Source organism: Planomonospora sp. ID67723, from assembly GCF_015711605.1.
Taxonomy (GTDB): Bacteria; Actinomycetota; Actinomycetes; order Streptosporangiales; family Streptosporangiaceae; genus Planomonospora_A.
Genome location: NZ_JABTEZ010000001.1, coordinates 1,357,879 through 1,472,002, shown reverse-complemented (window position 1 = coordinate 1,472,002; position 114,124 = coordinate 1,357,879). Strand labels below are relative to the sequence as shown.

Here is a 114,124-nt window from a genome sequence, read left to right as displayed (position 1 = left end):
CGCGATCGAGAAGCGCCTGGAGGCGTTCTACGCCAAGCGCGGCCTGCCGTTCGAGGGCACCGACTTCGACGGCCGCTCCGACTACGGCCCGTTCATCGCCAACGGCATCCCCTCCGGCGGCATCTTCACCGGCGCCGAGGACATCAAGACGGCCGAGCAGGCCGCGAAGTTCGGCGGCACCGCGGGCGTCGCCTTCGACCCCTGCTACCACGCCGCCTGCGACACCATCGCCAACATCAGCGACGCCGCGCTGGAGCGCAACTCCAAGGCCGTCGCCTACACGTCGGCGTTCTTCGCCTTCGACCTGTCCACCATCCCCGACCGCAACGCCGCCACCACCGCCAAGGCGAAGTCCGCCGCCGTCGCCCCGGCGCGGCACTCGCACGGTGACGAGGCCAAGTAGCACGCCGGGCACGACAGGGCCGTAAGACCGGCCCGTCCCGGGTGGCGGGGCCGCGCGAGCCGTATCCGGCCGCGAGGGCCCGCCGCCCGCGCACCACCACGCCGTACGGCGCGCACCCCCGGCCGAGGGGGCGCGCGCCGCTCGGGGGACCCCCCACCTCCGACCCGAGGAGCATCATGCGAATTCTCCGGTCCATCGGCATGGCAGCGATCCTGACCATTCCCCTGACCCTCTCGCCACCGACCGCGTCAGCGGCGGCGGCGCCGGACATCTCGCTCGCGAACGTCAAGGCGCACCTGTCCCAGTTCCAGTCGATCGCGACCGCCAACGGCGGCAACCGCGCGCACGGCCGTCCCGGCTACCTGGCCTCGGCCAACTACGTCAAGGGGCTGCTCGACGGCGCGGGCTTCAGCACCACCCTGCAGTCGTTCACCTACAACGGCGCGACCGGCTACAACGTCATCGCCGACTGGCCCGGCGGCGACCCCAACGACGTCCTCATGGTCGGCGCCCATCTCGACAGCGTGTCCTCCGGACCCGGCATCAACGACAACGGCTCCGGCAGCGCCGCCATCCTGGAGACCGCGCTGGAGGTCGCCCGGCAGGGGCTCACCCCGGCCAAGCACCTGCGCTTCGCCTGGTGGGGCGCCGAGGAACTGGGCCTGCGCGGCTCGCAGTACTACGTCAACAACCTCCCGGCCACCGAGCGCGCGAAGGTCAAGGGCTACCTGAACTTCGACATGGTCGGCTCCCCCAACCCCGGATACTTCATCTACGACGGGGACAACTCCGACGGCACCGGTTCGGGTCCCGGCCCCGCGGGCTCCGCGCAGCTGGAGAGGACGCTCCAGGACTACTTCACCTCGATCGGCGTGCCGACGCGGGGAACGGACTTCGACGGCCGCTCCGACTACGGCCCGTTCATCGCCGTCGGCATCCCGGCGGGCGGCACGTTCACCGGGGCGGAGGGCATCAAGTCCAGCGCACAGGCGAGCCTGTGGGGCGGTACGGCGGGCCAGGCGTTCGACCGCTGCTACCACCGCTCCTGCGACACCATCACCAACATCAACGACACCGCGCTGGACCGCAACTCCGACGCCATCGCCTACGCGGTGTGGACGATCGCCACCACGACCCCGCCCGCGGTCGTCTGGCAGGACACCTTCGAGACGGCGACCGGCTGGACCGTCAACCCGTCCGGCACCGACACCGCCACCCTCGGCCAGTGGGAGCGCGGCGACCCGGCGGCCACCTCCTCCAGCGGGACCAAGCAGCTCGGCACCACCGTCAGCGGGGTCAACGACCTGGTCACCGGCCGCCTGGCCGGCTCCTCGGCGGGCGCCTACGACGTCGACGGCGGCGTCACCAGCGTCCAGTCACCACCGGTCACCCTGCCGGCCGGCGGCACGCTCAAGCTCGGCTTCTCGTGGTACCTGGCGCACGGGTCCAACTCCTCCAGCGCCGACTTCCTGCGCGTGAAGGTCGTCGGCTCGACCACGACCCAGGTGTTCCAGCAGCTCGGCGCGGCTGCCAACCGCAACGGCGCCTGGGGCTCGGCCGAGGTCGACGTCTCCGCGTTCGCGGGGCAGAGCGTCCGGATCCTGGTCGAGGCGGCCGACGCCTCCGGGGCCTCGCTGGTCGAGGCCGGGGTGGACGACGTAAAGATCACCCGGTAGTAGGCCGCGAGGCGGCCGTGCCCTTCGCGGGCACGGCCGTACCGGCCGCCGGCAGAGCGGCCGAGGGCCTGCGGATTCACCGGCCGCGAGTCACCGGCCGACGGTCACTGAAGGTCCTCAAGGTCCTCGTCCTCCTCGGGCCCGGCCTCCTCTGCGCCCTGGCCCCGCTCGGCGACGGACTCCAGGAGGGGGTCGTTGTCATCGGTTTTCGGGCTGCTTTCCTCCGGCATCGTCATAACCCCTCCATGCCCTCATTGTCCGATTTCATACCGTAAGAAGCACAAGTTCCGGATTCACTCCCACCCCTCAGGGAATCGTCCTGTTTCCACGAGAAGGAGGGGTCATGACGCAACCACAGCAGCCCGAGCTCCGCAGGTCCGGAGGTGCTCCGACGAACGACGAGAACCTCGACGTGATGCCGGAGAGCCCCAGCGGCTCCTCGGCCTCCGGGGGTCGTCCGCACGGCATGGACAAGGGCAACAAGGGCGGCGGGGAGGGCGGCGGCGTGCCTCCGGACCAGCAGCCGCCGCACCCGGCCTGACCTCCCGTCCCTCCGTCCCGCCCGGCACCCCGGGCGGGACTCCCAGGGATTACCAAGTTGGGATAAATCCAGCCGTTTGTCCGTTTCGTGTGGGGTAAGAGTCTCCATCACAAGCAAAGGGGGATCTCATGAGCAAGACCGTGGCCGACGTGATGACGGCCGACCCGATGACGATCGACGCGAACCAGCCCGTATCCGTGGCGGCCAAGATCATGAGCGACGAGGACACCGGGGCCGTGATCATCACCAACGACGGTGTGATCACCGGGATCGTGACCGACCGCGACATCGCCGTCCGCATCGTGGCCGAGGACAAGGGCCCCGAAACGCCGGTCCGGGACGCCTGCAGCGACGACCTCGTGACGGTCGGGCCCGACACCAGCATCGAACAGGTCGTGCAGCTGATGCGCTCCAAGGCCGTCCGCCGGATGCCGGTGGTGGAGAACGACAGGGCCGTCGGCATCGTGAGCATCGGCGACCTGGCGATCGACCGCGACTCCGGTTCGGCGCTGGCCGACATCTCGGCCGCGAAGGGCAACCAGTAGACCTCGGCGGGTCGGCGGCCGGGACCGCGCAGGCCGGTCCCGGCCGCCGGCCACCGAACCCCGCCGCCGTGTGTGAGCTGCTCGCGCGAGGGAACCGAGAACCCTACGGCCCGGGGGAAACGAGGTGAACATGGGCTCCGAACCGTCCGTCATCACCAGTCTGCGAGAGCTGGCGGCGTTGCTCGGCGAGCGGCGGGGACTGTTCATCCGGTGGTCCAGGGACCTGGACGGCGACCGCGCCAACGGCGGCAGCCGCGACTCCCTCACCGGCGCGGAGCTGCCCGGCCTGTCCGCCAACCCGCTGGACGTCGAGGACTGGTGGGGTGAGCGGCCGATCCGGCTGTGGGCCGCCCGCCGCTTGCACGACTACTCCCACCTGCGCCGGGAACGAGGGCCCGGGGTCAAGGCATGGGTCCTGTCCGGCGAGGAGGTGGGCCGCGGCCCCGACAACGAGCCCCTCATCGAGTGCCGCGAAGTGGTGGCCATCGTCGACGAGGCGGTGATGAAGGAGGCCGGCGAGCTCGTCGACAGGCAGGGGTGCGACGAGTGGGGCCCTCTCGACCGGGGACAGGCGAGACGGTGACGGCGGGGGGGTGACGGCGATCACCGCGTGGCTCTCACGCGCCGGCTCTCTCCCCGCCGGATGACTTCGATCGGCCGGATGGCCGAGTCACACGCTTCTGCTTCCTCCGCTAGCCTCGCGTAGGTCACGCACGCGCTGGGACGGAAGGTGTCCACGTTGATCGGCTGGTTTGAAGCGGTGGTCCTCGGGATCCTTCAAGGACTGACGGAGTTCCTGCCGATCTCCTCCAGCGCCCACATCCGGGTGGTGTCGGCGTTCTTCGGCTGGAAGGACCCGGGAGCCGCGTTCACCGCGGTGATCCAGCTCGGCACCGAGACGGCGGTGCTCATCTATTTCCGCAAGGAGATCTGGGAGATCATCTCCACCTGGACCCGGGCGCTGTGGACTCCCGCGCTGCGCGGCCATCACGCCGCCCGGATGGGCTGGTACGTGATCGTCGGCACGCTCCCCATCCTCGTCCTCGGCCTGCTCTTCAAGGACAGCATCGAGACGGTCTTCCGGGACCTGCGCCTGATCGGCGTCACGCTGATCGTCTTCGGCCTGATCCTCTGGTTCGCCGACCGCACCGCCCGCACCAAGCTCACCCTGGAGCGGCACCTCAGCTTCACCCACGCCGTCGTCTACGGCTTCGCCCAGTCCCTGGCCCTGATCCCCGGCGTCTCCCGCTCGGGCGGCACGATCACCGCGGGCCTGCTGCTCGACTACCGCCGCGAGGAGGCCGCCAAGTACTCCTTCCTGCTGGCCATCCCCGCCGTGCTGGGCGCCGGCGTGCTGGAGCTGTTCGAGATCGGCGAGGGCGCGGCGCCCGCCTGGGGACCGACCATCCTGGCCACCGTGATCTCTTTCATCGTCGGCTACGCGGCGGTGGCCTGGTTCCTGAAGTACATCAGCACCCACCGCTTCACCGGCTTCGTGATCTACCGCGTCCTGCTCGGCGTCGCCATCATCGCCCTGGTGAGCCTCGGTATCCTCGATCCCACCGCCTGACGGCCGGCCGCGCCCCCCTGAGGGCATCCGCTCAGAAAAACCCGAAAAACTCCCGTCAGGAAACCTAAAGGCTCCCCGGCCACCGCCGATAACGGTGGCAGAGCCGACCACGGACCGGTCGGCACAGCCCTCATCAGGAGGATGTCATGGGGCTGCGGATCAACCAGCACATCGGGACGGAGAACGTCCATCACCGCTCACCGGCGGGCGGCACGGCTCCGAGGCCGCCGGAGGGGCCGCCCGGCGGCCTCGGAGCCGTGCCGCCGGTGAGCGCCGCCGCGGAGTCGTCCGCGCCCGCGAACACGCGGGCCGACGATCTCAGAGCGGCCGTGCGCAGCGCCCAGGACGGCATCTCGATCGTGCAGACCGTCGAGGAGGCGCTCGCCCAGGCCCATTCCGTCCTCCAGCACATGCGCGGGCTCGCCACCCAGGCCGCCGCCGACGGCGGCACCCGCGACCCCAGGGAGCAGCAGGCGGCCGACAAGCAGTTCATCCAGCTCAGGGGGGAGCTCGACCGGATCGTCAGCATCGCCTCCGGCGCCGGCGAGCCGCTGGGCGGAGCCTCCTCCGGCGTCCTGCGAGCCGAGACCGCCGGCATCGGCCGGCAGCTCAGCACGGGCCGGGGCATCGTGGACACGGCCGCCCTCGACCTGGGTTCCGCGTCGCTGGTCGACACCACGAGCCCCGGCGACCGGACCTCGAACGCCGCGGCCGCCCATGCCGCGGTCACTTCCGTCGACACGGCCATCCAGGCGATCTCGGACACCCGGGCGAAACTCGGCGCCATCCGGAACCACTTCGAGCACGCGATCAGCAGCCTCAACACGGCGATCGGTGCCCTGTCCGCCTCGGAGTCCCGGCGTGGCCACACCGCGGCGGCCGAGAAGGCGGCCGCGGCCACCCGCGACCAGATCGCCTTCCAGGCCCAGGCCTCGATCGCGGCCCAGGCCAACCAGGCTCCGCGCTCCGCGCTGAAGCTCCTGAGCTGACCCTCCGCCGACGCCCTCCTGTCGGGCACGCGGGAAGGGACGTCAGGACCCGTCTCGGGGGTGCTGCGCACCCCCGGAGCGTCCGGCGCGGATCCTGGCGGCCTCCCGGTAGGCCGTCACCACGGCCACGGCCATCGCGGCAACGGACGTCCCCGCCGGGATGACCGTGTTCAGCGGCCAGGCGACGTCGCCCGGCAGCACGAACATCAGCAGGATCGACAGAACGCTGACGGCGACCCAGACGGCGGGCCTGCGCCACACGCTCACCAGCCCTCCCGCCATTCGTACCAGGGACCCCGGAGATGCTCGTAGGACGTCTCGGGCGCTTCGGGAGGACTGCCGGCGGGGATCCAGGCGAGGCCGTGGGTGTCGAGGAAGCCGGCGCCGTCGAGCTGGAAGCTCACCCCGCCGCCGATCTTCGTGACCGACGAGACCGGCAGCAGCCCGGCCCACCGGCCGCCGCTCCCGGGCTCGGCACCGGTGCTCACGGCCCGCGCCAGCCGCTCCATGCTCGCCTCGGAGAGCGCGAACCGCACCTGCCAGGGGACGCCGGCGTGGACCAGCCCTGCCACCGCCGCCGCCATGGCCGGTGCCGCCGCCCAGCGGATCCAGTGCCTGCGCAGGCCGGGGCGGCCGTCGGCGCGGATCAGCCCCACCAGGAACCGGGGGAGCCAGACGATGGCGAGCACGAGGAACGCGAACCCGCCGAGCAGCGTCGGCCCGAAGTAGCCGCCCGGGACGCTCACGCCGTACAGCAGCAGCAGGCCGGTGAGTGCGGCGGCCGGGAGCAGCAGCCATCCCGGCGGACCGGTGAGCGTGCGGGTGAGCCACGGCAGGCGGGGCTCCGGTGGTGTCATCGGCACATCCAGGGGTCAAAACGGAACAATGCGGCTATTTCGCCACACGAGTGCGACCGCCAGGCCATCGTGCCACGCGCCGCGGTGACCGGCGTCAGCCTCCGCGCCGACCCGCGGTCCCCCGGCAGGAGGACCGCGGGGCCGCCGCGGCCGGCGCCGGCCGCGGCGGCCCCGGGTGGATCACCTCAGACCGGTGTCGACGGCGTTCGTCAGGACGCCGGTGTCACCGGACATCTCCCAGACCATCACCCCGAGCAGCCCCTTCTCCCGCACCCAGGCGGTCTTGCGGGCGATGGACCAGGTGTCGTCGAAGGTCCACCACTGGCCGCCGTTGCCGGTGAAGCAGGAGGTGGCCACCGCCTGCTCGTCGTGGCGCACGGTGCAGCCCGGCACGCTCGCCACCAGGTTGCCGTACCCGCGGGTGCCCGCCTCCTCCTGGAACTGGCCGGGGGCCGCGCCGGTGGCCGACTGCCACTCGCCGGATCTCCCGCCGTCGGAGACCCCCTGCCAGCCGCGCCCGTAGTAGGCGAGCCCGATGGTGATCTTCCTCGGCTTCACCCCGGCGTCCAGGTACTCCTTGACCGCGTTCTCGACGCTGAAGTGGAAGGGGTACGGATCGTCGGTGTCGGCGTACAGGTTGCCCTGGTGGCCGGTGCGGTTGGGCTCCCAGGAGTTGTCGCTGCCCGAGCCGTGGAAGTCGTAGCCCTGGACGTTGAAGATGTCCATGTGCTCGGCGACCTGGGCCAGCTCCCAGCCCGCCTCGATCTTGGCCGGGTCCGCCGGGGTGAAGGCGGTGAGCTGGTAGCGTCTGCCGGTCTCCTCGGTCAGCGCGTCGAGCTGCCTGCGGAACTCGGCGATCAGCAGCGTGTTGTTCCGCTTGTCGGCGGGGCTGACGTGGTTGCCCGGGTGCCCCTCGGCGCCCGGCCACTCCCAGTCCAGGTCGATGCCGTCGAAGACGCCGGCCGCGGTGCCGGGCCCGCCCGCGCCGTTGTACACCGGCAGGTTCCCCTTGATGTACATGTCGATGCAGGAGCCGACGAACTTGCGCCGGGAGGCGTCGGTGGCGGCCACGTCGGAGAAGTACTTCGAGTAGGTCCAGCCCCCCAGGGAGATCAGCACCTTCAGGTGGGGATGCTTGGCCTTGAGCTTGCGGAGCTGGTTGTAGTTGCCGCGCAGCTTCTCCCAGCCGGTGTCGGCGACCCCGTCCACGGACTGCGCCGCGCTCATCGGCCTGCCGTAGTCGGCGTCCGCGTCACCCGCTCCGTCCCCCTGGCCGGGGTCCTGCGGGTTGGGCGAGGTGCCCTTGGTGACGCCGTTGAGGCAGGTCAGGTTGACCGGATCGATGTTGCCGAAGGCGTAGTTGACGTGTGTCAGCTTCGCCGCGGCCCCCGTGGTGTCGAGGTTGCGCACGAAGTACTGACGGCCGTAGATGCCCCACTGCACGAAGTAGCCGACCCGGGCGTAGCCCTCCCCGACGACGTCGGCGGTGCTCGCCCTCAGCTCGTTGCTCGGCGGCGAGACGTTGTCGTACAGGTCGCGGGCCCGCACGGTGAAGGTGTACTCGGTGGACGGCGAGAGCCCGTTGACCGTGACCGACGTGCCGGGCACCGTGGTCTTGAGGGTCGCGCCGAGGTAGACGTCGTATCCGGCGACGCCCTTGTCGTCGGTGGAGGCCTGCCAGGCGAGCGAGATGCTCGCCGGGCCCCTGCCCGTGCTGCGCAGCCCGGCCGGGGCGGTGGGCGGCCGGGTGTCGTCACCCGGGTTGTTCGTCCTCACCTTCAGCGCCGTGCCGGCCGGGGAGGCGGTCCCCTTGCGGTCCTTGGCCTTCACCGTGAAGGTGTACTCGGTGTCGGGGGTCAGGCCGGTGACGGTCGTGCCCGTCCCGGTGACCGCCGCGGCGAGCGCCGTGCCGTTGTAGACCTCGTAACCGGTGACGGGGAGGCTGCCCGGCACCGAGGCGTCCCAGGCCAGCGAGACGGTCCTGGTGGTCCTGACCGGGGAGCGCAGGTTCCCCGGCGCCGCGGGCGGTGTGTCCGCCGACCCGTCGCATCTGACGTCGTTGACCCGGCAGTTCTCCGGCTCGGCGGAGGCGCTGAGGGTGAAGGCGGGGCTGTACGGCTCGGTGGACCCGCCCGCGGGCACGGTGGTGTTGTAGTGGGCCGGGGTCAGCGTGACCTGGCGGCCGCTCTGGCTCAGCGTCGCGTGCTGGGCCCCGCTCGCGGTGATCCCCGCAGGCAGGTCGAAGGTGATCGACCAGCCGTTGAGCGCGGTCGCGGTGTTGTTGGCGACCGTGAACCCGCCCCGCGTCCCGCTGCCCGTGTAGGCGGCGGTGACCGGCGCGGGCGGGGGCGGTGGATCGCCGCCGCCGTCGCAGGCGGCGTTGTTGATCGTGCAGCCCGTCGGCTGGACCGGCGAGCTGAGGGTGAAGGCGGGGCTGTAGGGCTCGGTGGTGCCGTTCGCCCGCACGGTGTTGATGTAGAACGCCGGAGTCAGCTTGACCCGTGTCCCGGTCTGAGCCGTGGTGGCGTTCTGCGGATTGCCGACGGTGACGCCGGGCGGAAGGTCGAAGGTGATCGACCAGCCGGTGACCGGGGTGCCGCCGGGGTTGCTCACCACGAACTTGCCCTGGTTGCCGGTGAGGCTGAACGCGGCGGTCAGGCGGGCGGCGGCGCCGGCCGGGACGGCGGTCAGCGCGGTGGCGACGGTGGCCAGTGCGGCCAGCATGGCGAGAACGAGCAGCCTGGGGGGTGTACGGCGCATGCGGAAACTCCTTCTTTTAGGAAAGTTTCCTAACAATTACGCGGATCGTAACTCCGGCTCCCCGAGCCGACAAGACCCGAAAAGTTCTGCCGGGCCGCGGGACCGGCCCTCCCGCCCCGGCGGTGGCGCCGCCCGGGCTCCAGCGCTGCCACCCCGCCGTCGGCCCGCCGTCCAGCGCCGCCTCGCCGGCGACCTCCACCTCTGACGTCACCCCGTCGCCCCGGACCGGCCTCCCCGGTCATCGCACCGGCGCGTTCGGGGAGACTGGACGGATGCGTTCCGAGTGGTCCGGACTGCCCGTCCGGCATGTCCTCCCAGAGCTGCTGGCGGCCCTGGACGAGCACGGCACCGCCGTGCTCACCGCCCCGCCCGGCACCGGAAAGACGACGCTGGTCCCCCTCGCCCTGGCGGGCCTCCTGGACGGCTCGCCCGTGCGGAAGGTGGTCGTGGCCGAGCCCCGGCGGATGGCGGTACGGGCCGCCGCCCGGCGGATGGCCTGGCTGCTGGAGTCCGAGGTGGGCGCGGAGGTCGGCTTCTCGGTCCGGGGCGAGCGCAGGGCGGGCCCGCGCACGGTCGTCGAGGTCGTCACCACCGGAGTTCTCCTCCAGCGCCTCCAGCGCGACCCCGAGCTCGGCGGCGTGGAGACGGTGCTGCTGGACGAGTGCCACGAGCGCCACCTGGACGCCGACACCGCCCTCGCCTTCCTCCTCGACGTCCGCGCCACCCTCCGGCCCGACCTCCGGCTGCTCGCCACCTCCGCCACGGCCGACGCCCGGCCCTGGGCCCGCCTGCTCGGCACCGGCGCGCGCCCGGCCGCAGACGGGGAGGGGACCGGAGCCGCCCCCGCGGACGAGGCCGGGGCGGCCCCGATCATCCACGCCTCCGGCACCCTGCATCCCGTCTCCCCGGTCTGGGCGCCGCCTCCCCGGCCGACGGCGCCGCCGCACGGCATGCGGGTCGATCCCGCGTTCCTGTCCCACGTCGCCGACGTCGTACGGCGGGCGCTGGCCGAGCGGGACGGCGACGTGCTCTGCTTCCTGCCGGGGGTCGGCGAGATCTCCCGGGTCGCGGGAATGCTCGCCGGGCCCGGCCCGGACGCCACGACCGCTCCCGGCCGTGCGGGAACCCCGGAGGGGATCCAGGTCCTCCAGGTCCACGGCCAGGCCCCGGCCCACGTCCAGGACGCGGTCCTGTCCCCCGGCGGGACGCGGCGGGTGATCCTCGCGACCTCGGTCGCGGAGTCGAGCCTGACCGTGCCCGGCGTCCGCGTCGTGGTCGACTCCGGTCTGGCCCGCGAGCCGCGCACCGACCACGCCCGCGGCCTCGGCTCGCTCACCACCGTCCGCGCCTCCCGGGCCTCCGCCGAGCAGCGGGCCGGGCGGGCGGGCCGGGAGGCGCCCGGCGCCGTCTACCGCTGCTGGTCCCGGGCCGAGCACGAACGGCTCCCCGAGCACGCCCGACCCGAGATCGCCCTGGCCGACCTGACCGGTTTCGCCCTGCAGGCCGCCTGCTGGGGCGACCCCGCCGCCACCGGTCTGGCCCTGCTCGACCCGCCCCCGCCCGCGGCGATGGACGCCGCCCGCCGTACGCTGCACGCCCTCGGCGCCCTCAGCCCCCGTGACACCCCTGCGGGTCCGGCCGCGCACAGCGCTCCCGGAGAGCTCGACGGCCCGGACCTCTCCCGCGCCGTCGTCACCGGCCGGGGCCGCAGGATGGCCGCCGCCGGGGTCCACCCCCGCCTGGCCCGCGCCCTGGCCGACCTCGGTCCGCGAGCCGCCGAGGTCGTCGCGCTCCTGTCCGAGCAGCTCCCCCGCGACGCCGGCGACGACCTCGTCGCGGTGTGGCGCTCGGCGCGCCGGGGCGGTGACGGCTTCTCCGCCCGATGGCGGCAGGAGGCCAGGCGCCTGGCGGGAGCCGTACAGCGGGTGGAGCACGGCCGGGAAGGCCCGCAGGACGGGGGGCCGGATCCGGAGGCGGCCCGCTCGTGGGACGACGACCGGCTGGCCGGGACCGCGGTCGCGCTGGCCTACCCCGAGCGGGTCGCCAGACGGCGTGGCGGCGCCTACCTGATGGCCTCGGGGACCGCCGCCGAGCTGCCCCGGGGCTCCCGGCTCGACACGGCGGAGTGGCTGGCGGTCGCGGTCGCGGACCGTCCGGCCGGGTCCGCCTCGGCGCGGATCAGGCAGGCCGTCGTGATCGACGAGGAGACCGCCCGGCTCGCCGCCGCACCGCTGTACGACTCCGGGGAAGAGGTCGCCTGGCGGGTCCCGCCGGGGCAGCGTCACGGTGACGTCTCGGCCCGCCGGGTCGAGCGCCTGGGCGCGATCGAGCTGTCCTCGGTCCCGCTGCGCGACGCCGACGTCAGGCCCGCGATCCTGCACGGCCTGCGCACCGAGGGCCTGTCCGTGCTGCGCTGGCCGCCCGGGGCCGTGGCCGTGCGCGAGCGGCTGGCCTTCTGCCACCGGGCGCTCGGCGACCCCTGGCGCCCGGTGGACGACGCCTCCCTGGTGGACGCCGCCGACCTGTGGCTGGAACCCGAGCTCTCCCGCGCCCGCCGCCGCGCCGACCTGGAGCGCATCGACGTGACCGCGGCCCTGCACCGGCTGGTCCCGTGGAGCGCCCGCCTGGACGAGACGGCCCCGGAGCGGATCGAGGTGCCGAGCGGGTCGCGGGTCAGGATCGACTACTCCGGCGAGCGGCCGGTCCTCGCGGCCAAGCTGCAGGAGCTGTTCGGCTGGGACGCGGCCCCGAGTGTCGCCGGGGTGCCGCTGACGGTCCACCTGCTGTCCCCCGCGGGCCGCCCGGCGGCCGTCACCGGAGACCTGGCCTCGTTCTGGCGCGAGGGCTACCGCGCGGTCCGCGCGGAGCTGCGCGGCCGCTACCCCAAGCATCCGTGGCCCGAAGACCCCCTGTCCGCCGCCGCCACCCGCCGCACCAACCACCACCGCTGAGGCCACCACCGCTGAGGCGTCATCGTCGCGGCCGGCGCCGCGCCGGGCGCGAGCACCCCGGACCGCCGGAGCGGCGAACCTCCTCAGGCTGGCAGCCGGTCGCGGGTGGGGGTGATGTCCTCGATGCGGGTGACGGGCATGTCCTTCGAGATGACGGTTCCGCCCAGAGCGGTGGCGAGGGAGACGGCGGTCCGGTAGAGGAGCTCCAGGCCGGGGTGGTCGGGGTCCTCGTCGAGGTCGATCTCCAGATCGACCGCGTGGTCGGCGTCCTCCAGGGGCCAGTCCGGGGTCGGCCAGTCGTAGGAGACCTTGACCGGGTCGTCCTTGGCCCCGTCGATGTGGCAGAAGCCGAGCTCGTGGTCGTGCCTGACGGTCCGATCGCCGAGGATCGGGCGGACCAGCGCGGCGACCTCCTCGCAGTCGAGCGCGTGCCGCCCCGCCAGGCTCACCTGGACGTCCACGTAGGAGTCGTGCACATCCGGCGGGTACAGCGCCCCGCCGATACGGCTGGCCAGGCCGTTCAGGACGAAGCCGCCCGCGTGCCTGCTGCCGCTGTGGCTGGCGATGATCGCCCCGCGACGGTCGGCGGGGATGCGCGCCTTGCCCGCCAGGTCCTCGGTGATCTCCACCCAGCGGATCTTGGTGCCCCTCGCGACGAACCAGTCCCCCGAGACGAAGAGGCCGGGGTCGTACTGGCGGAGCAGGCTCTCCAGCCGGGCCGGCTCCGGGGGCCGGTAGGTGAGCAGGGCGGGGTTGGAACGGAGCTGACGCGCCGTGCGATCGAGGAACCACATACCGCCAGTATGCGGGCATCCACTTGCGAACCACTTGCGGACCTCCTGGTCACAGCGCTGCGACGGCGTTTCCGCCGACGTTCCGGGCGGTGTCGCAAGCGGTGCCCCGGCCGCCGCCGTACGGCTTGCGCGCGATGCCGGTCCATGGGCTATCGTAGTGATATCACTTCGATAGCAAAGGAAGGTCCATGGAGCGACAGGCGTTCCGGATGAGCGGGTTCACGGTCCTGGCCGGACTGCTGGTCGTGGGAGGGATCGTGGCGGCCGTCGTGGCGGCGGCCGGATGGACGACCTCGGCGATGGCGCTGATAGCCGCCGCGGGCCCGTGGGGCCTCGCCGCGCTCGTCCTGCTGAGCGGGTTCACCGTCATCAACCCGAACGAGGCGAAGGTCGTCCAGTTCCTGGGCCGCTACGTCGGCACGGTGAGCCAGGCGGGCTTCCAGTGGGTGCTGCCGTTCACCACCAAGCAGCACATCACCCTCCGGGTCCGCAACTTCGAGACGGCCAAGCTCAAGGTGAACGACGCCGACGGCAACCCGGTGGAGATCGCCGCGGTGGTCGTCTACAAGGTCACCGACACGGCCAAGGCCACGTTCTCCGTCGACGACTACGAGGAGTACGTCGCGATCCAGTCCGAGGCGGCCGTCCGCCACCTGGCCACCAGCCACCCCTACGACGCCCACGAGGAGGGCCGCACCAGCCTGCGCGACGGCGCCGAGGTCGCCGAGGAGCTCACCGCCGAGCTGCGTGAGCGCACCCAGCTCGCCGGCGTCGAGGTACTGGAGGCGCGGATCACGCATCTCGCCTATGCTCCGGAGATCGCCCAGGCGATGCTGGTCCGCCAGCAGGCCGCCCAGGTCGTCGCGGCCCGCACGCACATCGTGGCCGGAGCGGTGGGCATGGTCCGGCTGGCGCTGGACAGGCTGGCCGAGGAGGGCGTGGTGGATCTCGACGAGGAGCGGAAGGCGCAGATGGTCTCCAACCTGCTGGTCGTCCTGTGCGGCGACCGGGCGACCCAGCCGGTGGTCAACGCCGGCAGTCTCTACTCCTGAGCACATGCCGGAACGCAAGAAGCTCCTGCTCAGACTCGATCCGGCCGTCTACGAGGCGATCGCCAGGTGGGCGGCCGACGACCTGCGCAGCGTCAACGCGCAGATCGAGTACGCGCTGCGTCTGGCGCTGAAGGAGACCGGCCGCGATCCGAAGAAGGACAAGTCATCTGATTGAGACATAGGGCACTTCCCCTCGAAGTACCCGCAGGACCACACTCGGTGCATGTCGTGGGTGGGAATGTCCGCAGTCGAGATCGCGGAGGCCGTACGACGGGGCAAGGTCACCGCTCCGGCGGTCGTCGAGGAGCACCTCCGCGCGATCGCCGAGCGGGACGGGCGCGTCGGGGCGTTTCGCAGGGTCAGGGCCGAGCAGGCGCTCGCCGAGGCCCGTGCCGTGCAGGAGAACCCCGATCTGGCGGAGCTGCCGCTCGCCGGGGTGCCGGTGGCGGTCAAGGACAACGTCCCGATCGAGGGTGAGGTGTTCCGCACCGGTTCGGCCGCCACGCCGGACGTTCCCGCCGCCGAGGACCATCCCGTCGTGGCCCGGCTCCGCGCGGCCGGCGCGGTCGTCGTCGGGACCACCAACGTGCCGGAGCTGTGCCTGGCCGGCTTCTCCGACAGCGTGTACGGCGTGGCCCGCAATCCGTGGAACCCCGCCCGCACGCCCGGCGGGTCGTCGGGAGGGAGCGCGGCGGCGGTGGCGGCGGGGATGGTCCCGCTGGCCCACGGCACCGACGGGCTCGGCTCGCTGCGCATCCCGGCCGCCTGCTGCGGGATCGTCTCCATCAAGCCGGGGCTGGGGGTCGTGCCCCCGCCCGAGCCCGACTGGCACGGCATGTCGGAGAACGGCCCGCTCGCCACGACGGTGGCCGACCTCTCCCTCGCCCTGGCCGTGATGGCCGGCGACATGTCCCTGGCCACACCCGGCGAGAGCGAGTCCCTCCGGGTGGGCGACTCGATCGACGACTACCCGGGCGGGCTGACCACCGCCGAACCGGTGCGGCTCCGGATCGCCGTCGCGCCCCGCCCGCTGCCGCCGGGATTCGCGGTGGACCGCGAGTTCCAGGAGGCCGTCACCGGTGCGGCGCGGGTGTTGGGCGAGGCCGGGCACACGGTCGTGGAGCACGGCGCCCGGCTGCCGGTCTGGCTCGGCTCGGCCGCGGTCGCCACCTGGTTCGCGCTGGCGCGGGAGGACACGGCCGGGCTCGACCGGCGGAAGCTGGAACGGCGGACCAGGGCCCTGGCCCGCGCCGGGCGGGTGCTCGGCGCGTTCGGGATGGACGGCGCGAAGGGCCGCGACCGCTGGCGGGCCAACGGCGCCGACCAGTGGTTCGGCGACGCCGACGTGCTCGTCTCGCCGACGCTGGCGATGATCCCGCCGCACGCCGAGCGCTGGGGCCGCCGCGGCCTGCTCCGGAACGCCCGCGTCAACCTGACGTACGCCCCCGCCACCGCCGCCTGGAACGTGGCCGGCTGGCCCGCCATGACCATCCCGTACGGCCGTCACTCCAGCGGTCTGCCGATCGGCGTGCAGCTCGTCGCGGCCCCCGGCGGCGAGACGCAGCTCCTGACCCTCGCCGCCCAGCTGGAGGCCGCCTCCCCCTGGCCGCGCCACGCCCCGTCCCCCTGACGGCGCCGCGGGCGGGGCGTGAGGTGTCAGCCCTTCGGATACTCGTCGAACGCGTCGACCCAGCCGATGCTTTCGAAGATCATCCTATCCGTGGGCGCGGACGCCCCCTGAGGACGCACCTCGGAGCTGAGCAGCTTCGCCGTCACCGGATCGATGATCATGCGGAGCTCGACCTGCTCACCCAGGTCGAGCTCCCGTGCGACCCAGGGGTCGAAACCGGTCATGGCGAGGGCGGTCCCCGTGCGCCCCAGCGGATCGGTGACGGTTCCCAGGGACGTGATCCCCGGCTGCTCGGCCAGCACCCGGTAGAACGCCGCCCGGGTGCCCGAGGTGAGCGGACGCGCCAGCAGCATCTCGGCTTCGCGCCACACCCACAGGGTGAAGGGCGTCTTCCGGAACACGGCAGGCGACTGCGTCCCGTCGGGCCTCTGCTCCCTCTCGTACGCGTCGCGGAGCCACCGCTCCAGCGCGTCCTTGTCGGTGGGCATGCGGAGCTGTACGTCGATGCCTCGTTTGTCGTTGTAGTCGTGAAGGTTTCGGAGGTCCTCGGTCCGGCTCTTCTCGTTCAGGTCGCCCAGGCTGGGAGAGCCCATCTCCTTCCACTTTCTCTCATCCTCGGGCGAGGCGAACTCGATCTTGTCGGGTTCGATCGTGTGGCGGCTGTACGCGTTCGGGTCGCGCGCCTGCCAAATCTCGGTCATCATGGCGATCCCTGCCGAGAACGGGACCTTCGCCTCCTCCACCATTCTCCCGACCTTCCGGCGATACTCCTCGACCAGCGCCGTGGACTTCTCCGGATCGTCCACCAGTTCCATGAGCTTGGAGCTGAGCTCGCTCTCCACGGCGAGGATCTTCTCGCCGCCCTCGCCCAGGAAGCGGACCGAGGAGAATCTGCGGACACGCGAGTACCAGTAGCGGCCCGAGTCCGGCTCGCGCTCGCTGATCACCGCCGCGGCCAGCAGGAAGGACCGCGCGTCCAGGTTCTGTGCGCCGGCGGCCGGGGGAGTCTGCGAGCCGACGACGGGGGCGATCCCCCGCGAGGCGTCGCCGGAGAACGCCCCGGGAACGACGATCGCGGCCGCGGCCAGACCCGCGACCGCCGTGGTGGCGATCAGGGCGAACGGCCTGGGCATCGGGAACCTCCGGAGACGGTGCGAGATACGGCGGATGGAACGCTCCTCGGCGCGGGACGGCCGGAGGGCTCGGGCGAGGTCGGCCTCCCGCCTCCTGCGGTAGGCGTCCTCCGTGAAGGCGTCGGGCCGCAAGACGGCGACCAGCTCGTCGTGGGAGTCATTCATGACAGCTCCTAGAAGGCGAGAAGAGCGAGCTCGATCTTGATCGCGTCCGACAGGCGGCGCCGGGCACGATGCAGCCGGACGTTGTACGTACGCTGCGAGCAGCCGACCACCTGGGAGGCCTCCTGCGGGGTGAGTCCGTACCAGCCGGCCAGGATCACCGCCTCGACGTCGTCCTCCCTCAGGTGGCCGAGCGCGGCGAGCGCGACCTCGCGATCGGTCACCCGGTCGGCCACGTCGCCCTCGGCGACGTGGTTCAGCTCGGCGAGCCGGGCGAGCAGCGCGTCACCGCGCAACCGGCGGGCGCGCTGGTTGCGCAGCAGGTTGCGGGCCACGCCGAACAGCCACGGCAACGGCGGCTCGGGCATCTTGTCGAAGCGCCGCCAAGCCACCAGGAAGGTCTCGCTGGTGATGTCCTCCGCCATGCCGGGGTCGGCTCGGAGGAGGACGTATCCCAGCACGCTCCGGTAGTACCGGTCGTACAGCTCGATGAACTGTGCTTCGGGATCATTCACACTTAGTAATGTCATGAGAAATCCCGCGATTACCGCCGTCCGATACAGAATCCGGAATCGGGGCCGCAGCCCGGAGTGCGATGGCGGGACGCGGGGAACAGGCGGGCCGGAAGCGCCGGGCGGGTGTCGCGGACCTCTTCCGGCCTCGCGCCGCGCCCCGCTCGAGCGGGGCGCGGCGGCGGGGATCAGATGCCGGTGGGGTGCCAGACGGTCTTGGTCTCCAGGAAGGCCGTCATCCGCTTGGTGCCGGGGTCGGCGGACCAGTCGGGCGCGGACGGGCGCAGGACCCGCTTGAGGTTCTCCGCCGCGGCCTGCTCGCAGGCGATCGCCAGGTCCTCCTCGGCGACACCGGTGAGGTCGATCGCGTTGACGTCCATGTGCGCGGCCAGCCAGGGGGCGATCTCCTTCACCGAACCGGTCAGCACGTTCACCACCCCGCCGGGCAGGTCGGAGGTGGCGAGCACCTCGGCCAGCGTGATCGAGGGCAGCGGGGCCCGCTCGCTCGCGACCACGACGCACGTGTTGCCCGTGACGATCACCGGGGCGATCACCGAGACGAGCCCGAGCAGCGGCTCGTCCGGGGCGATCACCGCGACGACGCCGGTCGGCTCCGGCGAGGAGATGTTGAGGTACGGCCCGGCGACCGGGTTGGCCGCCCCGGCCACCGCGGCGATCTTGTCCGACCATCCGGCGTACCAGACCAGCCGGTCGATCGCCGCGTCCACGATGCCCCCGGCGTCCTTGGCCTTCCTCGTGCCCGCCTCGGTCAGCTCGGCGACGAACTGCGCGCGGCGGCCCTCCAGCATCTCGGCGATGCGGTAGAGGATCTGACCCCGGTTGTAGGCGGTCGCGCCGGACCAGCCGGCGAAGGCCTTGCGCGCGGCGGACACCGCGTCGCGGGCGTCCTTGCGGGAGGCCTTGGAGGCGTTGGCCAGGAAGTCGCCCTTGGAGGAGGTCACGACGTACGACCTTCCGCTCTCCGAACGGGGGAACGCCCCGCCGATGTACAGCTTGTACGTCTTGCGCACGGCCAGCCGTACGGCCTGCGTGTCACTCATCTCCGCGCCCTCTCCACGTGCTCTGCTGCTGTGCCAGCCGTACCGGCACGAAGACCTGCCCGCAGCGGCTCACCCCGCACCGGTGGGCGAACCAGCCGCGCAGCGCCGGACGGCCGGCGCGGGCGAAGCCGCGGCCCCGGGTGCTCTGGGCACGACGGGCACGGCGCTGTGCCCTGCGATGGTCACACATCGAGATACGCCTCCAGCCCGTGCCGCCCGCCTTCCCTGCCGTAACCCGACTCCTTGTAACCGCCGAACGGCGAGGTCGGGTCGAACTTGTTGAAGGTGTTGGCCCACACCACGCCCGCGCGGAGCCGGTCGGCCATCCACAGGATGCGCGACCCCTTCTCGGTCCACACCCCGGCCGACAGGCCGTAGGGGGTGTTGTTGGCCTTCTCCACGGCCTCGGCCGGGGTGCGGAAGGTCAGCATGGCCAGAACCGGGCCGAAGACCTCGTCGCGGGCGATCCGGTGCGACTGGGCGACGCCGGTGAAGACGGTCGGCGGGAACCAGAAGCCACGCTCGGGCAGTGTGCACGCCGGGGACCAGCGCTCGGCGCCCTCGGCCTCGCCGATGTCGGACAGCTCGCGGACCCGGGCGAGCTGCTCGGCGGAGTTGATCGCACCGATGTCGGTGTTCTTGTCCATCGGGTCGCCGAGCCGGAGCCGGGCCAGCCGGCGCTTGAGCGACTCCAGCAGCTCCTCGGCGATCGACTCCTGGACCAGCAGGCGGGAGCCCGCGCAGCAGACGTGGCCCTGGTTGAAGAAGATGCCGTCGACGATGCCCTCGACGGCCTGGTCGATCGCGGCGTCGTCGAACACGATGTTGGCGGCCTTGCCGCCCAGCTCCAGCGTGACCTTCTTGCCGGAGCCCGCGACGCTGCGCGCGATGAGCCGGCCGACCTCGGTGGAGCCGGTGAAGGCGACCTTGTTCACGTCGGGGTGGTTCACCACGGCCGCGCCGGTCTCCCCGGCGCCGGTCACGATGTTCACCACGCCGGGCGGCAGGTCGGCCTGGCGGCAGATCTCGGCGAACAGCAGCGCGGTCAGCGGCGTGGTCTCGGCGGGCTTGAGCACCACCGTGTTGCCGCAGGCCAGCGCGGGAGCGATCTTCCAGGCGAGCATGAGCAGCGGGAAGTTCCACGGGATGACCTGGCCGGCCACGCCCAGCGGTTTCGGGTCCGGGCCGTACCCGGCGTAGCCGAGCTTGTCGGCCCAGCCCGCGTAGTAGAAGAAGTGCGCGGCGACCAGCGGCAGGTCCACGTCGCGCGCCTCGCGGATCGGCTTGCCGTTGTCCAGCGTCTCCAGCACCGCCAGCTCGCGCGAGCGCTCCTGGATGATGCGGGCGATCCGGAACAGGTACTTGGCCCGCTCGGAGCCGGGCATCGCCGACCAGACGCCGAACGCCTTGCGCGCGGCCTGGACGGCGCGGTCCACGTCGGCCTGGGAGGCGGCGGCCACCTCGGCCAGCGCCTCCTCGGTCGCGGGGTTGATCGTCTTGAAGGGCGCGCCCGTGCCGTCGACGAACTCGCCGTCGATGAACAGACCGTAGGACGGCTTGATGTCGACGACGTCGCGGGACTCGGGTGCCGGTGCGTATTCGAACATCGCTTAGTCCAGGGTGAAGTAGTCGGGGCCCGCGTACCGGCCGGTGGCCATCTTCTGGCGCTGCATCAGCAGGTCGTTGAGCAGGGTGGAGGCGCCCAGGCGGAACCAGTCGGGGTCCAGCCAGCCCTCGCCGACGGTCTCGTTGACCAGGACGAGCATCTTGATCGCGTCCTTGGTCGTCCGGATGCCGCCCGCGGGCTTCACGCCGACCTTGCGGCCGGTCGCCGCGAGGAAGTCGCGGACCGCCTCCAGCATGATCAGGGTCACCGGGAGGGTCGCGGCGGGCTGGACCTTGCCGGTGGAGGTCTTGATGAAGTCGCCTCCGGCCAGCATGGCCAGCCAGGACGCGCGCCGTACGTTGTCGTAGGTCGCCAGCTCGCCGGTCTCCAGGATCACCTTCAGATGAGCCTCACCGCAGGCGGCCTTGATCGCGACGATCTCCTCGTAGACCTTCAGGTAGTCGCCCGCGAGGAACGCGCCCCGGTCGATCACCATGTCGATCTCGTCGGCCCCGGCGGCCACCGCGAGCGCGGTGTCGGCGACCTTGACCTCCAGGGAGGAACGGCCGCTCGGGAAGGCGGTGGCGACGCTGGCGACCTTGACGCCGGATCCGCCGAGCGCCTCCACCGCCAGGCCCACCAGGTCGGGGTAGACGCAGACCGCGGCCACCTTGGGCACGGAGGGGTCGCTCGGGTCGGGGTGGGCGGCCTTGGCGCACATCGCGCGGACCTTGCCGGGCGTGTCCGCGCCCTCCAGGGTCGTCAGGTCCACCATGCGGATGGCCAGGTCGATGGCCTCCGCCTTGGCGGTGGTCTTGATCGACCGGGTGCCGAGCATCTTGGCCCGCTGGTCGGCGCCCACCCGGTCGACACCGGGCAGGCCGTGCAGGAAGGCCCGCAGCGTGGCGCCGGACGAGGCCACGTCAGCGAGCGGAGTAGTCATAGTTGACACCACACCAGCATGCCGACTGGTGTGATTAGTTCCAAACTGGACGTGGCCGAGTCCTCCCACAGCTTTTCGTCAACATTCGCCGAGTTCAACCCCTACCGGGCCCGGGCACGGTCGCGCGGCAGGCGGATCCCCGCGCGAGAGGCCTTGCGGCTCCTGACAGGACGAGGGCGGCCGCGCCCGGAACACGATCGCTCGATGGACCGGATGCTCTCCCCTTCGAGGATGATCGCCGCCTCGTTGCCGGGACCTCGGCGCGAGACCGCGGAGGCCGCCTCAGGCGATGTCCAGGGCCGTGCCGTACAGGCGGGAGACCTTGATCTTGATCACCACACGTCCCTCGCGCGCCTGCTGCTCCAGATAGGCGGCGGGATCGTCCGCGCCGTCCGCGAGGGCCAGCAGTTCCCCGGGCGCGTCCGACACCTCGGCCTCCCCCTCGGCGACGGCGAAGGACCAGACGTCCGGGCCGCTCACGTGGAGGGCGACGTGCGGATTGTTCCGCACCTGGCGGGCTTTGAGCCGATCGGCCGTGGTGGAGATCCGGATGACCCCCTCGGCGGGGTCCCACCAGTACAGGACGTTGGACATGGCGGGATACCCGCCGCGGTTCACCGTGGACAGCACGCCGAAGCGCCCGTCGCCGAGGAGCTTCTCCAGCTCTTCTCGGGTGAGGCTCCGAGGGGCGGGACCCGACTGGTTCTCTTCCATGGTCTCTCTTTCGCCGTCGGAGGCGGTGCGGTCCCCTCCGAGAAGGAGGGGGCACCGCCGTTCTCCTGTCCGGAGCAACAGTCGAAACCGTAGCAGATAGTTTTGTTAAAGACTATCTACTTCATCCCTACTCTGTGCCTTCCGGGCGTCCGACGGCAGGTCGACCGCAACGGAGATCATTCCATCAGGAGGTCTTAGGGATGACCTAGACGGTTCCCGGGCGGGCGGCGGGGCTGTCCTAGGTACCCTCCGGCCGGCGACCGGCCCGGAGATAAGGCATCCGCCCGATGTGGGACCGGGGGCCTTAGGACGAACCTTGAGTGTGTAAGGAAAGCGCACTGCTCAAGGAGGAACCCGAAATGGGTCCGGACATTCACTTCGATCTGATGGTCACCCGCAACGCCGAGCTCCGCGCCGAGGCGGCCGAGCACCGGCGGGCCCGCGAGGTCATCGCGGCCAGGAAGAACCGCTCCGACGGCGAGCGCCGCCGCGGGCTGAACCTCTTCCGCAAGACCAGCGCGGCATGACCCTGACACGAGAGCCCGGCCGTCTCCTCCCGCCCGGCCGGGCCTCTCGACCCCCCTGACGCCCCTCGGCGGCGTCGAATAAGAGGGAGAAAAGCAGACATAAGGCATGACATGCTGGACGACATGATGGGTCGGGCGGTGAGCCCCGTCTTCGTGGGGCGGGAGGCGGAGCTCGCGGGCCTGAGCGAGGCCTTCGAGCAGGCACGCAAGAACGCCGCGGCGGCCGTGCTGCTCGGCGGCGAGGCCGGGGTCGGCAAGACCCGGCTGATCACGTGCTTCGCCGAGCGGGCCGCCGTCGACGGCGCGCACGTGCTGGTCGGCGGCTGCGTGGAGCTCTCCACCGAGGGCCTGGCCTACGCGCCGTTCACCGCGGCGATCCGCCAGCTCGTCCGCGAGCAGGGCGCCGAGGAGGTCGCCGCGCTCCTGCCCGACGGCGCCGCCCGCGACCTGGCCCGGCTGCTGCCCGAGTTCGGCGAGCCCGGCGCCGACGCGGAGAGCGAGACCGCCCGCGCGCGCCTCTTCGAGCAGATCCTCACCCTCCTGGAGCGCCTGGCCGAGCGCCGCCCGATCATCCTGATCATCGAGGACATCCACTGGGCCGACCGCTCCAGCCGCGACCTGATCGCCTTTCTCAGCCGCAACCTGCGTGCCGTGCCGGTCCTGATGATCCTCACCTACCGTTCGGACGACCTGCACCGGCAGCACCCGCTCCGGCCCGTGCTCGCCGAGCTCGGACGGGTGGACGGGGTCCTCCGGCTGGAGCTGCCCCGGCTCACCCGCGACGAGGTGGCCGCGCAGATGGCCGGCATCCTCGGCACCACCCCGGAGTTCACCAAGGTCGGCAACGTCTACCAGCGCAGCGAGGGGATCCCCCTGTTCGTCGAGGCGCTGCTGGACTGCGACGGCGGTGACTGCGTCTTCCCCGAGTCCCTGCACGACCTGATCATCGGCTCCGTCGAGCAGCTCCCCGACGAGACCCAGCGCGTGCTGCGCGTCGCCGCCGCGGGCGGCATCCGGGTCGGCCACGACCTGCTCGCCGCGGTCAGCGGCCTGTCCGGCCCCGACCTGGAGGACGCCCTCCGGCCCGCCATCGCGACCAACGTGCTCCAGGTGGCCGACGGCCGCGCCTACGTCTTCCGGCACGCGCTGATCCGCGAGGCCGTACACGAGGAGCTCCTGCCGGGCGAGCACGTGCGGATGCACGCCCGCTTCGCCGAGGAGATCGAGAAGGACCGCACGCTGGTCCCGCCCGGCCGGGCCGCCATCGAGATCGCCCACCACTGGTACGCCGCCCGCGACGACCTGTGGGCTCTCGTCTCGGCCTGGCAGGCCGCGCAGAAGGCCGCCAAGACCTTCGCCTACAACGAGAAGGTGCAGCTCCTGGAGCGGGTGCTCACCCTGTGGAGCAAGGTGCCCGACGCCGAGGCGCGCATCGGCGCCGACCACACCACGGTGCTGGAGCAGGCCGCGGACGCCGCCCACGCCTGCGGCGAGTTCGACCGCGGCGTCAAGTTCGTCAAGGCGGCCCTGGGCGAACTGGACGAGCGGGCGGAACCCGAACGGGTGGCCGATCTGGTCGTACGGCTCTCGCAGCTCAAGCTGGCCAAGCGGCGGGCCGGGGCGCTCGACGACCTGCGTTACGCCGAGCGCCTGGTGCCCGGGCCGAGTTTGACCCGCGCCCGGGTGCTGGCACGCCTCGGCTCCTACCTGATGTTCCTCAGCGAGGTGGACGAGGGGACCGCGCTCACCGAGGAGGCGCTGGCCATCGCCCGCGCCCACGGCGAGGAGTGCCTCGAGGCCGACCTGCTGCTCAACCTCGCGGTGGGCCACTCGATCGCCGGGCGGATGCAGACCACGGTCGACATAAACGAGGTCGCCCGGGAGATCGGCGAGCGCCTCCGCTCCGCCCGCATCGTGCTGCGCGCGCTGGCCAACACCGTGGACTCGCTGAACAACGTCGGCCGCTCCGCGGAGGCCATCGAGCTGGCCCTCGAAGGCGAGCGGCGGGCCAGGAAGTACGGCCGCTACCGCGTCCAGGGCGTCTTCATCGCCAACAACAGGGCCGAGGCCCTGGAGGCGCTGGGCCGTTTCGACGAGGTGACCGCGCTGGCCGAGCGGGAGCTCGCCATGGACCCCGCCACACGCGACCGGCACCACCTGAACCGGATGCGCGCGGAGGTGGCCGCCGCGCGCGGCGACGTCGAGACGCTCAGGTCCGTGCTCGCCGGGCTCGCCCTCTCCCCCGAGCAGGAGGAGTTCACCCAGGAGGCGGTCGCCAACGCCCGCCTCGCGATGAGGCTGCACCTGCTGGAGGGCGAGCCGCTGGCCGCGCTGGACGTGGCCGAGCGGGTCACCCTGGAGGCGCGCGTCCTGAGCAAGCCCATGCTGGGCTGGCGGCTGGTCTCCCAGCTGGCCCTGGTGTGCGACGCCGCCGCGGCGATCGCCCCCGGGCGGGCCGCGGCGCTGCGCGGCCGGATCGAGGAGACCGTGGCCGCGATGACCGCGGACGGCCCGGTCGCCGAGGCCTACCGGCTCGGCGTGAGCGGTGACCACGACGCGGCGGCCTCTGCCTGGGAGCGGCTCGGCCGCCCCTTCGAGCAGGCGAGGGCGCTGCTCCAGGCGGGGCGCGCCGCCGCGGAGGCGGGCGACCGCGAAGGCGTCGCCGTACGGCTGCGCGCCGCCCACCCCATCGCCCTCGCGCTGTCGGCCCGGCCTCTGGCCGCCGAGATCGAGGCCCTCGCCCGGCGGACCGGCGCCGTGCTCGCACCGGACGCGCAGACCTCCTCCGAGGAGCCCTCGGGCACGCCGCTGCTCACCCCGCGCGAGCAGGAGGTGCTCCGGCTCGTCGCGCAGGGCCGCTCGAACCGCGACATCGCCGCCGAGCTGTTCATCTCCGCCAAGACGGTGAGCGTGCACGTCTCGAACATCCTGGGCAAGCTGGGCGTCTCAACGCGCGGCGAGGCCGCCGCGGCCGCCCACCGCCTCGCGCTGATCGGCTGAGCCGCCCTCCCGCGTACCCGTCACGAGGTGATCAGGAGGTCTCGCCCCGCCGGATCTCCTCAAGGGTGGTCCGCATCGCGTCGGCTGCCCGGGTGAACCAGTCGGCCAGCGCGCCGATCTCCTCCGCCGAGTAGCCGGCGGACAGTTCGGCGAGCCGCCGGTAGAAGGGGCCGTACACCGCTATGACCCGGGCGGCGGAGCCTTCGTCGGGGACGATCCGCACCCGTCTGCGGTCCGCCGGATCAGCCTGCCTGCGCGCGTACCCGGCCTGCTCCAGACGGTTGAGAACCCCGGTGACGGCCCCGGTGGTGAGGTTCGCCCGCTCGGCGAGGTCCCCCGCGGTGAGGTGCTTCTCCCCGGCCTCCAGGATGTGGCCGAAGCAGGTGAGGTCGGTGACGTTCAGCCCGAGCCGCTGGGCGATGTCGTGCTGTCCGACGAGGCTCAGCGAGATGAGGCGGTCCATGGCGGCCACCACCTGCTCGGCCGAGGCCGCCGGACGGGGGTTGCCCTCCACCGGAATTCTCCTTAGAGTCTAAGATATTTAGTAAGCGAGATAAGTCTTTATCCACTCTACCGAGGCCGCACGACCATTGCGAGGAGAAACGTGAGCGGCATGCACGGCGACTACGACATGGGCCACACCGTCGCCGGATGGACCGGCGTCGGCATCGCCCTCGCCGGGTTCGCGGGAGCCGGGGCCGCTCTGTGCGCGGCATGGCCCCCCGGCGTCTGGATCGGACTGGGCGTCATGGCTCTCGGCGGGCTGATCTCCTGGGCGCTGCATCTGGCGGGCTGGGGCAAGCCCAGCGGAGTCCGGCCGCGCGACCAGTGGGGCTGGAGGGTGAAGGACCCCATGACGGGCCACGCCGGCTGCCTCGGCTGCCGCCTGGCGGGGGCGGCGGCGGCACGAGGCTCGGCCGCCCGCCCCGTCCCGGCCGGCCACCCGGCTTCCGCCGCCTGACGGGCTCGGCCGCCCGACCTCGTCCGGGTCGGTCACTCAACCCCGGCTGTCCACAGCCTCGTCCGCTCCTGCCGTTCTTCCGCCTGGCGGAGGGGCCGGGGCGCCCGGCCGGAATCAGGCGACGAGAGGCTCCAGCAGCAGGATCACGCCGAAGACGGCGAACGCGGCGGCGGCGCCGTACCGGATGACCCGCTCGGGCAGGTTCCTGCCCAGCAGGCGGCCGACCGCGATGGCGAGCGCGTCGGCGGCGACCATGCCGACCGTCGAGCCGATCCAGGTGCCGAACCAGCCGTGCTGGGTGGCCAGGGTGATGGTGGCGAGCATGGTCTTGTCGCCGAGCTCGGCGAGGAAGAAGGCGACCGTCACGGCGACGATCGCCGACCGGGTGGTGCGCTTCGCCTTCTGCGACTCCTCGTCGGTCAGCTCGTCCCCGCGCAGGGTCCAGAGCGCGAAGCCGAGGAACGCGACACCGGCGGCCATCGAGATGGCGGCGGTGGGAAGGAAGTCCCCCACCAGACCGCCGAGACCGACGCTGACCAGGTGGACCACCGCGGTGGCCAGGGTGATGCCGGCCAGGACCGGCCACGGCCTGAACCGGGTGGCGAAGGTCATCGCCATGAGCTGGCTCTTGTCACCGAGCTCGGCGACGAAGATCACAACAAGGCTGAGCCAGAACGCTTCCAACGGGGTCGCCCTTCACTGACGCGCGACCGGGCCGGAAGGGGGGCACCCGGGGAGTTCGGGCGCGGCTTCGGCCCGGCAGCATTTTCGGTATGCCTGCCAGGCCGAAGGTCTCGTCCGCCTGTCACCGGGAAGATCGTCGTCTTCACCGGCGGCGAGGCCCGCGCGACCGGGCGCACGAGGGCGCCAGTATGTCGATCACGCGATTGGGACTACTCCCCTTCGGGTGTTTCCACCTGACCCTAACAGCGGGGACGGAATGCTCATTCCCGGGCGGCAGCCCATCGCCCGGGACCCGTGCGCCGCAGCGCTCCCGGGGGACCGGGACCGCCCGCCGGGGGCCGGCGGACCACACACGGCTCTGACGTTCTCAGGCCGGGGAGGACGTCAGAGCCGCGTGCCGACCAGCACAGGCTCGTTGACCAGCGTCACGCCGAACTTCTCGCGGACCCCGTCGCGGACCTCGCGGGCCAGGTCGAGGAGGTCCTCGGTGGTCGCCGCGAGCTCGGGATTGGTCATGGCGAGGGTGTGCTTGGTGGAGATCGCGGCCGGGCCGCGCCGGTAGCCCTTGGGGAACCCGGCGTTCTCGATCAGCCAGGCCGCCGGGACCTTCACGCCGTCCCCGCCGGGCATGTCCCACCGGGGGAAGCCGGGGGCGCGCAGCTCCAGCTCGGCCGCCTGCGCGGCGGTGAGGACCGGGTTGGTGAAGAAGGAGCCCGCACTCCTGGTGTCCGGGTCGGCGGCGTCGAGGACCATGCCCTTGCCCGCGCGCAGCTCCAGGACCGCCTGCCGGACCTCGGCCAGCGGCACCCGCGCGCCGAGCTCCACGCCGAGCCGTACGGCCAGCTCCTTGTAGGCGACCGGACCGGAGAGCCCGTCCGGGGGCAGCTCGTAGGTGACCGAGAGGACGACGTGACGCTCGGGTGCCCGCTTGAAGGCACTGTGCCGGTAGGCGAACCCGCACTCCCTGGCGTTGAGGTCGCACACCTGGCGGATCGCCCGGTCGTACACCCGCACCCCGGTGATCGTCTGCGAGACGTCCTGCCCGTAGGCCCCGACGTTCTGGATCGGGGTGGAGCCGACCAGGCCGGGGATGCCCGACAGGCACTCGACGCCCGAGCGCCGCTCCGCCACGGCCTGCGTGACCAGCGCGTCCCAGTCCTCCCCCGCCTGCACGGTGACCAGGTCACCGTCGATCTCGACACCCCGCGAGGCGACCCGCACGACCAGCCCGTCGAACCCGTCGTCGGAGACGACCAGGTTGCTGCCGCCGCCGAGCACGAGCACCGGCTCGCCCGCCCGGTCGGCCGCGGCGACCAGCTCGACGATCTCCTCGGCCGAGGACGCCTCCGCGAACGCCCCTGCCGGCCCGCCCAGTCCCAACGTCGTGTACGGCGCCAGCCGTACGCCTGCCACCCGCTCCGCCATGCCACATCCCCGGGGGTCGATCCGAAATCCGCCGCCCACCCTATGCGGCGCGCGACGGCACCGGCACCTCGCGGAAGACGGAGCCTCGCGGAAGACGGGCCTCGTGGGAGCGGGGCGCGCAGGGCGGGGTCTCAGCTCGCCGCGCCGTGCCGCTCCCCGGAGCCGGGCGCTCCCGCGGGATCCTCGTCCTGGCCCCGGGGCATGGCCTCATCGATGCGCGACGTCGCCGTGGATCCGTCCCAGAGCCGTTGCGAGTGGACCGCCCGCTCGGGATCGCCCTCCAGTTCGTTGTCGCCTTCCCTGCCGACGAGCTCGGAGCCCTCGGGGACCTGTTCCGGTGCCGCCTCCTCGTCGGCGAGCAGCTTGGCGCCGGGCGGGTCGATCCGCTCAGGGGAGCCACCCGGCCGCGCCGCCTCGGCGGCTTCCTCATCCGGCCGATCGTTGACCCGTTCTCCGGCCCGGACTTCGGCTCGATGGCTCACGTGACGTGGTGTTTCGCTCATTTCCTGACGCTACCCACGGGCCGGGAGAAGATTCTCCGGCTCGGCTCGCAGGTCGCGGGCCCGGTCCGGGGCCGCCGGTCCGCGGGCCGGGGGCTCCCGGCCCGCGGCGCGCTCAGGAGAGCTGGACCACCGCGCGGGCCTTGGAGAGCACCCGGGAGTCGGCGCACTTCGCGGTCAGGGCGACCACCACGCGCTTGTCCTCGAGCTTCTCCTCCACGACGCCGCTCACCGTGATGACGGCGCCGTTGTCGTCGTCGGGGACGACCACCATGGAGGAGAAGCGCACCCCGTAGTCGACGACCGCGCCGGGGTCGCCGGCCCAGTCGGTGACGAAGCGGCCCGCCTGGGCCATGGTGAACATGCCGTGCGCGATGACGTCGGGCAGGCCGACGGTCTTGGCGAAACGCTCGTTCCAGTGGATGGGGTTGAAGTCCCCCGACGCGCCGGCGTACATCACCAGGTTGGCGCGGCGGACCGGGTAGTCGGCGGCCGGGATCTCCTGGCCGGTCTCGACCTCGTCGTACTTGACAGTCGCGGCCATGTCAGCCTGCCCCTCCGCGCTCGACGATGGTGTTGTAGGTCGTGCAGACGAGCTCGCCCTCGACGGTCGTGACGTCGCTCCGCACGGTGATGAACTCGTTGCGGCCGACGCTGCGGATGTCGGTCACGGTGGAGACGCTGACCAGCTCGTCACCGGCGTGGACCGGGCGGCGGTACTCGAAGCGCTGCTCGCCGTGGACCACCATCGCGAAGTTCAGACCGAGCTCGGGGTCGGCCAGGATCGCCCCGCCCGACAGGCTGAACACGATGGGGAAGGTCGGCGGGGCGATGACGTCCGGGTGCCCGGCGGCCTGCGCGGCCTCCCTGTCGTGGTAGATCGGGTTGTTGTCGCCGATCGCCGTCGCGAACTCTTTGATCTTCACGCGGCTGACCTCGTAGGGCGCGGAAGGCGCGGACGCCCGCCCGACGAAATCACGGTTCAGAGCCATCGTGCTCCTTTACGGAATCCGAGCTGGTGCGGCGAGATTAACAGAACAAGATTCGGGAGGTCGATCCCCCGCTCGGCCACCAGAAAACCGTAGCCCGGCGCACCCCGGGGCCGCGTGTCGATCGCGGTCAACGCCCGAGCCGGAAAGATGTGCGGATACGACAAACCGGCGTCCTCATACATGAGGACGCCGGTCTGGGGTGCGTGTGTGAGCGCTGGAGAAGTGCTTCATCTCCCGCCGAGGGACGGGAGGCTCCGCAGAGACTGCGGCACGGGGACCCAGCGGGTCTCCTGACGGCGCGGAGGCCGGACGGTCTCCGCGTTCAGGACCTAGCGGGTCTCGCGGTGCGCCTGGTGCGTCTTGCAGTTCGGGCAGTACTTCTTGAGCTCAAGCCGGTCCGGGTCGTTACGCCGGTTCTTCCGCGTGATGTAGTTGCGGTGCTTGCACTCCTGGCAGGCCAGCGTGATCTTCGGCCTAACGTCTGTGGCAGCCACTTGGGAGTGCCTTTCTACGTTCGGGACTGGGACAACCCGCGCCAGAGCCCCTGTTGGTGGATGGGGCCCGGGAGGGTAGTAGCGGAGGCCGGACTTGAACCGGCGACACAACGATTATGAGCCGTTTGCTCTGCCTGACTGAGCTACTCCGCCTTGGAGCCGGTGAAATCGACCGGCCCCGCAAGGATACCCGACTCGCAGTGCTAGTGCGCACTTGCGCACGTCAGGGCGGTCGTCGGGGGATTTCTCCCACCATGCCCGTCTGTGTGCCGGGAACCTTGAGCATTTCCGGGTGGCCTTGACATCCACCCAAGCCGAATGCCCCAACCGAACGGTCAGGGCATCTAGGCTGTGGAGCCCCCAAACGGAATCGAACCGTTGACCTTCTCCTTACCATGGAGACGCTCTGCCGACTGAGCTATAGGGGCCTGTCCGTTGTCGCTGTCGCTCTCGCGGACAGGTGTAACCATACACTCCTCCCGCGCGCGATGTGAAATCGAATGACCGCACGCTGCCGCCCCCTCCACCCGTGCTCCCCGGACCGCCCGCGACGTGACGAGGCCAGACTATGGACCGGATGGTTTTGTCGATCGACGGCTTCTCGGCGACGAGGTGAAGGATGCTGCAGGACCAGCGCAAGTACATGATCCGGGCGCTTGACGAGAGCGACCGGCCGCACCTGTACTGGCACGGCATGGACGACGACGGCCGGGTGTGGCTGTTCGAGACCGTCATCGACGACGGCGGCGAGTACTGGCCGGTCCGCCATGCCGAACTCGGCTCGGACGGCCTCGCCCGGAAGTACTCATGGCGCCATCTGGAGGACGAGCACGGCTTCCTGGCCGAAGGGCCGCTCTATCCGGACGACTTCGGCCTGAACTCCCTGACCGCCGAGGAGTTCGCCACCCTGTGGGCCGCGCTCGACAGGTGACCGCCTGCCGCGGCCACGCCCGCGGCGCCCTGATGAGACTCCCGTCCACCGGGAGCGAATTCCGTCCGGCGGACGTTCCTCTGTCGAGCGCGAATGATCCGATTCTCCGGAGGGCAAGTGATCGAAGGCATCGTCGCCGTCGGCGGTCTCATCGCGACCATCGGCAGCCTCGCTGTGGCCGTTGCGGCGATCCGCTTCGCGGCCCGGCAGAGTGCCGCTCATCGGCCAGTGTCCCGTCCGGGGGAACCGACCCGGAAGCGCCTGCGCGTCCCGCACTCGGAAGTGTCCCCGCTCCGGTGCGGCAGACGGTCTAGCCGACCCTCGATTGATGCGCACCCCCCAGGTCCGGCGGGCCGACGGCAGCCCGGCCTTCCTCAAACTCACTCCCGAGCCGGAGATCGGCCTCACCGAGGCGGTCGCACTCCGGGCATGGGCGGACGACTCTCACGGGTCTCGTCGATCGACTCGGACAGCGAGTCGGGATCGCTGCTGCTGGAAGCCGTAGAACCCGGCAGCAGGGTCGACCGGTTGCCGATCGGAGACATCACGATGCTTCTCCGCGGCCTCCGTCCGACGACCGTCCCCAGGAACGGGCTTCCCGTACTTCGCCGACGCGTCGACTTCCTCTTCGACCCGGCCGCCGGTCGATGGCAGGACAGTCCCGCACCGCCGCCTTCGATCCGCTCCTGCCTCAGCTCGGCCGTCACAGCTGGTGAGACCCCATAACCCCGGAGAGTGCGCCGAAAGGCAAGCCCTCCGATGAGGCATCGTGTCTACGGCTGGGCCTGGTGGATCACGCTCATCGCTGGGGTCGTCATGATGTCCAAGCTCGATGACCGCGGTGACGATCAATCAGGGGTAACCACGGGGGCTCGCGGGAGATCGACGAAAAAGGCCCCGACCTGCATCTCTGCTGGTCAGGGGCCTTATCTGCTGCTGGTGGCAGGTGCAGGACTTGAACCTGCGTAGGCTGAGCCGACGGTTTTACAGACCGCTCCCTTTGACCACTCGGGCAACCTGCCGCATCATCCGCTCGAAGCGGCGACAGGAAGAAGAATAGCGGACTTCGGGACGTGATGTGACATCGGCGGCGACCACCCCCGGCAGCTCGCCGTACCAGGGTGTGAGCAGGGCATTCGGGTCTTCACCATGATCACTGCCCTGCCCGGGGCGAGGGCGCCGACGGCGATCCGGGACACCCCCTTTTGCGCCGTAAGCGTTCCGGTGTTGACGATCACCTTCGCCATCTGCCGATGGGCGAAGCGCTATGGTCGTTCGGGAGAGTCAGAGAGGACAGTCGACGCATGGCCGACAGCAGTTTCGACATCGTCAGCAAGATCGACCACCAGGAGGCCGACAACGCGCTGAACCAGACGGTCAAGGAGGTCGGGCACCGGTTCGACTTCAAGGGCACTGGCGCGAGCATCGCTTGGTCCGGCGGTCAGAAGGCCGTCGAGATCAAGGCCAACAGCGAGGAGCGAGCCAACGCGGTCCTCGACGTGTTCAAGGACAAGCTGATCAGGCGGGGCCTGTCGCTCAAGATCCTTGACGCGGGCGAGCCCAAGCTGTCCGGCAAGGAGTACCGCCTCATGGTCACCCTCAAGGAGGGCATCGACCAGGAGCACGCCAAGAAGATCTCGAAGATCATCCGAGACGAGGGCCCGAAGGGCGTCAAGGCCCAGATCCAGGGCGACGAACTGCGGGTGAGCTCCAAGAAGCGAGACGAACTCCAGGAGGTCATCGCCCTGCTCAAGGGCAAGGACCTGGAGATCGCCCTCCAGTTCACGAACTACCGCTAGCCGGACGGGTGATCAGGGCTCGGGCCTGGGATTCCAGCGCCCTGCCCCTGCCGGAGGGCCGCATCCGGGGCACGCAGCCGGCGCAGGCGTCCGCCTGCGCCGTGGATGCCGCGCACCGCTGTCCCGGCCGCCGAGAGGTGCCGCGTGTCGTCACCGCGGCGGGGCGGTTCCTCTGCCCGCCGCGGGGACAGGACCGCGCTCGTAGGCGGCGATGACGGGCCGGGCACGACAGTCGTTCGGCGAGGGGCTCGCCGTCGCGGCCTCCGGTGGTCCGCACTACCCGGCGCCGGACACCTCCGCCGGCCGTGCCCGACCTCCCCGGCGGAGACACCGCCTCCCGTTACGCTGGAGGAACGGCTGCGCGGCCGGTGCGGACGAACGGACCCACGCCGAATCCGCGTGCCGGGTGAGCCGGTGGCTCGACGCTGACGGCGGGCGGCCCGCCGTGCTCGATCCGGTCTCGCGCATGGCCGTGGGGGAGCCGTTCGTGGCCGATTCGTGACGCAACCTTTCGTCACCATCCCGCATCTACCAGGTGACGAAAGGATTCCCCGATGGCCCCCATCAACCCCTCCCGCGGCCTCGCCGCACTCGCCCTGGCCGCCGCAGCGGCCTCCACCGTGATCGTCGCCCCGGCGCAGGCGTATACGGGAGCCGCCTCCGCCGACGCCGTCCGGTACGCATGGATCGGCAGTTGCCCGAAGAAGGACTACACCGTCCCCTGCGGCGACTGGACGCTGACCATGCGCAGCGGGAAGACCATCAAGCTGACCGACGCCCAGGTCCACCCGAAGAACGCCGAGGGCAAGGTGGACAAGGAGAGCACCGCCCTGTTCGCGGTCAGCGGTGACGGTCGTTTCGTCAACTACTTCAAGGACGGCAAGCTCGTCATCCGCGACGTGAACAGCGGGGAGGTCCGCCCGCTGCCCGGCAAGGCCGCCACCCTCCCCAAGGGGCTGGGCATGGTCGACGTCGACACGGTGATCTCCCCGGACGGCTCGATCCTCGTGGTCGACTACTACGACTCGGCGGAGAAGCTCCCCACGCTCGTCACGAACCTGAAGACCGGCAAGGTCGTCACGCTGCCGACCAGCAACAGCGTGCAGAGCTTCAGCCCGGACGGCGAGCACCTGCTCACCAGCCGGTTCACCGACGACAACACCACCGAGTTCGCGGTCTTCGACGCCGAGGGCAAGCAGACCTCGAGCCAGGTCGTCCCGCAGATCGTGTCCAACAACAGCCCGATCGCGCTGGCCGACGACGGCAACACGGTGGCCGTGGTCGTCACGGGCGGGTCGAACAAGCCCCGCCTGCGCACCTACGACCTGGCCGCCGACACCGTCTCCGAGGCCGTCGCGCTCGGCACCCCCAAGAACGAGACCGCACAGCGCCTCTTCTGGGACCCCGCCGGCACGCTCACGCTCTGGACCTCCCGCGAGAGCGGAGACGAGAAGACCATCGCGGCCGTGCAGCGGACGGTGAACGCCGAGACCGGCGCCACCCGAAAGCTGGACTCCTTCCGGGTCAAGAGCGCCACGTGGACCTGGTGGCTGCCCGGCGAGTGATAGCCGGATATCTTCCCCTTCATGGGGAAAATTCATGACCGGATCAACGACCGGCTGCGCAAGTTCATCGGAGCGCAGCCGGTCTACTTCGTCGCCACCGCCCCCGAACACGGCGGTCACGTCAACGTCTCCCCCAAGGGATACGCCGACACCTTCAGCGTGCTCGACGACACCACGGTCGCCTACCTCGATCTCGACGGCAGCGGCGTCGAGACCATCGCCCACCTCCGCCAGAACGGCCGCATCACGGTCATGTTCTGCGCCTTCTCCGGCCCGCCGAACATCGTGCGCCTGTACGGCACCGGCCGGGTGGTCGTCCCCGAGGACCCGGAGTTCGCCGAGCTGATCAAGCGGTTCGGCCCGCATCCCGGGGTACGGTCGGTCATCGTCGTCGACTGCGACCGCATCGCCGACTCCTGCGGCTACTCGGTGCCCTTCATGTCCTTCGACGAGGACCGCACGCTGCTGGACGAGTGGGCCCAGCGCAAGGACACCCAGGCCAAGCGGGCCTACCGGGCCAAGCACAACCGCGAGAGCATCGACGGCATCCCCGGCCTCGCTCCGGAGGAGACCGACCCGGTCGTGCACCACTCCTGAACCGGTATTCCCGAGAGGTTCCGACCTCGGCGGCCCTCACGCGTGTTGTCAACAGGCGGGAGGAGACCGCGTCGGACCGTTATGACGGCTTCCGTGAGTTCGTACGCGCCCGCCAGCAGTCGCTGATCCGGACCGCGTACCTGCTCACAGGAGACGTCCACCTTGCCGAGGACCTGCTGCAGAGCGTTCTCATCAGGGTCGCCGGGCAGTGGCCCAAGCTCCTGCGGGACGGCAATCCCGAGGCGTGCACCCGCAAGGCGCTGGTCAACCAGCACGTCTCCTGGCGGCGCCGGATCCGCAAAGAGCCGCCCGGCGCCGCCCGCCCGAGCACGGCCACTCCCACGGCGACTCCACAGTCGACCGGATCGTCCTCCGTCAGGCCCTCACCCGGCTGACTCCCCGGCAGCGTGCCGTGATCGTCCTGCGCTTCTACGAGGACCGCAGCGAACGCGAGACCGCCGAGCCGCTGAACTGCTCGCTCGGCACCGTCAAGAACCAGACCTGCCACGCGCTGGGACGCCTGCGCGTGCTCGCACCCGAGCCGGCCCACCTGTTCGCCGGGATCGAGACCCTGGAGGGGAACCGATGACCCGGCTGCGCGACACCCCGCATGAGATCCCGGACGAGGCCCCGGGCCGGTGAGGCCGACGGTTCAGCGGCGGTAGCCGGCCATCCGCTCCAGCCTCGCGACCCGCTCGGAGGTGGGCGGGTGGGTGGAGAACATCCGGCCGATTCCCGCCCCCCGGAAGGGGTTGGCGATCATGAGGTGGGACGCGGAGGCGAGACGCCCGTTCTCGGGGAGCGGCAACTGCCGCGCACCCATCTCGATCTTCCGCAGCGCCGAGGCCAGAGCCAGCGGGTCACCGGTCAGCCGGGCGCCCGACTCGTCCGCCTGGAACTCGCGGGACCGGGAGATGGCCAGCTGGATCATCCCGGCGGCGACCGGGCCGAGCACCATCATGAGCAGCGCGCCCAGGAAGCCGGGCCCCTCGTCGTCGTCCCCTCCGCCGAAGAACAGGCCGGCGTAGCCGAGGTAGGTGATCATCGCGGAGAGGGCGCCGGCCACCGAGGAGATCAGGATGTCCCGGTTGTAGACATGGGAGAGCTCGTGCCCGATGACCCCGCGCAGCTCGCGCTCGTCGAGGAGCTGAGTGATGCCGTAGGTCACGCAGATCGCGGCGTTGCGCGGGTTGCGGCCGGTCGCGAAGGCGTTGGGCTGCATGGTCGGCGAGACGTAGAGCCGGGGCATGGGCTGGCGGGTCTCGGTGGAGAGCTCGCGCACGATCCGGTAGAGGACCGGTTGCTCGACCTCGCCGACCGGCCGGGCCCGCATGGCGGACAGGGCGATCCGGTCGGAGAAGAAGTAGGCGGCGCCGTTGGCCAGCAGGGCGACCAGGACCGCGAGTTGCACGCCGGTGCCGCCTCCCAGCCACGCCCCCACCGCGATGATCACCGCGGAGAGCGCGCCGAGGAGGACTGCGGTACGCAGGCCGTTGTGGCGCACCACATCCCCCTTTCGGTGATGGTGATTCACCTGTCCAACGTCTCCGGCCTGGCCGAACGTTCCCGGCGACGGCGAGGGGGTTCCCCGGCCTGTGACGGCGGTGACGCGGGGGGACTGTCAGCCGGAGCCGGTGAAGGCTCCCGGCACCAGGTCGAGCGCCCATTGCGGAGCCACCGAGAACGCCACCGCGACGAGCCCCGTCAGGGCGATCGCCACGCCCACGGGCAGCACCCCCCGGTGCGTACCGCCCGTCCCGAAGACCGCACCGGCGCTCTCGCCTCCTCCTGTGACGGCCGGGCCCGCGCCGCCGTCCAGCGGTACGCGAACGGGAGCGAAGATCCGTACGGCCCAGGCGATGTAGTAGTAGAGACCGATGACGGTGTTGACCGCCATCACCGCGGCCAGCCAGGCCCCTCCGCCGTCGACGATCTCCCTGAACACCACGATCTTGGCGAACAGCCCGGCCAGCCCCGGCGGCAGCCCGGCCAGGCAGACCAGGAAGAACGCCAGTCCCAGTCCGGCCGCCGGGCTCCGGAACACCAGTCCCCGGTAGTCGTCGAGCTCACCGCCGTCCCGCCGTGACACCAGCATGACCACGGTGAAAGCCCCGAGGTTCATCGCCGCGTAGAAGACCAGGTAGGCGATGGAGGCGCCCATCGCCTCGCGGCTCTGGACGCCGAGCGGGGCGAGGATGTAACCGGACTGGGCAACGGAGGACCACGCGAGCAGGCGGACGGCGTTGCGCTGCCGGAGCGCCAGGAGGTTGCCCGCGGTCATGGTCAGCGCGGCGATGATCGCGATGATCGGGGCCCAGACGGCGGCCTGGTCGCCCAGGGCGGCGACCAGCACGAGGATCAGCCCCGCGAACCCCGCCGCCTTGGAGATCACCGAGAGCAGCGCCGCCACCGGGATCGGAGCCCCCTGGTAGACGTCGGCCGCCCAGGCGTGGAACGGCACCGCCGCGACCTTGAAGGCGAACCCGGCGATGACCAGCACCACGGCCACGGTGACCACGGGCGGAAGGTCGTAGGTGATCTCCAGGAGGGAGGTGTAGGCCGCATCGCTCCGGTCGGCCTGGCCGACCCCGCCGGCGCCGGAGAGCGCCTCGGGCCGCCCCGACCCCGTTACGGACTCGTGAAGGGTCTCCCGCAGGGTCTGGGCCAGCCGGTCGAGATAGACGGTCCCGGTCATGCCGTAGAGGAGGGAGACGCCGAAGAGCATCACCGCCGTCGAGACCACCGAGACCAGGAAGAGCTTGACGGCGGCCTCGGAGGCCCGCCCGTCGTAACGTCTGAGCGCGGTGAGCGCGAAGACCGGCAGCGAGACCAGCTCCAGCGCGACCACCAGCATGACCATGTCCCTCGCGGCGGGCAGGGAGACCGCTCCGACAAGGGCGCAGAGCAGCAGGAAGTACCACTCGCCGACGGGGACGTCCCCGTCGGCGAGCTCCGCCATCGACAGCAGCACCACGACGGCTCCGGCCAGGAGCACGAGTCCCGCGAAGACCAGGGTGAAACCGTCCACCACGAACGAGCACGAGGCACCGGCCGCCGCGGAGGGTCCGCCCGCGGGGGGAAGGGCGCCCAGCCCGGCTCGCGCGGGACCCGCCAGGCCTTCGGGGACGCAGAACGTCCGCAGCGGGGCCCCGCCGCGCAGCGCCTGGGAGACGACCACGCCCAGCGCCCCCAGCACTCCGGCCAGCGTGATCAGCCCCAGCGCGGGCCGCGCGTACGGCCTGCGCGGCAGGAAGGCGTCCAGGAGCAGGACGAGCCCGGCGACCAGCGCGAGGATCAGCGGTGCGGCGATCGCGTAGTAGTCGATCGACTGGATCACGGTGCCCCCATGAAGGTCCGGACCACCGGATCGGTGATGAGGAGGAGCGCCTTCGGCCAGAGGCCGAACAGCAGGATCAGCAGGATCAGCGGCACCCAGGCGGCCAGTTCGTGCCCCATGACGTCGCGGAGCCCGCCGCCTCTGGCGGCGCCTCCGGATCCTGCGCCCTTCCCTCCGGTTGCGTCCTTCCCGTCGCCGTCGCCGTCGCCGTCACCTGCGGCATGGGCCCCGGCGTCCGGGAGGGCCGGGGCATCGGGTCCGGCGGAGCCTCCCGCCGCGGCGAGCACGGGAGCGTGGACGGTCTCGGTGGGACGTCCGTGGGTGACGCGGGAGAGCATCACCAGGAAATAGGCGGCAGTCAGCACGGCGCCGAGGCCGCCGACGGCCATGAAGGCCAGGAAGAGCGGGCGGGACAGGCCCGGGGCCGGTTCGAAGGCTCCGAGGAGGGCGAGCATCTCGCCCCAGAAACCGGCCAGTCCCGGCAGTCCGAGCGAGGCGATGCAGGCGAAGGTCAGCAGGGATCCGAGGTGGGGCAGGCGGGAGAGCATGCCCCCGCCGAGCGCGGGCATGTCGGCGGTGCCGTACCGCTCCTTGATCGCCCCGGCGACGAAGAACAACAGGCCCGTGATCAGGCCGTGGGCGATGTTGCCGAACAGGGCGGCGTTGACGCCGACCGGGGTCAGCGTGGCGAAGCCGAGCAGCACGAAGCCCATGTGCCCGATCGAGGAGTAGGCGATCATCCGCTTGAGGTCGCGCTGGGCCAGGCAGGCGAGGGAGCCGTAGATGATGCCGATCACCGCCAGGGCGCCCAGCCAGGGGGCGACCTCGGCGGCGCCGTCAGGCAGGACCGGGATCGCGATGCGGGCGAAGCCGTAGGTGCCCATCTTGAGCAGCACACCCGCCAGGAGCACCGAGCCGACGGTGGGCGCCTCGGTGTGGGCATCGGGCAGCCAGGTGTGCAGCGGCCACATCGGGGTCTTGACCGCCAGGCCGATCCCGACCGCGACGAAGGCGATGACCTGCACCGAATGAGACATGCCGGTGCCGTGCGCCCGGGCGAGGGCGACCATGTCCAGGGTGCCGGTCTGGGCCCAGATGAGCAGGAGGCCGAGCAGCAGCACGACCGAGCCGAGCAGCGTGTAGAGGATGAACTTGACCGCCGCCGCCCGGCGGGCCCGACCGCCCCAGACGGCGATCACGAAGTACATCGGGATGAGGACGACCTCGAAGAACACGAAGAACAGCAGCAGGTCGAGGGCGAGGAACGTGCCGATCATGCCGACTTCGAGGACGAGCAGCGTGAAGACCAGGGCACGCGGCCTGTTTCCGCCCGCCTTGGGTCGCAGCAGCTGCCCGGGGCCGTCGGCGCGGCCCCGGCACAGGTAGACGAAGCACAGGAAGGTCAGCAGCGCGGTCAGCACGACCAGCGGCATCGAGATCCCGTCGACCCCGAGGTGGAACCTGAGGTCCAGGCCGGGGATCCAGGCCAGGTCGGTCTCGAACTGCACCCGGGCCGGGTCGCCGTAGTCGAAGGTGGCCGCGAGCACCACGGCCAGCACGAACGTCACCCCGGAGACGGCCAGGCCGTGGACGCGGAGCAGCCTCCCCCGGGAGGCGGCGTCCATCCGCGACGGCGCGAGCAGCGCGGCGGCCCCGGCCAGCGGCGCCGCGAGCAGCAGGATCGGCAACCAGTTCACGGGACGGCCACCTCACCCGGTGAGGTCATCGATGTCGCGGTCATCGCCGCATCACCACCGGCCGGATCAGCAACAGCACCACGAGAGCCACCAGGAACAGCATGAGGAAGATCAACCGAACACCACCGCCCCGACCGCGATGAGGAGCACGCCCGCGAGCAGGCCGGTCACGTAGAGCTGGACGTTGCCGTTCTGCGCGAGGCGAACCAGGCCGGACAGGCCCAGAGCCGCCCGGCCCGAGCCGCGCACCGCGCCGTCCACCACATGGTCGTCGGCGCGGACGACCATGCGGGCGAGGGCGAGGACCGGGCGGGCGAACAGCGCCTGGTAGGCGGAGTCGACGTAGAAGGCCCGCTCGCAGGGGACGCGGAAGGGGCCGAGCATGCGAGCCGGATCGTTCACGGGGTCGCTCCGCCAGAAGGCGTAGACCGCTCCGGCACCGAGCAGGGCCACGGCGACGCTCAGCGCGGCCGTGCCCCAGTGGACACCGGTGAGACCGGCGAACCCCAGCAGCAGCGCCGGGACCGCGAGGACGGTGATCGGCCAGCGCATGGTGGCGGGGGCCTCCCGGGTGTCGATCACGTGGGCCGTGCCGGGGGCGGGCTCGGGGAGCGCGGTGACCGTGCGGGGCCCGAAGAACGTCCGCAACCACGCGCGGGTGGCGTAGGCGCCGGTCACCGCGATCGTGGCCAGGGCGCTGCCGTACAGCAGCAGGGCGGCCGCGTCGGTGAGCGGCCCCTGCGCGACGGAGCGCTCGACGGCGACCAGCACCTCGTCCTTGCTGAAGAAGCCGCTGGCCGGAGGGAGGCCCATCAGCGCGGCGAAGCCGACCGTCATCGTGACGAAGGTGACGGGAAGCTCCCGGCGGAGACCTCCCATCGAACTCATCAGGTTGGATCCCACCGCGTGGATGACCACCCCGGCGCAGAGGAAGAGCAGCGCCTTGAACGCGCCGTGGGTGACCAGGTGGAAGACGGCCGCGTCGGCGGAGCCGGCGGCCAGCGCCGCCGCCATGTAGGCGAGCTGGCTGATCGTGGAGTAGGCCAGGACGCGCTTGAGGTCGTCTTGCGCGAGGGCCGCCAGCGCAGCGCCGAGCATGCCGAGCGCGGCGAGGACGGCGAGCACGTCCATGGTGGGTCCGGCGGCGAGGAAGACGGGGTGGAGCCGGGCGACGATGAAGATCCCGGCGGCGACCATGGTGGCGGCATGGATGAGCGCGCTGATCGGGGTCGGGCCCGCCATCGCGTCCGGGAGCCAGGTGTGCAGCGGGACCTGGGCGCTCTTGCCCGCCACCCCGGCGAGGAGCAGCATGGTCGCGGCGATGACCGTGCCGGAGGACATGTCCGGGAGCGCGGCGAGGACGTCGGCGATCCTGAAGCTGCCGGCCGCCGTGCCGAGGACGAAGATCCCGAACAGGAAGCCGACGTCGCCGAGCCGGGTGACCAGGAACGCCTTGACCGCGGCCCGGGAGTTGGCCCGGTCCTCCCACCAGTGCCCGATCAGCAGGTAGGAGCACAGACCCATGATCTCCCAGCCCACGTAGAGGACGAGGAGGTCGGCCGCGTAGACGACCAGGAGCATGGCGCTGGTGAACAGGCTGATGAAAGCGCTGTAGGAGGGGTAGCGGCGGTCGCCGTGCAGGTAGCCGACGGAGTAGATCTGCACGGCGAGCGCGACCACCGTGACCAGCACGCCGATCGTCGCGGCGAGGCCGTCGACGAGCAGCCCGACGGAGATCGGGACCGAGCCCGTGTCGATGACGGTGAGCGTGCCCGTGACGCCTTCCATCCCGGGCACGACGGTGGACCCGGCCGAGGCCGGGAACGGCTCTCCTCCGCCCGCGCCGAGCCCCGTCCAGCCGGCGTAGGCCAGCCAGCCCGCGAGGGCCGCGGAGACCGCCGCGGGCACGACGGCGATCCAGGCGGCCCGGCGGCCCGCCACCCGGTCGGTCTGCTCCGTCTCGTGCGCGTCCCGGGCCTGCGTCGCCCCGGCCCGGGCGTCGGCGGCGCTCTCACCGCGGACGCGCCCGGGCCATCGGGAGCCGAGAAGACCGGCGACGGCGGCCAGGAACGGCAGCAGGACGGTGAGCGCGGCGATCGTGATCATGACGTCTCCTCCGCTCGGGCCACGCGCTCCGGCCCGGCCCCCGGCGCCGCGGCGGCCCCGGCGGGCGGCCCGCCCTCGCCTCCGGGCCGGCCCCGGCCGGCGACCGCGGGGGAATCGGGTCCCGTGGGGGACGCGGCGGAGGCCGGGTCCGCCGCGGAGGGCGGAGTCTCGGCGAGGGTGCGGAGACGGTCGAGATCCACGGTCCGGCGGTTGCGGTAGAGCGCCAGGACGATCGCCAGGCCGAGTCCCACCTCGGCGGCGGCGATCACTATGACGAAGAGCGTGAGGACCTGGCCGCCGTGGAGCCGGTCGCGCAGCCACACGTCGAAGGCGACCAGGTTGAGGTTGACCGCGTTGAGCATGAGCTCGACGGACATCAGGACCAGGATGGTGTTGCGGCGGGCGAGCACGCCGTACACGCCGATGGAGAACAGCAGGGCCGAGACGATCGCCGGGTAGACGACGTGCACGTCAGTCCCTCCCCCGGATGTCGGTGCGGGAGATGACGATGGCGCCGATCAGGGCGGCCAGCAGGAGGACCGAGAGCGCCTCGAAGGGCAGCACCCAGTTGCGGAAGACGGCGGAGCCGAGCTCCTTGGCCGAACCCGTCGCGGAGTCGAGGGGGGCGTAGGCCGTGCGGAAACCGTCGACGACCACGGTCACCAGCACGACCGCGGTCGCGATCGCCACCACCGCGGCGACGATCTTGTTTCCGCTGTCCAGGTCGGCGGCCCTGCCGATCGGGGCGCGGGTGAGCATGATGCCGAACAGCAGCAGGACGACGACGGCCCCGACGTAGATCAGCACCTGGACCCACGCGACGAACTCGGCCGTCAGGACCAGGTAGCACCCCGCCAGGGCGCCGAAGCAGAGGACCAGCCAGAGCGCGGCGTGGACGAGCTGCCTGGTGACCACGACCAGGAGCGCCGACCCGACCGCCACCGCACCCAGGAGGAGGAAGACGATCTCCTGACCGGTCGGCGACAGGTAGGACGGCACCGTTTCCGTCACGACTCCTCCTCGGGCTCTCCACCGGGGTCCGTGCCAGCAGTCTGCTCCGGCGTGCCCTTCACCGGCGGCAGGTCGCCCCCACCTGTGGACGACGTGTCGGATGACGGCCCGCCTGTGGACGGCGTTCCGGTGGCCGGCGGGTCAGGGTCGGGGGACGGACCCGGCTTCTTCGGGAGCGCGCCCGGCGGCTTGATCGCCCGGACGCTGGCATGCCCGGCGCCCGGCCGTGCGGGCCGCTCATCCCTGCCCGGCCGCTCCCCGGCGGGCCTCTCCTCCCTGCCCGGCCGTGCGGGCCGCTCCTCGCCGCCGGGCCGTACGGTCTCCGCCTCCCCGGCGGCACCCGGACGGGCGCGGGCGGCACGAGGGGCGTCGGGACGGGCGGGACGGGAGGCCGCGGCGAGCTCCTTGGGCGGGTCGGCGTTGGGCTCGTGGGCGGGCGGCGGCGGAACCGTCTGCACCCAGGCCGCCAGGCGGTCCTTCTCGTGGACGAGGTTGCGGATGTCGCCCTCGGCGTACTCGAACTCCGGCGACCAGAACAGCGCGTCGAAGGGGCAGACCTCGATGCAGATCCCGCAGTACATGCACAGGGAGAAGTCGATCGCGAAGCGGTCGAGCACGTTCCGGGCGCGCGGGCGCCCGCCCTCCGGGGCGGGGAGCGTCTCCTTGTGCGAGTCGATGTAGATGCACCAGTCGGGACACTCACGGGCGCAGAGCATGCACACCGTGCAGTTCTCCTCGACCAGCGCGATCACCCCCCGGCTGCGGGCGGGCAGGTCCGGCCGCACCTCGGGGTACTGCTGGGTCACCGACCTGCTCAACATGTGCCGAAGGGTGACCGACAGCCCCTTCGCCAGTCCTACTCCTGGTATCCGCGCCACTTCAACATCATGACGTACGGCACGCCGCTCGGGAATGCGGCAGTCCGGGGGAGGACGCCGTTCCCCGACTTCCCCGGTTATCCACAGCAGTTATCCACAGTCTGTGTGTTCGACTCCTGTGCCCGATCGCGGGAAACCATCGGTAAGGGGACTGCAAGAGTCTTCAGATGTACGTATTGTTCGCGCCATGTCCCAGCAGTACGGCCCCAACTGGCGCCCGCACCACCCGCAGCAGCCGCACGGGCCGCAGCCCGTGCCCTCCAACACGGGCCTGACCGTGCTGTGGGCGATGGTCCCCCTGTTCACCTGCGGGTTCGGAACGCCGTTCATCATGGGATTCGCCGCACGGCGGCTGCGGAGCGTGCCCCTCGTCTTCGCGACCGCCCTGTACACCCTCGGGATGGGCGTGTTCGTCATCGGGGCGGGCACCTACGGGGACTCCGACCTGATCCCGGGCTGGCTGAACGCCGTGCTCACGATCGGGCTGCTCGGCAGCTGGCTCGGCGGGATGATCCACGCCCTGATCATCCGGGGTTCGGTCTTCCGTCAGCAGCCCGGGATCCAGCAGGTCCACCACGCCCCGGCCCACCCTTCCGCCGGGCCGTACCCTCCCCCCGTGGCGACCACCCAGCCCTCGCACATGCACACCCCGATCCCTCCGCAGCACCATTTCCAGAGCCAGCCCACCCAGGGGCACCACCCCCAGGACCAGCACGTACGGCAGCCGCAGCCCGCTCCGGCCCCGAACGGCTGGATCGGGCCCTACCGGCTGATCGGCAGCCTCGGCAAGGGCGGCCAGGGCACGGTCCACCTGGCTCTCACCCCGCAGGGGCAGAAAGTGGCGATCAAGGTCCTGCACGAGCACTTCGTCGGGGACCGCGCCGCCCGGGAGCGGTTCCTGCGCGAGGTGGAGGCGACGCGCAAGGTCGCGACGTTCTCCACCGCCCGCGTGCTGGACGTGAGCATCAACGACGACCAGGCCTACGTCGTCAGCGAGTACGTGGACGGGGTCTCGCTGGAGCAGCTCGTGCGCGACCGGGGACCGCGGGACGGCGACGGGCTGACCCGGCTGGCCCTGTCCACCGCCGGGGCGCTGGCCGCCATCCACCGGGCGGGGATCGTGCACCGGGACTTCAAGCCGGCCAACGTGCTGATCGGCGCCGACGGCCCCCGGGTGATCGACTTCGGCATCGCCCGCGCGCTGGACCAGGTCACCGCGACCTCCAGTGTCATGGGCACCCCCGCCTACATGTCCCCCGAGCAGCTCGCCGGCGGGCACGTCGGCCCGGAGTCCGACGTGTTCAGCTGGGCGTCCACCATGATCTACGCCGCCTCGGGCCGCGTCGCCTTCGGCTCGGACACCATCCCGGCCATCCTCAACCGGGTGATCAACCACCAGCCGGACCTGTCACCGCTGCCGCCCTCCCTGCGCCCGCTGGCCGCCGCCTGCCTGGAGAAGCACCCCGCCAACCGGCCCACGGCCGCCGACATCATGCTGCGGATCGTCCAGTGAGCCCGGGAGGCGGGGCCGTCACACGGCGAGGACCCTGACGACCCCGGTGAGCGCGAGCTGGACCAGCGCCAGCGGGACCAGCCCCGCCCAGGCGAGCTTCTGCAGCTGGTCCTCGCGGAGCCGCGGGTAGCTGACCCGCAGCCAGATCACCACGAACACCAGCGCGAACACCTTCAGGAGCATCCACACGGGCCCGGGCAGCAGCGGCCCGTGCCAGCCGCCCAGGAACAGCACGCTGGTGAGCGCGGAGATCACGATGATCCCTGCGTACTCGGCCAGCATGAACAGGGCGAACCGGATGCCGGCGTACTCCGTCATGGGCCCCATGATGATCTCGGAGTCGGCGATCGGCATGTCGAACGGCGGGCGGCGCAGCTCGGCGAGGCCCGCGGTGAAGAACACCACCCCGCCGATCGCCTGCCAGGGCAGCCACCACCACTGCCAGGCCTCCACGATGCCGGGCAGGGAGAGCGTGCCCGCCGCCATCGCGACGCTGGAGGCCGCCAGCACCAGCGGCAGCTCGTAGGACATGAGCTGGGCGGCCGAACGCATCCCGCCCATCAGGGAGTATTTGTTCCCGGAGGACCAGCCGGCCATGATCGAGCCCAGCACGCCGATGCCCATCACCGCGAGCACGAAGAACAGCCCGGCGTCCAGGTCCACCCCGACCAGACCGGGACCGACCGGGATGACGACCATCACCACCAGGTACGGCACCAGCGCGACGCCCGGGGCCAGGCCGAAGACCCGGCGGTCGGCCGCGGCCGGGATCACGTCCTCCTTCTGGACGAACTTGACCCCGTCGGCGATCAGCTGGGCCCAGCCGTGGAAGCCTCCGGCGTACATCGGGCCGAGCCGGGCCTGCATGTGGGCCATGACCTTGTGCTCCATCTGCCCCGCGACCAGCGGCAGCACGAGGAAGGCCGCGACGATCACGACGAGCCGGACGGCGACGTCGAGCACCTCAGGCATGCCGCCTCCAACTGAGAACTTTCATCCGGGAACCGTCATGTCACGGCCGGGCTCACCCATCACGGCCCCAGTCGGCCGGCACCCCGGGCGGGAGCGTCTTGCGGCGGCTCGGAGAGCCCTCCGACTCGCGGCCCTCGCCGGGCTCCTTCGCCCCCGGCCAGGCCTTGGCGACCCGCGAGGCCAGCACGAAGTCCTTGCGGAGCGGGAAGCCCTCGAAGCCCTCGGGAAGCAGCAGCGGGACGAGGTTCGGGTGCCCCTCGAAGACCACGCCGAACATCTCGAAGGTCTCACGCTCGTGCCAGTTCGCACCCCGGAACACGCCCACCGCGCTGGGCAGGCGGGGGTCGGCGCGCGGCACCCGGGTGCGCAGCAGCAGCCGGGCGTGCGCCGCGGGGTCGTAGACGTGCGCGACGACGCAGAACCCGTCCGGCGGGTCGTCGACGCCGGTCAGCCAGTCGAGGAACGCGTAGCCCGCGTCCCGGGCGGCCGTCAGCAGCTCCAGCCAGTCTTCGGCCGCCACGTCCGCGGTGGTCTCGCCGAAGGACTCCGAGAGCCGGACGCGGGAGCCGTACCGCTCCGCGGGGAAACTCATACGACCTCCTCGCCCGAGGGCCCGGAGAGGCGGTATCGGTCGGTGAGCGACTCGGAGGCGATCTTCTCCTGGAGCTTCATGATCCCGTGGAGCAGGGCCTCGGGCCGGGGCGGGCAGCCGGGGACGTAGACGTCCACCGGGATGATCTGGTCGACGCCCTTGGTGACGCAGTAGGAGTCCCAGTACGGCCCGCCGGTGTTGGAGCAGGCCCCGAAGGAGATCACGTACTTCGGGTCGGGCATCTGCTCGTAGAGCCGCTTCACGGCCGGGGCCATCTTGTCGGTCACCGTGCCCGAGACGATCATCAGGTCGGCCTGCCGGGGACCGTTCGCGAACGGGATCACCCCGAACCTGATGAAGTCGTGCCGGCTCATCGAGGTCGCGATGAACTCGATCGCGCAGCAGGCCAGGCCGAAGTTGAACGCCCAGAGCGAGTAGCGCCGCCCCCAGTTGAGGATGAAGCGCATGGGTTTGGGAGCCAGCCGCGAGAGCGGCCCCACGGTGGGTCGCGCAGTAGATCGCACAGTGGGCATCGGGAGATCCGCCATGTCACGCATTCTCCCTCCCCGGTCACGTCCAGGCGAGTACGCGCTTGCGCCAGGCGTAGAGGATTCCGATCGCGATGAAGCCCAGGAACACGAACATCTCCACCAGCGTGGTCATCCCGAACCCGGGCGCGGCGAAGACCGTGGCCCAGGGGAAGAGGAAGACCGCGTCCACCGCGAACACCACGTAGAGATAGGTGAACACGTAGTAGCGGACCTGGGACTGGGCCCAGCCCTCGCCCACGGGGTCGACGCCGCACTCGTAGGTCGTCAGCTTGTCCGGGGTCGGCCGGTCCGGGCGGAGCATCCGGTTGACGAACAGGCCTCCCGCGACCACGGCGATCCCGATCGCGAAAAGCACGACGACCACGGCGTAGCGATCGAAATACCCGTCCACGGATCGATCGTAACCGCAGGCACCCCCTCCGTCACAGGGCCGGGCCGGGCGACCGGATCCGATGACTGTCGTCGCAGGCTCCATCACGCTCCGGAGCGGCTAAACCTGGATTCGACAAAGCCTCTTTCCGATTAACCCCAAGAGAGGGTAAAGCGCATTACTCTCCGTCTAGCGTGACATTCATGCGCAAACTGCGATTCGCCGGAGGAATCACGCTGCTCACCGCGACCATGCTCGGTTGCGGCGCGGCCACCACCTCCATAGCGGCGGAGGAGCTCCTCCCCTCCGAGCCCACGCTGATCGAGTACGTGGACCCCTCGCGGATCCAGGGGCTGAGCACGGAGACCATCACCCAGGGTGACTCCGGCGACCGCCGCGCGCATGCCGTCTACCCCGTGCTGGACGACGCCCCGCACCTCACCGAGAAGCTCCGTACGGTGGTCTCCGGGCAGCTCGACCGCTTCCGGCGCGCCACCGCCGCCGGCACGGCCACCGCCTCCCCCGAGCTCAACGTGGACTGGCAGCTCGCCGCCGCCTCGGACCAGGTCGTCGGGGTACGGCTGGGCATCGGCGAGTTCGCGGGAACCGGCTGGGCCAACTCCAGGACCACGGTCTGGTACGACCGGGTGGAGGAGCGGGCCATGGACTCCACCGGCCTGCTCAAGGACCGCTCCGCCCTGACGGTGCTGGCCGCCCTGGCCCGCGAGGAGCTGGCCGGCCGTCGGACCGGCGTGGACGCGGACGCGGTCAGGGCGGACGAGCGGCTCTTCGACTCCATCGCCTTCAACCGCCACGGCGACCTCGTCGTGGAGTTCGACGACTACCAGGTGGCGGCCGGGTCTCTCGGCCGGGTGGCGGTGGCCGTACCGGGAGAGCGGGTGGAGAACCTGCTCTCCCCCTCCGGGCGGCGGGCGCGGCAGGCCGCCGTCGCGGTGCGGGAGACCACGGTCCCGGTCTCCTACGAGAAGACGATCGAGACGACGGTGGCCGGCGGGCCCGAGGCCAGGAGCACGAAGGCCGGCACCGTGGACTGCGCGAAGGCCAAGTGCGTGGCGCTGACCTACGACGACGGCCCCGGCCCCGACACCGGGAGGCTGCTGGACGTCCTGAACGAGCACGGGGCGCGGGCCACCTTCTTCACCCTCGGCGCCAACGCCTACGCCCGCCCCGAGCTGCTCCGCCGGATGAGCGAGGAAGGCCACCTCGTGGCCAACCACACCTGGTCCCATCGCTCCCTCTCCTCCCTGTCCACCAGCAAGATCGCCCACCAGCTCACCCGGGGCCAGCAGGCGATCACGCACGCGACCGGGCAGACCCCGGCCCTGATGCGGCCGCCGTACGGCGCCGTCGACCGGGAGGTCACCGAGGTCGCGGGCAGGCTGGGCCTGTCGGTGGTCCGCTGGAGCGTCGACACGGAGGACCTGCGGGCCCCCGACGCCGGGGCCGTCGCCCGCAGGGCCGTCTCCGGGGCCGGCCAGGGAGCGATCATCCTGATGCACGACGTCCACCGCCCGACCGTCGAGGCGACCCCCGAGATCCTGCGGACCCTGTCCGAGCGGGGCTACACCTTCGTCACGGTGCCCGAGCTGTACGGCTCCGCCGGGATGCGACCGGGAACGATCTATGACTCCGGTCCGACCCCGGCGCGGTAGGGCGGCCGTCATAGCCAGGGACTATGGCCCCATAGCCGGAGGGGATGGGGATCGGTGCCCGGCGGGACATATAGTTGGGCACCGTGACCCCAACCGTCCTCTTCGGCCGCCTGCACGTAGATCTGTGCCGGCTTGCTGCCGGGCTGTGTCGGGCTCACCGTTCGCGATCGTGACCTCTCGTGGTCGCCCCAGCGCCACGAGCACGATGCCCGCGCCCCCAGCCCCCACCCGCTGCGGCCCGCCGAGGATATGCGACGTACGTCACATTCCTTCGCCGAGTGGAACGCAATGCGAAAGACCGCCGCGTGACCCCGAGGGATCTAGCATGGAAATGAAGAACGTGCCATCAGCAACGGCGCCCTGGCGCGTCGAGGAGGACTGAGCTGTGACCAAGCAGGTTCAGCAACTCGACCGCGTGATCATCCGCTTCGCCGGCGACTCCGGCGACGGCATGCAGCTGACGGGTGATCGCTTCACCGCGGGAACGGCGGAGTTCGGCAACGACCTGTCCACCCTGCCCAACTTCCCGGCCGAGATCCGCGCCCCCGCAGGAACACTGCCGGGCGTGTCGAGCTTCCAGCTCCACTTCGCCGACCACGACATCCTCACCCCCGGCGACGCCCCCAACGTCCTGGTCGCGATGAACCCCGCCGCACTCAAGGCCAACCTGGGCGACCTGCCGCGCGGGGCCGACATCATCGCCAACACCGACGAGTTCACCAAGCGCAACCTGCAGAAGGTCGGTTACGACGCCAGCCCGCTGGAGGACGGCTCGCTCGCCGAGTGGCGGGTCCACGCGGTGCCGCTGACCTCCCTGACGGTGAAGGCGCTCGAGGGCTTCGACCTGTCCAAGAAGGACGCCGAGCGCTCCAAGAACATGTTCGCCCTCGGCCTGCTGAGCTGGCTCTACCACCGGCCGACCGAGGCGACGATCTCGTTCCTGGAGACCAAGTTCGCCAAGAAGCCCGACATCGCCAAGGCCAACATCGCGGCCTTCACCGCGGGCTGGAACTACGGCGAGACCACCGAGTCCTTCTCGGTCTCCTACGAGGTCAAGCCCGCCAAGCTGCCCGCGGGCGTCTACCGCAACATCTCCGGCAACCAGGCCCTCGCCTACGGCCTGATCGCCGCGAGCGTGCAGTCGAAGCTCCCGCTGTTCCTCGGGTCCTACCCGATCACGCCGGCCTCCGACATCCTGCACGAGCTCTCCAAGCACAAGCGGTTCGGCATCCGCACCTTCCAGGCCGAGGACGAGATCGCGGGCGTCGGCGCGGCGCTCGGCGCGTCCTTCGGCGGAGCGCTGGGCGTCACCACGACCTCCGGCCCCGGCGTGGCGCTGAAGGCCGAGACCGTCGGCCTGGCCGTCACCACCGAGCTGCCGCTGATCGTGGTGGACGTGCAGCGCGCGGGCCCGTCGACCGGCATGCCCACCAAGACCGAGCAGACCGACCTGCTGATGGCGATGTACGGCCGCAACGGCGAGTCGCCGCTGCCGGTCGTCGCGCCGATGTCGCCGAGCGACTGCTTCGACGCGGCCGTCGAGGCGGCCCGGCTCGCGGTGAAGTACCGCACGCCGGTCATGCTGCTCTCCGACGGCTACCTCGCCAACGGCTCCGAGCCGTGGAAGGTGCCGGCCGCCGCCGACCTGCCGGACATCTCCACCGAGTTCGCCTCCGGGCCGAACGACGGCGAGACGTTCCTGCCCTTCAAGCGCGACCCCGAGACCCTCGCCCGCCCCTGGGCCATCCCGGGCACCCCCGGCCTGGAGCACCGCATCGGCGGCATCGAGAAGGCCGACGGCACCGGCAACATCTCCTACGACCCGGACAACCACGACCGCATGGTCCGGCTCCGCCAGGCCAAGATCGACGGGATCGCCAAGGACATCCCGGCGCTGGAGGTCGACGACCCGGACGGCCCCGAGGGCGGGACCCGCGTGCTCGTGCTGGGCTGGGGTTCGACCTACGGCCCGATCGCGGCGGCCGTACGGCGCATCCGCTCGGCCGGCGGGAAGGTCGCCCAGGCGCACCTGCGGCACCTCAACCCGCTGCCCGCCAACACCGGCGAGGTGCTGAAGTCCTACGACAAGGTGCTGCTCCCGGAGATCAACCTCGGCCAGCTCGCGCTGCTGCTGCGCGCCCGCTTCCTGGTCGACATCATCAGCTACAACCGCGTGCGCGGGCTTCCGTTCAAGGCGGAGGAACTGGCCGGCGTGATCCAGGACGTGATCGACAGTGAGTGAGCTCATGAACGGCCGGGGTCTGTCCCTGGTCCCCAAGTCCGACGCCAAGCAGTCCATGAAGGACTACAAGAGCGACCAGGAGGTGCGCTGGTGCCCGGGCTGCGGTGACTACGCGATCCTGGCCGCGGTCCAGTCCTTCGTCCCGGAGCTCGGCCTCAAGCGCGAGAACATGGTGTTCGTCTCGGGCATCGGCTGCTCCTCCCGCTTCCCGTACTACATGAACACCTACGGCTTCCACTCCATCCACGGCCGTGCCCCGGCGATCGCCACCGGCCTGGCCGCCTCGCGTCCCGACCTGAGCGTGTGGGTGATCACCGGTGACGGCGACTCGCTCTCCATCGGCGGCAACCACCTGATCCACGCGCTGCGCCGCAACGTCAACCTGAACATCCTGCTGTTCAACAACAGGATCTACGGCCTGACCAAGGGCCAGTACTCCCCCACCTCCGAGGTCGGCAAGATCACGAAGTCCACCCCGATGGGCTCGCTGGACAAGCCGTTCAACCCGATCTCGCTGGCGATCGGCGCCGAGGCCTCCTTCGTGGCCAGGACCCTCGACTCCGACCGCAAGCACCTGCAGTCGGTGCTGCGCGAGGCCGCCGAGCACAACGGCACCTCGCTGGTGGAGATCTACCAGAACTGCAACATCTTCAACGACGGCGCCTTCGACCAGCTCAAGGACCCCGAGCAGCGCGACGACATCACGCTGCGCCTGGAGCACGGGCAGCCGATCGTCTCGGCGTCCAAGGCGGTACGGCGGTCGGCCGACGGCGGCATCGAGGTCGTCGACCGGGCGTCGGTGCGCGAGGAGGAGATCCTCGTCCACGACGCGCACCGCGCCGACCCGTCGCTGGCCTTCGCGCTCTCCCGGCTGGACGAGCCGGCGTTCGAGCACGTCCCGGTCGGGATCTTCCGCAGCGTGGACCGCCCGTCCTACGACGAGCAGATGTCGGCGCAGCTGGAAGAGGCCGTCGCACAGGGCGGCCGGGGCGACCTGGACGACCTGCTCCTGGCCGGGGACACCTGGCGCATCGGCTGAACCTCGCCGGAGCACCTCAGCCGGGAAGGCCCGTCACGATCTCCGTGGCGGGCTTTCGCCGTCAGGCGGGGTCGCGAAGCTTGTCGTAGTAGGCCAGGCAGTCGGTGTACAGGGGGAGCAGCCCGGCGGCCTCAGCCTCGGCGAGAGTGGGCGCCGCGGCGTCCTTGGGCGACAGGATCGGCTCCGTCCCGGCCGGCCAGGCGATGCCGAGCCCGGGATCGAGCGGGTGCACCCCGTGCTCGCGCCCCGGCGCGTAGGGCTGGGAGCACAGGTAGACGATCGTGGCCTGCTCGCTGAGGGTCAGGAAGGCGTGTCCCAGCCCTTCCGCGATGTAGACCCCCCTGCGGGTCCTGTCGTCGAGCTCGACGGCCTCCCACCGCCCGAACGTCGGCGATCCGACCCGGATGTCCACCACCACGTCCAGCACCGCTCCGCTGACGCACGTCACGTACTTCGCCTGGCCGGCCGGGACCTCGGCGAAATGCACGCCGCGGAGCACGCCGCGCCGGGAGACCGAGCAGTTGGCCTGGGCGAGGTTCAGCCGGTGGCCCACGGTTTCGGCGAGCCGGTCCCCCTGGAACCACTCCAGGAAAGCCCCCCGGTCATCCTCGTGAATGACCGGCGTGAACAGATGGGCGCCTTCGATTTCGAGTCGTCTCACTTTCTTACCTTACGGCTCGGGAACGGAGACGTGGTTCTCCCACACATTTCCTTCCCACACGTTTCCCGGCCCGTTCTTGTCCCAGTAGGCCACCGGCCCGTAATAGCCGCCCTTCGGCCAGATCTGCTTGCTGAAGACATTGTTGATGATCTGGACGTTCGACGAGGTGCCCTTGCCGCCGGCTCCCGCATAAAGGGTGTAGCCGCCTCCCGCCAGGAAGTTGCCCTCGATGACCGCGTTGCGGATCACGCCGAAGTCCTGGAAGAGCGCGATCGCGCTGGTCTGGCCGACGTTGTTGACGATGGTGTTGTTCCGGACGACGAGCCTGCCCTTCAACGGCCCCGACAGGGCCGACACCATGTCCACGTGGTCGCCGGGGAACTCCAGGGGGTCGTGGATGTAGGAGTCCTCGATCAGCCCCTGGGGCGTGACGACGCCGTCGGTGATGGTGTGGATGTCCACCCTGCGCACCGTGATGTCCAGACCGTGGTTGACGATGCCGATCTGCAGCCGGTCGGTGCCGTTGCCGCTGATCTCGCTGTCCTCGACGGTCAGCCCGGTCCGGCCCTCCTGCTGGGCGATCCCCCAGTGTCCCGCGCCCACCAGGCGGACGTTGCGGATGGTGACATCGTCCGCGCGGACGTCGATGCCGCCGCGGACCTCCAGGTTCTCGACGACGGTCCCGTCCTTGGTGATGGTCAGCGACTTGCTCCGCTTGAGCTCGGCTCCGCCTTCCACCCCGGTGGTCGACTCACCCGGCCAGCCGCCCGTCTGGTCGGGGAAGGGGTCCACCGGGGAGGACGACGGCGACGGAGCCGGGGAGTCCGGCGGGAACGGGTCCGGAGGGCTCGACTTCGACGCGGTGGGGGTCGGGGACTTCGACGCGGTGGGGGCCGGGGACGCGGACGACGACCTCGACGGGGTGGGCGTCGGAGACTTCGACGACCTCGACGGAGTAGGGGCCGGGGACTTCGACGCGGTGGGGGTCGGGGACGCGGAGGTCTCCGGCCCTCCCGATGGCGTGGCGGACCGGGAGGAGGAGGCCTCGGGCGTGGAACCGGTCGGGTCGGGACTCCCCGTGCCGGGGAAGGGCGTCGCCTCGGGGGCCGAGGAGGTCTGCTCGGGCTCGTCCGGGCCGGTCACCCCGGGCCCCGGAGAGGACTCCCGCGTTTCCCGGGGTGAGGGCGACGCCGTGCGGGTGCGTTTGGGCTTGGGCTTCCTGCTCGCCGTGGGCGAGGAGCCGTCCGCCGCGGGCTCGCCCCCGCGGGGCGCGTTCGCCGCGATGTCGCCCGGCTCGCATGCGGTGAGCAGCACCGTCGCGGCCGACACCCCGATCAGTACGGCATGTGCCCGCCGTCTGTCACCCCTCCGGCTCTTGCGCACGAACGGCCCCTTCCGAACAGCCAGTACGTGGACAGCTCGCCCCAAGGGAGCAGCTCATTGCGAGATGGTAACGACGGAATACCTCCCGAGTCACTTATTTCTCATAAAAAGCTATGAATCTCATCGGGAATTCGGATAAATAGTTACTTCTGGACAGAAGTCACACTTAATACCCGCAAGATCAGCCCGTCGGCACCGGCTTTCCGTCCTCCCACACGTTGCCGCGCCACTCGTTGCCCTTGCCGTCGAGATCCCAGTAGGCGAGGGGGCCGTGATATCCGCCCTTGGGCCACACCCTCCTGCTGAACATGTTCGCGATCACGCGAATGTTGTAGGTCTTGCCCATCTTGCCGCCGCCGGCATAGATCGAGTAACCGCCGCCCGCGATCAGATTGTTCTCGATCAGCACGTCGTGGACCACCCCGAAGTCCTGGAAGAGCCCGATGGCGCCGGTCTGCCCCAGGGAGTTGATGATCGTGTTACGGCGGATCACGAGATCCTTCCCCTCGGCCGGGCCCCCCGTCGCCGCGATCAGGTCGGAGTGGTCGCCCTCGAAGAACTCGGGGTCGTGGATGTAGGAGTCCTCGACCAGTCCCTGGTTGGTCACCACACCGTCGGTGATGGTGTGGACGTCCGTCCGGCGGACGGTCAGCATGACCCCCTGGTTGAGGATCCCGATCTGGGTGCGGTCCTTGCCGTTGCCGAAGACCTCGCTGTCCTCGATGGTGAGCCCGCTGTATCCGGACCGCTGGATGATCCCCCATTCGCCGGGCGGCGCGTGCACCCGGACATTGCGGATCGTCACGTCGTCCGCCGAGATGTCGATGTCCCCGAACACCTCGACGCCGTCGATGACCGCGCCTGGCACCGTCACCTTCATGGCCTTGGTGGAACGGAGCCTGATCCCGTCGGGGACGCCCGTGTTGTCCGGTCCGGGCCAGCCTCCCTTGAGGTGCGTGGGAGGAATCGGGCCGGGGGTCGGGGGCCCCTGGTCCTTCCCCACCGGCGGAGTGTCGCTCTGACAACCCGTCAGGAGCGCGCAGACGGTCATGACAGCCACGACCGTCACCGTCTCTCTGCGTGCGAGAGCACGTCGGGACATTCTCCCCCCATTTCTTCCTGATCACTTTTCTCCCGCAGCCGGGGTGCCGGCTCAGTCCTCCGGCGCCGCCAGCACGTCTTTCCGCAGGGGAACGACGTCGGCGGACCGGCCTCGGCCCGGAACCGCGCCGCCGCGGAACCGGGCGGCAAACGCGTCCCGGAGCGCGGAAAGGCTCCGGTGGCGCAGAAAAGGCTCCTCGAAAACGCGCGCGAAAAGCCATGAGCCGAGAATTATCCCAGGAGTCCCGAGGACGAGAATCGTCAGGAAGGCGGCGACCGGCGGCAGGCGCAGAGGGGCGACGACGAAATGCCAGACGACGCCGAGGATCGGCGCGTGCACCAGATAGATGCTGTAGGAGAAACGCCCCGTCCAGCGCAGGAAGCCCACCTGCAGGAAGGAACGGAACCGGTTGGGCCGGGAATGCGCCAGGCCGGCCAGGAGGAAAACCGAGAGCACCCCGACCCCCAGGTCGATCCAGAAGTAGTGCTCGACGACCGCCGCGGATCCGGCGGACCAGGCCCAGGCGACGAAGAGCGCCGCTCCCGCGGCCGCGGCGGACAGCATGGCGCGGGAGGCGCGGATCGACGGGGTCCGCCGCAGCGCCTCGGCGCCCACCATGCCGAACACGAAGAGGGCGAGGAACTGCGGCACCAGGTTCTGGAGGGGCGCGAACAGGGGGATCGCCAGCGAGAGGTACTGGCTGCCCACCACGGTGAGCGTCACGGTCACGGCCAGCCCGGCCGCGCCGAAGCGCCGGGCCCACCAGAGCAGCAGCGGGAACAGGAAGTAGATCTGCCACTCGATGGCGATCGACCAGAACGCCCCGTTGGGCGTCTCGCTGCCGATCACGTCCTGCAGCAGGAGGGCGTGCACGACCACGCCCTTGGCGGTGACGGGCTGCTCTCCGACCACCGTGCCGTCGGCGCCCAGGATCTGCTGGTCCCGTACCAGCAGGAGCAGGCAGGACAGCGCCAGCGCCGCCCAGTACGTCGGGAGGATCCGCCACGCCCTGCGGCGGAAGAACCTCCGCGCGCCTCCCACCAGGTGGCCCTCGCGACGGACGGGCTCGATCGCGAGCGAGAACCCCGAGAGCACGATGAAGACGGCGACGGCGAGATGGCCGTACGCCAGCCAGCCGACCCACCAGGGACCGGCGTTGGCGGGGTACTCCTGCCACGCCCCGAGCCACATGTGATGGACCGCGACGTAGATCGCGGCGATCGCCCGGATGCCGTCGAGGTAGGCGAGGCGGATGCGGCCCTCCGCCTGCCCGGCGCCATCCTTTGGAGACACGGGGTCAGCCTCCACTGGGATCGGTCCAACGTCAACCGGTTGCCGGTGAAAGCCCACGGCTACGGACGGCCGCCGAGCAGGGCGGGCGCCCCGAGCGGGCCCCCCGTGCGCCTGCGCTCGGCCCACAGCGCCGCTCCCAGCGCACTCACCAGGCTCAGCAGGGCCAGCGCTCCCAGGGAACGGGACCGCCGCCCCTCCAGGGACGTGGGGTTCACGCTGCGCGTCAGGACCTCCGCGGTCACCATCCACTTCTCACGTGCCCCCAGTTTCGCCTGCCGTTCCTCCAGTTCGATGTGGAGCACGTTCACCAGCGCGCGCATCGTGTCGTTCACCTCGACCGGGTCGCGGGAGGACACGGTCAGCGTGACGTAGGGCTGATCATGGTAGGGGGTCTCCAGGTTGCCGTGGTTGACCAGCTCGGCCTCGAAGTCGGCGGTGCCCCCGTGCTCGCGGACCAGCCGGTGCCCGTGCGGCCCGTTCAGCACCGTGACCGACAGCTCGCCCATGACGATGAGGCTGGGGCTGAAGTTCTCGAAAGGGCTCTGCGGGAAATCGCTACTCGGAGCGACGTACCAAACACCGGCGGTGCTCTCATAAACCGGATCCTCTGTCATGACACGGGCACCCGCCCCCGCGCTGACAACCAGAATCAGAAAGACGATGAGCTTGTGCCGCCAAAGCAACCGAGCGATCTCGAGAAGCGTCATACGGGATGAAAAAGTCCTCTCGGCTGACATTCAGGACAAGCACAGATTTCTCGCCGTTTACCCAGCGTCCCTGGTGCATGCCTAACCTTGGGCACCAACGGCGTCTATGCTATTCGTTGGTTATAGACCGATGACGGTCATAGGGGCAAAGGGGTGTAATGGATCTTCTCGGCGTGATCCGGGCCGTACGCCGACGTTGGATACTGGCCCTCGCCCTCCTGCTCGTCACCGTCGCCTCCGTCACCACCACGATGTTCCTCCTCCCCTGGACCTACGAAGCCAGGGCGAACGTCGTTTTCCTGTCCTCCCAGCAGCTGTCCAAGGAGGCCGGGGGCAACCCCTATCTCTACTTCGACTCCTCCCTGAAGGTCACGGCCGAGATCGTCAGCCGCTCCCTGATGAGCGAGCGCCAGGGCACGCTCATGAAGGAGGCGGGCCTCACCGCCATCTACAAGGTGGCACTGGCCCCCGACAGCGTGGGCCCCCTGCTCGACGTGGTGACCGAGGCGTCCGACCCGCGGGCCGCGCAGGCCACCCTCACGGCCCTGCTCGCAGCCGTCCCCAAGCAGGTCGACGCGTTGCAGAGCAACCTGCCGTCGAGCACCCGGGTGCGCACCAACTCCATCATGGTCACCACCGAGCCCGAGCTGAAGCCGACGCAGAAGATCCGCATCGTGGCCGTGGTGGCCGCGTTCGGGCTGGTGCTCTGCCTCGCCGTACCGGCCGCTCTGGAGGCGTCGGCGGAGCGGCGCAGGACCGCCGCCCGCCGGGCCAAGGCCGCCGCCGCTCCGCCCGACCCCGACGCCGACCTGTTCCTCTGGCGGGATGCCCCGGTCCCGGCGCGCGAGCCGGCCAGGGCGCGGGAGGAACCGGCCAGAGCCGAGGAGGTCGTCGTCGTCACCGAAACCGGCGGCACGAAGGTCGCCGGTGAGAGGAGAACGCGGGAGGACACCGGGAAGCCGGAGCAGGAGGACTCCGGGAGACCGGAGGACGACAGCGACGACGACGCCTCCGCGACGGTGACGTTCGCGCTGCCGTGGCTCAAGGAGAAGAACGACGAGGCTTCCCCGGTCAACGGTGACGGACGCAGGTAACCCGGGATGAGCCTCACCGACCGGTTCTCCCGGCGTGCGCTCATCGCGGAACCACCCCCCAGGGCCGATCTGGCGAGGACGCCCGCCCTCGTCCTGCTGACGTTCTACTCCATGGCCCTGCTCCTCGTGCCCTCGCGGCTCATCGTCGGACCGCTGGGCAGTGCCGGCACCATCGCGGGCGTCATCGGCATCGGCCTGTTCTGCTGGTACGTCATCGCCTGGCTCAGCCCGCAGTCCACGGTCATCCACCAGAAGCAGCCGCTGCGGGCCGCCCTCGGAGTCCTCCTCGTCTCGGTGCTGGCGAGCTACGCCTCCTCGATGACCCGCCAGATGTCCGGCGCGGAGCTCAACAGCGCCGACATCGCCCTCATCAACACCTGCGCGTGGCTGGGCATCGCCCTCATCACCGCGGACAGCATCGCCCATCTCGACGACCTCGACACGCTGCGCCAGCGCATCGTGAACGCGGGCACCGCGGTGGCGGGCATCGGGATCCTGCAGTTCTTCACCGGCGTGGACATCGTCCAGTACGTGTCCATCCCCGGGCTGACGCTCAACGGCGGCTACGTGTCGGTCGGCGCCCGCGACGAGTTCTTCCGGCCCACCTCGACCGCCCTGCACGCCATCGAGCTGGGCGTCGTCCTGGCGACCCTGCTCCCCCTGGCCCTGCACGGGGCGAGATACGCCCCCGCGGGCCGGGTGTTCTGGCGCTGGAGCACGGTGGTCGTCATCGCCACCGGCATGATGATGAGCGTCTCCCGGTCGGCGGTGCTGGGCGGGCTCATCACGATGCTGGTGCTGATGCCCTCGTGGCCCAAGAAGGAGCGGCGCATCGTCTACGTCGCCATCCTGGCCTTCCTCGGCGTCATGAACTTCGTCGCCCGCGGCCTCATCGGGACCCTCAGGAACCTCGTCACCTCGATCGGGACGGACTCCAGCACGACCGCGCGCACCGACGACTACTCGGACGCCTGGTCATACTTCAGCCAGACGCCCTGGTTCGGCCGGGGCATGGGAACGTTCCTGCCCCAGCTCTACCGGGTCTTCGACAACCAGTACCTGGTGATCGCGGTGGAGATGGGGGTGGTCGGCACCGTGACGTTCTTCGCGCTCTTCGTCACCGGCTGGATCCTCGCCGGAAGCGCCCGCCGGGCCACTCCGGACCTCGGCGAGCGCCACCTGGCCCGCTCCTTCGGCGCCTCGGTGCTCGTCGTCGCGTTCAGCTACGGGACGTTCGACGCGCTCTCCTTCCCCATGATCGCGGGCCTGAGCTTCCTGATCCTGGGGTGCTGCGGCGCGCTGTGGCGGCTCCTGCGCTGACTCCTCCGCACCGGCTCGCGCGGATCCCTCCTCCTAGTCCTCGCCCAGCAGCGATCGCACGGCTTCCGTGACGCGCCGGAGGTCGGCGTCGGACAGGGCCGGGTGGACCGGCAGCGACAGCACCTCGTGGACGAGCGACGCGGCGCGCGGGGTCCCGCCGTCGGCCCGGATCAGCGGGTGGCCCTGGTAACAGGGATAGTCGTGCATGAGGCGGGGATAGTAGACACCGGTGCCGACGCCCGCCTCGGCGAGCCGTGCCGCGAGCTCGTCACGGGTCAGCCGGGCGTCCGGCGTCACCCGCACGGTGTACTGGTGCCACACGTGGGAGCGCCCCTCCACCTCGGCGGGCAGCACGAGCCCGGCGATCCCCTCCAGGCCCGCGGTGAGCTCGCGGGCGTTCCCGGCCCGCCGGTCGTTGATCTCCTTGAGCCGTGCCATCTGGGGGAGGGCCACGGCCGCCTGGAGATCGGTCATCCGGTAGTTGTGGCCCGGGATCTCGTACGCGTAGCGGCGGCGCATGCCCTGGTTGCGGAGGAGGCGGAGGCGGTCGGCGAGACCGTCGTCGGCCGTGGTCACCATCCCGCCCTCGCCGCTGGTGACGTTCTTGGTGGCGTAGAGGGAGAAGCAGCCGAGACCGAACGAGCCCACCGGCCGGCCGCCGAACCGGGCGCCGACGGCTTGGGCCGCGTCCTCGACGAGCGCGACCCCCGCCGGCAGGGCCAGGGCCTCCAGCGCGGCCATGTCGGCCGGCAGGCCGTACAGGTGCACCGGGATGATCGCCCGGGTGCGTTCGCCGACCAGCGCCCCGACCGCGGCCGGGTCGATGGTGAAGTCGTCGAGGACGTCGGCGAAGCGGACCGTCGCGCCCGCCTCCAGGATCGCGTTCAGGGTCGCGACGAAACTGAACGGGGTGGTGACCACCTCGTCGCCCGGCCGCAGGTCGAGCGCCTGCAACGCGGCGACCAGCGCGGTGGTCCCGTTGTTCACCGCGACCGCGTGGGGCACGCCGCACACGGCGGCGAACGCCTCCTCCAGTTCCGCCACCCGGGGCCCCTGAGCGATCATCCCGGAGCGGAGCACCTCCAGCACCAGTTCCTCGGTCTCGGGCGGGAGGGAGACGCTCGAAACGTTGATCACCCTGTGGCCTCCATGCTTCGTAGTCCGCGAATGGTCTCGCGCATGCCCAGGCCCAGCAGTCCGACCGCCGCCACGGCGATCAGCCCGCAGACCACCAGCGCGGGGAAATCAGGCGTTATCACCTGGCGCACCAGCACGCACGCCAGACCGACCGTCACGGCCACCAGGAGCGGTACGGCGAGCTTTCCTGCCAGAGCGCCCGCCGCGACGCCCGTGCGCCGCAGCTGCGTGACGTAGAGGGGCAGGATGACCAGCGCGGCCACCCCCACGAGGGCGCCGCCGGCCCCGAAGATCCCGGCCCGGCTCACGCCGAAGTAGACGGCCGGGACCAGCGTGACGAGCCAGGTCACCTGGATGGCGAACAGCACCCGGGTGGAGCCGATCGTGATGAAGTAGTCGTAGATCAGGTCGAAGAGGATGCGCATCGCCACCAGCGCGCCGAGCCAGACCAGCGCGTCGGCCGCCGCCAGCCACTCCGGGCCGTAGACGAACCGGATGAGGGACTCGGCCGTACCGGTCAGCAGCACGCAGACCGGGAAGGTCACCGCGGCGAGCAGCCCGATGTGGGTCAGGAAGGTGCGGCGCATGACGACCGGCTCCCCCTGCAGCCGCGCCCAGACCGCGGGAGCCACCTGCCGGGCCGGCTGGGAGAACATGCCGTGCGGCCAGTTGGCCAGGTTGATGGCCAGGCTGTAGGAGCCGAGCGCGACCGGGCCGAGCAGGCTGCCGATGACCAGCTGGTCGACGTAGGACACGGCGAAGAAGACGATGCTGGAGCCCGCCAGCGGCAGGCCGAAGCCGAGCAGCGCGCGGGCCCTGCCGGGGTCGAAGCCGAAACGCACCGGCGCGAAGACGAGGAACAGGATCCCCGAGGCCACGGAACCGGCCAGCCGCCCCACGGCCAGGCTCATCGCCCCCCAGTCCAGCAGCGCCAGGCCGATCGAGACGAAGGCGCCGAGCCAGTTGTTGACCTGGTCGGCGAGCATCTTGCGGTCCTGGCGGAACTCCCGCTGGAGCAGGGCCACCGGCGTGATGACCAGACCCGCGATGATCACGTTGAGGGCCAGCAGGCGGACCTCGTCGGTGGCCTCGGGAGCCCTCATCGCCGCGGTGAAGGCGGGCGCGCCCAGATAGCACCCGGCGTAGACCACGCAGCTGGACAGCGTGGCGAGGGTCATCACCGTGGGGGCGATCTCCCTCGGATCACCGGGCCAGCGCACGATCGCCAGGCTGACGCCCAGCTCGTTGAAGCTGAGCATGGCCAGGAGCGCCACCATCGCCACGGCGAACACGCCGAACTCCTCGGGCCCGAGGATGCGGGCCAGAGCGATGCCGATGGCGAGGGTGCCCAGCCGGGCGACGACGGTGTTCAGGAAGCTCCAGCCGAGGGCTCGGCCGGCCCGGCCCCCGAGAGCCGTCATGCCCGCTGCCCCAGCACGCGCCGGGCCATCGGGCGCAGGCCGGTCTTGGCGCCGTCGGGCACCATGTCGGCCACCGCCCGGTAGACCGCCGTGCGGGCCAGCTCGGAACCGCGTCTGCGCTGCCCGGTCCGGGCCTCCAGGTAAATGTGCTCCAGCCTGTTCGCCGCGGCGTCGAGGCTGTAGCGGTCGACGACGAGCCGCCGGGACCACGACCCCAGCTCGCTCCGGAGCCCGGCGTCGAGGGCCAGTTCCCGGATCTGGCCGGCCAGCGGGTCGGGGTCCTCGATCCCCTCGCCGACGCCGTAGTAGCCGACATGCAGGAAGTGGTCCGCCGTGTCCGGACGGAAGGTCCTGGAGAAGCCCCTGGTCCCGATCACGATGAGCGGCCTGGCGAAGCTCATCCCCCGCACGGCCGAGCCCCCCATGCCGACCGAGATGTCGGAGGCGGCGTAGGCCGGGCGCGGATCGCCCAGCGCGCCGGGCACCAGGACCGCCTGCCTGCCGAGTGCCTCGTTGACCTCGGCGCCGCGTGCGGCCAGCTCGTCGTAGGACGGACCGGTGCCGACGACCAGCAGCCGCAGCGGGATCTCCGGGTCCAGGCGCCGCACCGCCTCCATGGCCCGGACGACCCCTTCGGCCTTCATCTCCGGCTCCAGCCGGGTGACGATGCCCACGACGATCTCCTCGGGGGAGATGCCCAGCCCGGCCCGGTAGGCCGCGCCGTCGACCGCCTGCGGGCTGTCGGCGTCGGTGTCCACCGGAGGCTCGATGAGCAGGCAGTTCTGCCCGCAGGCACGGGCCGCGGCGGCGATCTCCTCGTAGGCCGCGACCAGGGTGATGTTCCTGGGCAGCCAGCGGGGCAGCCGCATCGTGTAGACGGTGCTCACCAGGGGGGTGCCGAGGCGGGCGTGCGGGCCGTAGACCGCGTCCAGCGCCAGCGGGTATTCGTAGGTGTGCACCAGGTCGAAGCGCTGCTCGCGCACCAGGCGGGTCAGCTCCGCGGCCACCGCGGCCCGGTAGGGCGCCACGGGCCGGGTGCGCTCCCGCGGATGCCGGACGAGAGTGATCTCCAGTCCCCGTTCGCGGGCCAGGTCCGCCATCGGGCCCGGCCGTCCCGTGTGGGTGCCCAGCAGGGCCACGTGGTGGCCCCGGTCGCGCATGCGCAGCGCGAGGTCGAGCGCGTTGAGCTGGCTGCCACCCAGTTCGAGGTGGTGCAGACCGACGAGGAGACGCAAGGCGGCTACTCCTGTTCCAGCAGCGGGGAGAAGAAGGCCAGCAGGTCGTGGCGCTGGCGCTCGGGGGTGTAGGTACGGCGGACGTGCCCGGCGGCGAGCCCGCCCAGGGCCCGGACCGAATCGGGGTCCTTCTCGTAGCGGCCCATCGCGTCCGCCAGGGCGACGGCCAGCGCGCGCACGTCGTCCTCCTCGACCGGGAGGGAGAACTCGGGCAGCATGACCTCCCGTCCCGCCAGGCCGGTGAACCCCACGACGTAGCAGCCCGAGAGCATGGCCTCGGCCGGTGGCAGCCCGAAGCCCTCGCGCCTGCCCAGCGCCAGGAACAGCGGGCAGGTCCGCAGGAGGGCGGCGGTCTCGGTCTCGGAGCGGCCTCCGATGGCCACCGTCTCCCAGCCCTCCAGGACTCCCCGGGCGGCGAGCATCGCGAAGACCTGCTCGGCGTCCTCGCGCCGCTTGCGGGGCATGAAGGCGATGCGCCGCCCGGGCACGCCGTCCCCGCCCGGATGGAACACCTCCGGGTCGACGGCGGGGGGGACCACCGTCACCGGGATGCCGGGGAAGGCGAAGCGGAGGTAGTCCGCGTTGTCGCCGGAGACCGCCAGCAGCCCCCGCAGCCCCGGGACGCCCTCGTACGGCGAGCGCCCGGGAGGCATCCCGGCGAACGTCAGGTAGGCGTTCTGGTTGAACACGACCACCTTGGGACCGCGCGGCAGGGCGTGCAGGCCGGGGCCGTAGATCTCCGGGACCACGAGCACGTCGGCGGGCGAGAGCCGTACCCGCCGGGCGTAGGCGATCGGGGTCCGGTGCTCGAACCAGCGGCACGAGAAGCCCGGCCGGCGGTGCAGCACCGCCGCGGGCAGCCCCGCGGCGCTGAGCACGTCGACATGGCGGTAGATCGTGCGTATCCCGCCGCTCGGCGCGGCGTGGTCCGGGCACAGGAAGTAGACCCTCCCCCGGCCGCCGGCCGGGCCGACGCGCAACGGCGGAAGACGGCGGGACCGGCGTTCGCGCGCCGCCAGCACACGCCTCACCGCGGCTTCGATCATTTGTCGTACAGCACCTCGACGACCCGGTCCTGCTCCTCCTCGGTCATCTCGTGGTACAGCGGGAGGGTCACCGAGTCGCGGGTGAGCCGCTCGGTGACGGGCAGCGACGCGCCGATGTGGGCGTAGGCGGGCTGGAGGTGGGCCGCCATCAGCGCGCGCCGCGCGGAGACGCCCCGCTCGGCCAGCCGGACCAGCAGGTCGTCCCGCGAGATCGGGTGGTCCTCGGGGAGCGTCACCCAGAACGACTGGTAGTTCGTGGTGCCGTAGGAGGGGTCGGTGGCGGTGACGAGGCCGGGGATGCCGGACAGCGCCTTCTGGTAGCGCTCGGCCAGCTCCCGGCGGCGGGCCACCATCTCCGGCAGCTTGCGCAGCTGCACCAGGCCGATCGCGGCCTGGATGTCGGTCATGCGGTAGTTGTAGCCGACCTCGTCGTAGCCTTCCAGCGTGACCGTGGACGAGGCGTGCCGATCGGCCGCGCTCACGCTCATCGCGTGCTCGCGCAACCGCTTCAGGCGCGCGGCGACCCCGGCGTCGTGCGCCGTCACCATGCCGCCCTCGCCGGTGGTCAGCACCTTGCGGGGATGGAAGGAGAACGCCGCGAGCTCGGCCGCCATCGCGGCGGGCCGGCCCTTGTAGGTGACCCCGGCCGCGCACGCGGCGTCCTCGATCACCGTGATGCCGCGCGGTTCGCACACCGCCCTGACCGCGTCGAGGTCGGCGGGGATCCCGCACTGGTCGACGAGGATGACCGCCTTCGTGCGCGGGGTGACGGCGGCCTCGACCGTCTCGGGCGTCAGGTTGAGCGTCGCCGCGTCCACGTCGGCGAAGACCGGGACGGCCCCGGCGTACATCACCGCGTTGGTCGTGGCGATGAACGACAGGGACGGCACGACGACCTCGTCGCCCGGCCCGACGCCCGCGCCGATCAGGCACAGGTGCAGGCCGGTGGTGCACGACGACACCGCGATCGCGTGCGGAACGCCGACCGCACCGGCGAACGCCGCCTCGAACTCGGCGACCCTCGGTCCCTGAGCGACCCACCCCGACAGTACGGCCTCGGACGCCGCCCGGGCCTCCTCCTCGCCCAGCCAGGGGCGCATGACGGGGATCACGCGGTCCCCCACCACTTCACGACCTGCCGCAGGCCGTCCTCCAGCGAGATCTCCGCCTTGAAACCGATCCGCTCGGCCGCCGCGGTGACGTCGGCCAGCCGCCGGGTGACCCCGTTGACGGGACGCTCGGGACCGTACTCGATGCCGAGGTGCTCGGCGTCCATGACCCGCAACAACGTCTCCGCGAGCTCCCTGAGGCTGGTCTCGACGCCGCTGGCGACGTTGAAGACCCCCTCCTCGACGTCGCTCCCGGCCGCCAGCAGGTTGGCCCGGGCGATGTCGGAGGTGTAGACGAAGTCCATGGTCTGCGAGCCGTCTCCGAAGATCACCGGAGGCAGCCCCTGCCGGATGCGGTCCATCCACTTGACGAACACGGCCGTGTAGACGCCGCGCGTGTCCATGCGCGGCCCGTACACGTTGAAGTAGCGCAGCGCCACGTAGTCGATCCCGCGCATCGCCCGGTAGCTGCGCAGCAGCAGCTCGTTGTAGGTCTTGGAGGCGCCGTAGATCGTGTCGTTGTCGTAGGGGTGGTGGTCCTCACGCGTGGGGAACACCTCCGCCAGGCCGTACACCGACGCGCTCGACGCGGCCACGATCTTCCTGACGCCCGCGTCGGCCGCGGCCTCGACCACCTCGTAGGTGCCGTTGACCAGCACGTCGTGGGCGAGCCGGGGCTCCTGGGCGCACTGCACGATGCGGATGGCCGCCTGGTGGAACAGGACGTCGACGTCCCGCATCACCTCGCGGACGGTGTCGCGGTCGCGGATGTCCCCCTCGACCAGGCGGACGCGCCCGCTCTCCAGGGCGCCGCTCAGATTGCCGAGCTGGCCGCCGACCATGTTGTCCAGCACGACGATCTCGCCCGCACCCGCCTCGACGAGCTGGTCCACGATCGTCGAACCGATCAGGCCGGCTCCTCCGGTGACGAGGCAGCGGCTGTCCTTGATCATGCTTTCCTTCCTTCGCGGTGTCCTTCGAGGTGTCCTTCGATCCGGACGATCGCGCCGCCGGAGCGCAGGCTCTCGTCGGCGGCGGTGAGCAACTGGAGCACGCGCAGTCCGGCCCAGCCGTCCGTCAGTGCCGGACGGCCGCTCCCTATCGCGGCGGCGAACTCCGCCATGACACCACGCAGCGCCTCCGTCTCGGGCAGCGCGGGGATGTGAATGTCACCGACCCGATAGGCGACCCGGGCGCGGGTGCGCTCGCCCTCGTCGAGGTCCGCGGCGGGGATGCGGTCGACGCCCCTGTCGTAGACGGCCAGCCGACGGCCGGGGGTCACGTCGTCCCAGATGATCGTACGGCGGGAGCCGCCGATGACCGTCGTGCGGATCTTGGTGGGGCTCAGCCAGTTCAGGTGCACGTGGGCGATCGCCCCGTTGGACAGCCACACCGACAGGTAGGCCACGCACGCCCGCTCGGCACCGATCGGGTCGGCGCCGTGCGCGGCCACCGCCACCGGCCGCACGCCCGGCGGCAGCACGAAGTCGAACACCGACAGGTCGTGCGGGGCCAGGTCCCAGATCACGTCGACGTCCGGCTGGACCAGGCCGAGGTTGATCCGGACCGCGTCGACGAAGAGCACCTCGCCGATCTCGCCGCCGTGGACCAGCTCCCTGATCCGCTGGACCACCGGGGTGTAGCAGAGCGTGTGGTCGCACATGAGCACCCGCCCCGACTCCTCGGCCAGCTCGACGAGCTTCTCCCCCTCGGCCAGCGACGCGGTGATGGGCTTCTCCACCAGGACGTGCTTGCCCGCCTCCAGGGCGGCGCGGGCCAGGTCGAAGTGGGTCGCCGCCGGGGTCGCGATGGCGACCGCCTCGATCTCCGGGTCGTCCAGGATGCGGCTGAAGGAGTCGGTCACCTCGATCGTGGAGTAGGGTCCGACGACCGCACGGGCCCGGTCCGCGTCCAGGTCGCAGACGGCCCTCACCCGGAGCTCGGGCACCTGCTGCGCATTGCGCAGCAGGTGCGGGCCGAAGTACCCGGCGCCCACGAGCGCCATCCCGATCGGCGGCATGCGCCTTCCTCCCTCTTCTCGGTTCAAACCAAGATCATTGACTGCGGTTGTAGACGACGTCCACCCAGTAGTTCGCTGAACTGGACGTGGTCGGGAAGCTCCCGGCCGGGCCGTACAGGTAGAGCCCGCCGCCCTGCAGCGCGTGCAGCGGCGGGTTGTCCACCCCCGCCGACCCCAGCTGGCCCCAGGTGTAGGAGTAGCGGCCGGCCGGGGCGTGGTAGGTCACCACGTACGTGGTGTTCGCCGTGACGTCCACCGGCGTGGACAGGTTCGCCTGCTGCCAGCCGGCCGCCGTCTCACCGGTGAAGGTCACCTCCGCCAGCTTCGAGCCGCCCTCGGTCCACAGCGCGCCCGTGTGGGTGCCGGAGTTGCCCGGACCCTTGTAGAACCGGATCCCGGTGATCGACCCGTTCTGGTCGGAGCGGAACTTCAGGCCCACCGTCAGCGCGGCGGTGTCGGAGGCGGCCCGCACCGCCGGTCGGGCGCCGTCCGCCCAGATCGAGCACGGGCACTCCCCGGCCGCGGGCGCCGGCTTGGCCGTGGTGAACGTCCAGCTGAACGGCTGCATCTGGTTGCCGTTGCCGTCCTTGGCCCCCGACACCGTCGCGGTGTAGGTGGTCCCGGCCGCCAGCGCCGCCGAGGGGGTGAACGTCACCGTCCGGGTCCCCGCGTCGTAGGCCGCCGATCCGGTGACGCCGTTGACCGCGATCTGGACGGTGGCGGCCTGGACCTCCTCGTCGAAGGCGGCCGACACGGCCGTGTTCGGCGGCACGCTGTTCTCGGTGTCCAGCGGGCTGGTCGCGGTGACCGCGGGCGGGGTGGGGTCGTTGGCCGAGAACACGACGTCCACCCAGTAGTTGGCCGTGCTGCTCTGGGTCGGGAAGCTCCCGGCCGGGCCGTACAGGTAGAGCCCGCCGCCCTGCAGCGCGTGCAGCGGCGGGTTGTCCACCCCCGCCGACCCCAGCTGGCCCCACGTGTAGGAGTAGCGGCCGGCCGGGGCGTGGTAGGTCACCACGTACGTGGTGTTCGCCGTGACGTCCACCGGCGTGGACAGGTTCGCCTGCTGCCAGCCGGCCGTCGTCTCACCGGTGAAGGTCACCTCCGCCAGCTTGGTCCCGGTCGCGCTCCACAACGCGCCCGTGTGGGTGCCGGAGTTGCCCGGGCCCTTGTAGAACCGGATCCCGGTGATCGACCCGGTCCGGTCGGAGCGGAGCTTCAACCCGAGCGTGACGGCCTTGGTGTCGGAGGCCGCGGCGACCGCGGGAGCGGAGGAGTCGGGCCAGATCGAGCACGGACACGTGCCGGGCGGCGGCGTGGCCTTGGCCGTGGTGAACACGAAGCCCTCGGCGACCGCCGCGTTGCCCGCGGCGTCCTTCGCGCCCGAGACCGAGAAGAGGTAGCGGGTGTCGGCGGCCAGCGGAGCGGACGGCGTGAAAGTGAGGACCTTGCCCGTGCCGTCGAGCGCGGCGGTCCCGGCCACCGGGGCGCCGGCGTCCGTGGCGAGCTGGACCTGGGCCGTGCCCGCGGCGATCACCTCGTCGAAGGTGAGCGAGGGCTTGGCCGACGTGGGCACCGAGGACGAACCGGGATGCGGAGAACGGGCCGTCACCTGAGGGGCCCGCGTGTCCGGCGGCTCGACGGAGGAGAAGACGGCGTCCACCCAGTAGTTGGCGCCCTCGTAGGAGGAGGCCGGGAAGCCCGGCGAGCCGTACCGGTAGACGCCGTTGGGCCCGTCGGTGCCGCTCTTCAGGCCGGTCAGCGGCGGGCGCGAGAGCGCCCGCGCCTGGAACCAGCTGTTGTCGGCCGCGAACCCGCCGTTCGGGGCGTAGTAGGACGCGACGTAGGTGGTGCCCGCCGAGACCTGGACCGGGACGGGGAAGGACAGCGTCTGCCAGCCCGCGGCGGTCTCGTCGGTGAAGGTCCCGGTGGCCAGTTGCGCGCCACCGCCGGTCCACAGGGTGCCGGTGTGGGTGCCGGTGTTGCCGGCGCCCTTGTAGAAGCGCACCCCGGTGACCCAGCCGTTCACGGCGGTGCGGAACTTGACGCCGAGCTCGTGCGGGAGGGTCGTGGCGGCCGAGGCCGTCTCGGGAGTCTCGGCGTCGCCGAACAGGCGGCAGGGGCAGTTCACCGTGATCGTACGGCTGGTCACCGCGGTCTGCAGGTTGCCGCTGTCGTCGACGGCACGCACCTGGATCGCGACCGGGCCCTCACCGGTGGCCGGCCAGGCGTAGCTCCAGCTCGCCCGGCCCTTGGCCGGATGCCAGCTCGCCCCTCCGTCCGTGGAGACCTCGACCGCGGCGACCTGGCCGCCGCCGTCGGAGGCCGTGCCGCTGATCGTCACGGTCGCGCCGTTGGCCACGCTCGCCCCGGCGGCGGGCGCGGTGATCACCGTGGTGGGCCTGGTCGCGTCGGTGGACCTGGTCGCCGCGCTCAGCCCGGACTGCAGGCTCGCGGGCTGCACGCCCATGTCGGCGAAGAGGTTCACGGTCGCCTGGCGCATGCGGGTGTCGGGGCCGGCCGGGCCGTCGCCGTCGTGCTCGGCGTCGAGGCCCCAGGACCACTGGACGGTGCCCGCGCCGAACACCAGCGCGCCGCTGGCCGCGCGGTACATCGTCAGGTGGTGGGTGGCCTCTTCCCTGACGTAGGTGTTGCCCCAGTCCTTGAGCTTCTTCTCCGCCGTGGCGGTCGTGGAGGACAGCCGGAACAGGCCGGCCGGGCGGTACCCGTTGTCCGGGTCGAGGTCCCATTCGTACCCGAGCACGCCGTGCGGCAGGGTCGCGGTCTCGCCCGAGGCGAGGCCGGCGATCGAGGTGCCGCGCCAGAAGCGCATCTTGCCGTCGGCCGCGGGGACCTTCATCTCGTCCATGCAGCAGTTGATTGCGAACAACTGCCCGGTCAGCGCGTTCTCGGGGCGGGCCCCGTCCGAGGGCGGGGTGAACCGCGGGTCCCGCCAGGTGCCCGTCCACTCCGGGGAGGGGTCGGTCTTGGCGTTGGCGTGGGTCTCCTTGTAGGTGACGAGCGTGCGGTACGGCGTGCTCGAGGCGTCGATGCTGTTCTCCCAGCGGGTCTTCCAGAACACCTCGTTGCCGGAGAAGAACGCGAGGTTCACCCCGGCGTCCCTGGCCGCCTCGACGTGGGCGCGCTGCTGCTTGGACCAGTATTCGTCGTGGCCCACCGACAGGAACGCCTTGTGGTTGCCGATCAGGTTGCCGCGGCGGTCGCTGTCGATGCCGGTGGTGTAGGAGACGTCGTAGCCGTTGGCCTCCAGCCAGCGCACCATGGGGTACTCGTTGGCGAAGACGAAGTCCCGGCCCCAGGGGGTGTTCTCCCGGCTGGCGAACGGGCGGTTGTAGCTGATCTTGACGGCCCGGTTCGGGGCGACCTGGCTGCTTCCGGTGTAGAAGCTGTTGCCGCCCCAGTCGTTGTAGGCCTGCCAGGTGGTGTCCGAGGTCTGGAAGAGCAGGCCGGAGGTGCCGGCGTCGTTGCGGACGACGAACACCACGTGGTTGTCGTCCTCGACGTCGTCGGTGCGGTTGAGGTAGGCGAAGTAGATGCCCGACACCGCCGTCGAGGGCACCGCCCAGCTCGCGGAGACCGCCCAGTTGCCGCAGTCGACCAGCCCGGTGGCGGCCTGGCTGAGGCAGTCGGGCTGGGTCTGCGGCAGGGTCGCCGACGGGCTGATCGAGGTGATCTTACGGGCGCCGGCCCCGCCGTAGTAGCCCATCCGGTAGATGTCGATCGTGTACGACGTCGCCGGTGTACGGATCTTGAAATTGACGGTCTGCCCGACGTTGACGCTCATGTCGGTGGCGAAGCCCTCGATGGTGTCGCCGCCGTTGATGTTGCGCTCCCACTGCGTCTTGGGAGTCCCCTGCTTGGAGTTCTCGCACACGATGACGCTTCCGCCCGGATCGCACGGACCCGCCGAGAGGATCGGCGGCAGCTGGGGCACCGTGACCGCGGCCGCACCGACCGGATCCGCGGCCGTGCCGACCGGATCCGCGACCGTGCCGGCCAGGGCGGTCTCCGTCCAGAACGTTCCAACCGGCACCACGCCGGCGTCGATCAGGACGATGGCCGCCGCGGCGGCCATCGCGGTCCGGATGTGTGCGGCAATGCGACGCGCGGGAGCTTTCACGCGTCCTCCCAAGGTGCATGAGGCGGGGGGAAACCGCCGGGTGGTCCGATGAGCCGCCGGTGGCGGGCCACGGGTTAGACGTGACAGGAGTGATGCCGGATGACAGGCGATGTGCAGTATTTCCGCTGGTTAAGGTGATTCCGGAGCTGACTGGAAGTCAGCCGCGGGTGCAAGCCCGCCTTCGGTCTCGACGTAGCCCTCGCCCGTCCGGGGGCAGCGCCACCGGCCCTCGCCGTCCGGCTCCAGCCGCACCCCCGCCCTGCCGACCCACCCGATGCGGCGTGCCGGGTTCCCCGCGACGAGGGCGAAGTCCGGCACGTCCCGGCTGACGACGGCACCGGCCGCGACGAGCGCGTAACGCCCGATCTCCCGCCCGGCCACGATCACCGCCCGGGCTCCCACCGAAGCGCCCGTACGGACCACCACCCCCTGGGCGGTCCAGTCCCCGCCTCGCTTGAGACCGCCCGTGACGTCGACCGAACGCGGGTAGACGTCGTTGGTCAGCACGGCGCCGGGTCCCACGAACACCCCGTCCTCGAGCACGGCGGGCTCGTAGACCAGCGCGTAGTTCTGCAGCTTGACGTTGTTCCCGACGCGCACGCCGGTCCCCACGTAGGCGCCGCGACCCACTATGCAGCCGCTGCCCAGCTCAGCGTGCTCCCGCACCTGCGCCAGATGCCAGATCACCGTGCCGGGTCCCAGCTTGGCGCTGGGATCGACGTCGGCGGTGACCGCTATTTGCGGTTCGGTCATCGTGTGCCCCCCTCAGGGTCGATACTGCAGAACTATGGCGATCACGAGTGTTGTCGTCCCCGCCCACAACGAGGGCCGGGTCATCGGCCGGCTGATCGGCGCCCTGCTCCGGGACGCCCGCCCCGGAGAGCTGGACGTCGTGGTGGTGGCCAACGGCTGCGACGACGACACCGCGGACGTCGCGGCCGCGCGGGGCGCGAGGGTGGTCGAGACGCCTGTCCCCTCCAAACGCGAGGCCCTGCGCCTGGGCGACACCGCCGCCCGCGGTTTCCCGCGCGTCTACGTGGACGCGGACGTGGAACTCGGCACCGCGGACGTCCGCGCGCTGCGGGAGGCCCTGGACGGCGGTGTGCTCGCCGCCGCGCCCGAGCGCGTGCTCGCCCTGGCGGGCCGCCCGTGGACCGTCCGCGCCTACTACGCGGTCTGGACCCGCCTGCCCGCCGTGCGGGACGGGCTGTTCGGCCGCGGAGTGATCGCGGTGAGCGAGGAGGGCAACCGGCGGATCATGGACCTGCCGCCCGTCATGGGTGACGATCTGGCGGCCTCCCTGGCGTTCGCGCCGGGCGAGCGGGCGGTCGTCCCCTCCGCCCGCGTGGTGGTCCACCCGCCCCGGACGCTCGCCGACCTGCTGCGCCGCCGTGTCCGCGCCGTCACCGCTGTCGCCGAGATCGCCCGGGGAGAGGCTCAGGAGAACGGCGCCCGCACCGGACTGGGCGACCTGCTCGCGATCGCGCGCCGCGAACCCGGGCTCCTGCCCCACCTGGCCGTCTTCCTCCTGGTCACCCTTGCGGCACGGGTCAGGGCGCGCCGCGCCGTACGGGCGCGTGACTACACCACCTGGCTGCGCGACGAGAGCAGCCGGACCTGACCCGCTCACCGGGCCCTCCGCTGCGCGGTGTACTCGGAGAGCACGATGCGGACGAAGGCCAGGTTGGTCGAGAGGTAGCGGGGCCCGAGCCGTCTCGGTTCCTGCAGCAGCCGGTGCAGCCACTCCAGCCCCAGGCGCTGCCAGGAGCGCGGCGCACGGCGCGTGTACCCGGCCAGGACGTCGAACGACCCGCCGACGCCGTGCACGACGCCGGCCTTGATGCGCCCGGCCCACTCGGCGAGGAAGATCTCCTTCTTGGGCGAGGTCATGCCGAGGAACAGCAGGTCCGGACCGGCTCCGCCGATCTCCCCGGCCACCTCGCCGGCCTCGTGGTCGGCGAAGTAGCCGTCACGCGCCCCGGCGACGACCAGGCCGGGGTACCGGCGGCGCACCTCGGTGAGCATCCGCCCCAGGACGTCCGGCCGGGCGCCCAGGAAGTACACCCGCCAGCCGCGGCGGCTCCCCTCCTCCATGAGCGAGGTGAAGAGGTCGATGCCGGCGACCCGCTCGGGGAGCGGCTGCCCGAGCACCCGCGAGGCCCAGACCACCGACTGCCCGTCGGCCAGCACCAGGTCGCAGGAGGTGACCGAGTCCCGCAGACGCCTGTCGGCGCGCATATGCACGATCTTCGCCGCGTTGAGCACCCCGACGGTCAGGTTCTCCCGGGCCGCGACGGCCACGGCGCACCTCGCCACCGCCTCCTCCAGGGTCAGCGCGTCCAGGCTCAGCCCGAGGAAGGAGCTGCGCGGCGCGACCGTCGTCATCGCCCTCCCCGCCCCGGCGAGAACAGCCAGGCGTACAGCAGCCATCCCAGCTCGTACGGCCGGCACTCCCGGTCGACCACCACAGGCGGGTAGATCCGGTCGAGCACCCCGACCTTCGTACCGGAGCTGATCGCCGTGGCCACCGCCCGGACCCCGCGGACCAGCTTGCGCGGGTCCTCCCGGGCCGCCTTGCGCCAGGTGAGGTCGAGCTCCTCGACGATCAGTTCCTGCGCCGTCTCGGGGCGGGAGAGCATCCAGCCCAGCCCGCGCGCGATCTCCCCGGTGCGGTCCGTGCCGCCGGCGTCCGCCAGGTCGAGGAGCGCCATCGGCGCCATGGAGAGCTGGTGCACGCTGTAGACGGGGTATCCCTCGACGACCGCGCCCGTACGCGCGTCGTAGTGCCACCACCACTGGCCCTCGGCGCCCTGCGCCTCGCAGATGCCCTCGGCGACCTGCTCGGCGGCCCGCAGCGCCTCGCCGTCGCCGGTGAGCGCGTGCACCCTGGCCAGCGCCTGCAGCGGGTAGACCTGGTCGGCGAAGCAGCCCACGTGCGCGCGGTACCAGGGAGCGCTCCCCAGCACGTGGCGGTAGAGCCGGTCGCCCTTCAGGCCGTCGAGCAGGCGGCGCAGAGCCCGCTCCATCCGGTCGTCGAGCCCGGACCCGCCCGCCGTGCGGGCGGCGGCGAGCGCGGCCAGCGCCCAGGCCGCCTCCACGGTGTACACCCCGTCGCCGGAGCGCGACGCGTCGTCCAGCTCGGCGAGGCGGCCGAGGGCGGCCTCCAGGTCGTGATGGCCCGTCTCGGCCGCCGCCCAGCAGATCAGGGCCGCGTCCCCGAGGCCGGTCACCTCCGGGGACCGTTTGACCAGGCGGCCGGCCAGGTCGAGCGCGGTGTCGCCGGAGAGCGCGGCGCGCTGGCGGTCGGGGGGAAGCGTGGCGGCGCCGAGCGCGACGATCGCGCTGTAGCGGATGCTGCGTCCCTCGGGGACGGCCGTCCACCGGCCGTCGGCGCCGAGGGCTCCGCGGCGCGTGAAGACGAACTCCCCGTCGACGTAGCCGGGCGGCAGGCCCCGCACCGCCAGGTCGAGCATGCGCTCGACCAGCTCGGCGGAGACCCCGTCGCTCTCGGCGAGCCGGCGGAGACGATCGCTGTGGCGGGTCATCCGCCCACCCCCCATTTCGTTCGACCAGACGATGCCGCGTGCTTGAATCGGGAACAGTGATTTAGCGATATAAGGCCAGACATATTCAATTTTCTCCTGATATTTGAAACTCGCGGTTAACGGCGGTCGTCCCAGCCCCCACGCCATTCGGCCCTGGCCTTCCAGAGCGGGAGCCAGTCGGACCGCGAGGTCGTCGGGCGTCCCTGCCGCTCCGCGCTCGGCGGCGCCACGCCCCGGCTGGCCGTCGCGCGCAGCCACACCCCCGCCTGGAGCAGCGCCAGGCCGAGCCCGCGGGTCGCGGGCGGGAAATGGCGGCGGACCACGGTCGCCTTCCCCGTGTAAAGGAGCATCATTTTGCGCAGACTGGTTGAGGACATTCCGCCCGGATGCAGAAAAACCGCACGAGCGGTCACCATGGGCCGGAAACCGGCGGCCGCTGCGCGCAGGCAGAGGTCGGCGTCCTCCCCGTACATGAAGATGCGCGTGTCGAATCCGCCGACGCGGTCCCAGAGCGCGCGCTCGACCAGCATCAGCGCGCCCGTGACGATCGGCACCCGGCGCGTCTCGTCCGGATCGCCGGACCACGGGCGCGGCGACTCCGGGTCGAGGCGGGGGTGGCCGGGGAAGACCGTGGACAGCCCGGTGCCGAAGCAGAACAGCGACCACAGCGTGGGCCGCCCCCACCAGGACCGGGGGTCGCTCTCCCCGGCGTCGGTGACGCAGCGCCCGCCGACGATCCCGGCGTCAGGATGCCGCTCGGCGCAGGCGATCAGCTCGGACAGCGCCCCGGCCTGCACCTCGGCGTCGGGATTGACGAAGACCAGGTACCGGCCTCGGGCGGCCTCCGCTCCCGCGACGCACCCCTCGGCGAACCCGCCGTTGCGCTCCCGCGCCACGACCTTCGCCCACGGCGCCGTCTCCCGCACGGCGTCCACGGTCCCGTCCCCGGAGTTGTTGTCCACGACGACGACCTCGGCGTCGAGGCCCTTGGTGGCGCTCTCCAGCGCCGCCAGGCAGCGGCCGATGTAGCCACCGCTCCGGTAGGTCACGACGATCACAGAGAGCTTCATCCGTCGTCCTCCACGGCAGCAGGTGAGTAGGCGTCGCGCAGCAGCAACCGCGGTCTCCCGGTCCCGTCGGCGGGGACCGCCCACACGTCGCTGGAGTCACCGCGCACCTTGGCGTACATCACGGTCCCGGAGTCGAGCCACGCCGCCTGGTCGTCCACGTTCCCGGTCTCCGCGAGCGGTCTCTCCCCGCCCGTGCCCAGCTCCAGGACGTGCAGCCGCCACGGGCCGGCGGCGTCGCCGGTCCGCTTCTTGTAGACGACCCGGGTGCCGTCCGGGGAGAGCGACGGGCACTCGGCGTTCTCCCGCAGCACCTCCATCCGGCCGGCGGAGACGCTGCCCCGTACGAGGTGGACCACGCCGCCGGTGGAGGCGGAGGCGTAGAAGGTGTCCTCGTCCCGGGCGAACGTGACCCCCCAGTAGTTGAGATCCGCCTCCTCGACCCGCCGGCCCTCGCGGAAGAGCGCGAACCGCTCCAGGCTCTGGACCACCTCCCCGGTGCGCGTGTCGAGCAGCCCGGTCCGCGTCGACATGCCCGAGGTCAGGTAGGAGTCGCCGCTGACGAACACGGTCCAGGCCACCAGGTGGCCCGCGGCCGACACCCGCGCCCGGCTCGGCACGCCGGGCAACTCCACGCTCCGCGTCTCCCTCAGGCCGCGGTCCAGGATCCGTGCGTGGTAGCGGGTGACCGCGCCGCGCTCGGCCCGCAGGCACACCGCCGTGCCCGCCGCTGCGTAGAACCTGGCGCACGTCTGCGGCGCGACCGTACGGCTCCCGCCCGCCTCCCCCGCCACGTGCCCGTTGTCCGGTCCGGCCCCGGCGGCCAGGAACATCAGCCCTCCCAGCCGCACCGGCCCGCGGACCGCGTCCGGAGGGCCCGCCCCGGCGGCGGTGGCGGCGTCGCGCCGGCCCGCGGCCCAGAGCGTGTAACCGCCGGCCGCGCCCGCGAGGAGCAGGGCGGCCAGCGCCAGGACCAGCGACCGGGTTCTGAGGCTCATGGGACCCCCGCCCTGGATCGCAGCGGCGGCAGCGCGACCGCGACCGCGACGGCCAGGCCGCCCGCCATGACCGCCACGGACGCCTGGGGGCCCCACGCCGACCAGAGCAGGCCGAACAGCCAGGAGGCCGCCATCGCGGCGAGGGCCTGCCCCGTCTGGATCACCGCGAGTCCCGTCGCCCTCTGGTGCTCGGGCAGCAGGGGCCCGGCGAGCGCGCTGACCACGCCGTCGGTCGCGGCATAGGAGAGGCCGCGCAGCAGCAGCACTGCCACCAGCGGCGCGAGGCCGTCGCCGATCAGGAGCAGCGCGTAGCAGGCGAGCATCGTCAGGTATCCGCCAGCGACCACGGTCCCCCGGCCGACGCGGTCGGCCAGCCGGCCCAGCGGCACCGCCGCCGCCAGGTAGGCGAGGGAGACGCCGACGGGGAAGAGCGGCAGCCACCCCACCGCGATGTCGAACCGGCGCTGGAGCAGCAGGTAGAGGAACCCGTCGCTGATCGTCGCCAGCGACAGCGGCACGACGGCGAGCAGCACCCTGCGGAACGGCCCCGGCCCGAGCAGAGCGGTCGCGGCCCGGAGCGTCACCTTCGGCCGCTCCGACGTGACGCCCCGCGGCTCGCCGACGAAGAGGGCGAGCACGAGCACGCCGAGCACCGCCACGCAGAAGGCGGCCACGAACACCGCGTCGTAGGCGTCGGCCGCCAGCCACAGCACGCCGAATGCGGCCACCGGTCCCAGCAGCGCCCCGGTGGTGTCGAGCGCCCGGTGCAGGCCGAAGGCCCGGCCCTGGCTCTCCGGCGACACGCTCAATGAGATCATCGCGTCGCGCGGCGCCGTTCTGAGCCCCTTGCCGGCGCGGTCCACGCCGATCACCAAGCCGATCAGCGGCACGGAGCCGCCCGCCGCGAGGAGCCCCAGCTTGCTCGCCGCGGACATGCCGTAGCCGGCTCCCGCCACCAGCTTGCGCCGCCGGAACCGGTCCGCGACGTGCCCGCCCGCCAGGCGCAGCACGGCGGTGGCCCCGGTGTAGACCCCGTCCAGCAGGCCGAACTGCAACGTGCTCACGCCCAGGCCGAAGACCAGATACAGCGGCAGGACCGCGGCGACCATCTCCGAGGAGACGTCGGTGAGCAGGCTGACCGTTCCCAGGGCCAGGACGTTGCCCGCGAGATGTCGGCCGGCTCCGCCGGACGGGGTGCCGGCCACCCGGGACTCCGACAAGTACATCAGCCCGTTCCCACCAGAACCGGCCAGGCCTGCCGCAGCGCCTCCCGCCACTCGCGCATCGGCTCCAGGCCGGCCGCCGCCCAGCGGGCATGGCCGAGCACGCTGTAGGGCGGCCGGACCGCCGCACGCGTGTAGGCCGCGCTGGAGACCGGCCGCACCCGGTCGGGGTCGGCTCCGAGCAGCGTGAATATCTCCCTGGCCAGCCCGTACCAGGTCGTCTCGCCGGAGCTGGTCGCGTGGTAGACCCCCGGGGCGGCGTCGGAGCGCGCCAGCCGGATCAGCCCGGCGGCCAGGTCGTCGGTCCAGGTGGGCTGGCCCCGCTGGTCGTCGACGACGTCCAGCGTCTCCCGCTCGCCGGCCAGGCTGATGATCGTCCGTACGAAGTTCCGCCCCGACCCGCCGTACAGCCAGGCGGTGCGCACGACGAAGCCGGAGTCGGGCAGCGTGGACAGCACGGCCCGCTCGCCGGCGAGCTTGGTGCGGCCGTAGGCGTTGAGCGGCCCGGTCTGCCCGTCCTCCCGGTACGGTTCGCGCGCCGTACCGGAGAAGACGTAGTCCGTGGAGGGCTGGATCAACCGCGCGCCGAGCTCGGCGCAGGCCAGGGCGATCTCCTGGACGGCGTCCCCGTTGACGGCCTGCGCCTCCTCCTCCCGCGTCTCGGCCTCGTCCACCAGGGTCCAGGCCGCACAGTTGACCACGATGTCGGGTTTGGCGGTCATGACCGCCTCGCGTACGGCACGCGCGTCGACGATGTCGAGGTCGGCACGGCCCAGGGCCACCACGTGCTCGCCGCCCTCGCCCCCGAGACGGCTCACCAGGTCGGTGCCGAGCATGCCGCCCGCGCCGGCCACCAGCCAGCGGGCCATCAGTGTGACTCTCTCAGGGGCTTCCACCACTCCGGGTTGTCGACGTACCAGCGGACGGTCTCGTCCAGGCCCTTCCGGAAGTCGACCCCGGCCCGGTATCCCATCCAGCGCAGCCTGCCGTCGTCCAGGGAGTAGCGGCGGTCGTGCCCCTTGCGGTCCTCGACGTGCTCGACCATCTCCCATCCCACCCCGCAGGCCTCCAGGATCCGCTCGGTCAGCTCCAGGTTGCTCACCTCCGCCGTGCCGGCGATGTGGTAGACCTCGCCGGGCTCGCCCTTCTCCGCCACCAGCCGGATGCCCGCGCAGTGGTCGTCGACGTGGACCCAGTCGCGGACGTTGCCGCCGTCGCCGTAGAGCGGGACCCTGCGCCCCTGGAGGAGATTGGTGACGAAGAACGGGATCACCTTCTCCGGGAACTGACGGGGGCCGTAGTTGTTGCCGCAGCGGGTGATGGAGACCGGAAGCCCGTGGGTGATCGCGTAGGACCGGGCGATCATGTCTCCGCCCGCCTTCGAGGCCGCGTACGGCGAGCGCGGGGACAGCGGGGCGGCCTCGTTCCAGGAGCCGGAGTCGATCGACCCGTACACCTCGTCGGTGGAGACCTGCACCACGCGCGGGACGCCCGCGTCGAGGCAGGCCTGCATGAGCGTCTGGACGCCCATGACGTTGGTCCGCACGAACTCGGCGGCGCCCTCGATCGACCGGTCCACGTGGGACTCCGCCGCGAAGTTGACGACGACGTCGTGGCCGGGGACCACCTGGGACAGGAGCACGGGGTCGCAGATGTCGCCGTGCACGAACGTGTGGGGGACCCCTTCGAGATTGGCCGGGTTGCCCGCGTAGGTGAGCTTGTCGAGGACCGTCACCGCGATCCCGTCGGCCGCCAGCATGCGGGTGTAGGCCGAGCCGATGAACCCGGCTCCGCCGGTGACCAGGACGCGCGCGGGCTCCCGGGTGGACGCTGTCATGAGCTGATCTGGACCTTGCTGTGATCGCCCAGCACGAGGCGGTGGGCTCGGGGTGTGGCGGGTGCGGGGGTGACCTCGACGTCGTGGCCGATGAGTGAGGCCTCGATCCGGGACACGCCGGAGATCGAGGCCCTGGGCAGCACGATCGAGTATTCGATCTCGCTGCCGCTGACCAGGCAGTCCGTGGCGATGGAGGTGAACGGGCCGACGTAGCTGTCCAGGATCCGCGCCCCGGAGCCGATGATCGCCGGGCCGACGACACGGGAGCGCTCGACCACGGCGCCGGGTTCCACGACCACCCGGCCGATCAGCTCGCTGGCGCCGTCCACCCGGCCGTCCGTCCGGGCCTCCAGGGACTCCAGGACCAGCCGGTTGACCTCCAGCATGTCGGTGACGTTGCCGGTGTCCTTCCAGTAGCCCGTGATGACGTCCGACTCGACCCGCAGCCCCTCCTCGATCAGCCACTGGATCGCGTCGGTGATCTCCAGCTCCCCCCGCCACGAGGGCTTGAGCTCGGCCACCGCCTGGTGGATCGCGGGCGTGAAGAGGTAGACGCCGACGAGCGCCAGGTCGCTCTTGGGCGTGACCGGCTTCTCCTCCAGCCCGACCACCCGCCCCTCGGCGTCGAGCTCGGCGACGCCGAACTGCCGGGGGTCCCCGACCCGGGTGAGCATGATCTGCGCGGCGGGCCGGTCGCGGCCGAACCTCTCCACGATGCCGTCGATGCCGCCGACGATGAAGTTGTCGCCGAGGTACATGACGAAGTCGTCGTCGGCGAGGTAGTCGCGGGCGATCAGCACGGCGTGGGCCAGCCCGAGCGGCGCCTCCTGCCGCAGGTAGGTCACCCGCAGCCCGAACGCGGAGCCGTCGCCGACGGCCGCCTCGATCTCGGCGTGGGTGTCGCCGACCACGAGGCCCAGCTCGCGGACGCCCGCGGCGGCGATGGCCTCCAGACCGTAGAAGAGCACGGGTTTGTTGGCCACGGGAACGAGCTGCTTGGCGGAGGTGTGGGTGATCGGCCGCAGCCGCGTGCCCGACCCTCCGGCCAGCACGAGAGCTTTCACGTTCAGTATGCCCCTTCTCCGCTGGTGACGACGCTCCAGGTCTTCCAGAGGATCTGCAGGTCGAGGAAGAGCGACCAGTTCTCGACGTAGCGCAGGTCCAGCCGGACCGACTCCTCCCAGGTCAGGTCGGAGCGGCCGCTGACCTGCCACAGACCGGTCATGCCGGGCTTGACCACCAGGCGGCGGCGGACGTCGGCGCCGTACTGCTCGACCTCCTCGGGCAGCGGGGGGCGGGGCCCGACCAGCGACATCTCGCCTCGGACCACGTTGAGCAGCTGGGGCAGCTCGTCGACGGAGTAACGCCGCAGGAAGGCCCCGATCGGGGTGACCCTTGGATCGTTCCGCATCTTGAAGAGAACCCCGTCGAACTCGTTCTCCTCGAGCAGCAGCATCTTGAGCCGTTCGGCGTCGTTGACCATGGTGCGGAACTTGACGACCCGGAACTCCCTGCCACCCTTGCCGATCCTGGCCTGCCGGAACAGCGCCGGACCCGGGCTGGTCGCGCGGATCAGCGCCGCGATCACCAGCATGGGCACCGCCAGGACGAGCAGGGCGAGACCGGCTCCGCAGCGGTCGAAGAGGTTCTTCGTCCAGTATTTGGCGCCCTCGAACTCGGGGTGCTCGACGTGGAGCAGCGGCATCCCCGCCACCGGGCGGATGCTGACGCGCGGGCCCGCGACGTCCATGAGCGCGGGCGCCACGAACAGGTCGGTGCGATCGCTCTCCAACTGCCAGGCGAGCCGGCGCAGCGCGGCGCCGTCCAGCTCCGGGCAGGCCAGGACGGCCACCGCGTCGGCCTTGACCTTGACCACCACCTCGGGAACGTCGGTGAAGTCCCCGAACACCGGGATCCCGTCGACGTCCACGACATCGGCGCCGGGCGGCAGGCAGGCGGCGACCACGGTCATCCCGTGGTACGGCTGCCTGCGCAACTGGACCACCAGGTCGAGCACCGACTCCCGGTGTCCGACGGCGACCACCTGGCGCATGTATTCGCCGGTGGCACGCCTCCGGTGGAGCCGCTTGCGCATCCGGTAGCGGAAGAAAATCGTGAGGAAAAGAGCGAGAGGGAACATTGCCATGACAAAACTCCTGGCTATGTTCGTCTGCGTCGCATAGGCGCCTATCGCGACGGCCGCCGTGAGACCGACCCCGCCCTCGAAAACCGCCCGGAACTCCTCGGTGCCCTCGCCGTGCGCGCGGCGGCGGTAGGCGCCGCCCAGCGCCAGCACCGGCGGCCAGGCCAGGGCGAGTCCCAGCCCCAGCGCCGCCTCCGTCATCGGGATGTAGGCACCGAGCCAGAGCCTGGCCCCCAGCACCACCTCGCACGCGAGCACCGCGCACGCGAGGTCTCCGGCCACCAGGATCCGGGCATAGGAGCGTGTCCAGATGCTTGAAGCAGTCCGAGCCGCACCATCGAGGAGCACGACAGCGGGCCCCTCAGTCCCCACCCGCATACCACCCCACCCAACTGCCTCCGCATTAACCGTTAAGAGACGTACGTCGAACCTCAACGGTTTACAGATTTCTCAAATGCATCAGGCGCGTTAGTAACAGTGGAAATCATAGTGATCAAGATTCACGAGCGGAATAGCAGCCGCCTGTCCACTATCGGCCGAGATAACCGCATCGTCACACCTTGACGGAACGGTCCAACCATGCACCTGAGACCCCTCGCACCCGCCGGGCAACGGGCGGGCAGGCCGCCGGGGACGGCCCTCGGTCAGGGCAGCCGGCTCCCGGCGGGACCGGCTACTTCGGGGGGCCGGGCAGCTCGTCCTTGACGGCGGGGATCATCGTGGTGCCGAGCCCGTCCTCGTCCGCGCCCACCGAGCCGTTCTTGGCCGGGTCCGCCCCGTGGGCCCCGGTCGCCCGCGCCGCGCTCTCGGCGACCTGCGAGGGGATCACCACGGAGCCCAGGATCTCCGCGCCCACCTGGTCGAGCTGGCGGATGCCTTCGCGGATGTCCGTGTAACGGGTCCTGGGGACCTCGACGACCATCAGCACCAGGTCGGCGTGCTGGGCGAGCGCCTGCGCGTCCGCACCCGACGTCGTGGGAGGCGCCTGGACCACGATGTAGCGGCACCGGTCGCGCAAGGAGTCGATCATGCGGGCCATGCGCTCGCCCTGGAGCATGTCGACGACCTGCTCGGTCACCGCGCCGCGCGGGATGACCCGGAGCGACGGGGGCATCGACGCCCGGGTCTCCGCCTGCGCCAGTGTCGAGGTGCCGAGCAGCACCTCTGAGAGCCCCGGCGTGTCGTCCACCCCCAGCAGCTCGCCGCTGACCGGCGATCCGAGGTCGGCGCTGACCAGCATGACGTCCGAGCCCGTCCGGGCGAGCGCAGCGGCGAGGTTGACCGCCACGATGCCCGCCCCCCGCCCCTCGGAGGCCGCGGTCACCAGCACGACCTGGTTGGCCGGCCCCCCGCCGAGCCGGGCGGCGATGCCGTGGCAGAGCTCGTGGAAGCGCTGGCCGACGCGGCTGCGCGCCGACTCCAGACCGAGGGCGACGGTTCTGCGGCTGCTGGGCAGGTTGAGCAGCACCTCGACGCCCAGCACCCGCCGCAGGTCGGTCGCGGCACGCACCTGCTTGTCGGAGCGGTCTGCCAGGACGGCTCCCGCGACCCCCAGCATCAGGCCGACCAGCAGACCGGCCGGGAGGAACATGACCGGGTTGGGGAAGGCCGCCTTCGTGGGCGGCGTCGCCTGGTCGATCACCTCTCCGACCGTCACCCCGACGGCCTCGATCTGGATGTCGGCGAGCTTGGAGCTGAACGACTGAAGCTGCCCGTTGAAGAACTGCCGTTGGTCGGCGTTGTCCTCCGGCACCGCCTTGAGCTGCGCGGAGAGCGAGCTGATCTGATCCTGAAGGGCGCGGATCTGCTTCCTGTACCGCTGGTCCACCCGAGCGCGCCGGGCGGTCAGGTAGACGGTGGCGAAGGCGTTGGCCCCCTCGCTGGCCTCGGCCGGGGTGGGGCCCTCGAAACGGATGTCGAGCAGCCCCGAGTCCTGGGGTGCGGTGACGCTGAGCCGCTCGGCGAGATCCGCCGTGCCGGCGTCGGTCCCGAGCGACTGCCGGACCTTCCTGAGCACCTCCGCACTGCGCACCCGGCCCGCCTCGGTCTCGAGGTTGACCTGGTCGTCTCGGGTGTTCTGGTCCGTGGCGGTGACGAGCACGGTCGCCTCCGCGGTGTACACCTCGGGCAGGTACACCACGGCCAGGGCGGAGAGGGCCACGCCGAGCATCGCGCTCACCGCGATGATCCACCAGCGCCGTGCCAGCAGCGCGGCGTAGTCGGCGACCTCGGTGACATCCGTACGGGGCGTCGAACTCACCGGATCCACCCCTCACATCTGTGACACAACGTCACACAGAATACCCTTGCCTGGGACGGTTTATATCTGACTATGAGCTTAAGTTGTTATATGACCGAAATTGTGATCAGCGTACGGTGACCGTCCCCAGGACCCTCCATCCCGCCGCTCCCGGCGGGACCGACGAAGACGACAGGTGGCCCCAGTGCGTGTGACCATCACGCGGCCGGGCGAGCTCGGAGCCGCCGAGCTCGCCCTGTGGCGTTCGTGGCAGATCCCGGGCGGCGGGCTGGACAGCCCGTTCCTCGCCCCGGACTTCGCCCTGGCGGTCGACCGCGCCAGGAAGGGCGTCCGCGTCGAGGTCGCCGTGTTCGAAGACGGCGCGGGCCCGGCCGGTTTCCTGCCCTACGAGCGGCACGGCCGCGCGGTGGGCAGGGCCCTCGGCCTCGGCGTCTCCGACTGCCAGGGCGCGGTGCACCGGCCGGGCGTCCGGCCTCCGCTGCCCGGCGTGCTGGAGGCCGCCTCGCTGGCGGTCTGGGAGTTCGACCACCTGCTGGCCTCCCAGCTGCCCGGCCACGCGCCCGACGCCGCGCGCACCGGTTCCCCGGTGATGGACCTGAGCGAGGGGTACGACGCCTACCGCGACGCCCGCAGGGCGCTGACCAGGTCGGCGATCAGCGGGGTCGAGCGCAAGGACCGCAAGCTGGGCAGGGAGCACGGCGAGCTCCGGCTGGAGTACGGCGGCCGCGACCCGGAACTGCTCGGCCTGATGATGCGCTGGAAGTCGGCGCACTACCGCAGGACCGGGGCGGCCGACCGGTTCGGCTGGCCCTGGGTGCGCCAACTGGTCGAGGAGGCTTTCGCGGCCTCCACCGAGGAGTACGGCGGGCTGCTCAGCACGCTGTACGCCGGCGAGACGCCGGTGGCGGTGGAGTTCGGCCTGCGTTCCGGGACGGTCTACGAGCGCTGGTTCGGCGGATACGACGCCGACGCCTTCGGCGCCTACTCCCCCGGGCTGGTCATGCTGCTCCGCTTCGCCCGGACCGCGGCGGAGCACGGGGTGCGCACCATCGACCTGGGCAAGGGCAGCGAGCCGTACAAGGAGTTCTTCGCCGGGGCGTCCATACCGCTCGCCGAGGGGTGGCTCGCCCGGCGCTCGGCCCGGGCCGCGCTGTACCGCGCCAGGCACGTGCCGCCCCGGATCATCAGGAACTACGTCAAGAGCCATCCGGACCTGCGCCGGCGGGCCAGGGACACCCGTGACGCGGTCAACCGCGTCCGCAGGTACGGCTTCGGAGCGCAGTGATCATGACATCCCGACTGACGGTCTTCGGCTGGCACAACGTCGAGTCCACCTGGTGCTTCCCGGTCTCCGGATCCGGCGTCGCGGGGCTGGAGGGGCAGTTGCGCAGGCTCCGGCGCCTGGCGAACGTGGTCCCGCTGGAACGGGCGCTGGACGCCCTGCGGGCGGGGGAACCGCTGCCCCCGCGGGCCGTCGCGCTCTGCTGGGACGACGGCTACCGCGACAACCTGGAGCTCGCCGTACCCGTGCTGGAACGGCTGGGGCTGCCCGCCACCTTCTTCCTCGTGCCCGGCCTGCTCTCCGGCGACGACCGCGCCTGGTGGGAGATCGCCGGATGGGCCTTCGCCCGCAGCACCCGGGAGTCCGCCGACTGGCGAGGCGAGCGCTACCCGACGCGCGGCGCGGCGGGCAGGCAGGCGTACGGCAGGGCCTCCGACCGGCTGCGGGTGATGACGGCCGCGGAGCGGGCCGTGGCGCTGGAGGAGCTGGTGGACCGGCTCACGCCGGAGGGCTCCCCCGGGGACGGGCGGCTCTTCCTCGACTGGGAGGGGGCGCGGGAGCTGGTCGAGCGGGGGTTCTCCGTCGGCTCGCACACCATGCGGCACGTGACGCTGGCCCAGGAGACGCCCGAGGACCAGGCCGAGGATCTGCGCCGCTCACGCGAGGTCCTGGAGCGGGAGCTGCAGGTGCCGATCCGCACGGTGGCCTACCCGTTCGGCCAGGCCGACGCGGTGAGCCGGGAGACCGAGAGCGCCGCCGCGAGGGCGGGGTACGCCCACGGCCTCACCACCGAGTTCGGCTGGAACGGCGCCGCCACCCCCGGCACCCACGGCCGCCGGATCATGCTGGACCCGGACCGGGGGTTCGTCGCGACGGGGCTCTCCCGGGTCACCGGCCGGCTGGACCGCCTGCGCCGGACGCGTTAGCCGCCCGGGGTCCCTCCCGCCGCCCCGCGGGCCGTCCCGTCCCCCCGCCGTCAGACCGCTCTCCTGCCGTCAGACCGCTCTCCTGCCGCGCACCACGACGAACGCCAGCACGCCGATCGCCGCCGTCCCCGACAGGCCGGCGACGGCGAGCATCAGGCCGTCGGCACTCTCGGGCGGCGGGGCGGGGACGGCCGGGTCCCGGCTCTCGACCGTCGTCTCCGGAGGCTCGGCCGCCTCGGTGCCGGTCTCCTCCGCGAGCGGCACCCTCCACACCGGCTGCCTGCCGCCCTCCGAGTTCACCAGCAGCGCGCGCCCGTCGGGAGTGAAGGCGACGCCCTCGCCCTGCTTCTGCAGCGGCAGCTCGATCTCGACGGGCTCGGCCCGCAGCGACCGCGCGACGTCGCCGTCCTTGATCCGCCACAGGTACGCGGTGGTGGCGTTCCGGATCACCACCTGGTCCCCGCTCGGCGAGAAGGCCGCACCGGACACACCGACGATCTTCAGGTCGGCCAGCACCCGGCGAAGGGTGTTGTCCCCGTCCTCCTTGAGCACGGCGGGAGCGCTCCACAGCCCGGTTTTCCGCTTCGCGTCCTCGGTCTTCTCCACCAGGAACACCCTGCCCGTGCCGGGCTGGACGAACATGGCCTCACTGTTGTGCGCGGCGCCGTCGGCGTAGACGAGCGGGAAGACCGTGACGTCCTCCTCCGCGACGGGGGTGCTCCCGGTGACCTCCGCGCCGGGCTCGGCGATGCGGAGCAGCCGGTAGGAGGTCCGGGGCGGCAGCCCGGCGTCCCGCCGGGTGAAGAAGGCGTCCCCGGTGTCGGCGATGTACAGGTGGCCGGCGCCGCCCGCCGGGCGAACCGCTGCGAGATCCTCCCAGTCCTCGTTCAGCTCGGCCCGGGGCAGCCCCAGGGTCGCCCGGGTCTTCCCCGTCCCGTCGATCACGTACACCTCGGCGGGCCTGCCCGCGTCCGGGAGGGTGTAGTACCGCTCGCCGTCCGCGCTCACCGCGAGCCCGCTGGCCTCGACGATGCGCCCGCCGAGAACGTGGAAGATCGGTTCCGGCGGCTGCGGGGCGCGGGCGGTGGCGGCCTGGGCCGCGGGCGCCAGGAGACCGGCGCACGCCAGCGTCAGCAGGGGGGCGAGCGCCATGCGCCTGGCCACTGATGAACCACCTATCACTGGAGTCATCGGGGCGAGAAAATCAGTCACTTCCCCCCGAAATGGGACATCTACTCTGGCGCGAGCCTAGCCTAGAGGGGCCATACGTCACAGAAGGGATGAAAAGCTGTATACCCATCCAACCCCCCTGCCTTCCGTGACGGTGGTGGTGGCCACCCGCGACCGCCCCGAACTCCTGCACCGGGCGGTCACGGCCATCCTCGGCCAGGAGTACCCCGGCGAGATCCGCGTGATCGTCGTCTTCGACCAGTCGGACCCGGCCGGACTCGACGTCGAGCGGGGCCCGGGCCGGAGCCTGGAGATCACGGTGAACACCCGCACCCCCGGACTGGCGGGCTCCCGGAACACCGGAATCGCCGCCGCCCGGACCCACTACGTCGCGTTCTGCGACGACGACGACGAGTGGCTGCCCGGCAAGCTCCGCGCGCAGGTGGAGCTCCTGGCCTCCTCGGGCGGCATAGCCGCCGGGACTGGCATTGAGATCCGCTGCCGTGGCACGGCCAGCTCCCGTCCCGGTCCCGAGCTCCCGGTCACCCACCGCGACCTGCTCAGGGACCGGGTGTTCGCGCTGAACGGCTCGACGCTGATCATCGACCGCGGGGTGCTGACCGAGGTCGTCGGCCCCGTCGACGAGGACCTGCCCGGCAGCTACGCCGAGGACTACGACCTGCTGCTGCGCATCGCGAAGCTGGGACCGATCCACTGCGTGCGGCAGCCGCTGGTGGCCATCAACTGGCAGGGCTCCTTCTTCGCCCGCCGCTTCCCGATGATCGCCGACGCGCTCACCCACCTGCTGGCCAAGCACCCCGAGTTCGGCACCGAACCGCACGGGATCGCCAGGATCGAGGGGCAGATCGCCTTCTACCGCGCCGCCGCCGGGCAGCACGCCGAGGCGAGGCGCTGGGCCCGGCGGTCGCTCGGGCACAACTGGCGCGAGCGCCGTGCGTATCTGGCCCTGCTGGTCGCGGCCCGGCTGGTCGGCGGGCAGCGCGTCCTGTCCCTCCTCAACGCGCGCGGCCGGGGGATCTGACCCGCCGTGACGAGCATGGCACCGGATCGTTCCAGACCCGTCGACCGCCCGGCGCGCGAGCTGCCGGTCTGGCCGCTCCGTGCCGTGTTCGTGTTCTATCCCCTGTGGTGGGTGCTCGGCCTCGCTCCGTTCGCCGGCCTGATCTTCGCCCTTCCCATGGTGGCGAACCTGGTGCGACGGGGGCGCGTGGTCGTGCCCAGAGGCTTCGGGATCTGGCTGCTCTTCCTGCTGGCGATGGTCGTGGCGGGGACCCAGCTCGACAGCGTGCCCCGCCTGGTCGGGCTGCTCTTCAGGCTGACCGCGTACGGCAGCGCCACGGTGATCTTCGTCTACGTCTACAACTGCTCGTCCAGGAGCCTGCCCGTCGGCAGGGCGGTCGAGTTCCTCGTGGCCTTCTGGATCTGGGTGGTCATCGGCGGCTATCTGGGCGTTCTGTTCCCCGAGGGTTCGATCACCACGCCCATGGAGCGGCTGATGCCCCCGTCGATCGCCGCCAACGAGCTCGTGGGAGAGCTCATCCATCCCAAGTTCGCCGAGGTGCAGCACCCGTGGGGAGCCGCGGAGCCGTTCGTGCGGCCCAGCGCCCCCTTCCCCTACACCAACGCCTGGGGCAGCCACTACGCACTGCTGCTCCCGATGGTCCTGCTGTTCATGCGGATCCGGGGGACGGTGCGGCAGGGCGTGCTGCTGGCCCTGCTCGCCACGGCCTCCCTGGTGCCGGCCTTCGCCACCCTCAACCGGGGCATGCTGCTGGCCGTGGGCTTCGCCCTCGTCTACGGAGCGCTGCGCTACGCGGCCAAGGGGCACGTCAAGGGCCTGGTCGCCGTGGTCGGCGCCATGGTGGTCGGCGCGGTCGTGGCCTACCTGACCGGGGTCGCCGACGGCATCACCTCGCGGACCTCGGTGAGCGGCTCCAACGACGACCGGGTGGGCATCTACCTGGAGGCGTTCCTGCGCACCCTGGAGTCGCCGGTCCTGGGGTACGGCGCCCCGCGCCCCTCGGCCACCATCGGGGTCTCGGTCGGCACCCAGGGCCAGTTCTGGAACATCATGTTCTCGTTCGGCTTCCCCGCCCTCCTGCTGTTCACGCTCTTCCTCGCCGGTCTCGCCTGGCGGACCAGGACCCTCCCGCTGGACCTGGTCTGGCTGCACGTCGTGCCCGTCATGGCGGTTTTCATGATGTTCTACTACGGGCTCGACAGCACCCAGCTCGTCGTCATCTTCACGGCCGCCGCGCTCGGTCTGCGGCACCTGAGGGACCTGCGGAGCCAGGATCCGCCGGAGGCGGGGGCATGACCGCCCGGGACGCGGAAGACCTCGACCGCGGCGGGAACCTCGACGACGCCGCGACCACCGACGACGCCGTGAGCACCGACGACGCCGCGGACCCGGCAGCCGCCGGGAACCCCGGCGCCGGGGACCGCAGGGAGCTCAGGAATCTCGCCAGGGGCGGCCTCGTCACCCTGCTGGGCTCCGTCGTCTCGGCGGCGACCGGCTTCCTGATGACCGTCGTGGTGGCGCGGCTGCTCGGTCCCGCGGAGGCGGGCGTCTTCTTCATCGTGGCGGCCCTGTTCATGATCCTCAGTGAGGTCACGGAGCTGGGCGCGGACACCGGGCTGGTGCGTTCCGCCGCCCGGCTGAAGGCGTTGGGGCGGATGTCGGACCTGCGGCGGGTGACCGTCGCGGCACTCGTCCCCGTCCTGGCCGCGAGTGCGGTCGCGGCGGCGGCCCTGTACGCCTGCGCGCCCTGGGTCGCCTCCCTCTTCGCCGATCCCGCCCACCTCGACCAGGCCACCCTCTTCCTGAGGATCGCCGCGCCCTTCCTCGCCGTCTCGGCCGCCCGGATGGTGCTCCTGTCCGGCATGCGCGGGCTGGGCGACCTGACCGCCCACACCGCCGTCAGCGTCGCCATGCCCGCCGCCCGCCCACTGCTCGCGGTGGCCGCCGTCGGGCTCGGCCTCGGCTCCGGAGCCGTGGTGCTCGCCTGGTCGGCCCCGGTCGCGCTGACCTTCGCGGCGGCCGCCGTACTGCTCTGGCGGATGATCCGGCGGGCGGGGGCCGGCGGCGGACGGGACCCGCGGGCGGTCCGGGAGTTCTGGCTCTTCTCCGGGGCCCGCGGGGTCGCCGCGACGATCGAGATCCTCATCGTCTGGCTCGACGTGCTCATCGTCGGCGCGCTGGTCTCCAACCACGAGGCCGGGATCTACGCCACCGCCAGCCGGTTCATCACGACGGGGACGCTCGTGCTGGCCGCCACCCGGATCGCGGTCGCACCGCAGATCGCGGCCCTGCTGGCCAGGAGGGAGCACGGCGAGGCCGAACGGCTGAACACCGTGGCGACCGGCTGGGTGATGATCGCCTCCTGGCCGCTCTACCTGGCGCTCGCCTGCTTCGGCCCGTTCGTGCTCACGCTCTTCGGCCCCGGGTTCGCCGGGGGCGCGACGGCCCTGGCGATCCTCGCCGGCTCGATGCTGGTCGTGATGGCGGCCGGCAACGTGCAGACCGTCCTGCTCATGGGGGGCAAGAGCTCGTGGGCGCTCGGCAACAAGGTCGCCGCGCTCGCGGTCAACGTGGCGCTCAACCTGGTCCTGGTGCCGCGTCTGGGCATCGTCGGGGCCGCGCTCGCCTGGGCCGCCGCCGAACTGGTCGACACCGTGGCCGCCGCCCTCCAGGTCCGCTACGGACTCGGCCTGCGGCTGGGCCTGCGCGGCCTGGCCCGCCCCGGGCTCTGGGCGCTGTTCTGGTTCGGCGGCGCCGGCGTGCTGGCGCGCCTCGTCGCCGAGCCCACCGCTTCGGCGTTCGCCGGATACCTGGCCGTCGCCTGCGCGGGATACGGCCTGGTCCTGTGGCGGGGACGCCGGGACCTGCACATGGACCTGCTCGTCGAGACCGTTCGACGGCGCTGAAGGAGGAAACCCAATGAGCCGGAGCCTCGCCGCCCGGATGAAGGACCGCTCCCCCCGGTGGGTGAAGGACGCCGTGAACGCCGCGACGCGCGCGTACGCGGTGCGCACCGCCGACCGGCGGCACCTGCCCGACTTCCTGATCGTCGGCTCCAAGCGCGGCGGAACCACGTCCCTGTGGAACTACCTGGTCCAGCACCCGCTGGTCATGCCGATGTATCCGGAGTCGCGGGAGATCAAGAGCCCCTGGTACTTCTACGTCAACTACGCCAGGGGCGACGCGTGGTACCGGTCCCACTTCGCCACCGAGCGGCGGCTGGACCGGCTGGAGGAGAAGTACGGCGTCCGCCCGCTGACCGGCGAGGCCTGCCCCTACTACATGTACTACCCGCCGGTGGCCGAGCGGGTCCTCGAACGCATGCCCGACGTGAAGATCATCTTCTCGCTCCGGAACCCGGTCAGGCGCGCCTACTCGCACTACTGGGAGCGGGTGGACGCGGGAACGGAGACGCTGAGCTTCGAGGAGGCGCTCGCCGCCGAGCCCGAGCGGCTGCGGGGCGAGGCCGAGCGGATGGCGGCCGACCCCTATTACTACAGCCGGGCGCACGACTTCCACTCCTACCGCGACCGGGGCGTCTACCTTCCCCAGGTGGAGCGCTGGCTGAAGCTGTTCCCGCGGGAGAACATCCTGATCATCGCGGCCGAGGACCTCTATCGCAACGAAAAGGAGACATTCGCCGAGGTGGTCCGATTCCTCGGCCTTCCCGAGTGGGAGCTTCCGGTCGCCGACCGGCACAACTACCTGCCCGCGCCCCCGATGAACCCGGAGACGGCGGCGGAGCTGACGGAGTTCTACCGGCCGCACAACGAGGAACTTTTCCGGCTTCTCGGCCGGACTTTCCCCTGGGGTCCCTGAACGGACATCAACTGATCCGATAAGCATTCTTTCCTGTTTGACCGTTCCGTCCGAAACACGATATTTTGCCGTCCAGATTGGCTCTGGGGGGCCCTACGCCCGTCATCGGCTTCTGTCCGGGCAACTACCTTGCACATCCAAGATCCCGGGGGGGAGCACATGTCATCTCTTCGTCGTGCCGTGACAGCCCTGGCGCTGTCCGGCCTGCTCGGCGGCGCGGGCGTCGCCGTCGGCGGGCCGCAGGCGTCCGCCCATGTCATACAGGCCGCACCGGCCCCCGACGGCACCGCGTCCGCCAAGGCCGCGCCGTCCTGCTGGGCCATCAAGCAGAGCCATCCGGCCAGCGCCGACGGCGTCTACTGGCTGCAGACACCCATGCTCGTCGCCCCGCAGCAGTTCTACTGCGACATGACGACCGACGGCGGCGGCTGGGTCCTCATCGGCCGGGGCCGTGAGGGCTGGACGTTCTACCATCCCGGCCAGCGCACCCCCGGCAACGTCCGGAACACCCCCTCGGGCACCGGCGCGTTCGCGCCCGCCGCCCTCGGCGGCGACACCGTCAACGCCCTGCTGAACGGCACCCGCGTGGACGCGCTCCCGGACGGGGTACGGCTCCGCCGCGCGGCCGACGCCACCGGCACCTCCTGGCAGGAGATGCGCTGGAAGTTCAAGGACCGCGACGACTGGTCCTGGACCTTCGACGCCAATCCCTCCCACCCGCTCTCCTCCGTCGTCGTGGACGGGACCGCCTACGCCGGCGGCAGCACCCGCGACTGGAACAACAACAGCGGATCGCGCCGCGTCTTCACCTACGAGTGGCAGGGCCACGGCTGGGAGAAGGGCTTCAGCTACGGGGCCGGGCAGACCGGCGGCTCCAGCAGCGGCACGAGCTACCTCTGGCAGAAGGGCTCCGAGGGGAACCCGATCCCGTTCACCCAGGTCTTCATCCGGCCGAAGATCACCAGCGCCTCGTACGACGCCGTCCCCGACGCGGGCACCCCCGCCTCCACGGTGACCCCGCTGGTCTCCAACGCGACCACCCCCCTGCCCTGGGGCGTGACCGGCGTGATGGGCAGCGGCGTCGGCGAGGAGTTCCTCGAGGTCCAGGCGCTCGGCGTGCTGGGTGACACCGTCTATGTGGGCGGCAGGTTCCGGTACGTCCAGCAGGGCGCCGCGGGCGCGAAGAAGGAGCAGCCGTACCTGGCCGCCTTCGACGCCGACAGCGGCGAGTGGCGCTCCTCGTTCCTGCCCGTCCTCAACGGTCAGGTGTGGGACATCCAGCCGCTGGGCGACAAGATCGTCATCGCGGGCGAGTTCACCGGCGTCAACGGGGAGCCGAACACCGCGGGAATGGCCGCGCTCGACCCCGCGACCGGCAAGGTCGTGCCCGGCTGGCGGACGACCTTCACCCGTGCGAGCGGCCTCGCCGTCAAGGTCAAGGCTCTCGACGTGCAGGACGACTGGCTGTACGTGGGCGGCGCCTTCAACCACGTCGCCGGCGGCAGCCCGCTCTCCTCGAAGGTCTGGGCCGTCGCCGCCGCCCGCGTGCGCGTCTCCGACGGGCGTCCCGACGAGAAGTGGACGCCGCACTTCGACCAGCCCGTGGTCGATCTGGACGTGAGCGAGAAGGGCGACCGCGTCTACTTCGGCGGTTTCTTCGAGAAGGTGAACGACAAGCCCGCCAACAGCTTCGCCGTGGTCGGCACCTCCACCCCGGCCGCCCTGGTCCCCGGTATGGGCGACTGGAAGCCGAGCACCGCCACCGCCAACCGCGACTACCGCCAGACCGTCGCCGAGGTGGGCGACCGCGTCTGGATGGGCGGCTCCCAGCACGACTTCCAGCTCTACACCCGAGACGACCTGACCAAGGTCACCGGCCACATCACCAGGGGCGGAGGCGACCTGCAGGCGTCCATCGTCAAGGACGGCGTCATCTACGGCTCCTGCCACTGCCCGGAGTTCGTCTTCAACGGGGCCTCCAGTTGGGACAACACCACCGGCTGGTCGAACGCGCACCAGATCAACTGGATCGGCGCCTGGGATGCGAAGACCGGAAAGTACCTGCCGAACTTCGCACCGTCGATCGACTCGCGCCGCGGCGACGGCCCCTGGGCTCTGACCACGGACGACAACGGCTGCCTGTGGTTCGGCGGTGACATGAACCGCGGCTCCTGGGACAGCGCGACCGGCTCCTACCAGTGGCTGGGCGGCTTCGGCCGGCTGTGCGCCACCGACGCCAAGGCGCCCTCCGCCCCGTCGGGTCTCCGCTCGACCGGCACCGCGGCCGGCAACCAGCTCGCCTGGAGCGCCGCGAGCGACAACTCCGGCTCGCTCTCCTACGAGGTGCTCCGCGACGACCGTGTGATCGCCACGACGGGCGGCACCTCCTACACCGACGCGACCGCCTCGGGCGCCCACAAGTACTGGGTGCGGGCCGTGGACGCGGCGGGCAACCGCTCGGCGAGCACCACCGCGCTCAGGCTGGAGGGCCCCGGCGGCTCCGGTGACCCGGTCGTCCTGCTGGCCAGGAGCGCGACCTGGAAGTGGCGCTACGACGGCGTCGACCTGGGCGCCTCCTGGACCGCCCCGGCCTTCGACGACTCGTCCTGGGCCTCGGGCCCCGGCGAGTTCGGCTACGGGGACGGCGACGAGGCGACGCTGCTGCCCGCGGGCACGACGCCCCGGCACGTGACCGCCTACTTCCGGACCGCGCTCAAGGTCGCCGACCCGGCCGCCCACAAGAGCCTGCTGATCGACCTGATCCGCGACGACGGCGCCGTGGTCTACGTCAACGGCACGGAAGTCGGCAGGGAGAACCTCCCCGCCGGCCCGATCGCCCACGACACGACCGCCCTGACCGGCTACTCCACCAACGCCCAGGAGCGCACGCCGGTCCGGCTGACCGTTCCGGCCGGCGTCCTGGTCGCCGGGACCAACACGATCGCCGTGGAGATGCACCAGTACGACCGGTGGAGCGCCGACCTCAGCTTCGCGATGACCGTCACCGCGACGCCGAACTGAGCCGGACGGCCGCTTCCCGGCAGGACGGCGGCCGACCGGACCGGACGCCCGGCGGGGTTCTCCCCGCCGGGCGTCTTCGGCTGTCCTGCCGTCCGCGGCCGGGCGACGTACGGCGCGCCGGGACCGGGCAGGCCCCGCCGGGCTAAGGCCTGTCCTGTGAATCTCCCAACGCTGGTTCGACCAGCTCGCCGCTCGAAAACTACGCTGAGAACGTGATCGATGTCATCGGCCGGTGGCGGGCCTTCGAAAAGACGCTCCGCGACCGCGAGCTCGACTGGGGACTGCACTTCGCCCCGGAACAACTCCGCTACGCCCGCTCCGCCGAGCATCCGCGCGGAGCCGGCATGGATCACCTCCTCCCCGCCGACTACCGGGCGTTCGTCTCCGAGGTGGGATATCCGGTCATCGGGTTCGGCTACTACGACAGGAACGGGATCTCCTTCCTCCCGCCGGAGGCGATGGCGCGCCTCTCGGTCGACCTGCCCGACCCCGAGGACGTGTGGCCCGAACCCGCCGACGACCGGCCGACCCTCTGCCGGCACGCCTTCTTCGCCGGATACGACCTGTCCGAGATCGAGGGCTACTCGTTCGGACCGGCGGCCGGCGGCGGCGAGCCGGTCGTCTGGCTGGTCGAGCGCGGCATGCCGCAGGAGGAGATCGGCACCTTCACCGAGTGGCTGGACGGGGAGATCTCCCGGTTGCACGCCTACGTCACCGCATTCGAGACCGACGAGATCGCCGCACTGCGCGAGAAGAACGGCGGCGAGGGCGACCCTCACCGGCTCCTCGACTACTCGCTGGGCGGCTCCTACGACCAGGCACCGTACACCGCCCAGGATCTGGACTTGGCCTGGGTGGAGTCGCAGGAGGGCTCCCCGTACTCCTACGGGCTGATCGACGGCACCGGTGCCTGGCGGATCCCGCTCGGGAAAAGGTTCCGCAGTGTCCTGCCGTTTCGCGACGGCGCCGCCGAGGTCATCCTCAACGCGCAAACCACCAGCTACGCAGGCCCATGGATCACGATCCGGCCGGACGGTTCACCTGCCGGCCGTTAGGGGCACGGAAGCCGGTCCGAAGCGGCGATCCTCGGCCTGGACGCTGGCTTCGACGTGCCCGAAGATCCGCTCCCAGGTGCCGTCGGACTGGTCTGCTCCCACTGCTGATCGGTGAGTCCTCCGCGGTGCACCACGCCTGCCCCGTCGGCGACCAGGGGGAACTCCTGGGCTGAAGATTCACAGGACAGGCTTTAGCCGCGGCGCGCCCTTCCACGGGGACGGGCGACCAGCTCGCCGATGAGCTTGCCGAACAGGAGCGTCGTCGCCGGGACGCGGCCGTCGTCCGGCACGACGCCGTACCGTCCGGGCTCGGCGAGCGCGGCGTCGAGGTGGGCGGCGAGCTCCTCGGCGGAGGCGGCCAGGGCGATCCGGCCGTGCCCCGCCATGACCTGGGTGAAACGGAGCTGGTGGTCGTCGACGTGCTCGCCCAGCCTGGCCGTACGGGGGACCACGACGGGCAGCCGCCCGGCGGACCTGGCCTCGGTGATCCCGCCGGGCCCTCCCTGGCAGACGACGACGGCGGCCTCCTCCATCAGGCCGCGCAGCTCGCCGTGGGGCAGCATCTCGTGGCACTCGGCGCCGCGCACGGGGCGCGACGTGCCGTGCTGCACCACGCAGCGGACCGTGTCGCCCCTGTCCGCCAGCCAGCGTTCGACCCAGTCGCTCAACCGGTGGAAGGGGTGGTGGTCGGTACCGGCCGTGACCAGCACGAGAGGACGCTCGGTCATGTTCAGAGCACCTGCCCGACCACGACGCCGCGGGGGTAGACCGCCTGCTGCTCCGGCCACTGGAGCAGGAACAGGTCGGACAGCGGGTAGCAGAGCCTGCCGGTCAGGGTGCCCGAGTCGATGCGGTCGTAGACCTCCAGGTAGACCGTGCGGCAGCGCATGACCTTGGCCAGCAGGAAGAACGGGAACGCGACGCCCGCGCCGGTGCTGACGATGACGTCGGGCCGCACACGGGGAAGCAGCCTGACCGCGAGCAGGAGGTTGCGGATCAGGTTGGGGATGTTGCGGGTGGTCGGGTGGTAGGCCCAGCTCACGTGCTCGCCGTCGAGCAGCGAGATCGCGTCGGCCTGCTTGAAGGTCACCCAGTGCCGCTCATGCTCGCCCCACCAGCCGCGGAGCCGGTAGAGCTGTGTGAGATGCCCTCCACCGGAGCACACGAAGAGCACTTTCATCCCATCGTCTCCATTTCACGCAGAATCGGGAGCATGGCCTCGGGGAACACCCGGGAGTGCCAGCCACCGCCTCCCTGTTCGAGACGGCACGTCCGCACGAACATCTCCAGCAGGTAGAGGACGGCGAGCAGCCCCCGCTCCCCGGCGGGCACGCCCATCCCGCCCAGCTCGGCCCGGGCCGCGGCGCGCACGGCCGCGACGCCGTCGTCCAGGGGGAGGTCCCGCAGCGCCACCGCGACCTGGAACCGCCAGTGGAGCGGGTCGAAGCCGACGGGGACCTCCGCGGTGCTGTGCTCCCAGTCCCAGATCCACAGCTCACGGCCGTTCCAGCCGAGGTTCCACGGCGTCCAGTCGCCGTGCCAGCGGCCGAACCGCAGCTCGGTCCCGCCCCGGGCGGCCTCGACCCGTTCCATCGCGGCGCGGATCGCCGCGGGCGCCTCACCCGCCATCGCCCCGACCTCTGCCGTGAGCTCCCGCCAGTAGCCGGACGCGGCGAGCGGCAGGAGGCGGGTCCCGCAGCTCTCGGCGACGCCCAGCGGGATCCGGGGGTCGGGCGGCCGGTCGGGGTCGGGATGGCGCCGGACGCCCGGCGGCAGCGGCGCGGTGACCACGAGGTCCCGCCCCTGCCACCGGCCGTGGTGCAGGAGCTCGGGCAGGCGGGCCGGTACGGCGTGCCGTACCGCCGCCGTGGCCTGCGCCTCCCGCGTGACGAGCCCGCGGGTCGCCTCGTTCCAGCCGACCTTGGCGAAACCGGCGGGCCGCCCGTCCGGGTGGAGGAGCTGCAGAACCGGTTTGAGGTTGGGATCGGGCTCGCGCACGCTGATCCCGGCGGCCAGCCGGCCGCCCAGGATCTCGGAGAGGTGCGCGGTCAGCAGGTGGCCGGCGATCGACCGGCCGGACAGGCCGTCTCCGGCCGAGACCACCAGCGTGCGTCGCAGGGCATGCTGCGCGAGGCCGCTGCGGAAGCCGAGGCCGAGCAGGGCGCGGGCCGCCCGCACGCCGGGCGGGCGCAGCCCGCCGTACCCGCCGACCGAGGCCGCGGCGGACCTGCGGGTGACCAGGGGCACCAGGAAGCGGGCGCGGGCCGGGGTGGGCACGACCGCGTAGCGTTCGACGACCCGGTGACCGGCGGGGGCGCGGTCGAGGGTCACGTGGATCGTAGGGGCGTCGTCAGAGGGCCGCCACAGCTGTGTGACCAGCGTGCGCAGCGCCTCGGACGGCTCGGCGGCCGGGTGCGGACCGCCGTCGAGCGTCGTTGGCAACGAAAATCCATTCGGTCGTGCGAAAATCACCGATCGGCTCAGTAGGCTCCGGTGCCGCGGATCACCGCCGCCCAGGTCTTCCAGAGGATCTGCAGGTCCAAGGTCAGCGACCAGTTCTCCACGTAGCGCAGGTCGAGCCGGACCGACTCCTCCCACGTCAGGTCGGAGCGCCCGCTCACCTGCCAGAGCCCGGTCATCCCGGGCTTGACCACCAGGCGCCGGTGGACGTCGGCGCCGTACCGGGCGACCTCGGCCGGGAGCGGGGGACGCGGGCCCACCAGGGACATCTCCCCGGTGAGGACGTTGACGATCTGCGGCAGCTCGTCCAGCGAGTAGCGGCGCAGCCAGGAGCCGACCGGCGTGACCCTCGGGTCGTTCCTGAGCTTGAACAGGACCCCGTTGCCGTCGTCACCGCCCGCCTCCGCCCGGAGGGCCTCGGCCCCGACGACCATGGTCCTGAACTTGAGGACCCGGAACTCCCTGCCGTTCTTGCCGACCCGGACCTGGGTGAAGATCGCCGGACCGCTGCTCGTGGCGCGCACGGCCAGCCAGATCCCCGACAGGAGGGGGAGCAGGACGAGCAGCGCCAGCGCGGCGACGACCTTGTCGAAGGCGCTCTTGAAGAGCTGCCGGGGACCGGCCAGGTCCGGATGCTCCACGTGCAGCAGAGGGAGTCCGGCCACCGGGCGCACGGTGGTGCGGGGGCCGGCCACCTCCATCAGCGCGGAGGCGACGTAGAGATCCGTGTCGCTCTCGGCGAGCCGCCAGCTCATCCTGCGCAGCGCCACGCCGTCGAGCTCGGGGCAGGCGAGCACCGCGACGGCGTCGCCGGAGGCCTTCGCCACCGCCTCCGCCACGCCGGCGAAGTCGCCCAGCACCGGGACGCCGCCCACGTCGGCGGGAAGCCCGAGGGGAGACGACGGCAGGCAGACGGCCACCACCCGCATCCCGTGGTAGCGCTCACGGCGCAGCTGGGAGACCAGTTCGGCCACCGCCTCCCGGTGACCCACGGCGACCACGCGGCGCAGCCCCTCCCCCCGCGCCCGGCGCCGGTGCAGCCGCTTGCGCCAGCCGTACCGGAAACAGAGCGCGGCGAAGGCCAGCAGCGGGAAGCCCGCGATCACGTATGTCCGCGCGACCGGCGTCTGGGTGGCGTAGGCGATGATGGCCACCAGGGAGGCCAGCCCGGCCGCGCCCTGGAGCGCCGCCCGGTACTCATCGGGCCCGTCTCCGACGCGGTGTGCCTGATAGCCTCCGGCGACCGCGACGGCGACCGGCCAGAGCACGGTCAGCAACGCCCCGACCACCAGTTCGGGCGGGTAGAGACCGCCGGCCGCCGTCCTCGCGCCGATCAGCCCGGCGAACACCGACACACCGCAGGCCGCGTCACCCAGGACGGCCCCGCGGAGGTAGCCCTTCTCCCAACCGGCGCCGTCCGCCGCGGGGAAGGCCTCGGTCACCGGTCGGCGGTCGTCCTCTGCAGCGGCGGTCATCGCCCTCACGGCTCCGCGTCCGTCCCGTACCGCACAGCCACCCCACCTGCCGCAGAGACGAATCCAGGCACAGGGCCACCGATTCATCCCATAGAGCTAAAAAGATCTTAATGATTAAGTAAGAAGATATTAGACCCTATACTTACCTTAAACGGACATTAGTTACATAGACGATCTACCATCTCTTTATGGGAAGGTGACAGACATACCCGGCCCCTCGACCGGGACGGCTCCCTCAGGTCACTCCCGCCCTCCGATGAGAATGAGATGCGCGCAGCCCTCCGCCCCGCCCTCGCCGCCCTCGCCCTTCTGGCCGCCCTGATCGTTCCGGGCGCCGCGGACCCCGTCCCGGGGGAGGACTGCGGCACCGGCCGCTCTCCCCGACGGGACGGCCGGCTCGCCCCCGCCTGCGGCGGCGCCTGGTGGGGCCTCTACCGCTCGGGCAACGCCGACGTCAGCGCCTACGAGGGCGACCTGGCGGACGGCGGCACGACGCCCGGCCGGTTCGGCGCCTTCCGCCGCTACTACAGCCTCTCCCAGGTCACCGGCGCCGCCCCGGAGCAGACCGTGAGCTGGCCGACGGCCAGGGACGCCGAACTGGCCCGCGACCGGGTCCTGTTCCTGCAGATCGACGGGCGCTGCTTCACCGCGTGCCCGTCGAGCTTCAACGGGCTGCCCCTACCGGGACCGGTCGCCTTCGACGACCCGGAGACGCCGCCGGACTTCACCGGTGACTGGCTCCGGCCCGGCGACATCGCCGAGGGCCGGTTCGATCCGCTGCTGAACGCCGTCGCCGACCGGCTGAAGGCGTTCCCCGGGCAGATCGTGCTGGACCTCTCCAGCGAGATCGACACCCAGGTCGACTGGATGACCGACCGTGAGCTGCGGCTCTCATGGACCGCCGGCTACCGGCGCATGTGGCGGCACGTACACGACCTGTTCGCCGCCAGGGGTGTCACCAACGTGCGGTGGAACTACGTCGTCGGCGGGTTCTCCGGCGACGACGCCGTCTACACCTCCTCCTATCCGGGTGACGCCTACGTCGACTGGATCTCCTGGGACCCCTACGACAACGAGTGCGCGTACGGCTCGGCCCACACGGTCCTCAACCGCTTCTACGCGCGGCTGGAGGCCGGGCTCCTCGGCCCGGGTGCCCGGGACAAGGCGTACGGCGTCATGGAGTTCGGCTTCGGCAAGCCGTGCCAGGCGGCCTACTTCCGCAACCTGGCGAGCGATCTCAGGCGCCTGCCCAAGATCCGCGCCCTCCTCTACTTCGACCGCCCCACGGCGGAGTACGCGCTGACCCCGGAGGGCCGGCGCGGTTACGCGGAGGCGATCGCGGCCCCCTACGCCCGAGGGCCGCGGCGGTGAGCGCGGGCCGACAGGGCCAAGGAGACCGCTCCCGAGGCGATCGCCGCGAGGGTGAGGGAGAACCAGAACCACATCCAGGTTTCCGGAACCGGCAGCAGGACCACCAGGAAGGCGGGCTGGAGCGCCAGACTCCGGCGGAGCCGCCGCTCGTCCCTGGCCTGGTCCCGCAACCTCGTCGCGGCTCCCCCCCGGGCGGCGCGGACCAGGTGCAGCCCGTCGGCCGCGACGAGCCGCCAGGTGTGGGCGGTGGCGCCCATCATGGCGAGCAGCACGGCCACGCCCGCCAGTTGGACCCACTCGGGGACGCTGCGGTGGGCCGGCGCGGAGAACGGCAGGGTGAGCATGCCGAACAGTACGGCGGTCGCCCCCTCGGCGAGGGTCAGCCGTCCGGCCGGGGTACGGCCCAGCGCGGTGACCAGCCGTCCCGGCGGGGTGCGGCCCAGCGCGGCGAGCAGCCGGATCGCCCGGGCGGACTTCAGTGCGTGGGGCACGGACGGCCCGCCGCGGACAGGATGTGGGCGGCGGGGTCGAAGCCCGCGGTGGCGCGGCGGAAGCGCCACGTCGGCTCGGGCCACAGGGCCGTGATGCGGTCGTGCCGGTCCCGGTACCAGCTCGCGCATCCGCCGGTCGCCCAGACGGTGGACGCGAGCCGGCGCTGCAGGCCGGCGTTGTAGACCTCCTGTACCTCGGCTCGCACCTCCACGGTGTCGGCTCCGCGCTCGCGCATCGCCCGCAGGCAGCCGAGCAGGTAGGCGATCTGCGACTCGATCATGTAGATCAGGCTGTTGTGGCCGAGACCGGTGTTGGGGCCGGCCATCAGGAACAGGTTCGGGAAGCCGGTGACGGTCGTGCCCAGGTACGCCTGAGGGCTGCCGTCCCAGACCTCGTGCAGCGACCGCCCCCGGGAGCCGACGATGTCGTGCGGGTACGTGGCGTCGGTCACCCGGAAACCGGTGCCGAAGATCAGCACGTCCACGGGGTGGGCGTCCCCGGCCTGCGGGGCGCCCGCGCCGGGCGCGGGACCTCCGGCGGTGACGACCGACCGGGCGCCGACCTCCACGATGCGGTCGGTGACCACGGCGACGTTGGACCGGGTGAGCGCGGGATAGTAGTCGTCGGCGAGCAGGACCCGCTTGCAGCCGAGCTCGTAGCCGGGGGTGAGCTTGCCGCGGAGCACCGGGTCGGCCACCTGCCGGCGCAGGTGCGCCAGCGCCGCGCGCCGGCCGAGGGCCCGCATGGTCCGGTTGCCCAGCAGCGCGGGGAGCGTCGCCTCCCGGGCCAGGTACTCTCCGCCGCGCGCCAGCCGCTGCGCCGTCGGCACCAGCCGGAACAGGCTCCGCCGCCAGGGCGGGATCACCCGGTCGCGGCGCGGCGCGACCCACGGCGGGGTGCGCTGGAACAGCGTGACGTGCCCGGCGGTCCGCTGCAGGTGGGGGACGAACTGGACGGCGCTCGCCCCCGTGCCGACGACCCCGACCCTCAGCCCGCGCAGGTCGAGGTCGTGGTTCCAGCGCGCAGAGTGGAACGCCTCCCCCTCGAACCCGTCGAGGCCGGGTAACCGCGGCACCGCGGGCTCCGACAGGGGTCCCTGGGCGAGGACGAGGATCCGGGCCGCCATCGGCCCGTCGCCCGTCTCCAGCCGCCACACCCGATCCCCCGCGTCCCACCGGGCGTGCCGAAGCTCGCACCCCAGCCGCAGATGCGGCCGCACGCCGTACTCGTCGGCGCAGCGGCGCAGGTAGTGCCCGATCTCCGCCTGCGGCGCGAAGCGCCTGCTCCAGTCGGGATTGGGGGCGAAGGAGAACGAGTAGAGGTGGGAGGGGACGTCGCAGGCGCAGCCGGGGTAGGTGTTGTCGCGCCACGTCCCGCCGACCTCGTCCGCCCGTTCCAGGAGCAGGACGTCGCGGTAGCCCTCCTGCAGCAGGCGGATCACCACGCCCAGGCCGGCGAACCCGGCCCCCACGACCGCCACCTGCACGTTCCGGACGGCGCCTGGGCGCTCACCCCGCGGGGCCGCGGCAGGGACGGACCCGGTCTCCCCGCCGGCCGCGGGTCGTTCCGGAGAAGGCGGGGACCCGGTGTTGTCGTTCATGACGCTCCTGCCGATATCGATGATCTTCTCATGGTATCTATCATGCTAGATTCGATCGTATCGGAAACGAACGTTAGTGTTTCATTCGAACCATACGGAGGAGTGGCGATGAAGATCCTGGCTCTCGGCGGTCCCGGCGCCATGGGCGCGGTCGCGGTCCGGGTGGCGGCGGGGCTGCCCGGCGTGCGGGAGATCGTGGTCGCCGACCGCGACCTGGAGGCGGCGCGGCGGCTCGTGCGCCGCCTCGCCGGGAACGGCGCCGTGCTGCGACCCCGGAAGGTCGACGTGGACGACGGAGCCGAACTGCGCGACGCGCTCGCCGACGCCGACGTGGTCCTCAACACCGTCGGCCCGTACTACCGCTTCGGCCTGGCGGTGCTGCGCGCCGCCATCGACACCCGGACGCACTACCTGGACATCTGCGACGACTGGGAACCGACCCTGCAGATGCTCGAACTCGACGGCGCCGCCCGCGCGGCGGGGGTCTGCGCCCTGGTGGGCATGGGAGCCAGCCCCGGTGTCAGCAACCTGCTCGCCGCCCGCGCGGTGGACGGGCTCGACACCGTCGAGGACCTCTACACCGCCTGGCCCGTCGACGTGCCCGGCACCGACGGCGGACAGGACGAGCAGAACCTGCTCACCGGCCCGGACGGGCGCCCCAGCGCCGCCGCCGTCCACTGGATGCAGCAGATCAGCGGACAGGTGGCGGTCGTGCACGCCGGCGAGATCGTCCACCGGCGTCCCCTGCGACCGGTCGCCCTCACCCTGCCCGGCGGACGCAGCGGCACCGCCTACACCGTCGGGCACCCCGAACCGGTCACCCTCCACCGCAGCTACCGGCCCACCGGCGACGCGGCCAACCTCATGGTCGTCACACCGGCGACCGCCGCCTACCTCGCGGTCCTCCGCGACGACATCGACGGCGGCCGCCTCACCAACGAGTCGGCCGCCGCCGAACTGGCCGAACCCTCCCTGCTCCGCGGGCTCCGTTCCGTCGCGCGCTCCCTGACGTTCAAGGGGCCCGGGTCGCTGCCGCCGTTCTTCGCCGCCGCCACAGGGCTGCGGGACGGCCGTCCCGTCACCGTCCTGGCGCACCTGGCAGGGGTGAGCGGCGCGGGGGAAGGACTGCCCGTCTCCTCCCTCATGGACGACATGGCCGAAGCCACCGGGATCCCGCTCGCCCTCGGCCTCGCCCAGTTCCTGGACGGCACCGCCGCCCGGCCCGGGGTGCACCCGCCGGAGGCCGTCGTCGACCCCGGCCGCTTCTTCCGCGACCTGGCCCGGCACGACCCCAGCCGGGCGGCGCTGACCGCGCGGGGGCACGCCGAGGACGGCGTCATCGTCGAGACGGCCGAGGCCGGCCGGAACGGCGCTCCGGGGTCCGTCCGCCCGTAGGGCGCGTCCGGCGGGTCACATCGCGGGGCCCGTCGGCCGGACACCCCGGCGAGGTCGCGGGCCCGCAGGCCTCCGTGCGGGGGCGGTACACGAAGGAGCGGAGGCCGCCGGGAGACGCGGGCGCTAGTCGTACTCCAGGTCCGGCAGGGCCGAAGGGGGGTCGGGGCTGCGCCAGACGACGACGGAGGAGTCCTGGACGGCGTCCATCGCCGCACTGAGCCGGTCGAGGTCGAAATCCGGCAGATAGCGGAGCCGGGTGAGGAAGGCCCCGTCTGTGGCGGACTTGGGCACGACGCAGCCCTGGCCGTCACGATCGAGCAGGATGTACAGGATGTCTGTGTCCGTGTCCCCCACGACCCGCACCTCGACGACGTCCTCCCACGCGAGGGCGTCCACGCTGCCGTCCGCGTAGTGGCGGGTCACGCCTTCTTCTGTGACGTACACGTAGGTATCCGGCATCGAATTGCCGTGCATGGCCGCGATTCTGACGACTTAAGGGGTTGTCGTGCAATAGAACCGCCCAAGTCGGGCGGTCAGCGCTCGCCCCAGCCATGGTCGAGATGGGCGGCGACGGCGCGGCGCGCCTCCTCCGACGGACCTCGGGCGATGGCGTCCAGCAGGTCGCGGTGCTCCGCCACCAGCACGTCCCGGTCGGCGTAGAGCGCGCGGAGCCGGACCAGGCCCAGCCGGGTCTCGGCGGCCAGCGTGGCGTAGAGCCGCTCCAGGCGGGGGCTGCCCACCGCGACGATCAGCGCCTGGTGCAGCGCCATGTGCTCGGCGACCACGTCCGACCAGGAGGCGTCGCCGGGCAGCGCGGTCATCCGCGCCAGCGCCGCGTCGGCTTCGGCCACCCGCCTGCCGGCCAGCGAGAGCGCCATCAGGTCCTCCAGCGGGCGGCGGACGAACATCAGGTCGTCGAGATCGGCCACGGTCACCTCGGCCACCTGGGCGCTGCGGTGCCGTTCCCGGCGGAGCAGACCCTCGTGGACCAGGACCGCCAGCGCCTCACGGACGGTCGGGCGGGCCACACCGTACGCCGCGGAGAGCTCCTGCTCGGGCAGGGGCGTACCCGGCTCGATCTCGCCGGAGAGCACCCGGCGGCGGAGCGCATCGGCCAGGGCGGCGACGGCGGAGACGGGATGGATCGGGAGGGTCACAGCGTGAGCCTATTGCTGTGTCCACGGCGACGCTGCGGGCGCTCCTCCATTGGCTCACCGGCGCCCCCTCACGGGTCCACGGCGACGCTGCGCGTCGCGGCTCGGGGGCTGTGTTCAGGCCGGGTGGCGCGTCTCCCGGGTGCCGTGGGTCGCCAGGTCGGGCACGGGTGCGTCCTTGTGCGGACGGTCGGGCAGGGCGACCACGACGAGGCTCGTGCCGAGCAGCAGCAGCCCGGCGGCCGAGACCGGTGTCAGGGCCTCTCCGAGTACGGCGACGCCGAGCAGGGCGGCGACGGCGGGCTCCGCCAGGGCGAGGGTGGCGGCGGTCGCCACCGGGGTGGTGCGCAGGCCCCTGCCGTACAGGAAGTAGGCCAGCGCGGTCGTGGCGCAGCCCAGGTAGAGCGCGGTCAGCAGGCCGCGCGGGTCGGCGAGCCAGCCTGTCCCGGTGTGGAGCAGGACCGGGAGCATGACGAGTGCGGCCCCGCCGAACATGGCGCCCATGACCGCGTCGGAGGAGGCGCCGGCGCCGATCACCCGGGCCGCGGCCACCGCGTAGGAGGCGTAGATCAGGCCGCCGAGGAGGGCGAGCAGGATCCCGTCCGCGCGAACCTCGCCTCCCCCGCCCGTCAGTACGGCGCAGCCGGCGACCGCCGCCACGGTCGCCCCGGCCCAGCGCCGGGTGGGTGGCACCTTGTCGAGCGACCAGGAGAGCAGCCCGGTGAAGACCGGGCCGCTGCCGATGGCGACCACGGTGCCGACGGCCACCCCGGTCCGGCTGACCGCGGCGAAGTAGCAGAGCTGGTAGGCGGCCACGCCCAGCGCGGCGGCGACGAGCAGTCCCCGGCGGGGCAGCGCCCGGACGGCCGCGCCCGCGGCGACCGCCAGCACCAGCCCGCCGATCACCAGGCGGGCGGCGGCGAGGGAGACCGGGTCGACGCCGGTGACCAGCAGTCCGGCGGTCCCGGCGGTGCCCCAGAGGACGGCGGCCCCGACGACGGCGAGCTTCATAGTCCGATTGTCAGACAACTAGACATCTATGTCTACCCAAATATAGCTACAGAGTCGGCTAAGCGGTGCCTTTGGGCGTTTTTTCCCGGTTCGCCGATGGGTAGCCTGCCGGGACGAGGATCGGGGTAACCGTACGGAGGTGGCCGGTGACGTCCAGGGGAATGTTCGAGCGGGGCTCGATGGCGGCTTACAAGGAGATGCTCGACGTCGTCACACCGCACCGGCTGGACGGCTCGGCGGTCACCACCTCGGCCGAGGCCATGACCGCGATCGCCGAGGCGCTGTCCTTCCCCGGCCGTTTCGGGCACAACCTCGACGCGTTGTACGACTGCCTGACCGACCTGTCCTGGCTGCCTCCGGGTGAGCACGTGCTGGTCTGGTCGGAGCCGTCGGTACTGCGCAGCGCGGACCGGCCGTCCTACGACGCGATCCGGACCGTGCTCTCCGAGGCCGTCACGGACGGCACGCCGCAGGAGGCGTTCTTGTCCGTCCTCCTCCTGACCGACTGAGCCGTCGCCACGCAGTGGGCGCAGAACGCGCCCCGGCGGCCGTCGGAACAGGTGCAGTGCCACTCCAGGAACCCGTCGGTGACCCGGAACTCGACGCACGCGGCGCCGTCGTCCACCTCCGCGGTCATGAGCCGCGGGCCGAACCTGACCAGTTGCACCGCTCCCGAGCGCTCCAGCTCGTCTCCTCTGGCCAGAACCGCCTCCGGCACGTGAGCCAGTTCCGACTCCACCAGTTCCGCAACCCTCATCATGGGCGCCTCCCCTTCCTGACAACTACAGACGTGCCCGAGGGGTCTGGGGTTCCGCATCACCGCAGAGACACAAAGTCTTTCTCCCGGTTGGTCATCCGGGTCTCTGGCCCTAATCCGGCGGCATTGCTAGGGTTTCGCCACTGTTAACCACGCATATCCGCAATGCGAGGTACCATGGCCGGCCGCAAATATTCGATCAAGGCGAAGATATTCGCCCTGCTCCTGGTGCCTCTCGTCTCGCTCGTGGCGATCTGGGGGTTCGCTGCGGCGATCACCGTACGGAGCGGCCAGGAACTCCTCGTCGTCAGTTCGGTCCACGACCACGTGACCATCCCCACCCGCGCGCTCACCACCGCACTCCAGCACGAGCGGCTGCTCTCCCTGACCCTGCTGGGCGACCCCGCGAGCTCGCGCTCCGCCCTCGACACCCAGAGGACCCGGACCAACGCCGCGCGGGAGGAGCTCGAACGACTCGCCACGGAGGGCCGGGCCGACATCCCGGACCCCCTGTGGCAGAGGGTCGTCCGGCTGCTGGCCGCGACGGACCGGCTCACCGAGGCGCGCAGCGGGGTGGACAGCCGCTCCAGCACCCGGCTGGACGCCCTGGACGCCTACACCTCCATCATCCGGCTGGCCTTCGACGTCTACGAGAAGATGCGGATCTCCGCCGACATCGACCTGATCGACCAGGTACGGGCCATCACCCTGGTCGGACGGAGCCGCGAGCTGCTGAGCCAGCAGGCCGCGCTGGTCTCCGGGGTCACCGGGAGGATCGACGCGCAGGAGCGCGCGAGGTTCACCGAGCTGACCACCAGCCGGAGAATGATCTACTCCATCGGGTTCGAGCAGCTCGACGAGGAGTTCCAGGCGTCCTACAGGCGTCTGGCGGAATCCTCCGCCTTCGCCGCGTTCGAACGGATCGAGGACGCCTTCCCCACCGCCAAGCGGGCCGATATCTCCTGGGCGACGGCCGCCGCAGCACTGTCGGACGCCTTCGACCGCGTCGCCGGTGACGTCAGCCAGCGCGTCGCCGACCGCGCCGCGCCGCTGGCCACCGGCGTGCTGGTCCAGATCGGCGTCGCGGGCGGGCTCGGCCTGGTCGCGGTCGCAGCGTCGATCTTCGTCTCGGTGCGCTTCGGCCGCCGGATCGGCGCGGAGCTGGTCGGTCTGCAGCGGGCCGCTCTCGACCTCGCCGACAGGCGCCTGCCCAGTGTGGTCGCCAGGCTCCGCAGGGGCGAGGACGTCTGCGCCGAGTCCGAAAGTCCCGAGCTGAGGCACGGCACCACCGCCGAGGTGGTGAGCATCGGCGAGGCGTTCTCCTCGGTCCAGCGCACCGCCGTCGAGGCGGCCGTCGGCCAGGCGGAGATGCGCAAGGGCGTCAACAAGGTCTTCGTGAACCTGGCCAGGCGCAGCCAGTCGCTCCTGCACCGGCAGCTCGCCATGCTGGAGGCGATGGAGAAGCGCGCCACCGACCCGGAGATCCTCGACGACCTGTTCGCCCTGGACCACCTGACCACCCGCATGCGGCGCCACTCCGAGGGCCTGATCATCCTGTCCGGCTCGGTCCCCGGCCGCGGCTGGCGGACGCCGGTCGCGATCTACGACGTGGTGCGCGCCGCGGTCGAGGAGGTCGAGGACTACCTGCGTGTCACGGTCGCCGTGCCGCACGGCCCGGCGCTCGTCGGCACGGTCGTCACCGACGTGATCCACCTGGTCGCCGAGCTGGTGGAGAACGCCGCGATCTTCTCGCCCCCCGGCACGACGGTGCGCGTGCACGGCGAGACGGTGGCCAAGGGGTACGCGATCGAGGTGGAGGACCGCGGCCTCGGCATGAGTCCCGCCGAGATGGCCCACTTCAACGCGCGGCTGGCCGACCCGCCCGAGTTCGACCTGGCCGACAGCGACCGGCTCGGCCTGTTCGTGGTCGGCAGGCTCGCCGCCCGCCACGGCATCCGGGTCTCCCTGCGGCCGTCGCCGTTCGGCGGGATCACCGCGATCGTGCTCATCCCCGGCGAGCTGGTCGCCCAGACGCCGGAACCGCACGCTCCGGCCGCCCTGGCCACGGAGCAACCGGTCACCTACTCGGTCGAGGTCGAGCGCGTCCCCGCCGCCGACGGCCTGCCCAAGCGCGTCCGCGGGGCCGTACCGGAGCACGCCCCGCGGCCCGTGCCGGGGCAGGCTCCCGCACCCGTGGCGGAAACCGCACCCGACCGGATCCTGGGGGCGCGGGCCGTACCCGGGGAGCAGGACGGACCCGGCGGGCTGCCCCGCCGGGTGCGGAAGGCAGCGAACGGCACCGGGCAGAACGGCGCGGGACACACCACCGGCACCGGGCAGACCGCGAACGGCACCGGGCACGCCGCCGATGGTGCCGGGCACGCGAACGGTGCCGGGCCCGCGGGTGACGAGCCCGTCGTCCCGAGCACCGTGCTCACGTCGTTCCGCGCGGGATGGCGCCGTGCCGAGAAAGAGGGTGACGGCGTATGACAGAGCGCTGGCTCGACCAGGACGCCGGACCCATCGTCCGTCCCTACACGGTCACCCGCGGCCGGACCCGCCCCACGGGCGACCGGTTCGACCTGATCGCCATGGTCTCGGCGGTCGGACCCGTTCCTCCCGATCTTCCCCCCGAGCACCTGCGCGTCCTGAACGCCTGCCGGCGGCCGATCTCGGTCGCCGAGGCGGCCTCGGCGACCGGGCTGGCCGTCGGCGTGGTCCGGGTGCTCCTCAGCGATCTGCGCGACTACGGCCTGCTGACCGTCCGCATGCCTCCGGCGGCCGTCGCCGCCCCGCGCGAGAGCCTCCTGCGCGACGTCCTCGCCGGCCTCAGAGCCCTCTGACCTGCGGTACGGCGAACCGGTCGGTGGCCAGGCGGGCATGGCGCTCCACATCGTGGCGCTCGTCGCCGTACCTGAGCTTGGCCCGTTCGACACCCTCGACCGCGAAACCCGCCCTGGTCGCCACCGCGCAGGAGGCTGGATTGTTCAACCGGTGCCCCAGTTCCAGCCGGAACAGCCCGCGCTCGGTGAACGCCCACTCGGCCAGCTTGATCGCCGCGGCCGCCGCGACTCCCCGTCCCCGGGCGTGCGGCATGGTCCAGTAGGAGACCCAGCCGGTGTCGTGAGCGTCGATGTTGCTCACCGCGACGTTCCCCACGACCTCGTCCCCGGCCACCACCGCGAAGGCCCGCGCGTCGTCCCGGAAACCCCAGAACGCCATCCACTCCAGCGCCGCCGCGGGCGTGTCGACCGGCCGGGCCGCCTGCCGGGCCATGTCGGGCGAGCGGAAGGCCGCCAGCACGGCGGGCACGTCGTCAGGACGCCAGCCCCGCAGCTCGACCTCGATCATGCCGAGCAGGGTAACAGGATAATTCTCCCCAATCACCCCATAACATCCGCCAGATCGCAACCTCCGGGCAGCCGCCGGCCCTCTCCACAGGACACGGCCACCCCTCCGAAAACCTTGTGAGAGCGCTCTCAAGGCAGGCATCATGACCTCCATGACGACCGTCCGGCCCTACCGGCCCGATGACCGCCCCGCCCTCTACGACATCTGCGTGCGAACCGCCCACGAGGGCGGCGACTCCCGGCACATCTATCCCGACCTCGACCTGATGCCCAGCATCTTCGCCGCTCCCTACGCCGAACTGGAGCCGGACCTGACCTTCGTCCTCGACGACGGGGAGCGCGCGGTCGGCTACGTCCTGGGCACCGCCGACACCGCCGCCTTCGTCGAGGCCTACCGCGCCTCCTGGCTCCCCCGCATGAGAGAACGCTTCCCCGCACTGGACGGGCCGCCCACCACTCCGAGTGAGACGATGATCGATCTCATGTACCGCCCGAAGCGGATGATCGTCCCCGAGACCGTCGGCTACCCGGCCCACCTCCACATCGACCTGCTCCCCTCCCACCAGCGCAAGGGGCACGGCCGCGCGCTGATGCACGCCTTCCTCGACGCGCTGCACCGCAAGGGGGTGGCCGCCGTGCACCTCGCCATG

General features: G+C 71.6%; 106 protein-coding genes, 3 tRNA genes and 1 pseudogene (2 of these 110 running past the window's edge). 41 read left to right on the top strand and 69 right to left on the bottom strand.

The window, feature by feature from the left end:
* Positions 1-403, top strand: partial view of a M28 family peptidase gene (locus tag HS041_RS06995; protein WP_230878452.1) — the 3' portion only. It extends 1,160 nt beyond the left edge of the window; 403 of the gene's 1,563 nt are visible here — the last part of the coding sequence; its start codon lies beyond the left edge, outside the window; it ends in the stop codon at positions 401-403.
* 176 nt (positions 404-579) lie between these two features.
* Complete coding sequence (locus tag HS041_RS06990; protein ID WP_196439662.1) at positions 580-2,079, top strand: M28 family metallopeptidase; 1,500 nt, start codon at positions 580-582, stop codon at positions 2,077-2,079.
* Between the two features lie 104 nt (positions 2,080-2,183).
* Here the strand turns inward: HS041_RS06990 and HS041_RS39195 are convergent, their stop codons facing one another.
* Entirely contained in the window at positions 2,184-2,315 is a 132-nt protein-coding gene (locus HS041_RS39195; protein ID WP_255529547.1) for a hypothetical protein, read from the bottom strand.
* Positions 2,316-2,422: 107 nt separating this feature from the next.
* Here HS041_RS39195 and HS041_RS06985 point away from each other — a divergent pair, with 107 nt between their 5' ends.
* From HS041_RS06985 to HS041_RS06965, 5 genes are all read left to right on the top strand, one after another.
* A complete protein-coding gene (locus HS041_RS06985) occupies positions 2,423-2,620 on the top strand; it encodes a hypothetical protein (RefSeq protein ID WP_196439661.1) in 198 nt (65 codons plus the stop codon).
* 128 nt (positions 2,621-2,748) lie between these two features.
* Complete coding sequence (locus HS041_RS06980) at positions 2,749-3,165, top strand: CBS domain-containing protein (protein WP_196439660.1); 417 nt, start codon at positions 2,749-2,751, stop codon at positions 3,163-3,165.
* Between the two features lie 130 nt (positions 3,166-3,295).
* Positions 3,296-3,748, top strand: coding sequence for a DUF6098 family protein (locus HS041_RS06975; protein ID WP_196439659.1), 453 nt, complete (start codon positions 3,296-3,298; stop codon positions 3,746-3,748).
* A gap of 147 nt (positions 3,749-3,895) precedes the next feature.
* Positions 3,896-4,735: an undecaprenyl-diphosphate phosphatase gene (locus HS041_RS06970; RefSeq protein WP_196439658.1), complete on the top strand. Its 840-nt coding sequence runs from the start codon at positions 3,896-3,898 to the stop codon at positions 4,733-4,735.
* 146 nt (positions 4,736-4,881) lie between these two features.
* Positions 4,882-5,724, top strand: coding sequence for a flagellin (locus HS041_RS06965; protein WP_196439657.1), 843 nt, complete (start codon positions 4,882-4,884; stop codon positions 5,722-5,724).
* Positions 5,725-5,766: 42 nt separating this feature from the next.
* Here the strand turns inward: HS041_RS06965 and HS041_RS06960 are convergent, their stop codons facing one another.
* The 3 genes from HS041_RS06960 to HS041_RS06950 all read right to left on the bottom strand — a co-directional run bounded on the left by HS041_RS06960 (position 5,767) and on the right by HS041_RS06950 (position 9,341).
* Positions 5,767-5,991: a hypothetical protein gene (locus HS041_RS06960; RefSeq protein ID WP_196439656.1), complete on the bottom strand. Its 225-nt coding sequence runs from the start codon at positions 5,989-5,991 to the stop codon at positions 5,767-5,769.
* Complete coding sequence (locus HS041_RS06955) at positions 5,988-6,581, bottom strand: hypothetical protein (protein WP_196439655.1); 594 nt, start codon at positions 6,579-6,581, stop codon at positions 5,988-5,990. Before HS041_RS06955 ends, HS041_RS06960 begins: the two co-directional genes overlap by 4 nt.
* Before the next feature lie 180 nt (positions 6,582-6,761).
* Complete coding sequence (locus HS041_RS06950; RefSeq protein ID WP_196439654.1) at positions 6,762-9,341, bottom strand: glycosyl hydrolase family 18 protein; 2,580 nt, start codon at positions 9,339-9,341, stop codon at positions 6,762-6,764.
* A gap of 272 nt (positions 9,342-9,613) precedes the next feature.
* Here HS041_RS06950 and hrpB point away from each other — a divergent pair, with 272 nt between their 5' ends.
* A complete protein-coding gene (gene hrpB, locus HS041_RS06945; protein WP_196439653.1) occupies positions 9,614-12,292 on the top strand; it encodes an ATP-dependent helicase HrpB in 2,679 nt (892 codons plus the stop codon).
* Positions 12,293-12,375: 83 nt separating this feature from the next.
* Here the strand turns inward: hrpB and HS041_RS06940 are convergent, their stop codons facing one another.
* Positions 12,376-13,086, bottom strand: coding sequence for a hypothetical protein (locus tag HS041_RS06940; RefSeq protein WP_196439652.1), 711 nt, complete (start codon positions 13,084-13,086; stop codon positions 12,376-12,378).
* A gap of 188 nt (positions 13,087-13,274) precedes the next feature.
* On the opposite strand from HS041_RS06940, the gene HS041_RS06935 reads away from it, so the two are divergent.
* From HS041_RS06935 to HS041_RS06925, 3 genes are read left to right on the top strand one after another with little or no spacing between them, the layout of a single operon-like run.
* A complete protein-coding gene (locus HS041_RS06935) occupies positions 13,275-14,138 on the top strand; it encodes an SPFH domain-containing protein (RefSeq protein ID WP_196439651.1) in 864 nt (287 codons plus the stop codon).
* A 4-nt stretch (positions 14,139-14,142) separates the two neighbouring features.
* The gene (locus HS041_RS06930) at positions 14,143-14,313 is read left to right on the top strand and encodes a type II toxin-antitoxin system antitoxin (protein ID WP_196439650.1); all 171 of its coding nucleotides are present in this window, start codon (positions 14,143-14,145) and stop codon (positions 14,311-14,313) included.
* A gap of 48 nt (positions 14,314-14,361) precedes the next feature.
* Entirely contained in the window at positions 14,362-15,768 is a 1,407-nt protein-coding gene (locus HS041_RS06925) for an amidase (RefSeq protein ID WP_196439649.1), read from the top strand.
* A 26-nt stretch (positions 15,769-15,794) separates the two neighbouring features.
* Here the strand turns inward: HS041_RS06925 and HS041_RS06920 are convergent, their stop codons facing one another.
* From HS041_RS06920 to HS041_RS06890, 7 genes are all read right to left on the bottom strand, one after another.
* Positions 15,795-17,066, bottom strand: a complete 1,272-nt coding sequence (locus HS041_RS06920) for a hypothetical protein (protein WP_196439648.1) — start codon at positions 17,064-17,066, stop codon at positions 15,795-15,797.
* 8 nt (positions 17,067-17,074) lie between these two features.
* Positions 17,075-17,578 (bottom strand): RNA polymerase sigma factor, encoded by a 504-nt coding sequence (locus tag HS041_RS06915; protein WP_196439647.1) that lies wholly within the window; start codon positions 17,576-17,578, stop codon positions 17,075-17,077.
* Between the two features lie 185 nt (positions 17,579-17,763).
* A complete protein-coding gene (locus HS041_RS06910; protein ID WP_196439646.1) occupies positions 17,764-18,636 on the bottom strand; it encodes an aldehyde dehydrogenase family protein in 873 nt (290 codons plus the stop codon).
* The gene (locus tag HS041_RS06905; RefSeq protein ID WP_196439645.1) at positions 18,629-18,826 is read right to left on the bottom strand and encodes a hypothetical protein; all 198 of its coding nucleotides are present in this window, start codon (positions 18,824-18,826) and stop codon (positions 18,629-18,631) included. Before HS041_RS06905 ends, HS041_RS06910 begins: the two co-directional genes overlap by 8 nt.
* Positions 18,819-20,243: an aldehyde dehydrogenase family protein gene (locus HS041_RS06900; RefSeq protein WP_196439644.1), complete on the bottom strand. Its 1,425-nt coding sequence runs from the start codon at positions 20,241-20,243 to the stop codon at positions 18,819-18,821. The genes HS041_RS06905 and HS041_RS06900 overlap by 8 nt, the downstream gene beginning before the upstream one ends.
* A 3-nt stretch (positions 20,244-20,246) precedes the next feature.
* Entirely contained in the window at positions 20,247-21,185 is a 939-nt protein-coding gene (gene deoC / locus HS041_RS06895; RefSeq protein WP_196439643.1) for a deoxyribose-phosphate aldolase, read from the bottom strand.
* A gap of 282 nt (positions 21,186-21,467) precedes the next feature.
* Positions 21,468-21,899 carry a pyridoxamine 5'-phosphate oxidase family protein gene (locus HS041_RS06890; protein ID WP_196439642.1) on the bottom strand — a complete coding sequence of 144 codons (432 nt, stop codon included), beginning with the start codon at positions 21,897-21,899 and terminating at the stop codon, positions 21,468-21,470.
* Between the two features lie 359 nt (positions 21,900-22,258).
* Here HS041_RS06890 and HS041_RS06885 point away from each other — a divergent pair, with 359 nt between their 5' ends.
* Together HS041_RS06885 and HS041_RS39725 are read left to right on the top strand one after the other, a co-directional pair.
* Entirely contained in the window at positions 22,259-22,426 is a 168-nt protein-coding gene (locus HS041_RS06885; protein WP_196439641.1) for a hypothetical protein, read from the top strand.
* 111 nt (positions 22,427-22,537) lie between these two features.
* On the top strand, positions 22,538-25,426 hold the full coding sequence (locus HS041_RS39725; RefSeq protein WP_196439640.1) for a helix-turn-helix transcriptional regulator: 2,889 nt from the start codon (positions 22,538-22,540) through the stop codon (positions 25,424-25,426).
* Positions 25,427-25,457: 31 nt separating this feature from the next.
* On the opposite strand, the gene HS041_RS06875 is transcribed toward HS041_RS39725, so the two are convergent.
* The gene (locus HS041_RS06875; RefSeq protein ID WP_196439639.1) at positions 25,458-25,940 is read right to left on the bottom strand and encodes a MarR family winged helix-turn-helix transcriptional regulator; all 483 of its coding nucleotides are present in this window, start codon (positions 25,938-25,940) and stop codon (positions 25,458-25,460) included.
* A gap of 99 nt (positions 25,941-26,039) precedes the next feature.
* Between HS041_RS06875 and HS041_RS06870 the strand changes: the two genes are divergently transcribed.
* Positions 26,040-26,387 carry an HGxxPAAW family protein gene (locus tag HS041_RS06870; RefSeq protein WP_304609523.1) on the top strand — a complete coding sequence of 116 codons (348 nt, stop codon included), beginning with the start codon at positions 26,040-26,042 and terminating at the stop codon, positions 26,385-26,387.
* Positions 26,388-26,501: 114 nt separating this feature from the next.
* Here HS041_RS06870 and HS041_RS06865 read toward each other — a convergent pair whose 3' ends face one another.
* The 8 genes from HS041_RS06865 to HS041_RS06830 all read right to left on the bottom strand — a co-directional run bounded on the left by HS041_RS06865 (position 26,502) and on the right by HS041_RS06830 (position 30,910).
* The gene (locus HS041_RS06865) at positions 26,502-27,071 is read right to left on the bottom strand and encodes a TMEM165/GDT1 family protein (RefSeq protein WP_196439637.1); all 570 of its coding nucleotides are present in this window, start codon (positions 27,069-27,071) and stop codon (positions 26,502-26,504) included.
* 384 nt (positions 27,072-27,455) lie between these two features.
* Complete coding sequence (locus tag HS041_RS06860) at positions 27,456-28,496, bottom strand: UDP-N-acetylmuramate dehydrogenase (RefSeq protein WP_196439636.1); 1,041 nt, start codon at positions 28,494-28,496, stop codon at positions 27,456-27,458.
* A 131-nt stretch (positions 28,497-28,627) separates the two neighbouring features.
* Positions 28,628-28,999 (bottom strand): hypothetical protein, encoded by a 372-nt coding sequence (locus tag HS041_RS06855; RefSeq protein ID WP_196439635.1) that lies wholly within the window; start codon positions 28,997-28,999, stop codon positions 28,628-28,630.
* A gap of 112 nt (positions 29,000-29,111) precedes the next feature.
* Positions 29,112-29,540 carry a MaoC family dehydratase gene (locus HS041_RS06850; protein WP_196439634.1) on the bottom strand — a complete coding sequence of 143 codons (429 nt, stop codon included), beginning with the start codon at positions 29,538-29,540 and terminating at the stop codon, positions 29,112-29,114.
* Between the two features lies 1 nt (position 29,541).
* Positions 29,542-29,988 carry a MaoC family dehydratase N-terminal domain-containing protein gene (locus tag HS041_RS06845; RefSeq protein ID WP_196439633.1) on the bottom strand — a complete coding sequence of 149 codons (447 nt, stop codon included), beginning with the start codon at positions 29,986-29,988 and terminating at the stop codon, positions 29,542-29,544.
* Positions 29,989-30,317: 329 nt separating this feature from the next.
* Positions 30,318-30,482 (bottom strand): 50S ribosomal protein L33, encoded by a 165-nt coding sequence (rpmG, locus tag HS041_RS06840; RefSeq protein WP_030921771.1) that lies wholly within the window; start codon positions 30,480-30,482, stop codon positions 30,318-30,320.
* Between the two features lie 79 nt (positions 30,483-30,561).
* Positions 30,562-30,635: transfer RNA gene (locus HS041_RS06835), tRNA-Met, on the bottom strand.
* Between the two features lie 199 nt (positions 30,636-30,834).
* Positions 30,835-30,910, bottom strand: a tRNA-Thr gene (locus tag HS041_RS06830).
* Between the two features lie 191 nt (positions 30,911-31,101).
* Between HS041_RS06830 and HS041_RS06825 the strand changes: the two genes are divergently transcribed.
* Positions 31,102-31,413 carry a hypothetical protein gene (locus tag HS041_RS06825; protein WP_196439632.1) on the top strand — a complete coding sequence of 104 codons (312 nt, stop codon included), beginning with the start codon at positions 31,102-31,104 and terminating at the stop codon, positions 31,411-31,413.
* A gap of 937 nt (positions 31,414-32,350) precedes the next feature.
* Here HS041_RS06825 and HS041_RS06820 read toward each other — a convergent pair.
* Positions 32,351-32,435 (bottom strand) — tRNA-Tyr (locus HS041_RS06820).
* Between the two features lie 282 nt (positions 32,436-32,717).
* Between HS041_RS06820 and HS041_RS06815 the strand changes: the two genes are divergently transcribed.
* The 4 genes from HS041_RS06815 (at position 32,718) to HS041_RS38120 (ending at position 35,963) form a co-directional block, all read left to right on the top strand.
* Positions 32,718-33,212, top strand: coding sequence for a YajQ family cyclic di-GMP-binding protein (locus HS041_RS06815; protein ID WP_196439631.1), 495 nt, complete (start codon positions 32,718-32,720; stop codon positions 33,210-33,212).
* Positions 33,213-33,766: 554 nt separating this feature from the next.
* Positions 33,767-34,777 (top strand): hypothetical protein, encoded by a 1,011-nt coding sequence (locus HS041_RS06810; RefSeq protein WP_196439630.1) that lies wholly within the window; start codon positions 33,767-33,769, stop codon positions 34,775-34,777.
* Between the two features lie 21 nt (positions 34,778-34,798).
* Positions 34,799-35,374 carry a pyridoxamine 5'-phosphate oxidase family protein gene (locus HS041_RS06805; protein ID WP_196439629.1) on the top strand — a complete coding sequence of 192 codons (576 nt, stop codon included), beginning with the start codon at positions 34,799-34,801 and terminating at the stop codon, positions 35,372-35,374.
* A gap of 208 nt (positions 35,375-35,582) precedes the next feature.
* Positions 35,583-35,963 (top strand): sigma-70 family RNA polymerase sigma factor, encoded by a 381-nt coding sequence (locus HS041_RS38120; protein ID WP_307845196.1) that lies wholly within the window; start codon positions 35,583-35,585, stop codon positions 35,961-35,963.
* Positions 35,964-36,026: 63 nt separating this feature from the next.
* On the opposite strand, the gene htpX is transcribed toward HS041_RS38120, so the two are convergent.
* The 7 genes and pseudogenes from htpX to HS041_RS38115 all read right to left on the bottom strand — a co-directional run bounded on the left by htpX (position 36,027) and on the right by HS041_RS38115 (position 44,346).
* Positions 36,027-36,878 carry a zinc metalloprotease HtpX gene (gene htpX, locus HS041_RS06795; RefSeq protein WP_196439628.1) on the bottom strand — a complete coding sequence of 284 codons (852 nt, stop codon included), beginning with the start codon at positions 36,876-36,878 and terminating at the stop codon, positions 36,027-36,029.
* 117 nt (positions 36,879-36,995) lie between these two features.
* Entirely contained in the window at positions 36,996-38,711 is a 1,716-nt protein-coding gene (locus tag HS041_RS06790; protein WP_196439627.1) for an NADH-quinone oxidoreductase subunit N, read from the bottom strand.
* On the bottom strand, positions 38,708-40,408 hold the full coding sequence (locus HS041_RS06785) for a complex I subunit 4 family protein (RefSeq protein ID WP_196439626.1): 1,701 nt from the start codon (positions 40,406-40,408) through the stop codon (positions 38,708-38,710). Before HS041_RS06785 ends, HS041_RS06790 begins: the two co-directional genes overlap by 4 nt.
* A 111-nt stretch (positions 40,409-40,519) precedes the next feature.
* Positions 40,520-42,514, bottom strand: coding sequence for an NADH-quinone oxidoreductase subunit 5 family protein (locus HS041_RS06780; RefSeq protein ID WP_196439625.1), 1,995 nt, complete (start codon positions 42,512-42,514; stop codon positions 40,520-40,522).
* A 188-nt stretch (positions 42,515-42,702) separates the two neighbouring features.
* Positions 42,703-42,984 (bottom strand): annotated as a pseudogene (gene nuoK / locus HS041_RS06775) (NADH-quinone oxidoreductase subunit NuoK); the annotation flags it as partial.
* A 1-nt stretch (position 42,985) separates the two neighbouring features.
* Positions 42,986-43,525, bottom strand: a complete 540-nt coding sequence (locus HS041_RS06770; protein ID WP_196439624.1) for an NADH-quinone oxidoreductase subunit J family protein — start codon at positions 43,523-43,525, stop codon at positions 42,986-42,988.
* Positions 43,522-44,346, bottom strand: a complete 825-nt coding sequence (locus HS041_RS38115; RefSeq protein ID WP_230878449.1) for a 4Fe-4S binding protein — start codon at positions 44,344-44,346, stop codon at positions 43,522-43,524. Before HS041_RS38115 ends, HS041_RS06770 begins: the two co-directional genes overlap by 4 nt.
* Before the next feature lie 244 nt (positions 44,347-44,590).
* Here HS041_RS38115 and HS041_RS06760 point away from each other — a divergent pair, with 244 nt between their 5' ends.
* Entirely contained in the window at positions 44,591-45,916 is a 1,326-nt protein-coding gene (locus HS041_RS06760; RefSeq protein ID WP_196439623.1) for a protein kinase domain-containing protein, read from the top strand.
* 18 nt (positions 45,917-45,934) lie between these two features.
* On the opposite strand, the gene nuoH is transcribed toward HS041_RS06760, so the two are convergent.
* Genes nuoH through HS041_RS06740 form a run of 4 tightly spaced genes read right to left on the bottom strand, consistent with a single transcriptional unit; the run spans position 45,935 to position 48,422 of the window.
* Positions 45,935-46,888 (bottom strand): NADH-quinone oxidoreductase subunit NuoH, encoded by a 954-nt coding sequence (nuoH, locus tag HS041_RS06755; protein WP_196439622.1) that lies wholly within the window; start codon positions 46,886-46,888, stop codon positions 45,935-45,937.
* A gap of 52 nt (positions 46,889-46,940) precedes the next feature.
* Entirely contained in the window at positions 46,941-47,480 is a 540-nt protein-coding gene (locus HS041_RS06750) for an NADH-quinone oxidoreductase subunit C (protein ID WP_196439621.1), read from the bottom strand.
* Positions 47,477-48,028, bottom strand: a complete 552-nt coding sequence (locus HS041_RS06745) for a NuoB/complex I 20 kDa subunit family protein (RefSeq protein ID WP_196439620.1) — start codon at positions 48,026-48,028, stop codon at positions 47,477-47,479. The genes HS041_RS06750 and HS041_RS06745 overlap by 4 nt, the downstream gene beginning before the upstream one ends.
* Before the next feature lie 22 nt (positions 48,029-48,050).
* Entirely contained in the window at positions 48,051-48,422 is a 372-nt protein-coding gene (locus HS041_RS06740) for an NADH-quinone oxidoreductase subunit A (RefSeq protein ID WP_196439619.1), read from the bottom strand.
* A 182-nt stretch (positions 48,423-48,604) separates the two neighbouring features.
* Between HS041_RS06740 and HS041_RS06735 the strand changes: the two genes are divergently transcribed.
* From HS041_RS06735 to HS041_RS06725, 4 genes are all read left to right on the top strand, one after another.
* Complete coding sequence (locus HS041_RS06735; RefSeq protein ID WP_196439618.1) at positions 48,605-50,074, top strand: polysaccharide deacetylase family protein; 1,470 nt, start codon at positions 48,605-48,607, stop codon at positions 50,072-50,074.
* Positions 50,075-50,157: 83 nt separating this feature from the next.
* Complete coding sequence (locus HS041_RS40375; RefSeq protein ID WP_374058829.1) at positions 50,158-50,247, top strand: putative leader peptide; 90 nt, start codon at positions 50,158-50,160, stop codon at positions 50,245-50,247.
* A gap of 212 nt (positions 50,248-50,459) precedes the next feature.
* Positions 50,460-52,316: a 2-oxoacid:acceptor oxidoreductase subunit alpha gene (locus tag HS041_RS06730; protein WP_196439617.1), complete on the top strand. Its 1,857-nt coding sequence runs from the start codon at positions 50,460-50,462 to the stop codon at positions 52,314-52,316.
* Positions 52,317-52,320: 4 nt separating this feature from the next.
* On the top strand, positions 52,321-53,355 hold the full coding sequence (locus tag HS041_RS06725) for a 2-oxoacid:ferredoxin oxidoreductase subunit beta (protein WP_196440810.1): 1,035 nt from the start codon (positions 52,321-52,323) through the stop codon (positions 53,353-53,355).
* A 61-nt stretch (positions 53,356-53,416) separates the two neighbouring features.
* On the opposite strand, the gene rfbC is transcribed toward HS041_RS06725, so the two are convergent.
* The 5 genes from rfbC to HS041_RS06700 form a co-directional block, all read right to left on the bottom strand.
* Positions 53,417-54,016: a dTDP-4-dehydrorhamnose 3,5-epimerase gene (gene rfbC / locus HS041_RS06720; RefSeq protein ID WP_196439616.1), complete on the bottom strand. Its 600-nt coding sequence runs from the start codon at positions 54,014-54,016 to the stop codon at positions 53,417-53,419.
* Between the two features lie 9 nt (positions 54,017-54,025).
* Positions 54,026-55,399: a right-handed parallel beta-helix repeat-containing protein gene (locus HS041_RS06715; protein WP_196439615.1), complete on the bottom strand. Its 1,374-nt coding sequence runs from the start codon at positions 55,397-55,399 to the stop codon at positions 54,026-54,028.
* 181 nt (positions 55,400-55,580) lie between these two features.
* A complete protein-coding gene (locus HS041_RS06710; protein ID WP_196439614.1) occupies positions 55,581-56,459 on the bottom strand; it encodes a right-handed parallel beta-helix repeat-containing protein in 879 nt (292 codons plus the stop codon).
* A gap of 93 nt (positions 56,460-56,552) precedes the next feature.
* Positions 56,553-57,794 (bottom strand): acyltransferase family protein, encoded by a 1,242-nt coding sequence (locus tag HS041_RS06705; RefSeq protein WP_307845195.1) that lies wholly within the window; start codon positions 57,792-57,794, stop codon positions 56,553-56,555.
* 59 nt (positions 57,795-57,853) lie between these two features.
* Entirely contained in the window at positions 57,854-58,300 is a 447-nt protein-coding gene (locus tag HS041_RS06700) for a hypothetical protein (RefSeq protein ID WP_196439613.1), read from the bottom strand.
* Positions 58,301-58,659: 359 nt separating this feature from the next.
* Here HS041_RS06700 and HS041_RS06695 point away from each other — a divergent pair, with 359 nt between their 5' ends.
* Positions 58,660-59,595, top strand: coding sequence for a YveK family protein (locus HS041_RS06695; RefSeq protein ID WP_196439612.1), 936 nt, complete (start codon positions 58,660-58,662; stop codon positions 59,593-59,595).
* A 6-nt stretch (positions 59,596-59,601) separates the two neighbouring features.
* Positions 59,602-60,915: an O-antigen ligase family protein gene (locus HS041_RS06690; RefSeq protein ID WP_196439611.1), complete on the top strand. Its 1,314-nt coding sequence runs from the start codon at positions 59,602-59,604 to the stop codon at positions 60,913-60,915.
* 33 nt (positions 60,916-60,948) lie between these two features.
* On the opposite strand, the gene HS041_RS06685 is transcribed toward HS041_RS06690, so the two are convergent.
* The 9 genes from HS041_RS06685 to HS041_RS06645 all read right to left on the bottom strand — a co-directional run bounded on the left by HS041_RS06685 (position 60,949) and on the right by HS041_RS06645 (position 73,774).
* Positions 60,949-62,052, bottom strand: a complete 1,104-nt coding sequence (locus tag HS041_RS06685; protein WP_196439610.1) for a DegT/DnrJ/EryC1/StrS family aminotransferase — start codon at positions 62,050-62,052, stop codon at positions 60,949-60,951.
* Complete coding sequence (locus tag HS041_RS06680; protein WP_196439609.1) at positions 62,049-63,473, bottom strand: lipopolysaccharide biosynthesis protein; 1,425 nt, start codon at positions 63,471-63,473, stop codon at positions 62,049-62,051. The genes HS041_RS06685 and HS041_RS06680 overlap by 4 nt, the downstream gene beginning before the upstream one ends.
* Positions 63,470-64,708, bottom strand: a complete 1,239-nt coding sequence (locus HS041_RS06675) for a glycosyltransferase family 4 protein (RefSeq protein ID WP_196439608.1) — start codon at positions 64,706-64,708, stop codon at positions 63,470-63,472. The genes HS041_RS06680 and HS041_RS06675 overlap by 4 nt, the downstream gene beginning before the upstream one ends.
* A gap of 5 nt (positions 64,709-64,713) precedes the next feature.
* Positions 64,714-65,739 (bottom strand): glycosyltransferase family 4 protein, encoded by a 1,026-nt coding sequence (locus tag HS041_RS06670; protein WP_196439607.1) that lies wholly within the window; start codon positions 65,737-65,739, stop codon positions 64,714-64,716.
* A gap of 11 nt (positions 65,740-65,750) precedes the next feature.
* The gene (locus HS041_RS06665; protein ID WP_196439606.1) at positions 65,751-66,866 is read right to left on the bottom strand and encodes a DegT/DnrJ/EryC1/StrS family aminotransferase; all 1,116 of its coding nucleotides are present in this window, start codon (positions 66,864-66,866) and stop codon (positions 65,751-65,753) included.
* Entirely contained in the window at positions 66,863-67,816 is a 954-nt protein-coding gene (locus HS041_RS06660) for an NAD-dependent epimerase/dehydratase family protein (protein ID WP_196439605.1), read from the bottom strand. Before HS041_RS06660 ends, HS041_RS06665 begins: the two co-directional genes overlap by 4 nt.
* Positions 67,813-68,883: a Gfo/Idh/MocA family protein gene (locus HS041_RS06655; RefSeq protein WP_196439604.1), complete on the bottom strand. Its 1,071-nt coding sequence runs from the start codon at positions 68,881-68,883 to the stop codon at positions 67,813-67,815. The genes HS041_RS06660 and HS041_RS06655 overlap by 4 nt, the downstream gene beginning before the upstream one ends.
* 34 nt (positions 68,884-68,917) lie before the next feature.
* The gene (locus HS041_RS39945) at positions 68,918-73,021 is read right to left on the bottom strand and encodes a DUF4082 domain-containing protein (protein ID WP_196439603.1); all 4,104 of its coding nucleotides are present in this window, start codon (positions 73,019-73,021) and stop codon (positions 68,918-68,920) included.
* A gap of 129 nt (positions 73,022-73,150) precedes the next feature.
* Positions 73,151-73,774: an acyltransferase gene (locus HS041_RS06645; RefSeq protein WP_196439602.1), complete on the bottom strand. Its 624-nt coding sequence runs from the start codon at positions 73,772-73,774 to the stop codon at positions 73,151-73,153.
* A 34-nt stretch (positions 73,775-73,808) separates the two neighbouring features.
* Between HS041_RS06645 and HS041_RS06640 the strand changes: the two genes are divergently transcribed.
* Positions 73,809-74,642, top strand: coding sequence for a glycosyltransferase (locus HS041_RS06640; protein WP_196439601.1), 834 nt, complete (start codon positions 73,809-73,811; stop codon positions 74,640-74,642).
* 5 nt (positions 74,643-74,647) lie between these two features.
* On the opposite strand, the gene HS041_RS06635 is transcribed toward HS041_RS06640, so the two are convergent.
* The 10 genes from HS041_RS06635 to HS041_RS06590 form a co-directional block, all read right to left on the bottom strand.
* The gene (locus tag HS041_RS06635; RefSeq protein WP_196439600.1) at positions 74,648-75,406 is read right to left on the bottom strand and encodes a WecB/TagA/CpsF family glycosyltransferase; all 759 of its coding nucleotides are present in this window, start codon (positions 75,404-75,406) and stop codon (positions 74,648-74,650) included.
* Positions 75,403-76,566: a hypothetical protein gene (locus HS041_RS06630; protein WP_196439599.1), complete on the bottom strand. Its 1,164-nt coding sequence runs from the start codon at positions 76,564-76,566 to the stop codon at positions 75,403-75,405. The genes HS041_RS06635 and HS041_RS06630 overlap by 4 nt, the downstream gene beginning before the upstream one ends.
* Positions 76,567-76,682: 116 nt before the next feature.
* A complete protein-coding gene (locus HS041_RS06625; protein ID WP_196439598.1) occupies positions 76,683-77,636 on the bottom strand; it encodes a glycosyltransferase family 2 protein in 954 nt (317 codons plus the stop codon).
* Positions 77,633-78,631, bottom strand: a complete 999-nt coding sequence (locus HS041_RS06620; protein ID WP_196439597.1) for a TolB-like translocation protein — start codon at positions 78,629-78,631, stop codon at positions 77,633-77,635. Before HS041_RS06620 ends, HS041_RS06625 begins: the two co-directional genes overlap by 4 nt.
* Positions 78,628-79,857 carry an MFS transporter gene (locus HS041_RS06615; RefSeq protein ID WP_196439596.1) on the bottom strand — a complete coding sequence of 410 codons (1,230 nt, stop codon included), beginning with the start codon at positions 79,855-79,857 and terminating at the stop codon, positions 78,628-78,630. The genes HS041_RS06620 and HS041_RS06615 overlap by 4 nt, the downstream gene beginning before the upstream one ends.
* Positions 79,857-80,723 (bottom strand): dTDP-4-dehydrorhamnose reductase, encoded by an 867-nt coding sequence (rfbD, locus tag HS041_RS06610; RefSeq protein ID WP_196439595.1) that lies wholly within the window; start codon positions 80,721-80,723, stop codon positions 79,857-79,859. Before rfbD ends, HS041_RS06615 begins: the two co-directional genes overlap by 1 nt.
* Entirely contained in the window at positions 80,723-81,691 is a 969-nt protein-coding gene (rfbB, locus tag HS041_RS06605) for a dTDP-glucose 4,6-dehydratase (RefSeq protein ID WP_196439594.1), read from the bottom strand. Before rfbB ends, rfbD begins: the two co-directional genes overlap by 1 nt.
* Positions 81,688-82,755: a glucose-1-phosphate thymidylyltransferase gene (locus HS041_RS06600; protein WP_196439593.1), complete on the bottom strand. Its 1,068-nt coding sequence runs from the start codon at positions 82,753-82,755 to the stop codon at positions 81,688-81,690. Before HS041_RS06600 ends, rfbB begins: the two co-directional genes overlap by 4 nt.
* 2 nt (positions 82,756-82,757) lie before the next feature.
* Positions 82,758-84,212: a sugar transferase gene (locus HS041_RS06595; protein WP_196439592.1), complete on the bottom strand. Its 1,455-nt coding sequence runs from the start codon at positions 84,210-84,212 to the stop codon at positions 82,758-82,760.
* 295 nt (positions 84,213-84,507) lie between these two features.
* On the bottom strand, positions 84,508-86,094 hold the full coding sequence (locus HS041_RS06590) for a tyrosine-protein kinase domain-containing protein (protein WP_196439591.1): 1,587 nt from the start codon (positions 86,092-86,094) through the stop codon (positions 84,508-84,510).
* A 184-nt stretch (positions 86,095-86,278) separates the two neighbouring features.
* Between HS041_RS06590 and HS041_RS39940 the strand changes: the two genes are divergently transcribed.
* Both HS041_RS39940 and HS041_RS06580 read left to right on the top strand, forming a co-directional pair.
* Complete coding sequence (locus HS041_RS39940) at positions 86,279-87,379, top strand: GNAT family N-acetyltransferase (RefSeq protein ID WP_196439590.1); 1,101 nt, start codon at positions 86,279-86,281, stop codon at positions 87,377-87,379.
* Positions 87,380-87,381: 2 nt separating this feature from the next.
* Positions 87,382-88,302: a polysaccharide deacetylase family protein gene (locus tag HS041_RS06580; RefSeq protein WP_196439589.1), complete on the top strand. Its 921-nt coding sequence runs from the start codon at positions 87,382-87,384 to the stop codon at positions 88,300-88,302.
* Between the two features lie 69 nt (positions 88,303-88,371).
* On the opposite strand, the gene HS041_RS06575 is transcribed toward HS041_RS06580, so the two are convergent.
* Complete coding sequence (locus HS041_RS06575) at positions 88,372-89,466, bottom strand: hypothetical protein (protein WP_196439588.1); 1,095 nt, start codon at positions 89,464-89,466, stop codon at positions 88,372-88,374.
* 154 nt (positions 89,467-89,620) lie between these two features.
* Here HS041_RS06575 and HS041_RS06570 point away from each other — a divergent pair, with 154 nt between their 5' ends.
* The 6 genes from HS041_RS06570 (at position 89,621) to HS041_RS06545 (ending at position 98,409) form a co-directional block, all read left to right on the top strand.
* A complete protein-coding gene (locus HS041_RS06570; protein ID WP_196439587.1) occupies positions 89,621-90,514 on the top strand; it encodes a glycosyltransferase family 2 protein in 894 nt (297 codons plus the stop codon).
* A 6-nt stretch (positions 90,515-90,520) separates the two neighbouring features.
* Entirely contained in the window at positions 90,521-91,810 is a 1,290-nt protein-coding gene (locus tag HS041_RS06565; RefSeq protein ID WP_196439586.1) for an O-antigen ligase family protein, read from the top strand.
* A complete protein-coding gene (locus HS041_RS06560) occupies positions 91,807-93,420 on the top strand; it encodes an oligosaccharide flippase family protein (protein ID WP_196439585.1) in 1,614 nt (537 codons plus the stop codon). The genes HS041_RS06565 and HS041_RS06560 overlap by 4 nt, the downstream gene beginning before the upstream one ends.
* A gap of 13 nt (positions 93,421-93,433) precedes the next feature.
* The gene (locus HS041_RS06555; protein WP_196439584.1) at positions 93,434-94,333 is read left to right on the top strand and encodes a sulfotransferase; all 900 of its coding nucleotides are present in this window, start codon (positions 93,434-93,436) and stop codon (positions 94,331-94,333) included.
* A 180-nt stretch (positions 94,334-94,513) separates the two neighbouring features.
* Complete coding sequence (locus HS041_RS06550; protein ID WP_196439583.1) at positions 94,514-97,354, top strand: fibrinogen-like YCDxxxxGGGW domain-containing protein; 2,841 nt, start codon at positions 94,514-94,516, stop codon at positions 97,352-97,354.
* 212 nt (positions 97,355-97,566) lie between these two features.
* Positions 97,567-98,409: an SMI1/KNR4 family protein gene (locus tag HS041_RS06545; RefSeq protein ID WP_196439582.1), complete on the top strand. Its 843-nt coding sequence runs from the start codon at positions 97,567-97,569 to the stop codon at positions 98,407-98,409.
* Between the two features lie 191 nt (positions 98,410-98,600).
* On the opposite strand, the gene HS041_RS06540 is transcribed toward HS041_RS06545, so the two are convergent.
* Genes HS041_RS06540 through HS041_RS06525 form a run of 4 tightly spaced genes read right to left on the bottom strand, consistent with a single transcriptional unit; the run spans position 98,601 to position 102,344 of the window.
* Complete coding sequence (locus HS041_RS06540) at positions 98,601-99,137, bottom strand: glycosyltransferase (RefSeq protein ID WP_196439581.1); 537 nt, start codon at positions 99,135-99,137, stop codon at positions 98,601-98,603.
* A gap of 2 nt (positions 99,138-99,139) precedes the next feature.
* Positions 99,140-99,589 (bottom strand): PssD/Cps14F family polysaccharide biosynthesis glycosyltransferase, encoded by a 450-nt coding sequence (pssD, locus tag HS041_RS06535; RefSeq protein WP_196439580.1) that lies wholly within the window; start codon positions 99,587-99,589, stop codon positions 99,140-99,142.
* Entirely contained in the window at positions 99,586-100,851 is a 1,266-nt protein-coding gene (locus HS041_RS06530) for a hypothetical protein (protein ID WP_196439579.1), read from the bottom strand. The genes pssD and HS041_RS06530 overlap by 4 nt, the downstream gene beginning before the upstream one ends.
* A 38-nt stretch (positions 100,852-100,889) precedes the next feature.
* A complete protein-coding gene (locus tag HS041_RS06525; RefSeq protein WP_196439578.1) occupies positions 100,890-102,344 on the bottom strand; it encodes a sugar transferase in 1,455 nt (484 codons plus the stop codon).
* A 267-nt stretch (positions 102,345-102,611) separates the two neighbouring features.
* On the opposite strand from HS041_RS06525, the gene HS041_RS06520 reads away from it, so the two are divergent.
* Positions 102,612-103,715 (top strand): glycosyl hydrolase, encoded by a 1,104-nt coding sequence (locus HS041_RS06520; RefSeq protein ID WP_196439577.1) that lies wholly within the window; start codon positions 102,612-102,614, stop codon positions 103,713-103,715.
* Here HS041_RS06520 and HS041_RS06515 read toward each other — a convergent pair.
* On the bottom strand, positions 103,691-104,206 hold the full coding sequence (locus HS041_RS06515; RefSeq protein ID WP_196439576.1) for a hypothetical protein: 516 nt from the start codon (positions 104,204-104,206) through the stop codon (positions 103,691-103,693). The genes HS041_RS06520 and HS041_RS06515 overlap by 25 nt on opposite strands.
* Positions 104,191-105,687 carry a flavin-containing monooxygenase gene (locus HS041_RS06510; RefSeq protein WP_307845194.1) on the bottom strand — a complete coding sequence of 499 codons (1,497 nt, stop codon included), beginning with the start codon at positions 105,685-105,687 and terminating at the stop codon, positions 104,191-104,193. Before HS041_RS06510 ends, HS041_RS06515 begins: the two co-directional genes overlap by 16 nt.
* Positions 105,688-105,915: 228 nt before the next feature.
* Here HS041_RS06510 and HS041_RS06505 point away from each other — a divergent pair, with 228 nt between their 5' ends.
* The gene (locus HS041_RS06505) at positions 105,916-107,202 is read left to right on the top strand and encodes a saccharopine dehydrogenase family protein (protein ID WP_196439574.1); all 1,287 of its coding nucleotides are present in this window, start codon (positions 105,916-105,918) and stop codon (positions 107,200-107,202) included.
* A gap of 123 nt (positions 107,203-107,325) precedes the next feature.
* Here the strand turns inward: HS041_RS06505 and HS041_RS06500 are convergent, their stop codons facing one another.
* From HS041_RS06500 to HS041_RS06490, 3 genes are all read right to left on the bottom strand, one after another.
* Positions 107,326-107,676: a hypothetical protein gene (locus HS041_RS06500; protein WP_196439573.1), complete on the bottom strand. Its 351-nt coding sequence runs from the start codon at positions 107,674-107,676 to the stop codon at positions 107,326-107,328.
* 59 nt (positions 107,677-107,735) lie between these two features.
* Positions 107,736-108,359, bottom strand: coding sequence for a GntR family transcriptional regulator (locus tag HS041_RS06495; protein ID WP_196439572.1), 624 nt, complete (start codon positions 108,357-108,359; stop codon positions 107,736-107,738).
* Positions 108,360-108,473: 114 nt separating this feature from the next.
* A complete protein-coding gene (locus HS041_RS06490) occupies positions 108,474-109,367 on the bottom strand; it encodes a DMT family transporter (RefSeq protein WP_196439571.1) in 894 nt (297 codons plus the stop codon).
* Positions 109,368-109,513: 146 nt separating this feature from the next.
* Here HS041_RS06490 and HS041_RS06485 point away from each other — a divergent pair, with 146 nt between their 5' ends.
* On the top strand, positions 109,514-109,876 hold the full coding sequence (locus HS041_RS06485; protein ID WP_307845193.1) for a barstar family protein: 363 nt from the start codon (positions 109,514-109,516) through the stop codon (positions 109,874-109,876).
* Here the strand turns inward: HS041_RS06485 and HS041_RS06480 are convergent.
* Positions 109,786-110,127, bottom strand: coding sequence for a hypothetical protein (locus HS041_RS06480; RefSeq protein ID WP_196439570.1), 342 nt, complete (start codon positions 110,125-110,127; stop codon positions 109,786-109,788). The two genes, HS041_RS06485 and HS041_RS06480, sit on opposite strands and share 91 nt — an antisense overlap.
* Before the next feature lie 162 nt (positions 110,128-110,289).
* Between HS041_RS06480 and HS041_RS06475 the strand changes: the two genes are divergently transcribed.
* Together HS041_RS06475 and HS041_RS06470 are read left to right on the top strand one after the other, a co-directional pair.
* Positions 110,290-112,614 carry a sensor histidine kinase gene (locus HS041_RS06475; RefSeq protein WP_196439569.1) on the top strand — a complete coding sequence of 775 codons (2,325 nt, stop codon included), beginning with the start codon at positions 110,290-110,292 and terminating at the stop codon, positions 112,612-112,614.
* Entirely contained in the window at positions 112,611-112,967 is a 357-nt protein-coding gene (locus tag HS041_RS06470) for a DUF742 domain-containing protein (protein WP_196439568.1), read from the top strand. The genes HS041_RS06475 and HS041_RS06470 overlap by 4 nt, the downstream gene beginning before the upstream one ends.
* Here HS041_RS06470 and HS041_RS06465 read toward each other — a convergent pair.
* On the bottom strand, positions 112,954-113,475 hold the full coding sequence (locus tag HS041_RS06465; RefSeq protein ID WP_196439567.1) for a GNAT family N-acetyltransferase: 522 nt from the start codon (positions 113,473-113,475) through the stop codon (positions 112,954-112,956). The genes HS041_RS06470 and HS041_RS06465 overlap by 14 nt on opposite strands.
* 151 nt (positions 113,476-113,626) lie before the next feature.
* Between HS041_RS06465 and HS041_RS06460 the strand changes: the two genes are divergently transcribed.
* A protein-coding gene (locus HS041_RS06460; RefSeq protein WP_196439566.1) for a GNAT family N-acetyltransferase crosses the window boundary here: on the top strand, positions 113,627-114,124 show its 5' portion. 114 nt of this gene lie beyond the right edge of the window; only the first 498 of its 612 coding nucleotides appear in the window; its start codon is at positions 113,627-113,629; the stop codon falls past the right edge of the window.

Bases quoted from the DNA above. Each gene is read 5' to 3' on its own strand.
- HS041_RS06990 (WP_196439662.1), top strand. From the start codon at position 580: ATGCGAATTCTCCGGTCCATCGGCATGGCAGCGATCCTGACCATTCCC.
- HS041_RS39195 (WP_255529547.1), bottom strand. From the start codon at position 2,315: ATGACGATGCCGGAGGAAAGCAGCCCGAAAACCGATGACAACGACCCC.
- HS041_RS06985 (WP_196439661.1), top strand. From the start codon at position 2,423: ATGACGCAACCACAGCAGCCCGAGCTCCGCAGGTCCGGAGGTGCTCCG.
- HS041_RS06980 (WP_196439660.1), top strand. From the start codon at position 2,749: ATGAGCAAGACCGTGGCCGACGTGATGACGGCCGACCCGATGACGATC.
- HS041_RS06975 (WP_196439659.1), top strand. From the start codon at position 3,296: ATGGGCTCCGAACCGTCCGTCATCACCAGTCTGCGAGAGCTGGCGGCG.
- HS041_RS06965 (WP_196439657.1), top strand. From the start codon at position 4,882: ATGGGGCTGCGGATCAACCAGCACATCGGGACGGAGAACGTCCATCAC.
- HS041_RS06955 (WP_196439655.1), bottom strand. From the start codon at position 6,581: ATGACACCACCGGAGCCCCGCCTGCCGTGGCTCACCCGCACGCTCACC.
- HS041_RS06950 (WP_196439654.1), bottom strand. From the start codon at position 9,341: ATGCGCCGTACACCCCCCAGGCTGCTCGTTCTCGCCATGCTGGCCGCA.
- hrpB (WP_196439653.1), top strand. From the start codon at position 9,614: ATGCGTTCCGAGTGGTCCGGACTGCCCGTCCGGCATGTCCTCCCAGAG.
- HS041_RS06940 (WP_196439652.1), bottom strand. From the start codon at position 13,086: ATGTGGTTCCTCGATCGCACGGCGCGTCAGCTCCGTTCCAACCCCGCC.
- HS041_RS06935 (WP_196439651.1), top strand. From the start codon at position 13,275: ATGGAGCGACAGGCGTTCCGGATGAGCGGGTTCACGGTCCTGGCCGGA.
- HS041_RS06930 (WP_196439650.1), top strand. From the start codon at position 14,143: ATGCCGGAACGCAAGAAGCTCCTGCTCAGACTCGATCCGGCCGTCTAC.
- HS041_RS06925 (WP_196439649.1), top strand. From the start codon at position 14,362: ATGTCGTGGGTGGGAATGTCCGCAGTCGAGATCGCGGAGGCCGTACGA.
- HS041_RS06920 (WP_196439648.1), bottom strand. From the start codon at position 17,066: ATGAATGACTCCCACGACGAGCTGGTCGCCGTCTTGCGGCCCGACGCC.
- HS041_RS06910 (WP_196439646.1), bottom strand. From the start codon at position 18,636: ATGAGTGACACGCAGGCCGTACGGCTGGCCGTGCGCAAGACGTACAAG.
- HS041_RS06905 (WP_196439645.1), bottom strand. From the start codon at position 18,826: ATGTGTGACCATCGCAGGGCACAGCGCCGTGCCCGTCGTGCCCAGAGC.
- HS041_RS06900 (WP_196439644.1), bottom strand. From the start codon at position 20,243: ATGTTCGAATACGCACCGGCACCCGAGTCCCGCGACGTCGTCGACATC.
- deoC (WP_196439643.1), bottom strand. From the start codon at position 21,185: ATGACTACTCCGCTCGCTGACGTGGCCTCGTCCGGCGCCACGCTGCGG.
- HS041_RS06890 (WP_196439642.1), bottom strand. From the start codon at position 21,899: ATGGAAGAGAACCAGTCGGGTCCCGCCCCTCGGAGCCTCACCCGAGAA.
- HS041_RS06885 (WP_196439641.1), top strand. From the start codon at position 22,259: ATGGGTCCGGACATTCACTTCGATCTGATGGTCACCCGCAACGCCGAG.
- HS041_RS39725 (WP_196439640.1), top strand. From the start codon at position 22,538: ATGCTGGACGACATGATGGGTCGGGCGGTGAGCCCCGTCTTCGTGGGG.
- HS041_RS06870 (WP_304609523.1), top strand. From the start codon at position 26,040: ATGCACGGCGACTACGACATGGGCCACACCGTCGCCGGATGGACCGGC.
- HS041_RS06860 (WP_196439636.1), bottom strand. From the start codon at position 28,496: ATGGCGGAGCGGGTGGCAGGCGTACGGCTGGCGCCGTACACGACGTTG.
- HS041_RS06855 (WP_196439635.1), bottom strand. From the start codon at position 28,999: ATGAGCGAAACACCACGTCACGTGAGCCATCGAGCCGAAGTCCGGGCC.
- HS041_RS06850 (WP_196439634.1), bottom strand. From the start codon at position 29,540: ATGGCCGCGACTGTCAAGTACGACGAGGTCGAGACCGGCCAGGAGATC.
- HS041_RS06845 (WP_196439633.1), bottom strand. From the start codon at position 29,988: ATGGCTCTGAACCGTGATTTCGTCGGGCGGGCGTCCGCGCCTTCCGCG.
- HS041_RS06825 (WP_196439632.1), top strand. From the start codon at position 31,102: ATGCTGCAGGACCAGCGCAAGTACATGATCCGGGCGCTTGACGAGAGC.
- HS041_RS06815 (WP_196439631.1), top strand. From the start codon at position 32,718: ATGGCCGACAGCAGTTTCGACATCGTCAGCAAGATCGACCACCAGGAG.
- HS041_RS06810 (WP_196439630.1), top strand. From the start codon at position 33,767: ATGGCCCCCATCAACCCCTCCCGCGGCCTCGCCGCACTCGCCCTGGCC.
- HS041_RS06805 (WP_196439629.1), top strand. From the start codon at position 34,799: ATGGGGAAAATTCATGACCGGATCAACGACCGGCTGCGCAAGTTCATC.
- HS041_RS06780 (WP_196439625.1), bottom strand. From the start codon at position 42,514: ATGATCACGATCGCCGCGCTCACCGTCCTGCTGCCGTTCCTGGCCGCC.
- HS041_RS38115 (WP_230878449.1), bottom strand. From the start codon at position 44,346: ATGTTGAGCAGGTCGGTGACCCAGCAGTACCCCGAGGTGCGGCCGGAC.
- HS041_RS06760 (WP_196439623.1), top strand. From the start codon at position 44,591: ATGTCCCAGCAGTACGGCCCCAACTGGCGCCCGCACCACCCGCAGCAG.
- nuoH (WP_196439622.1), bottom strand. From the start codon at position 46,888: ATGCCTGAGGTGCTCGACGTCGCCGTCCGGCTCGTCGTGATCGTCGCG.
- HS041_RS06750 (WP_196439621.1), bottom strand. From the start codon at position 47,480: ATGAGTTTCCCCGCGGAGCGGTACGGCTCCCGCGTCCGGCTCTCGGAG.
- HS041_RS06745 (WP_196439620.1), bottom strand. From the start codon at position 48,028: ATGGCGGATCTCCCGATGCCCACTGTGCGATCTACTGCGCGACCCACC.
- HS041_RS06735 (WP_196439618.1), top strand. From the start codon at position 48,605: ATGCGCAAACTGCGATTCGCCGGAGGAATCACGCTGCTCACCGCGACC.
- HS041_RS06725 (WP_196440810.1), top strand. From the start codon at position 52,321: ATGAACGGCCGGGGTCTGTCCCTGGTCCCCAAGTCCGACGCCAAGCAG.
- HS041_RS06700 (WP_196439613.1), bottom strand. From the start codon at position 58,300: ATGGGCGAGCTGTCGGTCACGGTGCTGAACGGGCCGCACGGGCACCGG.
- HS041_RS06695 (WP_196439612.1), top strand. From the start codon at position 58,660: ATGGATCTTCTCGGCGTGATCCGGGCCGTACGCCGACGTTGGATACTG.
- HS041_RS06690 (WP_196439611.1), top strand. From the start codon at position 59,602: ATGAGCCTCACCGACCGGTTCTCCCGGCGTGCGCTCATCGCGGAACCA.
- HS041_RS06680 (WP_196439609.1), bottom strand. From the start codon at position 63,473: ATGACGGCTCTCGGGGGCCGGGCCGGCCGAGCCCTCGGCTGGAGCTTC.
- HS041_RS06660 (WP_196439605.1), bottom strand. From the start codon at position 67,816: ATGATCAAGGACAGCCGCTGCCTCGTCACCGGAGGAGCCGGCCTGATC.
- HS041_RS06655 (WP_196439604.1), bottom strand. From the start codon at position 68,883: ATGCCGCCGATCGGGATGGCGCTCGTGGGCGCCGGGTACTTCGGCCCG.
- HS041_RS06645 (WP_196439602.1), bottom strand. From the start codon at position 73,774: ATGACCGAACCGCAAATAGCGGTCACCGCCGACGTCGATCCCAGCGCC.
- HS041_RS06640 (WP_196439601.1), top strand. From the start codon at position 73,809: ATGGCGATCACGAGTGTTGTCGTCCCCGCCCACAACGAGGGCCGGGTC.
- HS041_RS06635 (WP_196439600.1), bottom strand. From the start codon at position 75,406: ATGACGACGGTCGCGCCGCGCAGCTCCTTCCTCGGGCTGAGCCTGGAC.
- HS041_RS06630 (WP_196439599.1), bottom strand. From the start codon at position 76,566: ATGACCCGCCACAGCGATCGTCTCCGCCGGCTCGCCGAGAGCGACGGG.
- HS041_RS06625 (WP_196439598.1), bottom strand. From the start codon at position 77,636: ATGAAGCTCTCTGTGATCGTCGTGACCTACCGGAGCGGTGGCTACATC.
- HS041_RS06620 (WP_196439597.1), bottom strand. From the start codon at position 78,631: ATGAGCCTCAGAACCCGGTCGCTGGTCCTGGCGCTGGCCGCCCTGCTC.
- HS041_RS06615 (WP_196439596.1), bottom strand. From the start codon at position 79,857: ATGTACTTGTCGGAGTCCCGGGTGGCCGGCACCCCGTCCGGCGGAGCC.
- rfbD (WP_196439595.1), bottom strand. From the start codon at position 80,723: ATGGCCCGCTGGCTGGTGGCCGGCGCGGGCGGCATGCTCGGCACCGAC.
- rfbB (WP_196439594.1), bottom strand. From the start codon at position 81,691: ATGACAGCGTCCACCCGGGAGCCCGCGCGCGTCCTGGTCACCGGCGGA.
- HS041_RS06595 (WP_196439592.1), bottom strand. From the start codon at position 84,212: ATGCGGGTGGGGACTGAGGGGCCCGCTGTCGTGCTCCTCGATGGTGCG.
- HS041_RS06580 (WP_196439589.1), top strand. From the start codon at position 87,382: ATGACATCCCGACTGACGGTCTTCGGCTGGCACAACGTCGAGTCCACC.
- HS041_RS06560 (WP_196439585.1), top strand. From the start codon at position 91,807: ATGACCGCCCGGGACGCGGAAGACCTCGACCGCGGCGGGAACCTCGAC.
- HS041_RS06555 (WP_196439584.1), top strand. From the start codon at position 93,434: ATGAGCCGGAGCCTCGCCGCCCGGATGAAGGACCGCTCCCCCCGGTGG.
- HS041_RS06540 (WP_196439581.1), bottom strand. From the start codon at position 99,137: ATGACCGAGCGTCCTCTCGTGCTGGTCACGGCCGGTACCGACCACCAC.
- pssD (WP_196439580.1), bottom strand. From the start codon at position 99,589: ATGAAAGTGCTCTTCGTGTGCTCCGGTGGAGGGCATCTCACACAGCTC.
- HS041_RS06525 (WP_196439578.1), bottom strand. From the start codon at position 102,344: ATGACCGCCGCTGCAGAGGACGACCGCCGACCGGTGACCGAGGCCTTC.
- HS041_RS06520 (WP_196439577.1), top strand. From the start codon at position 102,612: ATGCGCGCAGCCCTCCGCCCCGCCCTCGCCGCCCTCGCCCTTCTGGCC.
- HS041_RS06505 (WP_196439574.1), top strand. From the start codon at position 105,916: ATGAAGATCCTGGCTCTCGGCGGTCCCGGCGCCATGGGCGCGGTCGCG.
- HS041_RS06500 (WP_196439573.1), bottom strand. From the start codon at position 107,676: ATGCACGGCAATTCGATGCCGGATACCTACGTGTACGTCACAGAAGAA.
- HS041_RS06490 (WP_196439571.1), bottom strand. From the start codon at position 109,367: ATGAAGCTCGCCGTCGTCGGGGCCGCCGTCCTCTGGGGCACCGCCGGG.
- HS041_RS06480 (WP_196439570.1), bottom strand. From the start codon at position 110,127: ATGATGAGGGTTGCGGAACTGGTGGAGTCGGAACTGGCTCACGTGCCG.
- HS041_RS06475 (WP_196439569.1), top strand. From the start codon at position 110,290: ATGCGAGGTACCATGGCCGGCCGCAAATATTCGATCAAGGCGAAGATA.
- HS041_RS06470 (WP_196439568.1), top strand. From the start codon at position 112,611: ATGACAGAGCGCTGGCTCGACCAGGACGCCGGACCCATCGTCCGTCCC.
- HS041_RS06465 (WP_196439567.1), bottom strand. From the start codon at position 113,475: ATGATCGAGGTCGAGCTGCGGGGCTGGCGTCCTGACGACGTGCCCGCC.